This is a genomic window from Micromonospora haikouensis (assembly GCF_000876225.1).
In the GTDB taxonomy this organism is placed as follows: Bacteria; Actinomycetota; Actinomycetes; order Mycobacteriales; family Micromonosporaceae; genus Micromonospora; species Micromonospora haikouensis.
On record NZ_JXSX01000002.1, the window covers coordinates 969806 to 1082014 of the forward strand.

Annotated in this window: 105 protein-coding genes, 1 tRNA gene and 6 pseudogenes (2 of these 112 only partly in view); 61 read left to right on the forward strand and 51 right to left on the reverse strand. The window is 73.1% G+C overall.

The features are described from left to right. Window positions 1-160, reverse strand: partial view of a nucleotidyltransferase family protein gene (locus TK50_RS20970; protein ID WP_255700247.1) — the 5' portion only. The gene continues 482 nt to the left of window position 1, outside the view; 160 of the gene's 642 nt are visible here — the first part of the coding sequence; the start codon lies at window positions 158-160; its stop codon lies beyond the left edge, outside the window. A 98-nt stretch (window positions 161-258) separates the two neighbouring features. Between TK50_RS20970 and TK50_RS20975 the strand changes: the two genes are divergently transcribed. The 4 genes from TK50_RS20975 (at window position 259) to TK50_RS20990 (ending at window position 4571) form a co-directional block, all read left to right on the forward strand. Continuing rightward, window positions 259-1044, forward strand: a complete 786-nt coding sequence (locus TK50_RS20975; protein ID WP_043966622.1) for a dTMP kinase — start codon at window positions 259-261, stop codon at window positions 1042-1044. Window positions 1045-1268: 224 nt separating this feature from the next. After that, window positions 1269-2183 carry a MurR/RpiR family transcriptional regulator gene (locus TK50_RS20980; RefSeq protein WP_043966157.1) on the forward strand — a complete coding sequence of 305 codons (915 nt, stop codon included), beginning with the start codon at window positions 1269-1271 and terminating at the stop codon, window positions 2181-2183. Further along, entirely contained in the window at window positions 2180-3133 is a 954-nt protein-coding gene (gene murQ / locus TK50_RS20985; protein WP_043966159.1) for an N-acetylmuramic acid 6-phosphate etherase, read from the forward strand. Before TK50_RS20980 ends, murQ begins: the two co-directional genes overlap by 4 nt. A 448-nt stretch (window positions 3134-3581) precedes the next feature. Then, entirely contained in the window at window positions 3582-4571 is a 990-nt protein-coding gene (locus tag TK50_RS20990; protein ID WP_199486118.1) for a sigma-70 family RNA polymerase sigma factor, read from the forward strand. Between the two features lie 74 nt (window positions 4572-4645). Here TK50_RS20990 and TK50_RS20995 read toward each other — a convergent pair whose 3' ends face one another. The 3 genes from TK50_RS20995 to TK50_RS21005 all read right to left on the reverse strand — a co-directional run bounded on the left by TK50_RS20995 (window position 4646) and on the right by TK50_RS21005 (window position 6620). Then, window positions 4646-5629: a C40 family peptidase gene (locus tag TK50_RS20995; RefSeq protein WP_043966163.1), complete on the reverse strand. Its 984-nt coding sequence runs from the start codon at window positions 5627-5629 to the stop codon at window positions 4646-4648. Window positions 5630-5801: 172 nt separating this feature from the next. Beyond that, window positions 5802-6128 (reverse strand): DUF3817 domain-containing protein, encoded by a 327-nt coding sequence (locus tag TK50_RS21000; RefSeq protein WP_043966165.1) that lies wholly within the window; start codon window positions 6126-6128, stop codon window positions 5802-5804. A gap of 51 nt (window positions 6129-6179) precedes the next feature. Continuing rightward, window positions 6180-6620, reverse strand: a complete 441-nt coding sequence (locus tag TK50_RS21005) for a hypothetical protein (RefSeq protein WP_043966168.1) — start codon at window positions 6618-6620, stop codon at window positions 6180-6182. A 121-nt stretch (window positions 6621-6741) separates the two neighbouring features. Between TK50_RS21005 and TK50_RS21010 the strand changes: the two genes are divergently transcribed. From TK50_RS21010 to TK50_RS21020, 3 genes are read left to right on the forward strand one after another with little or no spacing between them, the layout of a single operon-like run. After that, a complete protein-coding gene (locus tag TK50_RS21010; protein ID WP_043966170.1) occupies window positions 6742-7056 on the forward strand; it encodes a DUF6158 family protein in 315 nt (104 codons plus the stop codon). Next, window positions 7056-7391 (forward strand): hypothetical protein, encoded by a 336-nt coding sequence (locus TK50_RS21015; RefSeq protein WP_043966172.1) that lies wholly within the window; start codon window positions 7056-7058, stop codon window positions 7389-7391. Before TK50_RS21010 ends, TK50_RS21015 begins: the two co-directional genes overlap by 1 nt. A gap of 57 nt (window positions 7392-7448) precedes the next feature. After that, window positions 7449-7988, forward strand: coding sequence for a DUF1360 domain-containing protein (locus TK50_RS21020; RefSeq protein ID WP_043966174.1), 540 nt, complete (start codon window positions 7449-7451; stop codon window positions 7986-7988). Window positions 7989-8070: 82 nt separating this feature from the next. Here the strand turns inward: TK50_RS21020 and TK50_RS21025 are convergent, their stop codons facing one another. From TK50_RS21025 to TK50_RS21040, 3 genes are all read right to left on the reverse strand, one after another. Then, entirely contained in the window at window positions 8071-8268 is a 198-nt protein-coding gene (locus tag TK50_RS21025; RefSeq protein ID WP_043966176.1) for a hypothetical protein, read from the reverse strand. Between the two features lie 32 nt (window positions 8269-8300). Beyond that, window positions 8301-8555, reverse strand: a complete 255-nt coding sequence (locus TK50_RS21030) for a hypothetical protein (protein ID WP_043966178.1) — start codon at window positions 8553-8555, stop codon at window positions 8301-8303. Window positions 8556-9285: 730 nt separating this feature from the next. Next, entirely contained in the window at window positions 9286-10395 is a 1110-nt protein-coding gene (locus TK50_RS21040; RefSeq protein ID WP_043966183.1) for a 3-deoxy-7-phosphoheptulonate synthase, read from the reverse strand. Window positions 10396-10708: 313 nt separating this feature from the next. Here TK50_RS21040 and TK50_RS21045 point away from each other — a divergent pair. The 14 genes and pseudogenes from TK50_RS21045 (at window position 10709) to TK50_RS21110 (ending at window position 23873) form a co-directional block, all read left to right on the forward strand. Further along, window positions 10709-11491, forward strand: a pseudogene (locus tag TK50_RS21045) (alkaline phosphatase PhoX). 26 nt (window positions 11492-11517) lie between these two features. Continuing rightward, complete coding sequence (locus TK50_RS21050) at window positions 11518-11733, forward strand: hypothetical protein (protein ID WP_043966184.1); 216 nt, start codon at window positions 11518-11520, stop codon at window positions 11731-11733. Window positions 11734-11858: 125 nt separating this feature from the next. Further along, a complete protein-coding gene (locus TK50_RS21055) occupies window positions 11859-13151 on the forward strand; it encodes a M16 family metallopeptidase (protein WP_043966187.1) in 1293 nt (430 codons plus the stop codon). Continuing rightward, complete coding sequence (locus TK50_RS21060; RefSeq protein WP_043966188.1) at window positions 13148-14494, forward strand: M16 family metallopeptidase; 1347 nt, start codon at window positions 13148-13150, stop codon at window positions 14492-14494. The genes TK50_RS21055 and TK50_RS21060 overlap by 4 nt, the downstream gene beginning before the upstream one ends. A gap of 220 nt (window positions 14495-14714) precedes the next feature. Beyond that, on the forward strand, window positions 14715-15740 hold the full coding sequence (locus tag TK50_RS21065; protein WP_043966190.1) for an aspartate-semialdehyde dehydrogenase: 1026 nt from the start codon (window positions 14715-14717) through the stop codon (window positions 15738-15740). A gap of 86 nt (window positions 15741-15826) precedes the next feature. Further along, complete coding sequence (locus tag TK50_RS21070; RefSeq protein WP_043966193.1) at window positions 15827-16243, forward strand: CBS domain-containing protein; 417 nt, start codon at window positions 15827-15829, stop codon at window positions 16241-16243. Between the two features lie 159 nt (window positions 16244-16402). Further along, window positions 16403-16774 carry an SCP2 sterol-binding domain-containing protein gene (locus tag TK50_RS21075; RefSeq protein WP_043966195.1) on the forward strand — a complete coding sequence of 124 codons (372 nt, stop codon included), beginning with the start codon at window positions 16403-16405 and terminating at the stop codon, window positions 16772-16774. Next, window positions 16774-18834 (forward strand): amylo-alpha-1,6-glucosidase, encoded by a 2061-nt coding sequence (locus TK50_RS21080; RefSeq protein ID WP_043966624.1) that lies wholly within the window; start codon window positions 16774-16776, stop codon window positions 18832-18834. Before TK50_RS21075 ends, TK50_RS21080 begins: the two co-directional genes overlap by 1 nt. 87 nt (window positions 18835-18921) lie before the next feature. Beyond that, on the forward strand, window positions 18922-19671 hold the full coding sequence (locus TK50_RS21085) for a lysophospholipid acyltransferase family protein (RefSeq protein WP_043966198.1): 750 nt from the start codon (window positions 18922-18924) through the stop codon (window positions 19669-19671). 57 nt (window positions 19672-19728) lie between these two features. Beyond that, window positions 19729-20871, forward strand: coding sequence for a hypothetical protein (locus TK50_RS21090; protein ID WP_043966200.1), 1143 nt, complete (start codon window positions 19729-19731; stop codon window positions 20869-20871). Window positions 20872-20916: 45 nt separating this feature from the next. Then, on the forward strand, window positions 20917-21384 hold the full coding sequence (locus TK50_RS21095; RefSeq protein WP_043966202.1) for a GNAT family N-acetyltransferase: 468 nt from the start codon (window positions 20917-20919) through the stop codon (window positions 21382-21384). A 127-nt stretch (window positions 21385-21511) separates the two neighbouring features. After that, the gene (locus TK50_RS21100; protein WP_043966204.1) at window positions 21512-22264 is read left to right on the forward strand and encodes a dihydrofolate reductase family protein; all 753 of its coding nucleotides are present in this window, start codon (window positions 21512-21514) and stop codon (window positions 22262-22264) included. Between the two features lie 81 nt (window positions 22265-22345). Further along, window positions 22346-22933 carry a ribonuclease FAU-1 family protein gene (locus TK50_RS21105; protein WP_241774062.1) on the forward strand — a complete coding sequence of 196 codons (588 nt, stop codon included), beginning with the start codon at window positions 22346-22348 and terminating at the stop codon, window positions 22931-22933. Between the two features lie 100 nt (window positions 22934-23033). Then, window positions 23034-23873, forward strand: coding sequence for a hypothetical protein (locus TK50_RS21110; RefSeq protein WP_082106462.1), 840 nt, complete (start codon window positions 23034-23036; stop codon window positions 23871-23873). On the opposite strand, the gene TK50_RS21115 is transcribed toward TK50_RS21110, so the two are convergent. Further along, a complete protein-coding gene (locus tag TK50_RS21115; RefSeq protein WP_043966207.1) occupies window positions 23839-24321 on the reverse strand; it encodes a DUF488 domain-containing protein in 483 nt (160 codons plus the stop codon). The two genes, TK50_RS21110 and TK50_RS21115, sit on opposite strands and share 35 nt — an antisense overlap. Before the next feature lie 242 nt (window positions 24322-24563). Here TK50_RS21115 and TK50_RS21120 point away from each other — a divergent pair, with 242 nt between their 5' ends. Continuing rightward, window positions 24564-25142 (forward strand): hypothetical protein, encoded by a 579-nt coding sequence (locus TK50_RS21120; RefSeq protein WP_144420342.1) that lies wholly within the window; start codon window positions 24564-24566, stop codon window positions 25140-25142. A 181-nt stretch (window positions 25143-25323) separates the two neighbouring features. Then, complete coding sequence (locus tag TK50_RS21125; protein WP_043966209.1) at window positions 25324-26748, forward strand: glycoside hydrolase family 30 protein; 1425 nt, start codon at window positions 25324-25326, stop codon at window positions 26746-26748. Between the two features lie 195 nt (window positions 26749-26943). Here TK50_RS21125 and TK50_RS21130 read toward each other — a convergent pair whose 3' ends face one another. Together TK50_RS21130 and TK50_RS21135 are read right to left on the reverse strand one after the other, a co-directional pair. Beyond that, window positions 26944-27141 carry a DUF397 domain-containing protein gene (locus TK50_RS21130; protein ID WP_043966210.1) on the reverse strand — a complete coding sequence of 66 codons (198 nt, stop codon included), beginning with the start codon at window positions 27139-27141 and terminating at the stop codon, window positions 26944-26946. Then, a complete protein-coding gene (locus TK50_RS21135; protein ID WP_043966211.1) occupies window positions 27138-28022 on the reverse strand; it encodes a helix-turn-helix domain-containing protein in 885 nt (294 codons plus the stop codon). The genes TK50_RS21130 and TK50_RS21135 overlap by 4 nt, the downstream gene beginning before the upstream one ends. A 307-nt stretch (window positions 28023-28329) precedes the next feature. Here TK50_RS21135 and TK50_RS21140 point away from each other — a divergent pair, with 307 nt between their 5' ends. The 3 genes from TK50_RS21140 to TK50_RS21150 all read left to right on the forward strand — a co-directional run bounded on the left by TK50_RS21140 (window position 28330) and on the right by TK50_RS21150 (window position 29780). After that, window positions 28330-28632 carry a hypothetical protein gene (locus TK50_RS21140; RefSeq protein WP_043966213.1) on the forward strand — a complete coding sequence of 101 codons (303 nt, stop codon included), beginning with the start codon at window positions 28330-28332 and terminating at the stop codon, window positions 28630-28632. Between the two features lie 65 nt (window positions 28633-28697). Next, window positions 28698-28982 carry a hypothetical protein gene (locus tag TK50_RS21145; RefSeq protein WP_043966628.1) on the forward strand — a complete coding sequence of 95 codons (285 nt, stop codon included), beginning with the start codon at window positions 28698-28700 and terminating at the stop codon, window positions 28980-28982. Window positions 28983-28991: 9 nt separating this feature from the next. After that, entirely contained in the window at window positions 28992-29780 is a 789-nt protein-coding gene (locus tag TK50_RS21150) for an inositol monophosphatase family protein (RefSeq protein ID WP_043966214.1), read from the forward strand. A gap of 651 nt (window positions 29781-30431) precedes the next feature. Here the strand turns inward: TK50_RS21150 and TK50_RS21155 are convergent. From TK50_RS21155 to TK50_RS21215, 13 genes are all read right to left on the reverse strand, one after another. After that, window positions 30432-30995: a dihydrofolate reductase family protein gene (locus TK50_RS21155; protein WP_043966217.1), complete on the reverse strand. Its 564-nt coding sequence runs from the start codon at window positions 30993-30995 to the stop codon at window positions 30432-30434. A 2039-nt stretch (window positions 30996-33034) separates the two neighbouring features. Next, window positions 33035-33742: an NYN domain-containing protein gene (locus TK50_RS33040; protein ID WP_082106464.1), complete on the reverse strand. Its 708-nt coding sequence runs from the start codon at window positions 33740-33742 to the stop codon at window positions 33035-33037. A gap of 821 nt (window positions 33743-34563) precedes the next feature. Next, window positions 34564-35184 (reverse strand): hypothetical protein, encoded by a 621-nt coding sequence (locus TK50_RS21165; protein ID WP_043966221.1) that lies wholly within the window; start codon window positions 35182-35184, stop codon window positions 34564-34566. A 458-nt stretch (window positions 35185-35642) separates the two neighbouring features. Continuing rightward, window positions 35643-37205, reverse strand: coding sequence for a hypothetical protein (locus TK50_RS21170; protein ID WP_043966223.1), 1563 nt, complete (start codon window positions 37203-37205; stop codon window positions 35643-35645). Further along, window positions 37202-38131: a bifunctional DNA primase/polymerase gene (locus TK50_RS21175; RefSeq protein ID WP_043966225.1), complete on the reverse strand. Its 930-nt coding sequence runs from the start codon at window positions 38129-38131 to the stop codon at window positions 37202-37204. Before TK50_RS21175 ends, TK50_RS21170 begins: the two co-directional genes overlap by 4 nt. A 30-nt stretch (window positions 38132-38161) precedes the next feature. Next, on the reverse strand, window positions 38162-38401 hold the full coding sequence (locus TK50_RS21180) for a hypothetical protein (protein ID WP_043966227.1): 240 nt from the start codon (window positions 38399-38401) through the stop codon (window positions 38162-38164). A 133-nt stretch (window positions 38402-38534) separates the two neighbouring features. Continuing rightward, complete coding sequence (locus tag TK50_RS21185; protein ID WP_241774063.1) at window positions 38535-40478, reverse strand: FtsK/SpoIIIE domain-containing protein; 1944 nt, start codon at window positions 40476-40478, stop codon at window positions 38535-38537. After that, window positions 40475-40861 carry a hypothetical protein gene (locus tag TK50_RS21190; protein ID WP_043966229.1) on the reverse strand — a complete coding sequence of 129 codons (387 nt, stop codon included), beginning with the start codon at window positions 40859-40861 and terminating at the stop codon, window positions 40475-40477. Before TK50_RS21190 ends, TK50_RS21185 begins: the two co-directional genes overlap by 4 nt. A gap of 148 nt (window positions 40862-41009) precedes the next feature. Further along, the gene (locus tag TK50_RS21195) at window positions 41010-41474 is read right to left on the reverse strand and encodes a Pycsar system effector family protein (RefSeq protein WP_043966231.1); all 465 of its coding nucleotides are present in this window, start codon (window positions 41472-41474) and stop codon (window positions 41010-41012) included. 85 nt (window positions 41475-41559) lie between these two features. Further along, window positions 41560-42414 carry a hypothetical protein gene (locus TK50_RS21200; RefSeq protein WP_043966233.1) on the reverse strand — a complete coding sequence of 285 codons (855 nt, stop codon included), beginning with the start codon at window positions 42412-42414 and terminating at the stop codon, window positions 41560-41562. 160 nt (window positions 42415-42574) lie between these two features. Then, window positions 42575-42883, reverse strand: coding sequence for a hypothetical protein (locus tag TK50_RS21205; protein WP_043966632.1), 309 nt, complete (start codon window positions 42881-42883; stop codon window positions 42575-42577). A gap of 228 nt (window positions 42884-43111) precedes the next feature. Beyond that, window positions 43112-43363 (reverse strand): DUF6284 family protein, encoded by a 252-nt coding sequence (locus tag TK50_RS21210; protein ID WP_043966235.1) that lies wholly within the window; start codon window positions 43361-43363, stop codon window positions 43112-43114. Between the two features lie 363 nt (window positions 43364-43726). Beyond that, window positions 43727-43972, reverse strand: a complete 246-nt coding sequence (locus TK50_RS21215) for a helix-turn-helix domain-containing protein (protein WP_241774064.1) — start codon at window positions 43970-43972, stop codon at window positions 43727-43729. 136 nt (window positions 43973-44108) lie between these two features. On the opposite strand from TK50_RS21215, the gene TK50_RS21220 reads away from it, so the two are divergent. Then, window positions 44109-45386, forward strand: a complete 1278-nt coding sequence (locus TK50_RS21220; protein WP_241774065.1) for a hypothetical protein — start codon at window positions 44109-44111, stop codon at window positions 45384-45386. Here the strand turns inward: TK50_RS21220 and TK50_RS21225 are convergent. The 8 genes and pseudogenes from TK50_RS21225 to TK50_RS21250 form a co-directional block, all read right to left on the reverse strand. Continuing rightward, window positions 45366-46400, reverse strand: coding sequence for an NAD-dependent epimerase/dehydratase family protein (locus tag TK50_RS21225; RefSeq protein ID WP_043966239.1), 1035 nt, complete (start codon window positions 46398-46400; stop codon window positions 45366-45368). The two genes, TK50_RS21220 and TK50_RS21225, sit on opposite strands and share 21 nt — an antisense overlap. A 1059-nt stretch (window positions 46401-47459) precedes the next feature. Further along, the gene (locus tag TK50_RS21230) at window positions 47460-47927 is read right to left on the reverse strand and encodes a hypothetical protein (RefSeq protein WP_144420343.1); all 468 of its coding nucleotides are present in this window, start codon (window positions 47925-47927) and stop codon (window positions 47460-47462) included. After that, window positions 47924-48343, reverse strand: coding sequence for a hypothetical protein (locus tag TK50_RS33785; RefSeq protein WP_144420344.1), 420 nt, complete (start codon window positions 48341-48343; stop codon window positions 47924-47926). The genes TK50_RS21230 and TK50_RS33785 overlap by 4 nt, the downstream gene beginning before the upstream one ends. Before the next feature lie 206 nt (window positions 48344-48549). Further along, window positions 48550-48961: pseudogene (locus tag TK50_RS33045) on the reverse strand (transposase family protein); the annotation flags it as partial. 207 nt (window positions 48962-49168) lie between these two features. Beyond that, window positions 49169-50656, reverse strand: coding sequence for a tyrosine-type recombinase/integrase (locus TK50_RS21235; protein WP_043966242.1), 1488 nt, complete (start codon window positions 50654-50656; stop codon window positions 49169-49171). 68 nt (window positions 50657-50724) lie between these two features. After that, a tRNA-Arg gene (locus TK50_RS21240) sits at window positions 50725-50797 on the reverse strand. A gap of 126 nt (window positions 50798-50923) precedes the next feature. Next, window positions 50924-51964 (reverse strand): alpha/beta fold hydrolase, encoded by a 1041-nt coding sequence (locus TK50_RS21245; RefSeq protein ID WP_043966243.1) that lies wholly within the window; start codon window positions 51962-51964, stop codon window positions 50924-50926. Window positions 51965-52061: 97 nt separating this feature from the next. Then, complete coding sequence (locus TK50_RS21250) at window positions 52062-52508, reverse strand: HPF/RaiA family ribosome-associated protein (RefSeq protein ID WP_043966244.1); 447 nt, start codon at window positions 52506-52508, stop codon at window positions 52062-52064. A 337-nt stretch (window positions 52509-52845) separates the two neighbouring features. Between TK50_RS21250 and ssb the strand changes: the two are divergent. The 4 genes and pseudogenes from ssb to TK50_RS21270 all read left to right on the forward strand — a co-directional run. Further along, window positions 52846-53469 (forward strand): annotated as a pseudogene (gene ssb, locus TK50_RS35010) (single-stranded DNA-binding protein); the annotation flags it as partial. A gap of 754 nt (window positions 53470-54223) precedes the next feature. Next, window positions 54224-55357, forward strand: coding sequence for a cobalamin biosynthesis protein (locus TK50_RS21260; RefSeq protein WP_082106467.1), 1134 nt, complete (start codon window positions 54224-54226; stop codon window positions 55355-55357). Then, window positions 55354-57002: pseudogene (locus TK50_RS21265) on the forward strand (cobyric acid synthase). Before TK50_RS21260 ends, TK50_RS21265 begins: the two are co-directional and overlap by 4 nt. Before the next feature lie 126 nt (window positions 57003-57128). Beyond that, window positions 57129-58190 carry a hypothetical protein gene (locus TK50_RS21270; RefSeq protein ID WP_043966246.1) on the forward strand — a complete coding sequence of 354 codons (1062 nt, stop codon included), beginning with the start codon at window positions 57129-57131 and terminating at the stop codon, window positions 58188-58190. Between the two features lie 32 nt (window positions 58191-58222). On the opposite strand, the gene TK50_RS21275 is transcribed toward TK50_RS21270, so the two are convergent. Further along, entirely contained in the window at window positions 58223-58624 is a 402-nt protein-coding gene (locus tag TK50_RS21275; RefSeq protein ID WP_043966639.1) for a rhodanese-like domain-containing protein, read from the reverse strand. Between the two features lie 125 nt (window positions 58625-58749). Here TK50_RS21275 and TK50_RS21280 point away from each other — a divergent pair. The 4 genes and pseudogenes from TK50_RS21280 to TK50_RS21295 all read left to right on the forward strand — a co-directional run. After that, a pseudogene (locus TK50_RS21280) lies at window positions 58750-59423 on the forward strand (uridine kinase family protein); the annotation flags it as partial. Beyond that, window positions 59416-60768, forward strand: coding sequence for a dipeptidase (locus TK50_RS21285; RefSeq protein WP_199486120.1), 1353 nt, complete (start codon window positions 59416-59418; stop codon window positions 60766-60768). The pseudogene TK50_RS21280 and the gene TK50_RS21285, both read left to right, overlap by 8 nt. A 113-nt stretch (window positions 60769-60881) precedes the next feature. Next, window positions 60882-61088 carry a hypothetical protein gene (locus TK50_RS21290; RefSeq protein ID WP_043966249.1) on the forward strand — a complete coding sequence of 69 codons (207 nt, stop codon included), beginning with the start codon at window positions 60882-60884 and terminating at the stop codon, window positions 61086-61088. Window positions 61089-61304: 216 nt separating this feature from the next. After that, window positions 61305-62942 carry an ATP-dependent DNA ligase gene (locus TK50_RS21295; protein WP_241774066.1) on the forward strand — a complete coding sequence of 546 codons (1638 nt, stop codon included), beginning with the start codon at window positions 61305-61307 and terminating at the stop codon, window positions 62940-62942. Between the two features lie 58 nt (window positions 62943-63000). Here the strand turns inward: TK50_RS21295 and TK50_RS21300 are convergent, their stop codons facing one another. Together TK50_RS21300 and TK50_RS21305 are read right to left on the reverse strand one after the other, a co-directional pair. After that, window positions 63001-63876, reverse strand: coding sequence for a hypothetical protein (locus TK50_RS21300; protein WP_082106468.1), 876 nt, complete (start codon window positions 63874-63876; stop codon window positions 63001-63003). Window positions 63877-63995: 119 nt separating this feature from the next. Continuing rightward, a complete protein-coding gene (locus TK50_RS21305) occupies window positions 63996-64817 on the reverse strand; it encodes an SURF1 family cytochrome oxidase biogenesis protein (protein WP_043966253.1) in 822 nt (273 codons plus the stop codon). A gap of 255 nt (window positions 64818-65072) precedes the next feature. Between TK50_RS21305 and TK50_RS21310 the strand changes: the two genes are divergently transcribed. Then, window positions 65073-66464 carry a cobyrinic acid a,c-diamide synthase CobB gene (locus TK50_RS21310; protein ID WP_043966255.1) on the forward strand — a complete coding sequence of 464 codons (1392 nt, stop codon included), beginning with the start codon at window positions 65073-65075 and terminating at the stop codon, window positions 66462-66464. Window positions 66465-66474: 10 nt separating this feature from the next. Here TK50_RS21310 and TK50_RS21315 read toward each other — a convergent pair whose 3' ends face one another. Further along, window positions 66475-68607 (reverse strand): transglycosylase domain-containing protein, encoded by a 2133-nt coding sequence (locus TK50_RS21315; protein WP_043966257.1) that lies wholly within the window; start codon window positions 68605-68607, stop codon window positions 66475-66477. Window positions 68608-68728: 121 nt separating this feature from the next. Between TK50_RS21315 and cobC the strand changes: the two genes are divergently transcribed. Genes cobC through cobA form a run of 3 tightly spaced genes read left to right on the forward strand, consistent with a single transcriptional unit; the run spans window position 68729 to window position 72239 of the window. Further along, complete coding sequence (gene cobC / locus TK50_RS21320; RefSeq protein ID WP_043966259.1) at window positions 68729-69892, forward strand: Rv2231c family histidinol phosphate aminotransferase CobC; 1164 nt, start codon at window positions 68729-68731, stop codon at window positions 69890-69892. Then, the gene (cobT, locus tag TK50_RS21325) at window positions 69892-70998 is read left to right on the forward strand and encodes a nicotinate-nucleotide--dimethylbenzimidazole phosphoribosyltransferase (protein WP_043966643.1); all 1107 of its coding nucleotides are present in this window, start codon (window positions 69892-69894) and stop codon (window positions 70996-70998) included. Before cobC ends, cobT begins: the two co-directional genes overlap by 1 nt. Next, on the forward strand, window positions 70995-72239 hold the full coding sequence (gene cobA / locus TK50_RS21330) for a uroporphyrinogen-III C-methyltransferase (RefSeq protein WP_043966261.1): 1245 nt from the start codon (window positions 70995-70997) through the stop codon (window positions 72237-72239). The genes cobT and cobA overlap by 4 nt, the downstream gene beginning before the upstream one ends. 101 nt (window positions 72240-72340) lie before the next feature. On the opposite strand, the gene otsB is transcribed toward cobA, so the two are convergent. From otsB to TK50_RS21350, 4 genes are all read right to left on the reverse strand, one after another. Then, on the reverse strand, window positions 72341-74947 hold the full coding sequence (gene otsB / locus TK50_RS21335) for a trehalose-phosphatase (protein WP_043966264.1): 2607 nt from the start codon (window positions 74945-74947) through the stop codon (window positions 72341-72343). Next, window positions 74944-76344: an alpha,alpha-trehalose-phosphate synthase (UDP-forming) gene (locus TK50_RS21340; RefSeq protein WP_043966266.1), complete on the reverse strand. Its 1401-nt coding sequence runs from the start codon at window positions 76342-76344 to the stop codon at window positions 74944-74946. Before TK50_RS21340 ends, otsB begins: the two co-directional genes overlap by 4 nt. Before the next feature lie 141 nt (window positions 76345-76485). Continuing rightward, the gene (locus TK50_RS32320; RefSeq protein ID WP_052503876.1) at window positions 76486-76872 is read right to left on the reverse strand and encodes a hypothetical protein; all 387 of its coding nucleotides are present in this window, start codon (window positions 76870-76872) and stop codon (window positions 76486-76488) included. Next, window positions 76869-77147, reverse strand: a complete 279-nt coding sequence (locus tag TK50_RS21350; RefSeq protein WP_043966268.1) for a hypothetical protein — start codon at window positions 77145-77147, stop codon at window positions 76869-76871. Before TK50_RS21350 ends, TK50_RS32320 begins: the two co-directional genes overlap by 4 nt. A 214-nt stretch (window positions 77148-77361) precedes the next feature. Between TK50_RS21350 and ettA the strand changes: the two genes are divergently transcribed. The 4 genes from ettA to TK50_RS21370 all read left to right on the forward strand — a co-directional run bounded on the left by ettA (window position 77362) and on the right by TK50_RS21370 (window position 80997). Next, window positions 77362-79038, forward strand: a complete 1677-nt coding sequence (gene ettA / locus TK50_RS21355) for an energy-dependent translational throttle protein EttA (RefSeq protein ID WP_043966269.1) — start codon at window positions 77362-77364, stop codon at window positions 79036-79038. A gap of 2 nt (window positions 79039-79040) precedes the next feature. Further along, window positions 79041-79496: an acyl-CoA thioesterase gene (locus TK50_RS21360; protein ID WP_043966271.1), complete on the forward strand. Its 456-nt coding sequence runs from the start codon at window positions 79041-79043 to the stop codon at window positions 79494-79496. A 71-nt stretch (window positions 79497-79567) separates the two neighbouring features. Then, entirely contained in the window at window positions 79568-80281 is a 714-nt protein-coding gene (locus tag TK50_RS21365) for a DUF8185 domain-containing protein (protein WP_229406700.1), read from the forward strand. A gap of 131 nt (window positions 80282-80412) precedes the next feature. Beyond that, window positions 80413-80997 carry a type III secretion system chaperone family protein gene (locus TK50_RS21370; protein WP_043966274.1) on the forward strand — a complete coding sequence of 195 codons (585 nt, stop codon included), beginning with the start codon at window positions 80413-80415 and terminating at the stop codon, window positions 80995-80997. Between the two features lie 49 nt (window positions 80998-81046). Here the strand turns inward: TK50_RS21370 and TK50_RS21375 are convergent, their stop codons facing one another. The 5 genes and pseudogenes from TK50_RS21375 to TK50_RS35015 form a co-directional block, all read right to left on the reverse strand. Beyond that, complete coding sequence (locus TK50_RS21375) at window positions 81047-81457, reverse strand: globin (protein WP_043966276.1); 411 nt, start codon at window positions 81455-81457, stop codon at window positions 81047-81049. 137 nt (window positions 81458-81594) lie between these two features. Continuing rightward, entirely contained in the window at window positions 81595-82986 is a 1392-nt protein-coding gene (locus TK50_RS21380) for an MFS transporter (RefSeq protein WP_043966278.1), read from the reverse strand. 300 nt (window positions 82987-83286) lie between these two features. After that, the gene (locus TK50_RS21385) at window positions 83287-84354 is read right to left on the reverse strand and encodes a mechanosensitive ion channel family protein (protein WP_144420346.1); all 1068 of its coding nucleotides are present in this window, start codon (window positions 84352-84354) and stop codon (window positions 83287-83289) included. Between the two features lie 164 nt (window positions 84355-84518). Beyond that, window positions 84519-85256, reverse strand: coding sequence for an aminoglycoside adenylyltransferase domain-containing protein (locus TK50_RS21390; RefSeq protein WP_158499186.1), 738 nt, complete (start codon window positions 85254-85256; stop codon window positions 84519-84521). Window positions 85257-85582: 326 nt separating this feature from the next. Continuing rightward, window positions 85583-85825 (reverse strand): annotated as a pseudogene (locus TK50_RS35015) (hypothetical protein). Between the two features lie 281 nt (window positions 85826-86106). Between TK50_RS35015 and TK50_RS21395 the strand changes: the two are divergent. Continuing rightward, the gene (locus tag TK50_RS21395) at window positions 86107-86649 is read left to right on the forward strand and encodes an HNH endonuclease (protein ID WP_043966647.1); all 543 of its coding nucleotides are present in this window, start codon (window positions 86107-86109) and stop codon (window positions 86647-86649) included. A gap of 30 nt (window positions 86650-86679) precedes the next feature. Here TK50_RS21395 and TK50_RS21400 read toward each other — a convergent pair whose 3' ends face one another. The 3 genes from TK50_RS21400 to TK50_RS21410 form a co-directional block, all read right to left on the reverse strand. Further along, window positions 86680-87567, reverse strand: coding sequence for a class F sortase (locus tag TK50_RS21400; RefSeq protein WP_043966283.1), 888 nt, complete (start codon window positions 87565-87567; stop codon window positions 86680-86682). A 12-nt stretch (window positions 87568-87579) separates the two neighbouring features. Further along, window positions 87580-88080, reverse strand: a complete 501-nt coding sequence (locus tag TK50_RS21405) for a hypothetical protein (protein ID WP_043966649.1) — start codon at window positions 88078-88080, stop codon at window positions 87580-87582. Between the two features lie 274 nt (window positions 88081-88354). After that, on the reverse strand, window positions 88355-88789 hold the full coding sequence (locus TK50_RS21410; protein ID WP_043966285.1) for an Lrp/AsnC family transcriptional regulator: 435 nt from the start codon (window positions 88787-88789) through the stop codon (window positions 88355-88357). 145 nt (window positions 88790-88934) lie between these two features. Between TK50_RS21410 and TK50_RS21415 the strand changes: the two genes are divergently transcribed. The 12 genes from TK50_RS21415 to TK50_RS21470 are packed head-to-tail and all read left to right on the forward strand — an operon-like array spanning window position 88935 to window position 99961. Beyond that, window positions 88935-89897, forward strand: a complete 963-nt coding sequence (locus TK50_RS21415; RefSeq protein WP_043966286.1) for a tryptophan 2,3-dioxygenase — start codon at window positions 88935-88937, stop codon at window positions 89895-89897. 14 nt (window positions 89898-89911) lie between these two features. Beyond that, window positions 89912-91192: a kynureninase gene (gene kynU, locus TK50_RS21420; protein WP_043966651.1), complete on the forward strand. Its 1281-nt coding sequence runs from the start codon at window positions 89912-89914 to the stop codon at window positions 91190-91192. Then, the gene (locus TK50_RS21425) at window positions 91189-92526 is read left to right on the forward strand and encodes an FAD-dependent oxidoreductase (protein WP_043966287.1); all 1338 of its coding nucleotides are present in this window, start codon (window positions 91189-91191) and stop codon (window positions 92524-92526) included. Before kynU ends, TK50_RS21425 begins: the two co-directional genes overlap by 4 nt. A gap of 23 nt (window positions 92527-92549) precedes the next feature. Further along, window positions 92550-94031 carry a 2-hydroxymuconic semialdehyde dehydrogenase gene (locus tag TK50_RS21430; protein WP_043966653.1) on the forward strand — a complete coding sequence of 494 codons (1482 nt, stop codon included), beginning with the start codon at window positions 92550-92552 and terminating at the stop codon, window positions 94029-94031. Then, complete coding sequence (locus TK50_RS21435; RefSeq protein WP_043966289.1) at window positions 94028-94822, forward strand: 2-keto-4-pentenoate hydratase; 795 nt, start codon at window positions 94028-94030, stop codon at window positions 94820-94822. The genes TK50_RS21430 and TK50_RS21435 overlap by 4 nt, the downstream gene beginning before the upstream one ends. After that, on the forward strand, window positions 94819-95592 hold the full coding sequence (locus tag TK50_RS21440) for a 2-keto-4-pentenoate hydratase (protein WP_043966291.1): 774 nt from the start codon (window positions 94819-94821) through the stop codon (window positions 95590-95592). Before TK50_RS21435 ends, TK50_RS21440 begins: the two co-directional genes overlap by 4 nt. Then, window positions 95589-96017 (forward strand): RidA family protein, encoded by a 429-nt coding sequence (locus TK50_RS21445; RefSeq protein WP_043966293.1) that lies wholly within the window; start codon window positions 95589-95591, stop codon window positions 96015-96017. Before TK50_RS21440 ends, TK50_RS21445 begins: the two co-directional genes overlap by 4 nt. A 36-nt stretch (window positions 96018-96053) precedes the next feature. After that, complete coding sequence (locus TK50_RS21450; RefSeq protein WP_043966295.1) at window positions 96054-96578, forward strand: 3-hydroxyanthranilate 3,4-dioxygenase; 525 nt, start codon at window positions 96054-96056, stop codon at window positions 96576-96578. After that, the gene (locus TK50_RS21455) at window positions 96578-97696 is read left to right on the forward strand and encodes an amidohydrolase family protein (RefSeq protein WP_229406647.1); all 1119 of its coding nucleotides are present in this window, start codon (window positions 96578-96580) and stop codon (window positions 97694-97696) included. The genes TK50_RS21450 and TK50_RS21455 overlap by 1 nt, the downstream gene beginning before the upstream one ends. Window positions 97697-97745: 49 nt before the next feature. Then, window positions 97746-99209, forward strand: a complete 1464-nt coding sequence (locus TK50_RS21460) for an amidase (RefSeq protein ID WP_043966297.1) — start codon at window positions 97746-97748, stop codon at window positions 99207-99209. A 49-nt stretch (window positions 99210-99258) separates the two neighbouring features. Further along, window positions 99259-99567, forward strand: coding sequence for an aa3-type cytochrome oxidase subunit CtaJ (gene ctaJ / locus TK50_RS21465; RefSeq protein ID WP_431896366.1), 309 nt, complete (start codon window positions 99259-99261; stop codon window positions 99565-99567). Continuing rightward, window positions 99554-99961 carry a DUF5130 family protein gene (locus TK50_RS21470; protein ID WP_043966300.1) on the forward strand — a complete coding sequence of 136 codons (408 nt, stop codon included), beginning with the start codon at window positions 99554-99556 and terminating at the stop codon, window positions 99959-99961. Before ctaJ ends, TK50_RS21470 begins: the two co-directional genes overlap by 14 nt. A 242-nt stretch (window positions 99962-100203) precedes the next feature. On the opposite strand, the gene pepN is transcribed toward TK50_RS21470, so the two are convergent. After that, on the reverse strand, window positions 100204-102759 hold the full coding sequence (gene pepN, locus TK50_RS21475; RefSeq protein WP_043966302.1) for an aminopeptidase N: 2556 nt from the start codon (window positions 102757-102759) through the stop codon (window positions 100204-100206). A 246-nt stretch (window positions 102760-103005) separates the two neighbouring features. Between pepN and TK50_RS21480 the strand changes: the two genes are divergently transcribed. The 3 genes from TK50_RS21480 (at window position 103006) to TK50_RS21490 (ending at window position 105528) form a co-directional block, all read left to right on the forward strand. Then, window positions 103006-103605 (forward strand): mycothiol-dependent nitroreductase Rv2466c family protein, encoded by a 600-nt coding sequence (locus TK50_RS21480; RefSeq protein WP_043966657.1) that lies wholly within the window; start codon window positions 103006-103008, stop codon window positions 103603-103605. A 164-nt stretch (window positions 103606-103769) separates the two neighbouring features. After that, on the forward strand, window positions 103770-104969 hold the full coding sequence (locus TK50_RS21485; RefSeq protein WP_043966305.1) for a DUF1015 family protein: 1200 nt from the start codon (window positions 103770-103772) through the stop codon (window positions 104967-104969). A gap of 91 nt (window positions 104970-105060) precedes the next feature. Beyond that, a complete protein-coding gene (locus tag TK50_RS21490) occupies window positions 105061-105528 on the forward strand; it encodes a ribose-5-phosphate isomerase (protein WP_043966306.1) in 468 nt (155 codons plus the stop codon). Between the two features lie 33 nt (window positions 105529-105561). Here TK50_RS21490 and TK50_RS21495 read toward each other — a convergent pair whose 3' ends face one another. Further along, window positions 105562-105888 carry a hypothetical protein gene (locus TK50_RS21495; protein ID WP_043966308.1) on the reverse strand — a complete coding sequence of 109 codons (327 nt, stop codon included), beginning with the start codon at window positions 105886-105888 and terminating at the stop codon, window positions 105562-105564. A gap of 105 nt (window positions 105889-105993) precedes the next feature. Then, on the reverse strand, window positions 105994-107226 hold the full coding sequence (locus TK50_RS21500) for a GNAT family N-acetyltransferase (RefSeq protein WP_043966309.1): 1233 nt from the start codon (window positions 107224-107226) through the stop codon (window positions 105994-105996). 109 nt (window positions 107227-107335) lie between these two features. On the opposite strand from TK50_RS21500, the gene TK50_RS21505 reads away from it, so the two are divergent. Continuing rightward, window positions 107336-107899 carry a hypothetical protein gene (locus tag TK50_RS21505; RefSeq protein ID WP_043966311.1) on the forward strand — a complete coding sequence of 188 codons (564 nt, stop codon included), beginning with the start codon at window positions 107336-107338 and terminating at the stop codon, window positions 107897-107899. Window positions 107900-108164: 265 nt separating this feature from the next. Next, window positions 108165-110045 carry a propionyl-CoA synthetase gene (locus tag TK50_RS21510; RefSeq protein ID WP_043966313.1) on the forward strand — a complete coding sequence of 627 codons (1881 nt, stop codon included), beginning with the start codon at window positions 108165-108167 and terminating at the stop codon, window positions 110043-110045. Between the two features lie 105 nt (window positions 110046-110150). Here the strand turns inward: TK50_RS21510 and TK50_RS21515 are convergent, their stop codons facing one another. Then, window positions 110151-112209: the 3' portion of an Hsp70 family protein gene (locus TK50_RS21515; protein WP_043966314.1), read on the reverse strand. It continues 608 nt past the right edge of the window; 2059 of the gene's 2667 nt are visible here — the last part of the coding sequence; the start codon falls outside the window, past its right edge — the gene reads right to left on this strand; it ends in the stop codon at window positions 110151-110153.

The window sequence follows — 112209 nt, forward strand, 5'->3', positions numbered from 1 at the left end:
CCGCGAAGCTGCCGCCGAGGGCGAACGGGATCTCGGACTGTTTGAGCACGGCGGCGACCTTCTTCAGCGTGTGCACCAGGGTCTCGTCCCCGCGCTCGGCCATGTGGCTCTCCCGTCGGTCGTGTCGTGGACAGGCGGATTCGATTTGCGTACCCGGCATTTCGTTCGCCCACACCTGAGCCTCGCCGCTCGGGGCGCGAACCGGCTGCAAAGGGACGAAACGCCGGAGGTGAGCGCGGGTCCGATAGTCTGGTGAAGGTGGCCAGATCACTGCGGGACCGGCGGGGCGGGGCCCGACTGCGCGCCGTCGCCCTGATCGGCATCGACGGGTCGGGCAAGACCACCCAGGCCCACCACCTCGCCGAGGCGCTGACCGCCGCCGGCCGCCCCGCCACCTACCACCGCAACGCCGGCGGCCGTCGCTGGCTCGGCCGCGTCGCCCAGCGGCTCGGCCGCCCCGACGCCGAGCGGCTGGTCGGCCGGCGCGGCCTGCTCGCCGTCGAGTCCGTGCTGCGCTGGCTGGCGATCGCGGCGGCGCTGCTGAGCTGCCTCGTCACCGGCCGGACGGCCGTCATGGACCGCTACTCCGCCTGCCAGTACGCCAGCATCCGCGCGCACGGCGGGCAGCGCTGGGAGCGGCTGGCCCGCGCCGGCTACCGCCTCTTCCCGCCGCCGCAGGTCACCTTCCTGCTCGCGGTCGACCCGGCCGAGGCGTACCAGCGGATCGAGCGGCGCGGCACCGACCACGAGACGATGGGCTGGCTGACCGCCGCCGACACGGCGTACCGCACGCTGCCCGAGTTCCCCAGCTTCGTGGTCGTCGACGCCGGCCGCCCGCCCGAGGAGGTGTCCCGGCAGATCCGGGCCCACCTGGCCGCCTGGCTGCCGGCCCAGGGTGCCGCGCCCGCCGAGGCCGCCGCCCCGGCCGCTCCGCCGCCGGCCGAGCCCGCTCCGGCCGCACCGACCGGCACGCCCGGCCCGGTGGCGCGCCCCGTCGACGACGCCGGCCGAGGGCCGGGGCTGCTCGTGGCGGGTCAGGCCTGACCGTAGGCCGGCCGGCCCACCCCGGGTGCCCCACCGAAGGGTGCCGCCGCCCGGACGGTGGGTCGCCGCCCCCGTCCAGCACGGGGCAGGGCCCCTCCGGGGGAGGTGTCGAGCGCTGCGTGGATGACAGTCTTTCCGCAACACTCGTGAACGTCCGGAGTACTTTTTTCCCGATACGTGGAGACATGGTTGACGCTCGCGCCCGGTGAAAGTAAGTTTCATCCGTGGCGAAGAGTCCGAAGATTTCTGCGAGTCACGAGCCGGGTGGGTTGATCGTCCACATCAGCGGCCTGCTCCCCTCGCTGTCGCCCGCCGAGCAGCGGGTGGCCCGGCTGGTGGTCTCCGACCCGGCGGACGCCGCCCGGCGCACCATCACCGACCTCGCCACCGCCGCCGAGACATCCGAGGCGACCGTCATCCGGTTCTGCCGCTCGGTCGGGATGGACGGCTACCCGCAGCTGCGCATCCGGCTCGCCGCCGAGGCCGCCCGCCGGGTCGAGCCGCCGGACGCCCGGGTCGTCGGCGGCGACATCCCGCCCGGCGCCGACCTGGCCCAGATCATCGCCACCATCGCGTTCAACGACGCCCGGGCCGTGGAGGAGACGGCAGAGCAGCTCGACCCGGCCGTCTGCGAGCAGGTCGTCGAGGCGATCGTCGGCGCGGGGCGGATCGAGGTCTACGGCGCGGGCGCCAGCGGCTTCGTCGCCTCGGACTTCCAGCAGAAGCTGCACCGCATCGGCCGCATGGCGTTCTACTTCCCCGACGTGCACACCGCCCTCACCTCGGCCGCGCTGCTCGCCAAGGGCGACGTGGCCGTGGGCATCTCGCACAGCGGCACCACCGCCGACGTGATCGAGGTGCTGGAGCAGGCCCGCGCCCGGGGGGCCAGCACGGTGGCGCTGACCAACTTCCCCCGCTCGCCGATCACCGACGTCGCCGACTTCGTGCTCACCACGGCGGCCCGCGAGACGACGTACCGCTCGGGTGCGATGGCCAGCCGGCTGGCCCAGCTCACCGTGGTCGACTGCCTCTTCGTCGGGGTGGCCGCCCGCAACCGCGCGCGGGCCCGGCGGGCGCTGGAGGTCACCGCCGACGCGGTGCGGACCCGGCGGGTCGGCCCCGGCCGGAGGCGGGGATGACGGCCGGGCGCGTCGAGCCCGGGGAGGTCGCGGCGGTCCCCGCCCGCCCGGTGGTCCGGGTGGGTGCGCCCACCGAGCGGCGCAACCCGCGCAGCGTCGACCTCGATTTGATGTCCACCCGGGACGTGCTCACCGTGATCAACGAGGCGGACCGGCGGGTGCCGGCCGCCGTCGCGGCGGTCCTCGACGAGATCGCCGCCACCGTCGACCTCGCGGTCGCCGCGCTGCGCGGCGGGCACCGGGTGCACTACTTCGGCGCCGGGACCTCCGGCCGCCTCGGGGTGCTGGACGCCGCCGAGCTGGCACCCACCTTCAACTCGCCCCGGCACTGGTTCTGCGCCCACCTCGCGGGCGGCCCGGACGCGATGTGGCGGGCCGTCGAGGACGCCGAGGACGACCACCGGGGCGGGTCGGCCGAGGCGGCCGACTGCGTCGGCGCGGGCGACCTCGTCGTCGGGCTGGCGGCCAGCGGACGCACCCCGTACGTTCTCGGGGCGCTCGCCGCGTCCCGGGCCCAGGGGGCCTCGACGGTGCTGCTCTGCGCCAACCCGGAGGCCGAGGCCGCCGGGTCGGTCGACGTCTTCATCGGGGTCGACACCGGCCCCGAGGTGGTGACCGGCTCGACCCGGATGAAGGCGGGCACGGCGCAGAAGCTGGTGCTCAACACGTTCTCCACGGCCGTCATGGTGCGGCTGGGGCGGGTCTACTCGAACCTCATGATCGACATGGTGGCCACCAACGCCAAGCTGCGTGGCCGGATGATCTCGATCCTGATGGAGGCCACCGGCTGCGCCGAGGAGGTCTGCCGGCGGGCCCTGCACGAGGCCGACGGTGACCTCAAGACCGCCCTGGTGTCGCTCGTCTCCGGCGCCGAGGTCCCCGCCGCCCGGGCCGCCCTGGCCCGCGCCGCCGACCAGGTCAGGGGCGCGCTCGACCTGCTCGCCTCCTGAGCGTCTGCGGCACCACCGGTGCGGGGCCGTGACGGTGGTCACCAAGCGCCGACGGTGGGACTTACCACACGCCACGGATTGTTCAACCGGGGCGAGGGTATTCCGTATCCGTGAATGAACCGACCGGTCCGCCGCCGCGTATCAGCCGGTGACCAGGATCGCAGTACGGCGGTGACGCGGGTCGCTGTGCGCCCCGGGGTGGCGATGGTGCCATGCCAGAGGCGGACGCGTTCCGTCGATCCGCCGACCCGTCGGTGGCGCCAACGGCGAGCCACTTTTCGGGGTGCTGACAGCAAACATGGACCGGGCTCTCAGCTACTACTCAGGCATTCGTGACACTTTCGACTCACGACATGGAATCCCCGACGCGTCTCAACTGTTGTGCAGGTGTCAGGTCAGCACCGGAGGGCACAGCGGAAGTTACGGGGGAGGGCTGATGGACGTGGGGATGGCAAGGAACCGGGCAACCGGCGCGAGCGAGGGGACCGTGGGCAACGTGGACAAGAACATCGGCATGCGAACCGACGAGGTGGCCGAGGAGCGCGACCTGGTCGGAGTCTACCTTCACGAGATCTCCCGGACGCCACTGCTGGACGCCGCCACCGAGGTCGACCTCTCCAAGTCGATCGAGGCCGGGCTGTACGCCGAGCACCTGCTCGAGACGGACAGCGTTCCCGCCGGTGTCGCCCGGGACGACCTGGAGCGGGTGGTCGCCGAGGGGGAGCGGGCGAAGGACCTCTTCATCCGCGCCAACCTGCGGCTGGTCGTCTCCATCGCCCGGCGCTACGTGCGCTCGGGCATGCCCATGCTCGACCTGATCCAGGAGGGCAACACCGGCCTGGTCCGGGCGGTCGAGAAGTTCGACTACGAGCGCGGGTTCAAGTTCTCCACCTACGCGACCTGGTGGATCCGCCAGGCGATCAGCCGGGCGATCGCCCAGCAGGAGCGCACCGTGCGGCTCCCGGTGCACCTGGTCGAGGACGTCAACCGGATGCGCAACGTCGCCCGGCAGCTCACCCGCGAGCTGGGCAGCGACCCGGAGCCGGAGCAGATCGCGGCGGCCCTCGGCGTCACCGTCGAGCGGGTCAACGAGCTGGTGCGCTGGTCGCAGGACACCGTGTCGCTCGACACGCCGGTCGGCGACGACGGCGACACCAACCTCGGCGACCTGGTCGCCGACAGCGACGCCCCGTCGCCGGAGGACATCGTCCTCACCGGCCTGGAGCGGCAGCGCATCGAGGGCCTGCTCAACCACCTCGACGACCGGTCGGCCGGCATCATGCGGGCCCGCTACGGCCTGGAGGACGGGCGGGAGCACTCGCTGACCGAGGTCGCGTCGCGGTTCTCGTTGTCGCGGGAGCGGATCCGGCAGCTGGAGATCCAGGCGCTGGGCCGGCTGCGCGAGCTGGCCCGGGCGGAGGGGCTGCAGGCCGCCTGAGCTGGTAGTAATGACGGCGAACGGCCGGCGTCCGATAGGGGGACGCCGGCCGTTCGCCGTCGCGCGGGAGCCGGTCAGCGGACCCGGCCGTACCCGTAGGGCGGCATCAGGTCGACGTCGCGCTTCTCCACGTGCCGGCCGAAGGTCGGCGCGTGGATCACCTGGCCGTCGCCGACGTAGAGGGCCACGTGGCCCAGGCTGTTGTAGAAGACGAGGTCGCCCGGGCGCAGCTCGCTGCGGCTGATGTGGCTGACCACGCCCCACTGCATCCGCGTGTTGTGCGGCAGGGACTTGCCGGCCGCCCGCCAGGCGGCGGAGGTGAGGCCGGAGCAGTCGTACCCGTTCGGGCCGTCGGCGGCCCAGACGTAGGGCTTGCCGAGCGCCCCGTACGCGTACCGCACGGCCGCGCCGGCCCGGCCCGAGACGGCCGGGGCCTTCTCGCCGGACTTCCCGCCCGAGCGCGCCTTCGACGGGGTCGGCTCGGTGGCCCGCCCGTACGCCTGCCGGCGCATCTCGTACAGCTCGGCGAGGTCCTTCTCGATCCGCTTGCGGCTGGCGGTGAGCTGCTTCGCCTGCGCGGCCTGCTTCGCGAGCGTCGCGTCCAGCCGCCCCTTCTGGTCGAGCAGCCGGCGCTGGTTCTCGGTGTAGCCGGCGATCCGCTGCTGGCGCTGCCGGCTGAGCTGGTCGAGGGTGTCGAGGCGGTCCAGCAGGGTGCTCGGCCCGCCCGGGCTCAGCAGCGCGTTGGCGGTGTCCAACCGGCCCGACTTGTACGCGGTGACGGCGATCGTGCCGACGTCCGCCCGGCTCTGCGCGGTCTGCGCCTCCAGCGGCCCGATCCGGGCCGCGAGCTTCGCCGCAGTGGCCTTGTTCGCCTTGATGTCCTCGTTGAGCTTGTTGTAGGACTCGACGACCCGTTCCAGCTCGGTCGAGGAATTCTCGATCCGCCGCGTCAGCTCGGCGGGGGTCGGCTCGGCCCGAGCCACCGACGCCGGGGCGATCAGCGTGGCCACGAGGCCGGCCGTCACCAGTGCGCGCAGCGAATTTCTGAGGGACGACAAGAGCGGAGGGCTCCTCTCCCACCAGCCGGCACGACGTCGCGGACGCCGCGTCGGCACCGGCCCGGGGCTGTCCTGGTGGACGGCGGTCGACCGGTCCGGCCTGATCAACCTAGCGCGGGACGGAAGTTACCCGCAGGTGAAGCAGGGACGAAAGTGGCGAAAGGGGACCTACTCAGCCGGCCACCGGCTCCACGGCCGGGGCGGGCCGCGGGGCGAGCCAGTCGCTGACCCGACGCTCGGCGTAGAAGGACACGAACGGGACGGTGCCGGCGAGCATCACCAGCAGCATCCGCTTCAACGGCCAGTCCGCCCGGCGGGACAGGTCGAACGTCGCGGCCAGGTAGACCATGTAGAGCCAGCCGTGCGCGGTGCCGACGACCGCCACCACGGCCGGCTCGTCGAACCCGTACTTCAGGGGCATGCCGACCAGGACCAGCACGACCAGCGCCACGCCTACGATCCAGGCGATCACGCGGTACCGGGTAAGGGCTCCGCCCACCTTCGTCCGTCCTTCCGAAACCGGCCTGCGCCGGATAGTCGCGAACCGGCGTCAGCCGGGATAGTCACCGGGTCGGGCGCCCGGGTTGGCGTTCAACCATGCCAGGTAGCGGTTGTAGGCGGCCAGGTCGGCGTCGTCCGCGCCGTCGACCGGCGTGGCCGGCGCGCGGGACACCCGCACCGGCCGGCGTACCACCGTGGGGGTGGCGGACGGCGTGGCCGCCGCGACCCGGTCGGCCTGGGCCGGCTCCGCCGTCGCCGGCTCCGCCGGCTCGTCGCCGGGGGCCGACCGCAGCGCGTGCCGCAGCTCACGCCACCAGACGAAGAGCACGAACGCGGCGAAGACCGGCCACTCGACCGCGTACCCCCAGCTCAGCGCATTGCCCCCGGCGGCCCGGGTGATCTGCCACCAGCCCAGCCCGAGGAAGCCGACGACCAGCACGACCATGGCCACGTGGCGGGCGATCCACGCCGGTGTCCAGAGCCGCTTCATGGCATCGAGGGTACCGGTCGACGGCGTCGTCTCCGACGCGGCGTCGTAGTGCCGGTGGTTTGCCGGGGGCGCGGGTGGGCATCCGTCTAGACGCCAGCCCAGACGAGACGAGGGGGGCGACATGACCGAATCAGCCTGGCGGACGACCACCGGCCCGGCCGAGGCCAGCCCGGAGCAGCGGATGCCCGAATGGGACGGGGACCACCTGCGCGACCCGGGCACCGACGAGGAGCCCGGCATCGACCCGGCCGAGCTCGCCGACGACGACCTGATCCGCGAGATGCACAGCCTGCACCGCACCCGCCTCGACACCCTGCGGCACGCGTCGGACTCGGCGCTCGCCAACCACCTGCGCCGCACGGCGGAGCTGGAGACCGAGTACCTGGCCCGGCACCCGGGGCGGGAGATCGACCCGGCCAGGCTGCGGGACGAGTGATGACCGCACGCGCCCAGCGCGGCATGTCCGCGCCGCCGGAGGTGGTGTTCAGCACGGCGACCGACCCGGATCGCGCCGCGGCCTGGCTGCCCGAGCCGCTGCGGTCCGACGGCGACAGCCGCCCCGAGGTCGACGCGGGGGACCTGCGGGCCTGGTGGCGCAGCGACTCCGCGCCCGGCTGGTCGGCCGAGATCCGGGTCGAGCCGGCCGACGCCGGGGGCGCGCGGGTGCGCCTCGACCTCGCCGGCGCGGCCGGTGGGGCGGAGGCCGGGCTCGCCGACGAGACCCTGGCCAACCTCGCCCGCGAGGTGGCCGACAACCTGACCGCCGGTTGACCGGCCGGCGGCGGGCCCCTCGCGGGGCCGCGACGCGCAGACGATGAGGAGACCGGGTTGAGCGAGAGCAGCCTGAAGCAGAAGGTGGCGCGACTGCGCCAGGCGTACGCGCCGCACGAGCACCGCCCGCTGGGCGGCTACCTCGCGGCGATGGGCACGTACGCGGGCGTGGCCGCCACGATCGCGGGCCTGGTGCGGGCGACCGGCCGCCCCGTGCCCGACCGGCCCGCCACCGCCGACGTGGTGCTGCTCGCCATCGCCACCCACAAGCTCAGCCGGCTGCTGTCCAAGGACGCGGTGACCAGCCCGCTGCGCGCCCCGTTCACCCGCTACGACCACCCGATCGGCAGCGGCGAGGTGATGGAGCAGGTCCGCGACTCGGGCAGCCCCACCCGGCACGCCATCGGCGAGCTGCTGAGCTGCCCGTTCTGCCTGGCCGTCTGGGTGGCCACCGGGCTCACCGGCGGGCTCGTCCTGGCCCCCCGGCTGACCCGGCTGGTGGCCACCGCCCTGACCGCGGTCGCGGCCTCCGACTTCCTCCAGATGGGCTACGCCGTGGCCCAGCAGGCGGCCGAGGGCGGCCACCACAAGGACTGATCCCCTGTCGTACGCCCGAAGGGAGGGGCCCTCGCCGGCCCCCTCCCTTCGCGTTCGCGTCTGCCGCGGCCTGCGCCTCGCCTCAGCGCTGCATGCCGGACCAGCCGTGCGGCGACTCCGGCTCGCGCTCGTCCTCGTCCTCGCCGGTGATCACGTCCGCGTCGACGGCCGTCCGGTCGTGTTCGTTGGCGAAGTCCGGCTCGGGCGTGCTGTCCAGGCCCTCCGGCGGCTGGCCGAGCGCCTCGATGTGCTCGTGGTGCTGCTCCTGGCGATCGGTCATCTGGCTGTCCTCTCGGTTGCGTGGCCGGGGCGTCAGGGTGCCGAACCGCCCAGCAGGTCGGCCGCCTCGTCCACGGCGTACTCGCCCTGGGGGAGGGCGGCGATCCGGGTGAGCAGCGACGCGGGAAGCTCGGCGGCGACGGCCCGGCGGTAGATGTCCGCCTGGCTGATCCGCTCCTGGCCGCGGTAGACGTCGTCGAGCAACTCGTCGAGCTGCCGGGTGTCCGGCTCCCCGACCGGGCCGGCGTCGCTCACGGGGGCCGCCGTCACGGGTGCTTCGTCGGTCACAGCTTCGTCGGTCACGACGATCAGCTACCCGGGGCGGAAACGACCAAACCCGGGAGGGGCGAGCGCGCACAGGGTGTCGGGTCGCGTCGGGCCGGGCCGGGCGGTCGCGCGCCGGGCGGTCGCGCCCGTGGCGTGACGCCCGTCACGTCGGCGGCCGGAACATCGACCGGGCCCCGCCGGTTGTGACGGGTGTCGGTGTGCCCAGTGTCCCCGGGCCTCACCTGAAATGCCTTCGCGGAATACCGTCCGGCTGGAGCCGCGTCGCGCCACGCGCCGAGAGGCGACCTGCACACCGACACCAGCGGCGCCCCGGTCTTTCGGCCGGGGCGCCGCTGGCTTTGCCCACCCCGGGCCGCAGGTGGCAGGAGCCGAACCGGGGCGCGCCTCGTGCCGCGCCCGCCTGAGCGCCGTCGGGCGTGACGCACCGCTACCGCCGGCGGGCGCCGGCCGGGGTCTGCCGGGCGACGTCCGCCATCCGCTCCCGCCCCCTTTGCTCTGCACCCGCCGACGCAACGGCTACGGGGCGTCACCAAGCCATCCGGGCCGACCCAGCGCGGACACCGCAAACATGCTGTTCCGCCGGGGTGCTGCGCCGGTGGGTGCAGAGCAAAGGAGATGCGGGAGCCGGCGTGGGGTTGGCCGGCCGGCACGCAGCGTGAGACCGCCCCGCATCCCTCTCGGTCGAGGGTCGCAGTCACCGACGGTGACCGCGACGTGCCCCTCGCCGGCGTCAGGCGGGGGTGGAGGTCGGGGTGGGAGAGGTGGTGGCCGGGGTGGCGCGGCGGGCGCGGACGGCGGCGGCCAGGTCGTCCAGCACCCCCTCGGTGTCGTCCCAGCCGAGGCAGGCGTCGGTGATCGAGCGGCCGTACTCCAGCTCCCGCGTCGGGTCCAGGTCCTGCCGGCCGGGGAGCAGGAAGCTCTCCAGCATGACGCCGACGATGCCGCGCTGCCCGGCGGCGAGCTGGGCCGCGACGTCGGCGGCGACCAGCGGCTGGCGGCGGTGGTCCTTGCCGCTGTTGGCGTGGCTCGCGTCGACCACGACCCGCTCCGGCAGCCCGGCCGCCCGCAACTGCGCCAGCGCCGCGGCGACGGAGGCGGCGTCGTAGTTCGGGCCGTCGTTGCCGCCCCGCAGCACCAGGTGGCCGTCGGCGTTGCCCCGGGTGTGCATGATCGCCGGGGTGCCGGAGACGTCGATGCCGGGGAAGACGTGCGGGACGCCGGCCGCGCGGATCGCGTCCACGGCCGTGCCGATGCTGCCGTCGGGGCGGTTCTTCATGCCGATCGCCATCGACAGCCCGGAGGCGAGCTGCCGGTGCACCTGGCTCTCCACGGTGCGGGCGCCGATCGCGCCCCAGGCGACGGTGTCGGCGATGTACTGCGGGGTGATCGGGTCGAGGAACTCGCAGCCCACCGGCAGGCCCAGCCGCAGCACGTCCAGCAGCAGCGCGCGGGCGGTGCGCAGGCCGGTGTTCACGTCGCCGGAGCCGTCCAGCGCCGGGTCGTTGATCAGGCCCTTCCAGCCCACCGTGGAACGCGGCTTCTCGAAGTAGACCCGCATCACGATCAGCAGGTCGTCGGCGAGCCGGTCGGCGACGGTGCGCAGCCGGGCCGCGTACTCCAGGGCGGCCGCCGGGTCGTGCACCGAGCACGGGCCGACCACGACCAGCAGCCGGTCGTCGGCGCGGTCCAGCACGCGGGCGACCGCGCGCCGGCCGTCGAGCACGGCCTCGGTGAGCGCCGCGTCCAGGGGCAGGTGGTGGTGGAGCAGGGCCGGGGTGGTCAACGGCACGACGCGGTCGATCCGCTGGTCGATGACGCGATGGCTGTCCGGGGACGTCACGGTGGGGTTCCTTCCGCCGACCGTGCCCCGGGGCCGGCGCCCGAGGTCGAGCCGGCTGCTCGTACGCAAAAGGGCAGGGAATCAGGCCCCTGCCCAGCCGGCTCGAAGAGGAAGTGACGTCAGATCACGGTGAAGTCACCGGCTCCTCCAGCCGGCTGTCTAAACCATCGATACGACCGCGTCACGCCGACCAGCCTACCCGACGCGGCGGGAAAGGCTCACCCCGTCGTCGGGAAAGCCTCGCCTCACGCTCACTTTCGTCGATGTATTCGTCGGTAGTTTCGGCGCCACACACCATCGCCTGGAGGTTCGAATGGACCGTCGTACGCTGCTGCGCGCCACCGCCGCGTCGGGGGCCGCCGCGCTGGCCGGCAGCCTCTGGTCGTCCGTCGCGTCGGCCGCCCCCGCCCAGCCCGGGACGGGTCCGTACGGGCCGCTGGGCGCCGCCGACGGCAACGGCATCCAGCTCCCCGCCGGGTTCACCAGCCGGGTGGTGGCCCGGTCCCGGCAGGCTGTCGCCGGCACCTCGTACGCCTGGCACGACGCCCCCGACGGCGGGGCCTGCTTCCCCGCCGGAACCGGGTGGATCTACGTCTCGAATTCCGAGATCAACCCGGGCGGCGGGGCGTCGGCCGTGCGGTTCGCCGCCGACGGGAGCATCGCCTCGGCGTACCGGATCCTGTCCGGGACCAACCAGAACTGCGCCGGCGGCGCGACCCCGTGGGGCACCTGGCTCTCCTGCGAGGAGGTCAGCCGGGGGTACGTCTACGAGACGTACCCGCAGGGCGGGACGGCACCGCCACCAGCGGCCCGGTCACCTGGGCCCGGGTGCCGGACCCGGACGGCTCGCCGACGTACACCCGCCAGCAGGTCTCCGGGGCCAAGCGGTTCGACGGCGGCGAGGGCTGCTGGTACGCCGACGGGACCTGCTGGTTCACCACCAAGGGCGACAACCGGGTCTGGGCGTACGACGCGGTCGCGCAGCGCATCGACCTGGCGTACGGACGGCACCCGGCTCTACTTCTCCTCCCAGCGCGGCACCTCCGGCGCGTCGTCGGGCGGGATCACCTACGAGGTGCGCGGCCCGTTCCGCTGAGCCGCCCACTGGGTAGAGACTCCGGCATGAGTCACGACCAGAGCGACGCCGACCGGATCTCCTCCCGCGCCCACCTGCTGCCCGAGGAGGCGGCGGTGGGCAGCGACGACGCCTACGCCCAGGCCGAGGCGATCCTCGCCGAGTCCGACCGGCGGGAGGCCGACCGCTCCGCCGCCCCCGACACGGTGCTAGAGCAACGCACCTCCGACGAGACGGTGACCACGATCGAGCCCCCGGACTGAGAGCCCCACCCCGTCCACCCCGGGCGGCGGCCCGCGCCGCCCGGGGCGGGCGGGACCGGCCGTGCCGCGCCGCGCCGACCCACTCGCGTCACGCCTGCGACCTCGGGATCGGATAGCGTCGGGCCATGCCCGACAGCGGTTTCCCCTGGCCGATCGAAACGACCCGACTGGACAACGGCCTGCGTGTGGTGGTGAGCGAGGACCGCACCGCGCCCGCGGTCGCGGTGAACCTCTGGTACGACGTGGGCTCCCGGCACGAGCCCGACGGGCAGACCGGGTTCGCCCACCTCTTCGAGCACCTCATGTTCGAAGGCTCGGTGAACGTGGCGAAGACCGAGCACATGAAGCTCGTCCAGGGCGCCGGCGGCTCGCTGAACGCCACCACCAACCCGGACCGGACGAACTACTTCGAGACCGTCCCGGCCGAGCACCTGGAGTTGGCGCTCTGGCTGGAGGCCGACCGGATGGGCGGCCTGGTGCCGGCGCTGACCCAGGAGACCCTGGACAACCAGCGGGACGTGGTCAAGAACGAGCGCCGCCAGCGCTACGAGAACGTCCCGTACGGCGACGCGTGGCTGCGGCTGCTGCCGCTGCTCTATCCGCCCGGCCACCCCTACCACCACGCGACGATCGGGTCGATGGCCGACCTGAACGCCGCCGACCTGGCCACCTTCCAGGCGTTCCACCGCACCTACTACGCGCCGAACAACGCCGTGCTGACCGTGGTCGGCGACGCCGCCGCAGCCGAGGTGTTCGCGCTGGCCGACAAGTACTTCGGGGCGATCCCGGCCCGGGAGTCGATCCCGGCCGCGCCGGACGGCCGGCACGTGCCCCGCGCCGGCGCGCCGGTCGCCGAGACCGTCACCGCCGCCGTGCCCGCGCCCCGCGTGTTCGTCGCGCACCGCACCCACCCGTTCGGCACCCCCGGGTACGACGTGCTGACCGTCCTGGCCACCGTCCTGGGCAGCGGCCGGGGCAGCCGCCTCTACCAGCGCCTCGCCGACGGCGAGCGGCTCGCCCAGCCCGACCTGGTCGGCGCGTACGGGGTGGACCTGCGGCACGCGCCGGCCCCGCTGATCGTCACCGCCACCGCCCGCCCCGGGGTGACCGGGGAGCGGCTGGCCGCCGGGGTGGCCGAGGTCGTCGACGAGCTGGCCACCGTGCCGGTCACCGCCGCCGAGCTGGACCGGGCCAAGGCGCTGCTCAGCACCGCGTGGTGGCGGCAGATGTCCACCGTCGACGGCCGCGCCGACATCCTCGGCCGGTACGCCACCCAGTTCGGCGACCCGGCGAAGGCCGCCGAGCGGCTGCCCGCCTGGCTGGCGGTCACCGCCGACCAGATCGCCGAACTCGCCGCCGAGGCGCTGCGCGCCGAGGACCGGGTCACCCTGACCTACCTGCCCGAGGAGACCGCATGAGCCTGATCGCCGACCGTCCCGGGCCGGGGTTGGCCCGGCCGTACCGGTTCCCGCAGGTGGTGCGCCGCGACACCGCCGGCGGCCGGGTCGTCGCCGCGCACCTGCCCGGGCAGAACCTGGCCGTGGCGCTGCTGCTGCTCGACGCCGGGGCCGGCCGCGAGCCGGTCGGCCGGGAGGGGCTCGGCGCGGTGCTGGCCAAGGCCCTGGAGGAGGGCACGGCGCAGCGGGACGCCACCGCGTACGCGCTCGCCATCGAGGCGCTCGGCACCGAGCTGGTGACCGGGCTCGACTGGGACTCGTTCCAGGTCAGCGTCCAGGTGCCGGTGGAGCGGCTCGGCGCCGCCGTCGAGCTGCTCGCCGAGGCCGTCCGCACGCCGAAGCTGGACCCGGACGACCTGCGCCGGGTCCGCGACGACGAGGCGACCGCCCTGCGGATGGACTGGGCCAACCCCGGGCCCCGGGCCGAGGCGGCGCTGCGGGCCGACCTGTTCGGCGCGCAGAACCGCTGGGGTCGACCCATGTACGGCGACCCGGACTCGGTGGCGGCCCTGGACCCGGAGGACGTCACCGTCTTCCACTCCGAGTGGTTCCTGCGCCCCGGCACCCTGGTCGTCGCCGGTGACCTGGACCGGCTCGACCTGGACGCGCTGGGCGCGGCGGCGTTCGCCGGCACCGGCGGCGGCCCGACCCCGGTGGAGGGCCCGATCGACGTGCCGCTGCGCGCCGGCCGGCGGATCATCCTGGTCGACCGCCCCGGTTCGGTGCAGTCCACGCTGCGGCTGGGCCACGCCGCCCCGCACCGGGCGCACCCCGACCACGTGCCGATGGCCCTGGCCGGCACGGTGCTCGGCGGCGCGTTCACCTCCCGGCTCAACCACCTGATCCGCGAGGTGCGCGGCTACACGTACGGCATCCGGGGCGACTTCGCCTCGTCCCGCCGGTTCGGCCGGTTCGCGGTCAGCTCCGGGGTGCAGACGGCCGTGACTGCGCCGGCCCTCGTCGAGGCGGTCGGGGAGATCACCCGTACCCGGGCCGGCGGGGTGACCGAGGACGAGCTGGCGGTGGCGCGGTCGTGGCGGGCCGGGCAGCTCTCGGTCGAGCTGCAGAGCCCCCGGGCGATCGCGTCGGCGCTGACCACCCTGGTCGTGCACGACCTGCCGGACGACTACCACGCCCGGCTGCGCGAGTCCCTGCTCGCCGCCGACGTGGCCGAGGTGTCGGCCGCCGCCGCGACCCACCTGCACCCGGAGTCGCTGACCCTGGTGGTCGAGGGCGACGCCGCCCTCATCCGCGACGAGCTGGCGGCCACCGGCCTCGGGGAGATCGTCGACGTCCGCCCCTGACCCGGGCGGTGTGATTCGCGTCGCGCCCCGGCCGGCGGGGCGGCCCGGCCGGGGCGGCGATGTTCCGGCCGGGGCCCGCCCACGCCCCGGAAATTCCGGCGCGGCGCGCGGTGGCGACGCCGACGTTGCGGCGCGGGGCCGCCCCCGGCCCGTCCGGCCGCCGCCCGGGCGGTGGGAAAGCGTTCCCGGCCCGGCCGCCGACCTGGGTAGCCTCGCGGGCATGAGGATCGGCATTGTGGGGGCCACCGGCCAGGTCGGTGGCGTGATGCGGCAGGTGCTGGCGGAGCGCGAGTTCCCGGCGGAGCAGGTGCGGTTGTTCGCCTCCGCCCGGTCGGCCGGGCGGACCGTGCCGTGGCGCGGCGGCGAGGTGACGATCGAGGACGCGGCCACGGCCGACTACGCGGGCCTGGACATCGTGCTCTTCTCCGCCGGCAAGGGCACCGCCTTGGAGCTGGCCCCCCGGGTCGCCGCGGCCGGCGCGGTGGTGATCGACAACTCGTCGGCGTTCCGGATGGACCCGGACGTGCCGCTGGTCGTCGCCGAGGTCAACCCGCACGCCGCCGCGCACCGCCCGAAGGGCATCATCGCCAACCCGAACTGCACCACCATGGCCGCGATGCCGGTGCTGCGCCCCCTGCACGCCGAGGCGGAGCTGGTGAGCCTCGTCGTCTCCACCTACCAGGCGGTCTCCGGTGCCGGCCTGGCCGGCGTGGCCGAGCTGGAGGAGCAGGTCCGCAAGGTCGCCGAGCAGGCCGCCGGGCTGGCGTTCGACGGCACGGCCGTGGAGTTTCCCGCCCCCCGCGTCTTCGCCCGGACCATCGCGTTCAACGTGCTCCCGCTCGCCGGCTCGATCGTCGACGACGGCTCGGCGGAGACCGACGAGGAGCAGAAGCTGCGCAACGAGAGCCGCAAGATCCTGGAGATCCCCGGGCTGAAGGTCTCCGGCACCTGCGTCCGGGTGCCCGTCTTCACCGGCCACTCGCTCCAGATCAACGCCCGGTTCGCCCGGCCGGTCACCCCGCAGCGGGCCCGCGAGCTGCTCGACGGCGCGCCCGGCGTGGCCCTGTCCGACGTGCCGACCCCGCTGCAGGCCGCTGGCCACGACCCGACGTACGTGGGCCGGATCCGCGCCGACGAGACGGTGGAGCACGGCCTGTCCCTGTTCTGCTCCAACGACAACCTGCGCAAGGGCGCCGCCCTCAACGCCGTCCAGCTCGCCGAACTCGTCGCCGCCGAGCTGCGCTGACCGCCGGCGCGCCCCTGCGGCACGCTGCGTTACCCCGCCGGGGCGGCGGGTAGACACGGCGGTGCCGACACCGAGAGGGGAGCACCATGACAACGGTCGGAGAGTTCATGACGACCCGGTTGGTGACGATGGACGGCCACGAGACGCTCACCGCCGCCGCGCGGGAGATGCGCGACAGCGCCATCGGCGACGTGGTGGTGACCGCAGGTGACGACGTGGTCGGCATCGTCACGGACCGGGACATCGCGGTCCGGGGCGTCGCCGAGGAGATGGACCCCAACACGACCCGGCTCAACCAGATCACCAGCCGGGACGTGATCACGGTGAGCCAGTACGACGACGCCGTGGCCGCCGCCGACCTGATGCGCACGTACGCCGTGCGCCGGCTGCCGGTGATCGACGACGGCCGGCTGGTCGGCCTGGTCTCCATGGGCGACCTCGCGGTCGAGCGGGAGCCGCAGTCGGTGCTGGCGGACATCAGCGCCGACGACCCCAACAACTGACCGTCCGCCGCGGCACGCCGGCCCCCGACCCGGGGGCCGGCGTCGCGTCGTGTGCGTGCCCGCTCCGCCTCACCCGATCCGGGTGAGGTTGACCCCGTACCGGACGGGGACCCTTTCCCGACGTCGAACGCCGCGGGTCGACGGGAGGGGAGGGGCCCGATGCCGGACGCGACCACCAGATTCTTCGAGGACCTGGACCGGCGGGGGTACGAGCCGCTGCTGGTCAAGACAACCGGAACCATCCGCTTCGACCTGCACGAGGGGCCGCAGACCACCCACTGGCTGGTCGCGATCGACCGGGGCCGGATCAGCGTCAGCCAGGAGGACCGGGAGGCGGACACGGTCGTCAACACCAGCCCCGTCCTCTTCGAGGACCTCGCCGCCGGCCGGGAGGACGGCATCGCCGCGATCCTGCGCGGGGACATGACGGTCAGCGGCGACGCCCGGCTGGTGGTGCAGGTCGAGCGGCTCTTCCCCGGCCCGCCGACCAGCAGGGGCCCGCAGCGGCTGTTCCAGAGGGAGGCGTGCTGATGACGGAGGGCAACACGATCCGGATCCTCGACGGCAGCACCTTCGTCGTCTCCGAGGACACCGGCGACATCGAGGCGACGCCGAGCGAGCCCACCGGCATGTTCTCCCTCGACACCCGGTTCCTGTCCCGCTGGGTGCTGACCGTCAACGGCGAGCGGCTCAACGCCCTGTCCTACGACGACCTCCAGTACTACGAGGCGCGGTTCTTCCTGGTGCCGGGGATGGCCACCCACTACATCGACGCGAAGCTGTCGATCATCCGCGAGCGGATGGTCGGCGGCAGCTTCCGGGAGCAGGTCACCATCCTCAACCACGACGAGAAGCCCGTCGACCTCCAGGTCCGGATGGACGCCGGCTCCGACTTCGCCGACCTGTTCCAGGTCAAGGACGAGATCGTCAACAAGAAGGGCGAGCTGTACGCCGAGGCCGAGGCCGACCGGCTGCGCCTGGGCTACCGCCGGGGCAACTTCCGGCGGGAGACGGTCATCTCCTGCTCGCGGACGGCCACGTACGACCGCAACGGCTTCTCGTTCAGCGTCCACCTCGAACCGAACGAGCAGTGGAGCACCGACATCGACGTGCAGACCTTCGCCCTCGGGCCGGGCGGGCGGGACCTGCGGATGGGCGTGCGGGCGCACGGCACCGAGCGGCTGGCCCTCCAGCACGACCTCCAGGAGTGGATCGCCGCCGCGCCGAAGGTGAACAGCGAGTGCGAGCACCTGGCCCGCACGTACCGGCGGAGCCTCGTCGACCTCGCCGCGCTGCGCTTCTCGCCCCTGTCGCTCGGCGGCACCACCCTGCCCGCCGCCGGCCTGCCCTGGTTCATGACGATGTTCGGCCGGGACAGCATCCTGACCTGCCTCCAGGTGCTGCCGTTCGCCCCGGGGCTGTCCAAGACGACGCTGCGCATCCTCGCCTCGTTGCAGGGCACCCGGTTCGACGACTTCCGCGACGAGGACCCCGGGCGCATCCTGCACGAGATGCGGTACGGCGAGACGGCCGCGTTCGAGGAGCAGCCCCACTCGCCGTACTACGGCTCGGTCGACGCGACGCCGCTGTTCGTGGTGCTGCTCGACGAGTACGAGCGGTGGAGCGGCGACGAGTCGCTGGTGCGGGAGCTGGAGCAGGAGTGCCGGGCCGCGCTGAAGTGGATCGACGACTACGCCGACCTGGTCGGCAACGGCTACATCTGGTACGAGCGGCGCAACACCGACACCGGCCTGGAGAACCAGTGCTGGAAGGACTCCTGGGACTCGATCTCGTACCGCGACGGCACCCTGCTGCCCTTCCCCCGCGCCACCTGCGAGGTGCAGGGGTACGCGTACGACGCGAAGATGCGGGCCGCCCGGATGGCGCGCGAGTTCTGGGGCGACCCCGCGTACGCCGACCGGCTGGAGCGGGAGGCCGCGCAGCTCAAGGAGCGGTTCAACCGGGACTGGTGGGTCGACGACGGCCAGTTCTACGCGCTCGCCCTCGACCCTGACGGCCGCCGGGCCGACGTGCTCAGCTCCAACATCGGCCACCTGCTGTGGAGCGGCATCGTCGACCACGACCGGGCCGAACGGATCGCCGAGCACCTGGTCGGGCCGAGGCTGTTCTCCGGCTGGGGGGTGCGGACGCTCGCCGAGGGGGAGGTCCGCTACAACCCCATCGGCTACCACAACGGCACGATCTGGCCGTTCGACAACTCGTTCATCGCGTGGGGGCTGCGCCGGTACGGCTTCGCCGAGGAGGCCGCCGTCATCGCCAACGGGATCCTCGACGCGGCCCGCTACTTCGACGGGCGGCTGCCGGAGGCGTTCGGCGGCTACCAGCGGGAGCTGACCAAGTTCCCGGTGGAGTATCCGACCGCGTGCAGCCCGCAGGCCTGGTCGACGGGCGCGCCGATGCTGCTGCTGCGCACCATGCTCGGCATCGAACCGCACGAGGGGCACCTGTCGGTGGAGCCGCGCCTGCCCATCGGCATGGGCCGGATCGAGGTGCTGGACATCCCGGGCCGGTGGGGCAAGGTCGACGCGTTCGCCCGGGGCCGGCTGGACCTGCACAACCTGGCCGACTGACGAGTCGCCCCCGGGGGTGGCGGCACGCCGTGGGAGGGTACGTCCGGCCCTGGCGTGCCCCCACCCCCAGCAGGGTAAAGTCGCCGGATGCCGGAACTCGTGTATCCGCCCGTGATCGCCGCCGCCAAGACGATGTTCCGGGTCCTCGACCTGCGCCTGACCGTGGAGGGCAGCCACCACGTGCCGCGCACCGGCGGCGCGGTGCTGGCCAGCAACCACGTGAGCTACCTGGACTTCATCTTCTGCGGCTACGGCGCGCACGCGTCCGGCCGGCTGGTGCGGTTCATGGCCAAGCACGAGGTGTTCGCGCACAAGGTCTCCGGCCCGCTGATGCGCGGCATGAAGCACATCCCGGTGAACCGGCGGGCGGGTGCCGGCTCCTACAGCACGGCCGTGGACGCGCTGCGCCGCGGCGAGGTGGTGGGCGTCTTCCCCGAGGCCACCATCAGCCGCTCGTTCACCGTGAAGGACCTCAAGAACGGGGCGGCCCGGATGGCGCAGGAGGCCGCCGTGCCGCTGCTGCCGGTCGCGCTGTGGGGCACCCAGCGGCTCTGGACGAAGGGCCGCCCGAGGACGCTGACCCGCCGGCACACCCCGATCACCATCCTGGTCGGCGAGCCGATCGACCCGGCCGACCACGCCGACGCGAACGCGCTGAGCGCCGAGCTGAAGACCCGGCTGACCGCCCTCGTCGACCGGGCCCAGCGGGCGTACCCGGACACCCCGGCCGGGCCGGACGACAGCTGGTGGCAGCCGGCCCACCTCGGCGGCACCGCGCCGACGCAGGAGGAGGCCCTCGCTCTCGACCGGGGCGGCCGGCGCACCCCCGCCGCCTGACCGGGGCCGTCCGGCGGGGCCGGTCGCGGGATGCGCGGCTGTTCTAGCCTCGCGATCATGTGGAACCTCAAGGGCGGCCGGGGCCGGTCCGTCGACCTGGTGGCGCAGGCCCGCGCGGACGCGGAACGGCGGCACGCCGCCCCGCGACCGGACGCCGCCCCGCAGGCCCAGGACGGTGCCGAGGCGCCCGCCCGGCCCGCCCGCGACGGGCTGTCGCTCGGCGCGCTGCTCGCGTTCGGCCTGGTCACCTTCGTCGTGGCGCAGGCCGCGCTCGGCTACGTGGGCCGGGAGCGGATCCAGGGGTACGCCTGCGCGGTCACCGGCTGCACCGGCCCCGGCATGGCCACGGCGGGCTGGCTGCTGATCACCGTGCCGTTCCTGTACGTGGTGGCCGCCGTCGCGCTCTGGTCCCGCCTGCCCGGCCGGGCCCGCCCGGTGCTGATCCTGCTGGCGGCGCCCCTGGTGGTGGGCGGCTTCCTCTTCGTGCCCGGCGGGCGCAACGACCTCGACGACCTCGTCGACGGACCGGCCCGGTACGCGACGGCCACCGGCGTCACCTGGGCCGGGGCGGGCGTCGCCCTGGCCGTGCTCACCCTTCTCGTCGTCGCGGTGCTCGCCGAGAACATGAAGGTGGCCCTGCCGCCGGTCTGGGCGTCGCTCGTCGCGGCCGGGGCGTGTCTGGCCATGCTGGGGGTGGCGTTGGGCCGGGTCGAGCCCGTCCCGGTCACCGCCGAGCTGGCGTTCCCCGAGCGCACGTTCACCGCCGCGGGGGACACGCTCACCCGCACGTCCGCCGACGACCGGCGGGGCTGCGCCGGGGTGCTGGCCGGCGGCGGGCGGCTGGACGGCTGCGTGCGTACCGTGCGGGGAAGCTGGACCACCGACGACAGCGACGCCGTGGTGCGCCTCGCGGCGGTGCTGTTCCCGACGGAGGCCGTGGCCCGCGCGCGCCGGGGCCCGCTGCGCTCCGGCACCGCGCAGGCCGGGCTCGACGGCGAGACGGTCGACGTGGTGTCGACGTCGGGCAGCTGGGTGCTGTTCGTCAGCGTCGGCCACGCCGACGGGCGGGCGATCGCCCGCGGCGACCGGGGCCACCTGATGTGGGCGGCCAGCCAGGTCGTCTACCGGTTCATCGGCCACCAGGTCGGGCTGCTGGTGGCGCCCACGCCGAAGGACGGCATCGGCCCCCGCACGCCCTGACCAAATCCGGTGGGCGGCGGCGGGGTGGCCGGCTAGGGTGCCCCGATGCCCACACCACGCCTGGAGACGATCACCCCGGCCAACCTCGACGCCGCCTGCGAGCTGCGGATCCGCCCCGACCAGGAACACCTGGTCGAGCCGGTCGCCCGGTCGCTGGCCGAGGCGTACGTCTGGCCGGGCATCGCCTGGCCCCGGCTCGTCTACGACGGCGACGACCTCGTCGGCTTCCTGATGGGCTTCTTCCGCATCCCGTGGAGCGAGGACACCCCGACCGACCTGCGTTCCGGGCTGTGGCGGCTGAACATCGCCGCCGACCGGCAGGGGCGCGGCTACGGGCGGTTCGCCGTGCGGGCCGTGGCCGAGGAGGCGCGGCGGCGCGGCGAGCGGAGCATCTTCACCACCTGGGAGCCGGGGCAGGACGGGCCGGAGGGGTTCTACCTGCGGCTCGGGTTCCGCCCGACGGGGGAGCGCAGCGGCGGCCAGACCGTCGGCGAGCTTTCCCTCGTGGTGTGACGGTCGTCACGCTGCCCTCCTGTCGGTGTTCCCCGGCCGGCTCCGACCGTTGCCTGAGGGGTGCCGGAACCGGTGTCCGCAGGGGTGCCGGCACCGGTGCCCGCCCGACGGAGAGGAACACCGCGAGATGACGAAGGTGACCGCGCAGCTGTCCGTGTCGCTGGACGGGTGCTACGCCGGCCCCCGGCACACCGGCGACGGCGACTGGATGGACTCGGCCGAGAGTGCCGGCTTCTTCCGGGTCACCCGCTGGGTGACCAACGCGATGGCGTGGCGCGAACGCCAGGGCTTCGCCGGCGGCGAGCAGGACGCCAACTCCGACATCGTCGCGGAGTCCTTCGGCACGGCCGGCGCGTACGTGATGGGGCGGCGGATGGCCGACGGCGGCGAGATCCCGTGGGGCGACGAGCCGCCGTTCCGTGCGCCCGTCTTCGTCGTCACCCACCGCCCCCGCGAGACCCTGGTGCGCGGTGGCGGCACGAGCTTCACGTACGTCACCGACGGCGTGGTCAGCGCCGTCGCGCAGGCCCGCGCGGCGGCCGGCGGCAGGGACGTCGCCGTGGCCGGCGGCGGCAGCCTCGTCCGGCAGGTGCTCAGGGCCGGCCTGCTCGACGAGCTGGAACTGCACATCGTGCCGGTCGTGCTCGGCGGCGGGCTGCGGCTGTTCGACGCCGGCTCCGGGGGCGGCCTCGGCGGTGGTGCCGACGGCGGCCCCGACGCCGGGCTCGGTCTCGGCCAGAAGGAGGCGATCGAGCTGACCCCGACCCGGGTCGTCGCCACGCCGGAGGCCACCCACATCCGGTACGCGGTGCGCGGTCGCGCCCCTCTCGTGCTCGACGACCGGGGCAGCGGCGGCGGCCCGACGAGGACCGCCGGCTGACGGCCGCTCGCCCGGCGGCGAGGACTCGTTACAGTCCCCGCCATGTCCTTCACTCCGGGCCAGACCATACTTCGCCGGCACGTGCGGGCCGGCACCGTCACCGTTGTCCAGCCCATGCGGGTGGTGAGCGACGACGACGCGGGGCTGCTGCTCTGGAAGCCGGCCGGCAGCGAGTACGCCAACCTGGTCGACGCCGACGGGAAGACGCAGCATGAACTGCCCATCGACCGGATGCGCCGACCCCGGCTCGTCCACCAGGCATGGCGTCGGCACGACATCCTGGTGCTGATGCTGCCCGAGGCGTCGCACTCCGTCTGGTGGTTCTTCGCGGAGAGCGGCTTCGTCGGGTGGTACGTCAACCTGGAAACGCCGTACGTCCGTCACGTCGGCGGCGTCGACACCACCGATCTGCTGCTCGACGTCGTGATCGATCCGCAGCGCAACTGGTGGTGGAAGGACGAGGACGAGCTGGCCGCGCGGGTCGGGCATCCACTGTATCCGGATGCGGACGCGGCGGATGCCGCCCGCCGCGAGGGCGAGCACCTGATCAGGTTGGCCGAGGCCGGTGCGCACCCGTTCGACGGGACCCATGTCGACTTCCGCCCGGACCCGTCCTGGCTCAACCCCGATCTGCCTGCCGAATGGAGCGAGTTTCCGTCAGTTTGGTAGGGCGCGCATCGCGAGTCCTATGCGCATCGTCGGTTACATGAGAACCTGAATGTTCTTGTGACCGTACGACTACCTACGGTCATCTTGGCTGGAGGCGCGCGTGACCCAGATGTCGCTCTTCGGTCCCGGCGAGGCCGGGCCCGATCCGAAGCCTGCCGACGACCGCATCGTTCAGCTTCAACTCCTGATCACCGTGAAGGCTGCCCCGAATCCCTCTGAGAAGTATGGAGAAACCGTCTGTGTGGCGGGGCTGCGGACGGACGTGTTGAGGCCGACCTGGGTGCGCCTCTATCCGATCAACTTCCGGCACCTCGACAGCGACGAGGCGTTCAAGAAGTACGACATCGTCACTGTCGACGCCAAGCCGGCGCGGCAGGACCAGCGGCGCGAGAGCTGGAAGCCGATCATGGACCGGATCCGGAAGGAACGCCATCTCGACGGCTGGAAGTCGCGGCAGCCGTTGCTCGACCCGGCAGTCGAGGACTCGATGTGCCGGCTCAACCGTGAGGCGCAGGAGCGTTCCGACGCCCAATCGCTGGCCTTGGTGCGCCCCAAGGAAGTTGGTGCCCTCAAGGTCGTGCCGCATCCCGGTTGGACCGCTGAGGAGCAACGCAAGATCGAGGCGTACGCGAACCAGCCGGATCTTTTCAGCGGCCGAAGCAAGTCCCCGTTGCAGGCACCCCGCTTCAAGGCCGCCTACCACTACCGTTGTCACGAACCCGGGTGCAACGGGCACAAGCAGCACGTCATCGATTGGGAGTTGGTCGCGCTACAGCGCCGACTCGACGGCTACTCCGACGCTGCGCTTCGGGAGGCGCTGGAGGCCAAGTTTCTGGGGGAGATGTGTGCGCCGAACCGCGCCGTCGCCTTCTACGTCGGCAACCAGGCCAAGCGTGTCCACGTCTTCAGCGTGCTGGGAGTGTACTGGCCGAAACGATAGGCAGCAGCCGGCCTTCGAGGGCGTGCATCAGGACCCGACGGTGACAGCGGCTCTCGTCCGCCTCGAAGCAGAGCAGGGCCACGAGTTCGCGCTGGGCCGCCTCGGCGAGGGCGTCGAGCGCTGCCCGCGACTCGGCGCGGTGCAGCCTGGAGGCGTATGCCGCACGTGCCGACTCCAACTCCTGCGAGTTGCCCCCGAAGCCTGGGCGGTTCTCCTTCGGGTTGCCCAGCTCGCGGTGGTGTTCGTAGACGATCCCCTGCGCGGCGAGTGCCTGGCTCAAGGCCGTCTTGCTGAAGCCGCGCTTTCGCGAGATCGGCGTCATGCGGACGTCTACCAGGCGGGCGACCCTCAGGCCCGAAAGTTCACGTACGAACTCGTCGATGGACCGACCTTCGTAGCCGATACCCAGGATGCCGATGCGGTTACTCGTAGCTAAGGTGGCGCTCATTGGAACACTCTTTCATGCGTTGTCTGCCTGGCCTACCGACACCCGGAACCCTTCCTGGTTCGTACGGTCCGCCCGAACGGGCGTGACTTGGCGCGCTCACCGCTGCGACGACGCACGTCGCGCCCATGCTTTGGAGATCTTGGAAGCTGGTGGCCCCTGCAGGGGCCGAATTCTTCCAAGATCTCCTGGGGTTCCGCTCATCCGTTGGGGGTGCGTGGGCGGGCGGGCTCTACGCTTGTGGCGTGTCGGGGCAGCGGGACGTGATCGATCTGGACGAGGGCGATCGCGAGTCAACGGAGGCTGGCGGCGTCACCCCCGACCGCAGCCTGGTCCGGCGGAGGAACGTGCGACTCGTCGCCGCCCTTCTGGCCGGCGTCGTGCTCGGCGGAGTCGGCGTCAACGAGTTGCGGGACGCGCGGGACGAGCGGCAGCACAGCGCGGCGGTCTCGCTTCTAGCGTTCCCCGCCTCAGGTGGTGGTGGCGGCGGTTCCGGCGTCGAGGGCGTCCTGCAGATGGATGCGCTGCTGGCAGTGGTCAACGCCGGCCCCGCGCCGGTCACGCTTCGTGTCGTGGCCGGGCAGGGGCCGGGCGTGGGGCTCCGGGACGCCGGCCAGTCGCGGCTGCTGCGGCCCGGCGGGGTCGGCTGGATCGAGGTTGAGCTCCGCCTCGAGTGCGCGAACGCCTTCGGAAGCGAGCCGCTGGTGGTGCGCTTCTCGGTCGAGACCGCCGACCGGCGGGCCAGGGAGGCCACCTACCCCGTCGCGGTGACGGGGAGCGTCTGGCACCGGGGGGCCGAAGTGCCCTGCGAACACCTCCGTTGACGCGACGCCGCCTGGCCGCCGGGCGCGTTTCGCCGGACCTTGGACACCTTCTGTTCGTGGCTTACGTCAAGTGTCCAAGATCCGGGTAAGAGCGACCTGCCTGGCTTCGAATATCTGACGATGGGCGTCAATGTCTGTAGTATGCCCGGAGTGTCTCCCGCGCGACGTCAAGGAGAACTTCGTGTTTCGATCCCGCAATGTCGCCAGCGCTGTCGCCACCGCCGTCGCGGCCGTCACCGTCCTGGCCGGTACGCCCGCCCACGCCGGCACCCGACCCGGTCCACCATTGAGCCTCGACCTCGACCGGGCCGAGATCCACCAGAGCATCGACGGCTTCGGCTACTCGATCGCGTTCCAGCGCGCCACGCTGGTCCACAACCTGTCCGAGGCGAAGCGCGCGGAGGTGCTCGACCTGCTCCTCGACCGGCGCAAGGGCGCCGCGCCGACGATCCTGCGGCTCGGCATCGGCTCGTCGACCACCGACGTGTACGACAACATGCTCTCCATCCAGCCGACCGACCCGGGTGGCCCGGCGGCCACCCCGAACTACCAGTGGGACGGCTGGGACGGCGGCCAGGTCTGGTACGCCAAGGAGGCGCGCAAGCGTGGGATCAACCGGTTCTACGCCGACGCGTGGAGCGCGCCGGGGTACATGAAAGACAACGGCACCGACGCCAACGGCGGCAGCCTCTGCGGCCTGTCGGGCGTCACCTGCGCCAGCGGCGACTGGCGGGAGGCGTACGCGCGTTATCTCGTGCAGTACGCCAAGTTCTACCGGCAGGAGGGCATCCGGATCGACGAGATCGGGTTCACCAACGAACCCGACTGGACGGCCCCGTACGCCTCGATGCGCTTCACCCCGGCGCAGGCCGCCGAGTTCGTGAAGGTCCTCGGCCCCGTCGCCGAGCGGGCCGGAGTGGGGTTGGTGTGCTGCGACTCGTTCGGTTGGCAGCAGTCGGACGCGTACGCCCAGGCGATCGAGGCGGACCCGGAGGCCCGCCGCCACCTGGACCTGTTCACCGGGCACGGCTACGCCAGCCCCTCGGACCGCCCGCTGCCGACCACGGCACCGACCTGGATGACGGAGTGGGCCCCGTCGAGCACCGCCGACGGCTGGAACGAGGCGTGGGACAGCGGCAAGGGCACCGACGGCATCGCGGTCGCCCAGCGCATCCACGACACCCTCGCGAAGGCCGACGCCAGCGCCTTCGTCTACTGGCTCGGGTCCTCCCGGGGCGCGACGGCGGCCCTCGTGCAGGTCGACAACGCCACCGACAGCTACCGGGTGTCGTCCCGGCTCTACGCCTTCGCCGCGTACAGCAGGTTCATTCGACCCGGGGCGGTGCGGATCGGCGTCGACGGCGCGCCGGCGGGCCTGGCGGTGTCGGCCTACCGCAACGCCGACGGCACCGAGGTGGTGCAGGTGATCAACACCTCGACCGAGGCCGTGCGGACCACCGTCGACCTGCGGAGGCCGACCGCCTACCTCACGGACTCGACGCACAGGCTGGAGCAGGTCGACGGGCTCGTCTCGGGGCACGGCGCGCACCCGACGGTCGAGCTGCCGCCGCGCTCGCTGACCACCCTGGTCGGCGGCCGGGGCTGAGTCGTCCGGTCCCTACCCCGCGTGGCTTCGGGGCCGCCCGCCGGCACGGGTGGGCGGCCCCGGTCGCAGTCGGGGCCTCGGCCCTGGCTCCGGTCGCGGTCCCGGCCCGGCTCCCGGTCGCGGTCCCGGCTCTTGTCGAGGTCCCGGATCTGGTCGCGGTCCCGGATCTGGTCGCGGTCCCGGACCCGGTCGCGGTCAGCGCGGCTCGCGGCCTACCTGGCTGACGAAGGTGGTCCAGGCCGTCGGGGCGAACAGGAGCGCCGGCCCGGCCGGGTCCTTGCTGTCGCGTACGCCCACGAGGCCCGGCAGGTTGGCGGCCACCTCGACGCAGTTGCCGCCGCTCCCGCCGCTGCGGGTGCTCTTGCGCCAGACGGCACCGGCAAGGTCAGTCATGCGCGCTCCTCGATGATCATGTTGATCATTTTCTCTGATTCTGCCTCATCGGAGGCGAGCGCTTCCAGGTCGGACCAGACGTGCTCGTAGGCGGCGACCTCGGCGGGCCGGTCGAGGTAGAGCGCGCCGGTGATGTTCTCCAGGTAGACGGTCGTCGGCTCGGTGGAGGCCCGGCCGAACGCCTGCGGGAAGTCCAGCATCACGAAGGTGCCCGTCTCGCTGGCCAGTGGCGGGCCGGCGGCCAGCGGAAGGATGCGCAGGCTCACGTTGGGCAGCGCGGCCATGTCGAGCAGGTGGCGCAGCTGCCCGGCCATCGCCCGTCGGTCGGGGATGGTGCGGCGCAGCACGGCCTCGCTCAGCACCGCCTTCAGCGTGGGCGCGCTGGGCAGCCGCCGGGTCAGCACGTGCTGGCGGTGCATCCGCACCTCGACGAGCTTCTCCCGCTCGGCCTCGGTCATCGTGGGATTCTTGCGGCGGAAGAGTTCGGCGGCGTATTCGCGGGTCTGGAGCAGCCCCGGGATCAGTTCGGCGTCGTAATGGCGCATGAGGGCGGCGGTCGATTCCAGCCCGACGTAGAGCGAGAACCAGGGCGGGACAATTTCGCCGTACGAGTGCCACCAGCCCTTGGCGCGGGTCTCCTTCGCCAGGCCGGTGACGATCGCCTTCATGTCCTCCGGCGCGCGGTAGATCTCGCACATGGCGCGGGCGTCCACCACCCGCACCGGCACCAGGCCCTTCTCGATGCGCCACACCTTCTGCCGCGAGCAGTCCAACCCCTCTGCGGCGGCGTCCAGCGAGACCGAGGCGTCCTCGCGGAGCTGCGTGAGCAGCCTGCCGAGCTGCCGCCGGGGGACCGTCGACCCGCTTGTTTCATCCGTCATGCAACATCACCGTGCCCCTCGTGCAACATTCCGATCCCATTCCCGCGCATTTCTTTCCTCCATTCCTCGGGGGGGTGATTCTAATTGAGGCTAGAGGGGGTGGGTTGTGTTGCGCAAGGTGGCGGGCGGGTTGCATTCTGTCGAATGTCGGCAGGGTGGTTCGGGTGCCAGAAATGGCGTCGACAATAGCCCGTCGCCCCCCTGCCGGCCCGCTGTCCCGCTCGTTGCGAGTCACGCGCGGGCGGGGCGGCGCAATTCTTCGGCGGCGCTGTTCTTCGGTGGCGCCATCCCTCGGGAAGGACGCCCGATGCGCGTGACGTACGAGGAGTACGTGGTCGCCGTCGCCCTGACGCTCGCCCGCCGGCACCGGCCGGTCTGGAGCTGGAAGCGCTGGCGCAGGGTGTGCCGCTGCGGCGCGGAACTGCCCTGCCGTGCCCGGCACCGCATCCCGATCCGCCGCGCGCACTGGCCGGGGGAGGACGACGCCCGGCCCGGGTCGGGGGAGACCGGTCGGCCTGGGCCGGGGGAGGTCGATCGGCTCGGGGCGGGGCAGGGCGGCCGGCGGCGGCCCGGGGCGGGGCGGCGGCGCGGGTTGGGGGAGGGGCCGTGACCGGCGGCCGTCCGGTGGCGGTGTCTGACGTGGCGGCGACGGGTGCGCCAGTGCGGGGTGCGCCGCTGCCGAAGGCGGGCGACCTGGTGCAGGTGACCCGGGCGGCCAGCGTGCAGTTCGTCGAGCCGATCAGGTGCCGGGTCGTCCGGGTGCTCGACTGGATCACCTACGACGGGTGGGTGTGGCTCGACGTGTACCAACTCGACGGCAGGGGCGATGCCGTCGCCCGCCGGTCGATCTTCGTACGCCCAGCCGGGCTGCGCGTACTGCGGCCCGCCCCTGCACCCCGCTCAGCCCCCGCTCGGCGTACGACTGGCAGCGGCGCGGTGAGGAGCACGGGCGGCGGCTAGGGTTGATTCATGTCGATCACCGATGTGGCGCTGGTCCTCGATGCGGTAGATGCCGGTGCTGCGGTCGTCCGGGCCCACTACGGATCGGCGTTGGGGCGCATCGACAAGGCCGGGGGCGACTTCGCCACCACCGCCGACATCGCCGCCGAGGCGGCCATCGTCGACGTCCTGCGCGCCGCGCGTCCGAACGACGTCGTGCTCGGTGAGGAGGGCGGACGCAGGGGCCGGGAGGATAACGGCCGCGTGTGGCTGGTCGACCCGCTGTGCGGAACGGTGAACTACGCCGCGAGGAACATGCTGGTCTCGGTCAACGTGGCGCTCCAGACCGGGACGCGCACCGCCGTGGCCGCCTCGGCGGACCCGTTCACCGAGGAGGTGTTCTGGACCGACGGCGACGCCGCGTACGTGCGCAGCCGGGGCGGGGACGAACGGCTCGTCCCGTCGGCCGGGTCCAGGTTGGTCGACGTCAACCTCGACCCGCCGTTCCCGAACAGGGACACCTTCCTGGCCGCCCGGATGCTGGCCGACGAGGGCTTCATCGAGCAGTTCCGCCCCCGAGTGGTATCCACGACCCTGGCCGTGGCCTGGGTCGCCGCCGGACGCCGCGCCGCGTACGTCACGGACGGCCACCTGCGCGACAGCGTCCACTTCGCCGCCGGGATCGCCCTCTGCCAGGCGGCCGGCTGCGTCGTCACCGGGATCGACGGCCAACCGCTGCACACCGGCGTCGGCGGGCTCGTCGTGGCCGCCGACGATCGGACACACGCCGCCCTGCTGGCTCTCGTCCGTGGCGCGTGAGCCTCGTCGGCTCCGGCTGCACGATCTCCGGCGTCCCAGGTCACGTCGGCCACGACAGGTAACGGACGCACCGCCCGTACCGCGCCTGGTCCTCACGTCTGCGCACGCCGTCATCAGCGCGTCGCGAACCGTGCCGCGGGAGTACCGAGATCGCGCAGCGGGGCCGACCGCAGGTGGTGTCCCGGACGTCGCCGGCCGCCGCGCGCACTGGGGTGGGGGAACCGAACCGCCTGCCCGGCTGGGGTCTCGGGAGCGGGTTCGGCCTCCATGCGTCGGGGCCTTCCGGGCGGAAGATGCAGGTACGCCGCGTCGGCCACCGGCCCGCCTTCGAAGGCGACGGATATGCCGGGGCTACACCCCCGCATCGACACGCCCGTGCTGGCCGGTCGAACTCGACCAGCCCCGTGGCCAGATCGCGACCAAGCAGACGGCGCTCTTCGGTGAACTCCGCGAGAACGTCTACTCCCTGGTCATGGCGTCACAGCGGCGCACCTCCCTGTCCGGCGACCCGCACTGACGCATCGCGGGCCCAGGCCCGCTCACGCTGCTCGGCAACCATCGCCGGGAGCGTGACCGGGCACGTCGGCGTCGCCCCTGCGTTGTGGTGCGTCCGGGCAGGGCGCTCCGTCGGACCCGAGTCTGCGGCTGTGCTCAGCGCCTGGTCTCGTACCTCGTCAAGATCACTCCGTCAGGGAACGTCCGGGTCTCCACCAGGGTCAGGTTCACCCAGTTGTCGAGGGTCGTGAAGAACGGCTTGCCGCCGCCCAGCAGGACCGGGTGGGTGACGAGCGTGTACTCGTCGATCAGCCCGGCGCGCATGGCCCCGGCGGCGAGGGTGGGGCTGGAGATGTCCAGGGAGCCGCCGTCCTCGGCCCTGAGCCGCGCGATCTCGGTGACCGCGTCGCCGGTGAACAGGCGCGCGTTCCAGTCGACCGTGCTGATCGTCGAGGAGAACACCACCTTCGGCATGTCCCGCCAGCGGCGGGCGAACTCGATCTCCGCCGGGGTGGCACCCGGCCGCTGGTCGGCGGTCGGCCAGTGGGAACTCATCATCTCCCACAGCCTGCGCCCGTACAGCCCCGTGCCCGTCGCCCCCACCCGGTCGGACCACCACTGGAACAGCTCGTCGCTCGGCACGCTCCAGCCGAGGTCGTCGCCGGGCGCGGCGATGTAGCCGTCCAAGCTCAGGTTCATGCCGAAGGTCAGTTTCCGCATCGTGTCAGCCTCTCGTGGGTCGGTCCTCGGCATACAGACGAGCACGGCGCGGAGGAATCATCGGTCAGGCCACACCGAAGGCTGGCTCACCAGAGGGACGGTGGCGTGCCCGCCGGCACGGGGTTGCCAGCCCACTGTGCGGCGCGTCATGTGAAAAAGCTCTGGTGGTGCCACCCCTGGTCAATGGCAGAGCCGGGGCTGCAGTAGTGATCGGATCGGGGCAGTGCCGCCGGTGGGGTCGTCAGGTGCTCGGGGTCGGTAGCGCCATTCTGTAGGCCCCCGTTCGGCAGAGCCGAGCATGGGGGCCTGCCCGGTCAAGGTCATTCAGACAATTAGGGTGCTCCCACTGACCGGGCAGTCTCCCCATGCTCCACGATGTGCAGACGATGGACGACGGGTTGGCCAGAGAGTGCAGTCGAAGAGGTTGGCCGACGCGAGTGGAATGGTGCAACGCCGGTGGATCCTCCAAACTAGTTCGATGAGCATCGACATCGATTCCTGGCTGCGCAGTCTCGTGCTCGGCGGAATATGTTGCGGCTTGCCGCTATTGGTTCTCATCTGGTTCACGTCTGGCGGCAAGCAGGAGGCGCGGCCCCCGGGAGCGCCTTCCTGCGGATACTGTGGCGGATCGGGCCGGTTCCATGGTGCGTCCCAAGGAGGGCTCATCTGCACCAGATGCAACGGCAAAGGCTACTAGCCAAATGACAGGCTCGCCCTGCCCGAGGGGATTGACGGCGATTCAACGCCACCGGGCGGCCCGACTGAGGGCACCACTGGGAATCCAGTGAATCAGCCGGGCTGACGACGCGCTGAGTGGCGCGCAGTTCGCCGCGTAGGTGTACTTACTTTCCAGGTGGTGCTGCACGTACACATCGCGACAGGCTCGCGTAGAACGACTCCAGCGTCTCTGGGGTGAGCCGTCCGATCTCAAGCCACCGGCCTGGAAGTTGGTCGATCGTGGCCCGGGTGCGCGGGTAGCGCCACTCGTCCACCTGGGCCGGGTGCCTGCTTTCTCCGCTTCCTGGCGGCGGTGTGGCCGGCTGGAATGATCTCGGTCATGTAGTGCCACTTGCCGCTGATCGGGTCGACGCCCGCATAGACGCGGAGCGACCCGCTGGGGAGGGTTTTGATCTTGTCGCGTTGGTGCTGGCTGCGTCCGCTCAAGGGGCCATGCGGGCGGCGTAGCACGCTCGCACCGCGAACAGCTCCACGCGAGCTGTTCAGAAGAGGGCAGTACCTGTGCGCCCGGCAGGATTCGAACCTGCGGCCTTGGGATTAGAAGTGGCATTCACGTTCCGATCCCTGGCTTCATTAGCTTCACCAACTGCGCAAACTCTTGCTCTGGTTTCCCCTGGTTGCTCTGTTGGCCTGCATTCCGCACCACGAATAGCACCACGGCCAGCCAGGAAAGGTGGGCCGGGTTGCCCCATGGCGTGGTGACCGGCTGTAATCCACCGCCCGAGGGCCGGCGATGTGGTTCAAAGTTTCTGTACGTCTTCAAGGCGGCCCTGAACGGGCCGCACGCGCCGCCGCCAGGGCGCGCGTCCGTCGCTCCGCTGACGCTCCGACTCCGGCCACGCAACACGCCCGGCGGCTGGCGCGGAGAGCGGGTAGCCGGTGGGCCGCCGCATGACGACAGGCCGCATCCCGGTGGGGTGGTGGGCCGGCAGCCGGCCGGGCCGCGCGGCGAGCACCGCGCGGCGTAGGGGAGCGCACGCCGGGTCTGTCGGCGGCTGCCGGGCCGGTGGCGGGTTGCGATTACTGCGCCTCCGGCGGGGGCGCTCCGGCTCCAGGATGGCCGGGGCTTCGTCGGCGGCTTGCGGTCCGTGGGTGGATGGGGTGGGGAGCCATCCCGCCCGCCGTCGACCCGGGCGAGCCGAGCAGACCACCGCCCGACCCGCCAGCGTCCGTACGGGCGTCAAGGCCGTCTTGACGTGGCGGGCCGGGCGGCGGCCCGCTCCACAGGAGTGCGGGTCGACGGCAGACGGGATGGCGGTTTGGTTGGCTTCTTTAATGGATACGCACCGACTTCGTTCCTCTTATTCTGGATCGTCGTCCGTATCGATAAGGTGGTCGAGGCGATCCAAAAAGCTACTGGTCATTCGCTTCATCAACTCTTCTGTCCAAACAACACGTTCGTCCGCTAAATCCCTTAGCTCGCTTGCGACGGGAGCCCCTTCAGGGTGGGCGAGAATTACAGTCGCCCCAAGTTGCTGAACCGTGCGTACAGCTTCGGCGAGGTCGCGGTCCCCAGCCATTAAGACGAATGAACTGCATGCACCCTGCTGCACTAGCCTCAGCATGTCTAGAACTAGAAGCGTGTCAACTCCTTTTTGTTGGTATATCTTTTCGGGCTTGAAGTGCCGCATAAGTGTCGGATAGTCAATTCCCATGGAATGTGCGGCATTTCGTAGCGCTGGCTTAAAGTCGAATGGGCGCGGCTCTAAATGCCCTAGGCGGAGTTGAATTCCCGGACAGGACTCAAGTTCATTGAAGTATTTCCGCTGCGGTACGTAATTGGCGGAATCTGTGATGGGGTATGCTCCGTCATACCAATATAGTCGAAGAAACTGCATGTCCAGCCGTGTCGCGGCTCGGTGCATCCAGCCCACAAGTTCCTGACCTTGGTAGAGCGCCGACGAGTTCTTTAGCAATGCTCTCCCTGAGCGCGAAATGAATCCTGCATCTACGAGCCCAACGAGTCGGCTTCTCATCACGCACTCCGAAGCATCCTGTGCAACATCCATCGCCTAGCGTATGGGAAGCCCCACAGTGGAAGGAAGGGCCCATCGATGCCAGACTCAGAGCCCGCTGCCCGCGACTATCCAGGTGCAGCATCACGCAGTGTAGTTGATCCAGCGCTTGGAGTCTTGGCGAGGCTGCTGGAACTTCAGGGCCTAACGGTAAGTATTGGCGTTGTGTTGGTGATTCCGGGAGGTGTTCTCGCTGGGCATCTCGTCAACGGCGCACGGTGGTACCGAGAGTGGCTGGATGGGGTAAGTAGAGCGGGCGAGGCGGGCGCCGGTTTCGCCAACGCCCTTCGGAACATCTTTGAGGCAGATGGTCGAGCTTCGGAAAGTACAGGATTTATCGGTCATTCTGGCGAGTACCTTCACATTCTCGACGGGGTACTCCATGCTGGTGACGGAAAGCTTCAAGCGATGCCCTGGAGAGTTCAGCTTGACTCGGTTTCGGCTTGGAGCCTTGGGGCACCGCCTTCGTGAGAATCCTGAGCGCCCGGCTCGAAACCAGGGCACTCGGTTGCCAGTGCCGTGCCCGTTGCCTGCCCGACACAGAGGTCAGCATCGGCGAACCGAGGTGCTCCGGCAGCTCTTGGATGAACTCCACGTGCTTGTGCATCAAGCGGCACGGTTACGCAGCGCACGGATCAACAAGATTCCCAAGCTGACAGTCCGCACAGCTCTCAGCACAAGGGACCCTGTCGCTGTTGACAGCAACGCAGCCAGACGCGGAGGTTGGAGAGGGTAGCGAGGTGCGCGGGACATACGCGGACACGTGCGGACGGGCTGCGTAGGGGCTGCGGCCGAGGCGGCGTCAGACGCGACGCTTAGCGGGACGGGGGATCGCCGCCTTCGCCGGATTGGGTGGACGCGCAGCCCGGATCGACCTTGATTCGCAGAACCCAGTGCCCACGATCATGGTGATCACCGATCAGTGGTTCGCCGCACGCGCACGTCCACGGTTCTCCCTCGGAACCTTGCGGTGGGGGGAAGAAGCGGATCTCCACCTCTTCGGGCAGTTTGATGCCGGGCAACTCGCCGACGTAGATGCGCCCCTCGGTGCCACCGGGGATGACATTGCTGCGCACCGGACTCGCAGGGGCCCGGCCGCCGCTGTCGAGCAGCAAGTCGGTGTGGGTTAGGTAGGTCCTCGCCGGTGTCAGGGTAAGAAAGATGTTGTCTCTGCCCGTCCGCTGGTTTTGGACCTTGACGAACCTGACCCACTCCGGCTGTGGCGCGAGGTCTCGATGGTCGCGTCCGAGCTCAATTTGAGCGACCAGGTCGGCGGCCTCGGCTGACCGCTTGGCTGCGTCTGCCGCTCGGTCAGCGGCATGCTGAGACCCTTCGGCGGCGTCGGCGGAGCGCCGATTGAACGATGCAGTGCGGATGGCGACGATCAGCGCGGCAAGGCTGATCAGAGTGGCGGCGATGGCTAATCCGGTGGTCACGGCGAGAGAGCGTAGCGGCCACTGACGGGTTGCGCGCTAACTGGGTGAAGACCCTCGTGAGAGCCGGGAGCGGACGGCTACGGATCAGCACCCGACGTCAGGGACCTGCGCGGACGCGACCGGACGGAGCGCGCAGAGCTCACAAAGCGAGGGGTCGTGCTCGTGGCGCTGCTCCCGGTTGGCGGCGGGTGGTCGGTGGTTGCTGTGGGGAGGGCTGAACCATCTCGGCATCTCGGCATCTCGGCATCTCGGCAAGGGTGTCGTTGAACTGCGAAAACGTGTGCCGAGATCGTTTAAGGATCGCTGGTTCATCTCGGCAACCGGCATTCATCTCGGCAGGCGGCTGCCGAGTTGCCGAGATCGACTCTGGTCGACTGGTCTGATCTCGGCAGGGTGTTTGCCCTGGTAGATAGCCGGTTCCGCCGAGTTGCCGAGTTGCCGAGATGGTTCAGCGGGTTTCAAGCGTCGTGCTGCTCGACCCAGAAGACGGCCCGGTTACCGCGCTCGTGTTTGCCGGCTCGAACGACGTGGTTGCCGCGCCAGCGTCCGGCCTGTCCGGTGAGCAGCCGGCCGAGTTGTAGCGGGTTCGGTAGGCGTCCGGCATGGGTGGTGATGAACTGGCCGTCCCACGGGTCGTTGACGTCGCTGCCGAGGTGCATCGGCTCGGCGTCTCGGCGTAGGTCGGCGGCGGTCATCGCTCGACTGCCGTGGCGGTCGTGCCAGGTGGTGAGGAACGCGCGCCAGCGCGTTTCGTCTTCGTCGATCTCGCGGACGTCGGCGGCGTTGGTGAGGAACCCGTCGATGCCGTGGTGTGCGAGGAACCCGCCGAGGGCTTGCGCCCAGGGCGTGAACTGACGCATTGACACGCCGGTTACCCGTGGCGCTCCCTGGCGGGTCCAGTCGAGGACGAGGACCAGGAGGTGCCACAGGACGGTGAGTTGGTTGGCCGGGTCGGTGATCCATTGGTCGAGGTGCGGGATGCCGAACCCGGACTGATCGCGCAGCTCGGGGCGGGGCATGTTCGGGTCGAGGTGGACGCGGACGGTACGGGATGCCATGTCGCCACCGACCTGGAGGTTGTTGCCGGTGGCCATCCACAGCCGGTCGTTGACGGTGGCGACGTTGCGGGACGCGCCGAGCTGCCGATCCGACCACACGCCGGTGGTGACGAGCTGGGCGAGCACGGCGGAGTCGATGACCGTCCCCTCAGCGAGGTTGTCCCAGATCACCACCCCGACCTGTTCCGCGAGTACGGCGGTGATGGACTTGCGGAGTTCTTCGTCGGAGTACGCCCACGGCATGATCCGCTGCCCGTAGAGCATGCCGGGGCCGGCGGTCAGGATCGTCTTCCCGGACGACGGCATGGTGGCGTCGATCAGCGCGAACGGCGTCAGCGAGCGGGTGAAGTGCCGCAGGATCGGCGTCGCCAGCAGGGCCACGTAGTTGGCCCGGTCGGCGGCGCTGGCCCACGGGAAGTCGCGCAGGAACCGGCCGAGCAGGAACGTCCGCGCTTGTCGTACCTGCTCGGCGGTGGGCTCATCCGGTACGGGCGGCAGGGCGACCTTCGACGCAAGGTAGAGGCCGGTGGTCGGGTCGTAGCCGGGCCGCTGCAACAGGGTGCCGTCGCGGCGCAGGACCGGGGCACCGATGATCCCGCGCAGCGGCGGCACGTTCGGCCACGTCTTTGCCGCGAGCACGGACGACAGGATCTCCCTCGGCGGGGTCACCTCCTCCTCGAACACCTCCGGATTGCCGCCGTCGCCCTTGCGAGTCTTGAGCCGGTACACGTAGGCGTGCTCGGCGAGCAGCCCGGCGAGCCCGGCCGGGGTGACCGTACTGGCGGCGACGGGTAGCGGGGAATCGTCGTCCGGGCCGGTGGTGAGGCCACCGGAGACGGCTTCCATGTGGACCAGAGACCCGGCTGACACGTACGTGTCGGGTAGGACACCGTCGACCAGCGCGGCCTTGAGGACCCGGATGGTTTCCGGCCCTGAACCAACCTGCAACCGGGGGGCGCTCATGCTGCCACCACCCGAGGCTGCCGCGCGCCGACCCGTAGGCCGGATGCGATCGTACGGGCGATCTCACCCGGCCGCAGCCCGATGGACAGGGCGGCGGGTTCGAGAACCGCGGTGACGTCGTCGTCAGTGAGCGCGCCACCGGCGGCGAGCTGCCCGAGCGCGACCGCCGAGGTGAACAGGGCGTGGTTGCGGCGGCCTTCCGGCGCGGAGGTCAGGTGTGTGACCTGCCGGTGGATCGCGGCGGCGACGTACCGGCCGCGCCGGTCGACGTCGAGGGCCACCGTGACCGCCTGCCGGGCCGGCGGCGGGGCGGGCGCGATGAGCTGGCCGAGCCAGTCGGGCAGCGGGGCGGGGTCGACGTCGAGCGCGACGGTGTAGGGGCGGCCGGCGACGGTGGATCCGGCGGCGACGACGTAGCCGCCGTGGGCGCGGGTGTCGACCAGCCATCCGAGCGCCCCGGCGGTGTTTCGCAGCGTCGGCCCGGTGGAGGGGTGGCGGGAGTAGAGGTGGGAGCCGGCTCGCCCGGTGATCACCGTGTACGTGGTTTCGATGCGGTGGCCGTGCTGGTGGCAGACGGTGGCGAAGACGTCCACGCCGTTGCCGCACAGGTCATGGTCGGCGGGCGGGATCTGACCTGGCTTGGGCACGTCCAGGTCGACCACCACGAGCCGGGACGGTCCGCAGGCGAGGCCGATTCCGTACGGTCGGGTTGACCATGCTCGGCGGATGCGGTCGGGGTCGGTGGTGGCGCGGGTTTCCCAGCCGAGGTGCCGGCCGGCGGCGCGGCAGCGGGGGTCGGTGCGGTCGCACCGGTCGGCGGCGTGGTTGGGAAACGCGGGCCGCTTGTCGTCGGGGCGCAGCGGGAAGACGTGCCATCCGCGTGCGGCGTGGGCGAGTGCGGCGGCGAGCAGGTCGAGGTGGGACATGGTGCCTCCGATCGGTGGGTGCGGGCGGGGTCAGCGGCGGTGGGTGAGTAGCGCCCAGATCACGAAGCCGGCGAACGTGATGACGGCGACGGCGGTGAGGGTGGCGGTGGTGAGGTCGCGGATGAGCCAGCCGGTGACGCGGGCGCGAGCTAGGGCGGCGTCGGCGTGCCACGCGATCCGTTCGACGCGGCGGCCGAGGGGGATACCGAGAGTGATGCCGAGGATGGTGCCGAGGGCGAGGGCGGCGAGCGCTACGGCGGCCGGGTTCATGGCTGCTCCCTGGTTTCGGGCGTGGTCGACCGGCCGTGGATTCCACGTGGATTCCACGGCGGGTTTGTCTAGGTGGGGGGCCGTGGAATCGGTGTGGATTCCACGTGGATTCCACGGCCCCGACAGGGCTGCGTCAGGCGGTGCGCAGGATGCGGTACCGGCCGTTGCGGTTGATGGCCATCAGCAGCGGTTGGTTACCGGCGGTGAGTTCGGCGAGGGCCTTGGACAGCCACTTGGCCGTGTAGCCGGTCGCGGCGAGCACGTCACCCAGGTCGGCCGGTCGCACCTCGGTGTGGCCCTGTGCGGCGAGGGTGGTGATGTGCTCGCGCAGGATCGCGCGGGCCTGCTCGGGGCTGGACTGCTGGGGCAGGGCGAGGGAGAACCGGCGCGGCGTGGGGGTGGTGTCGAGTTCCTGTGAGGGGTCGACGTCGTCGGGCGGGTCGTTGGGGTTGACGCCGGGGCGGGCGGCCATGGCGGGCACCTCCTGGTCCTCATCGTCGGCGGCCGGTTGGGGGCCGGGTGACGGCTTGGCGGTGTCGGTGGGCATGACGGGCGCGAGAGCGCGCGCGGTGACCGGGTCGAGCGGCCGGCGGACGGTGGCCCAGCCGGCGACGGCGGCGGCCAGGTCCGACCGTTGGGCGAGTTCCGAGCGGCAGGGGATCGCCCACCGGCCGGCGGGGATGCCGGGCGACTCGATGTAGAGGTATCCGGGCTTGCTGCTGCCCCACGACTCGGGGGATGCCCCGGCGTCGACGGTTTCGCCGGACAGCGCCAACGACGGGTCGTCGCGGCTGTCGATGCCGAAGCACACGTTCGTAGCGAACTGGCTGCGTAGCGACGTCGGGGCGCGGTCGTGGGTCCAGCGTTGCTGGGACAGCACGAGGGAGATGCCGGCTGACCGTGCCCGTTCGGCCACCTGTACCAGGGCGGGGTGGCCGGACCACGCGGCCGACTCCTCCACCCACACCGTCAGGTGCGACAGCGAGCACCCCGGCATCCACTCGGTCAGGTCCTCCCGGCCCAGGGCTTCGGTGCGGGCGGGGATGACCTGCTCGGCGAGCACGTCGAAGAACGCTTCCGCGTGGTCGTCCTCGGTGACCAGCAGCGTCAGCCCGTCCTTGACCGGCTTGACGGTCTGGTCGCGCTTGACGGTGTCGACGACGATGAGCGCGCCGTCGGTGCGGGTCAGGTAGTCGGTCATGACCACCAGGGCCCACTCGGTCTTGCCCGAGCCAGTCATGCCGGTCGCGCGCACGTGGGTGGCGGGGCGGACGCCGGGCCGGCCAGTTAGCCACAGCCCGACCTGCTCACCGTCCTCGGCGATACCGAACCGAAGCGGGGCGTCCCCAACCGAGCGGCCGGGCGCGGACGGGCCGGCCCATGGGATCGTGTCGCGGAGCTGGTCGACGGGCACGACCTCGATGCGGCCGGTCCGCACCGAGTCGGGGTCGCGGTGTACGCGCACGGCGGTTGGGGCGACGTCGAGGGCAGAGGCGATCGACTCGCGGGAGCCCTCGACGTCGGAGAGGGTGTCGCCGTGCGGCATCGCGATCGACGCTTTGACCTTCGCGCCGTCGATCTTCGGTCGGCCGATGCGGGCGTCGCGTAGCGCGGCGACCGCCTCGGCGAGCCCGCCGCCGGTGGTGCGGGCGGATTGCTCGTCGGGGTTGGCCTTGGCCATCAGCCGCATGACCGCGACCGCGACGGACGCGGCGACGGTGCCGCCGGCCCACACGTCCAGCCACGGACGTTCCCACGGTGCGCCGATGGTCGCCCCGAGCGCCCACACCGACCCGGACGCGGTGAGCAGGGTCGCCACCCGCTGCCGGATCACACCCCGGGCGCGGCCGGTGGCCCAGGTCAGCGCGGTGAGTCCGCCGCCGGCCGCGGTGATGCCGGCGGCGGCCCACGGGTTGGTGCCCCACCAGTGGTGCGACGCGGCGGCGGCCGGCCACGCGAGCAAGCAGCCGGTGGGGCAGGCGAGGTAGGGCAGGAGCGCCGAACGCAGGTCGACGTTGTAGGTCATCGGGGACAGCCCGCCGTTGCGCGGCATCCGGGACGGGCGGGGCCGCTTCATCGGCCACCCCCGCCGCCGTTGGTGAAGCGGAAGTCGGACTTGCGGGGCCGGTGGCCGACGGCCTCCAGCTCGGGCAGGTAGACGGCCTCGAAGCGGGTCGACGCGGTCACGATGTACTGCGACGCGACCACCAGGGCGTCGGAGGCGTGGGTGATGGGCTTGGCGACCTGGCGGGCGCGCGCCCGGCCGGTGAGCCCACCGATGACCACCCCGCCGGAGACGGCCCGAAGCCGGGCGTCCAGCTCGGAGGCGGTCACGCCCAGCTCCAGGGCGGCGGCGTGCAGGATCCGGCGGGTGTCGTTGAACCACTGGGACAGGGCGACGTTGTCGGTGAGGGCGTCGGCGCCGGTGAAGATGCCACGCTGATCGTGGGTGCCTGCCATGCTGATGGTTCTCCTTCGTGGAGGGCCGGGCGCGGAACGTTTCTCAGGCGTGCGCCGCGCCCGGCGCAAACAGGTGGGGTGGGCCGGTCGGCCCCCGCACCCACCCACACCCCTACCGAGGTGCGGGTGAGCACGGCCGGGTGACCGGTCAGCCCAGGGCCAGGACCAGGGCGGCGGTAAGGGCGGTGCCCGCCAGGCCGCACAGGAGCAGGTCGACGGCGGTACGGACGCGGCGGAACTTCGCCACCGTCGTGCGCGACAGCCACACCAGCTCGTGCGCCCGCAGCGACGCCATGCTCAGCGGCGGTAGCGCGGCGTCGGTCATCAGGTCACCCGGGGCGCTGACGGCGTAGCGGACCAGGCCGTGCCCGCCGCCGAGCGACGGACGCACCGCGCACGCCAACAGGGCCACCGCGACACCGATCACCCCGACCGTCACCGCGCCGGTGGCCAGGGCGGGGGCGGGCAGGTCGGCGCGGGCCAGCACGGCCAGGCCGACGGTGAGGGCGGTGCCGGCGATCGTGAGCAGCGTCGAGGCTTTCGCGTCCACGCGCACCAGCTCGGCGCGCACGGTGGCCAGTTCAGTGGTCAGGAAGCTGGTGTCTGGCACCATCAGAGGTCTCGCCTTCCATCAGGAGGAGTGAGGGCCGGCGGCACGGCACGGGTTTCCAGGCCAGGGGCTGTGCCGCCGGGCAGAGCTAGTCGTCGGCGTGCATCAGGTGCGCCAGGGCCGCGCCCATGCCGAGCACGGCGACGGGCAGGCAGGCCACGAGGGTGGTGATCCACCACGGGGCCGAGGTGACCCCGGCGGCGATCAGCAGGTGATAGGCGACCTGGCCGAGCGCGCCGATGGCGAGGGACCCGAGGGCGGACCACTTGGCGAACCGGGCCGCCCGTGCGGGCACGCGGCCGGAGAGCCACACGTAGAGGGCGAACGCGCCGTAGGTCTCGACGCCGATCGGGAGGGTGATGGCGGTGTCGATGACCCACCCGGACCCGATGCCGGGCAACAGGTTCACCTTCCCGAACCCGGTGAGCTTGCCGAGGCCGACCCAGCCGCCCCAGATGGCGACGAACGCGGGCAGGGCGAGCAGGATCACCGGCCACACCACCGCCCGCCGCGACCGTGCGGGCCGAATCTTGGTACCCGAGCTTTCGACCGTGCTGACCTGCTCGACCGGCGTAACGTCCACCGGCGGCGGGGCGGGGGCCGGGTCCGGTGCGGGCTGCTCGGGCCGGTCGGGCGTGTCCGGGTCCGTGTCGGCGGTGGTGGTGTCCGGGGTGGGGTCGACCGGGACCAGCACCGGCCGGTCGGCGAGGCTGCCACGCAGCACCATCGCGGCGTGCAGCGAGTCCGACCGGGCCTGCCGGGCGCGCTCCTCCCGCAACCGGGTCAGCAGCTCGTTGGCCTTCTCCGACCCGATCCGGAACCGCTTCATCAGCCGGTTGCGCGACGGCAGCGCGTCCAACTCGTGAGCCAGCTTCCGGGCCGCCGGAAGCAACTCGTCCACCGGCTGCGGGTAGCGGGTGCCGTTGATCGTGGGGGCGGTCATCGGGTGTCGTCCTTTCGGGTAGTGGTGGGGGCGGTGCAGCACTGGCCGTCCGGGGCGGGACAGCCGTGCAGGCACGCACCGCAGGACTGCTCGACGCAGTGCTCGCCGGTGTCGTCAGCGGCGCAGGCCACCGGGTCGCAGACGCAGCACTCGGGAGGCATCAGCCCACCGCCACGGCGGCGAGCGCGTCGGCGGTGGCCGTGTCCAGCGGCGACACGTCGAGGTAGTCGGTGGCGTCGGCGTAGATCTCCCAGCCGTGCCACGTCGGGTAGGCGTTCAGGGACCGGACCGGGCGACCGTCGCTGTTGACGCGCTCACGCTCGCTGATCAGCAGATCCGGGGCGTTCAGGCCGGCGGCGTCGAGCCAGGCGCGCAACTCGCCGACCGACCCGAACGTGATCGCCATGGAACTGCCGTCGCTGTGGACGCGGATGCTGGTCGGGGCGGCGAGCAACAGCAGCTCGGCCATCACCGCGCGGTGGCTCTTGCGGTCGGTCATCGCCGGGTCTCCTTCATCCTCGCGGTCGGCAGGTTCAGCGCGTGCCCGATGGCGAACGGGGCGAGCATCACGACAGGGCCGCCGAGCAGGATCAGCAGCAGAAGCAGCCAGGTCACGGGGCACCTTCAATCGACTGGGGGAAGCGGGTCGGCTCGGTGCAGGCCAGCAGGTGACGCGGTAGCCGAGGGACGACGGTCATCACGCGACTCGCCGAACCGGGGCACCGCGTGCGGCGAGCAGGTCCCGCGCCTCGCGGAGCACCCGGCGCTGTGCGCGGCGCAACCGCTGCCAGTCCATCTCGGTCGGTACGGCGTCGCTGAACAGGAGCGTGATCTGAGCGTCGAGCAACATCACCTCTGCCTCGATCAGCGGCATCTCCTGCTCGATCGCGGCGAGGTCGGTGGCGCTCGGCTCCCGGAACTCTTCGGGGTGTCTCTGCGGCTCAGCCACGTCTGCTGTCCTTTCGATCTAGAAGGGGTTCGATTCAGAGATGCGTTTCTCTGTTGCGCAACAAGGTAGCGATACGCGGCGAGGTTGCGCAAGTGGGTAGCGGTAACGTTGTTCGGGTGACTGACCCTCGGGACGAACTTTCAGCAGCTACGAAGCGCTATCGGCGTACCGAAGCGGCCCATGAAGCGGCGCGTGAGGCGGTAGTTGCGGCCGTCGTTGCCGCGCTCCGGCAGGGCGTGGGGCCGACCGAAGTTGAGCGGCTGTCGCCCTTCAGCGGTGCGTACATCCGGAAGCTCGCGCGGCAGAACGACGTACCGGCCGCGCCTCCCGGCCCCAAGCGTGCGGCTCGGTGAGGGCGGGCGGTCAGCTGGCCTTCCGTCGCGTGTAGTCCTCGGCGTCGACCAGGCCGGTGGTGAGCGCGGATTCCTCCATGTCGTCGAGGACCCGAGCGGGGATGACCAGTCGGCCACGGACCTTGATGGCCGGGAACTGCCCAGCGTGGATTGCTCGGTACAGCGTCACCTCCGACATGCCGAGGATGGCGGCGACCTCCGACACCGAGTGGAAGCGGGGGCGCGGGTGGTGGGTGATCGTGCGTACGGTGCTCAACCTGATCTCCTGAACCATCGGGTGGGGCTTGCTCTTGCCGTCTGGAACCAGTGAAATCGATGGAAGGCGCTTCGGCGACGCAAGTCGAATGCAAGGCGCGGCAAGGCAGTGCAACCCTCAGCCACGGGAGACGGCAATGACGAGGATCGAGCGGTGGACCGGCGCTCTGGCTTGTCTTCTCCAGTCGGCATCGGGCATGACGAACGAGAGCTTTGCGACGTGGCTTGGTATAGCGATCAGAACCGTCGCCTACTGGCATAGTCGGCCGGACACCGTGCCCGGAAACTCCAACCAGGAGATCCTTACTGCGGCGCTGGACCGAGTGTCCGACGCGGTGCGGGATCGCTTCTTTCGTATGGTCGCGGATTCGCCCAAGCAACCCGGAATTCCTCGCACGGGAAACGTCGTTCTCGACGTCGTGAGTGACGCCGCGAATTCTGTTGCCAATGATCCCCTGTTGACCAGTGGCCCGGTCGGAGCCGAATCGATCGAGTCGCTACAGGAGGAAATGGCGCTGCTGGCGCGTGCCGGTGGGATGGCCGCGTTCGACACGTTTACCAGCGCCCGTCGTTTGCGGGATGAGGCCAGGAAGCTGGCTGAGCGCACCCGCAGGCCGGGGGACCTCGCGGACCTGTACGTCATCGTCGGCCAGGGGACGGCGCTGATGGCGTCCACCGCGTTCGACCTTGGGCACTGGAACGACTCAGCGGCGCTCGCGCGGGCTTCCACCCAGTACGCGGACCTTGCCGGACACGCTTCGCTCAAGGCGTGGACGTACGGACTGCAAATGACGTTGGCGAACTGGCGCAACGAGCCAGATGCCGCGCTGACCTACTTTGCCCGCGCGATGCGAGCGGCTCCTGACGGTGAGCCGAAACTCAGGCTGCGGTACATCGCTTCCCGCTCTCACGCCCTGCTGGCAGATGCGGAATCGGTCGCCGAGGTGTTGGAAGCGGCCCGGCGTGATCGAGACATGGCGGCTTCCCGTCCCGATGATCTCAGCCGGTCGATCGGCGGTGAGTTTGCGTTCGGGGAAGCCAGAGCGGCGGCGTGCGCGGCGGCGGCCTGGCTGGATCTGCGTAACGGCGAGCAGGCGGCGAAGTACGCCCGTGAGGCGTTGCAGGTCTATCAAGCTCTGCCGCTGTCCCGCCGGCCGTACTCCCAGATCAACGGAACGCAGATCGACGTGGCCGCTGCCCACCTGCACATGCGTGACCGAGACGGCGCGGCCGAAGCGTTGCAGGGCGTTCTCGACCTCCCGGCGCAGAAGCGGAACGTGTCGTTGACCGGGCGGCTGGAGAAGGTCGGTCGGCTGCTGACCACGCCCGCGTGGCGCGAGGACTCGGAAGCGCAGCAGCTCGCCGAACGAATCTCCGTCTGGCTCGCAGAGACGTCAGCCCGTCCGCTCTCCTGACGCTCGCCACGCGGCGAGCACCCGCGCTTCCTTGTCACGGCTGAGCCCGATCTCGGTAGCCCGGTCGTGGGCGCTCACCTCCCCGGTCTCGACCAGCCACCGCCAGGTGTCGGTGACGGTTTCGGCTAGCGGCCGGCAGAGCAGGCCAGCTCGTTGCGCACGGACGGCGTCGACCCGCCAGACGCCCTCAAACGTGCGCCACAGCGGCAGCTCCGACCACTGCCTCACGCCCTGGTCGAGAAGCACGTCATCCGGCACCCACTCGAACCGCGGTGCGGCACCGGTCGCGTCGGCGCACGCGGCAAGCAACTCCCCGAACGTAGCCCCGTCGGTTGGTGCGCAGACGTTGAACGCACCCGAGATGCCCTCGGCGGCGGTGCGCAAGACGAACGCGGCCAGGTCCCGAACGTCGACGGGCTGAATCGACCGATCCGGCGACCCCGGCGCGAGAACCGTCCCACCGGCAGCAACCCGGCGTAGCCACCAGGGCAGCCGACCGATGTACTCGCGGGGACCGAGCACCACACCGGGCCGTAGGACCGTTGTCCGATCCGGGCCGAACGCGGCCAGTGCGGCAGCCTCGCACCCCGACTTCTGGTAGCCGTACTGCGTCGGCCCGTCCTCCGTGTCGGTGCCGTAGTCCGGCCCGGCGTCGGGCGGGCAGTACAACATCTCGGATTCCTCGCTGAGCGGCTTCACCGGCCAATCCCGGTAGACGCTCACCGTCGACATGAAGACGTACCGGCCGGCGACGGGATCCAGCGTGCGAGCCACATCGAGGGTGTTCCTCGGCACGTAGCCGGAGGTATCCACTACGGCATCCCAAGAGCCGGCGGCGGCCAGGGCGTCAACGTCGGCCGGTTGCGTTCGGTCCCCTCGGATCGCGCGTACTCCATCGACGTCCGGCCCGGAGGTGCCCCGGTTGAACGTGGCCACGTCCCACCCTGCGTCGAGGGCGGCTGTCACGATCGTGTGGCCTACGAACCAGGTTCCGCCGAGAACCAGCAAGCGCATTGGACCATCATGCCGGGAAGGAGTCGCCAGGGATGAACGGGGATGTCTCCTGGCGCTCATCGGGTCGAGCCTGACTGTGACCTGTTGCCGAGTTGGCCTGTAGTTGGATCAAGGGCCGCGCAGGCGCGGCACCCGCCCGGCGCACTCGGCCTGCTGGCGGCCTCCGGCCGGCATCGCCCGGCGCGCCGGGCGGGGGTGGATGAGTACGTTCGTGGACGGCAATGCCGTGACGATCGCGAGCGGGGTGGCCGCCGTCGAGGGTAGGGCGATCGCTGCCGCGCCGCTACGCGGCTTGCCACTGAATGCCTAGCTCACTGAGCGGAGCCAAACAGGGGAGAGAAGGCTTGAATGGGCGTCATAGGGGATGGCCTTGTCCTTTGCGAATCCCTGGCCGGCTGATATGGCTAAGCGGATCGCATCTCCTGCACGCCCTAAGGAGGCCCTGGGTGGGCTGCCCGCGCCGACGCTTGGGAGCGCGCCGGCCGCTGTCGTTCTCCGGGCGTCACGCCTGGCGCGCCCAGCGGCCGGCGCGGAAAGCGGGAATGCTCGGGGACGCGGCCGCAGGACTTCTAGCCGTGTGGAGTAGGCCGCAGCAGGCGTGTCTCGCGTCCCACCATCCCCGCGCAGCGTCGGGAGCACACGCCGGCTCCGTCGGCGAACTGCGGCGGTCGCGGGGTTACGGTTACTACGCCTCCGGGGGCAACTCCGGCTCTAGAAGGGCCGGGGCTCCGTCGGTGGGTTGTGGTCCGTGGGTGGTCGCTGTAGGCCACTCCGCCTGCCGTCGACCCGGGCAAGCCGAGCAAACCACCGTCCGAACGCCAGCGTCCGAATCTGTGTCAAGGCTCGCTTGACGTGGCGGGCTGGGTGGCGGCCCGATCCGATCCCCAGAGGGGTGGGTCGACGGCAGACAGCCGAAGTCACGGCCGGGATGCTCGACGGCGTGATTTCGTGGGCTTCAGTTGAAGTTGTGGGCACCGCTGCGACGGCATTCCCTCAGGTGAGATTCCTTCGGGAACGCGAGCCGTGAGTAGCGGGACCTGAATCGTATACCGTCTTCTGTCAGGTAGTGATTTCAGCCGTCGTTAGAGTGACTGATCCGCTCAGTGAACTGATCTGCATCCATGCCTTAAAGCGATCCGAAGAGGAGTAATCCGGGTACGTGATGGAGTAAGAGTCGCTTGCAAGCGTATAGGGCCTGGTGCCGAAAGTTAGCTCCTTTTGGCTGCGCAGAATGCTTACCCCGTTGCGATATATCTGCAGAGTGATGGTCGCCCGGACCGGTTCATTGAAGAGGCCGCTCCCGGTGGGGCACACGAAGCCACCGTAGGCCTCGACTTTGCCGGAGGTCGTGACATCGCTGATGACCACACTTGCGTCACATTTGCCGGACTGATCGAAGCCGTCCTTGGATGCAACCTGTGAAGCTGCGAAGCTGGGTTGAATAAGAGACAAAGAGCCTATGATGGCTGCAGCGCTGACCGCAGTCGAATTGCGAATCCACTTGAAGGTAGTCCGTCGTTGCATCATGAAGGAATAACCCCCGTAGCAATAAGGGTCTGACTAAACCCGGGGCGAAATAGGGTCAGTGTCGCTTGCCAGTCCTGGGTTCCGGCGTCGTCTGCGACGGCGGCGTTGACGGAGTCTGACGATTCCTTGCCGTTCGCGGCCTTGTCCGTCTTCTTTACTGCGACGCCGTTGCGCTTTATCGTGATCGTCATTGTTCCAGCCCAAGTTGAGCCGGTGGGGCAGACGTAACCCCCCCATGCTTCGATTTTTCCTGGAGATCCGACTAGCGCATCATCAATGGTGACATTCGCATCACATTGATTGAAGAATGAATCCTTGAATCCGGTTGAGCTCAGCGCCATTGCTGGAGTGCTGGAAAACAAAACCAGCGCCGCTGCTGTTCCGGTGGCGGCTAGGAATCTCTTGGGGTCAATCATGCGCATAAACTCCGCCTTTTGTTGAGGATCATCGAACGCGATTAGGAATCTATCACGCTTTGGAGTTCATCGCTCTCCCTTCGTGCTTGTGCGGAAGGTTCTTGAGGGAATCTTGAGGGTTGGGCGCATCATCTAGTGGAAGGGAAGCTCCCAGGATCCTGTAGCAAACGGTCGCTGGTCCGGGCTAACAAATCAGGTATCCTTGTTCATCCTCCGTAGTGGTTGGCCTTGAGATGGTGCAGGGCGAGGATGGCCTGCGCGATCGCGGTGGCACGGCGTGGGCAGCAGCGGAGATCGTCCAAGACCTCAGGTCGTGAGGGTGGCGATCGCGAGTTCGCTGCAGGCCCGGATACTTCGCGTGGGCCCGTTTGACGGGCCTCTGCGGACGTGACAGCTTCCGCCGAAAGCGGTGTCTCTTGAAGGGGCTCGCACTCTGCTGCGAGCATCTCGGTAGTCCTTGTGGGCGAAGGTCATAACATCTTTGCTGGCGAGAGCGCTGGTACCGTGGGTGCGGGCAGCGGTCAGGTCGTGGGTCGAGCCGGGCAGCGCGGCCGTGGCCTGGACAAGGCGGCCAGCCGCGTCGGCGATGATCTGGACATTCACGCCGTGGCGGCGGTGGTTCGAGACGGCAGGGCCCATCAGAAGGGCCTCGTGTCGGGCTCTGTGGCCCGTGCAGAGGGTGTGCAATGGTCTTGGCTGGTGGCTCCCATGAGCGGCTGGCATGCCCAGGTCTTGGGTCCAGTAGCGAGCCTGTCTGAGTCGCTTTCCTAAGCCGTTGTCAGCAGAGTGGATGCATCGTGTTTGGGGCAGCATGACTCGTCGCGGCTACCCCTCGGGCTGTTCTGCGACGGTCGCCCGGCGACCTCGGGCAACGTTGATTAGGCCGTCTGCGGTCAGAGAAGCCACTGCACGGTGAGCGGTACCGACCGAGACGCCATGCGTCGTAGCCAAATCAAGGACCGTAGGGAGCGGGTCGCCGGGCTTGAGGCGTCCTGCGCGGATCTGCTCACGCAGTTCCTCGGCAATGACGCGGTACGGGCTGCTTGGCGAGGTAGGCGACGTCGGGCGGGTCGGCATCCGGGCGGCGAGCGTGCCGGCGGCCCTCTGGTCCGACTCGGAAAGCCAAGCGGCGTAGACCCGGAGTGTGGTGGTACCACCACCGCCATGACCGAGCCGTCCGGCGACGGTACGGACGTCGACACCAGCGTTGATCAGCTCGGTTGCCGAGTAGTGGCGTAGGGCGTGAATGTGGCTGTCGATGCCGAGTCGCTTGGCGAGTCGTCCGTATCGCTGGGTGATGGTGTCGGGGCGGTAGCCGCGGCTGTTGTCCGGCTCGGGGGAGAAGACGTAGTCGGCCGGGTCGGTCGTCGCGTCGAGCTGCGCCAGGCGGTCGACGTACCGCGCGTGCAGTTCGGCAAGTACGGCGACCGTCTCGGGGTCGAGGGCGACCCGCCGTTGCTGGTGGGTCTTAGTGTCCTTCTCCTGTAGCGCGCCGTCCGCGTCGAGGTAGGCGCTGCGCCGGAGGGTCAGCACGCCGGCGGCCAGGTCGAGGTGATGCCAGCGCAGCGCGGCCAACTCGCCCCGCCGTGCACCGGTGGTCATGGCGAGCCAGACCAGCGCGCCCCAGTCCGGGTCCCGCCACGACTCGGTGATGATGCGGGCGGCGTCGGTCGGGTTCGGCGGTTGTGGGTCGGGGTGCGGTGGGGCGGGTGGTTCAGCCTGTGCGGCAGGGTTGACCGCGATCCAGCGCCACCGCACCGCCCGACTCAGCGCACCGCTCAGGATCCAGTGGATCTGTCGTACAGACGATGGGCTGAGCGGCTTGCAGACGTGGGGACGGCATCTCGCGGTGCAGGTGTGCTCGCCCTTCACCCGATGCGTCACGAACGCCTTGCCACCGCACCAGTCCCGGCAGCGGCGCAGACTCGCATAGAACGACTCCAACGTCTCGGCGTCAAGCCGACCGACCGGTAGCTTGCCGAGCGTCGGCCGTACGTGCTTGTTCAGCTTGTTCTCGTACCCCATGCGGGTGGTGGCCTCGATGTCGGCCACCTCAAGCCACCGGTCTAGGAGCTGGTCGAGCGTCGCGCGCGTGCGCGGGTTGCGCCGCTCGTCGACTTGGGCCAGCAACCGGGTGCGTGCCTTCTCGGCTTCCTTGGCTGCGGTGCGGCCGGCGGGGATGACCTCGGTCAGGTAGTGCCGCTTCCCACTGATCGGGTCTACCCCCGCGTAGACCTTCACGCGGAGTGACCCACTGGGCAGGGTCTCGACCTCGCCGCGCTGCCGCTTCGTGCGTCCGTTCGAACTCGCCACGCGGCAAACCTAGCTCGTTCGCACCACGGATAGCCCCACGCGGCTCGATCGGCTGAGAGAAAGTGCTGTGCGCCCGGCAGGATTCGAACCTGCGGCCTTGGGATTAGAAGTCCCCTGCTCTATCCGCTGAGCTACGGGCGCGCGCTGGTGGGTCTCGCGCCAAGAGGGTACCGCCGCGCCGAGGGTGCCCGGCGCGACGGGGCGGCCCGTCGACGCGCGTTCAGCGTCGCACGGCCCGGTGCCGGCGGGCACCCCTGTTTCGCCCGGTCAGCTCGTTGCGGCGGCCTCCGCGCTCGGCGTGGTCGCCTCCGCAGGTGCCCGACTGGCCGGCACCTCGGGCGTCGGCTCCTCGGGCGTCGGGCCGGCGGCGAGGAACGCCTCCGCCCACCGGCCCACCTCGACGAAGACCTTCTCCCGCACGGCGGGACCGGAGAGGGTCAGGTCGTGCATGCCGCCGTCGAAGCGGGCCAGGGTCACGTGCCGGCCGAGGCGGGGCGCCCAGCGGACCATGTGCTCCACGTCCAGGACCGCGTCGGCGAGCGCCGCCGAATCGTGCCACTTCGTGCCCCGAAAGGTGCGGGTCGAGCAGGCCAGCAGCACCGGCACCGGGATGTCGAGGCCGGCGCGGAGCTGCCGCTGGCCGGCGCGGACCGCGTTCAGCCAGCCGGCCCGGACCGGGAACCCGGCGAGCGGCTTCCACGCCAGGTCGTACGTCCACTCGCCGCGATGCTCGGCGTGCAGGCTCTCGCCGTACACGGTGCCGAGGCCGAAGGGGAGGCGGCGGCGCGGCGCGCTGCGGCCCAGGCGCGAGACGGCGGCCGCGAGGGGTCTGCGGACCACCCAGGGGGCGTTGATGTCGAAGAAGGGGCTGTTGAGCACGAGCCCGTCGACGATGCCGGCGTCGCGTCGGGCGTGCGCCCAGAGGGAGATGACGAGGCCGCCGGTCGAGTGGCCCATGACCAGCAGCGTGTCGTGGCCGTCGTCGGTGCGGACGATCTTCGCGGCGGCGTCCAGCTCGGGGAAGTAGTCGCCGAGGTCGCGGCAGAAGTTCGGGGTCTGGTGCGCGAGCAGGCTGCGGCCGTACTTTCGCAGGTCGAGGGCGTAGAAGTCCCAGCCCCGCTCGGCGAAGAAGTCGGCCACGTGGGTCTGGAAGAAGTAGTCGACGTAGCCGTGCACGTAGAGCACCGCGCGGCGGGTCGGCCGGTCGGCCCGGCGGCGGACCAGGGTCGCGACGACCGGGCCCTCGTCGTCGGTGCCCAGGTCGATCGTCTGCCGCTCGTAGGGCGGCCCCAGCACATCCGGTTCCACGACCGCGACGGTACGCCCGCAAGCTACCCGACGGTAGCCCCGCCGGGGAGATGGCGGCCCGCCGTGGCGGACACCACCTCCCCACGCGGGGGTCGGATCAGGCGGTTTCGGCGTCGGCCCGGGGTGCGCCGCTGCCGCTGCCGGTGTCGGTGTCGTCCAGCTCGGTTTCGGGCAGGCCCGCGTCGGGCTGGCCGGTGTCGCGCAGCCGCTTGTTGTTGCGCGGCTCCTGCCGGGTCTTGGCGTCGTTGAGCCGGCGGCGCAGGTCGTCGCGGACGTCGTTGAGCGCGGCGTGCAGGTCCTCCTCGGCCGAGGTGGTGACGATCTTCTGCCGACCGGCGATCCAGCACTCCAGGGTGACCTTCTGCCCCCGGGCCTCCCGGTCCTTCACCGACACCTCCAGCTCGGTGGCGTCGGCGTGGAAGCCGGCCAGCCGGGCGTCGAGGGTGGCGAACTGCTCGGCGATCCAGTTCCGGTCGCCCTGGGAGAACCCGGCCCCGACGCGCAGGCACTCGGCCACGGTCGCGGGGTTCGCCACGGCGCTCATCGCTGCGCCTCGCCGTCCGTGCGGACGGAACCGGTCGTACGGGGTCGGCAGGAAGTCATGTCCCGTGGCCTTTCTGATCGGACGGCGTGCCGTCGGTGGTGCTCGCTTGATCAAAGCTGTACCCAGTCACGGGCCGTCCGGAAACGCCTCCGGCGGGGTCACCCGTGGCGCTTCCCGGCCGGGGCCTAGCACATCCGAGCTTGATCAGGTCTTTGTCCACAGGCCGTCGGCTTGTCCACAGGCGGCGGCCTCGCGGTGGCGGCAGGCGGGCCGGGGCGGCCAGTGTCGGCGGCGGGTCGACTCACGATGGCAACCCCGATCTCTTCCTGGAGGGACGATGTTCGATACCTACGTAACGGTCGTCGGCAATGTTTTGACGGCGCCGGAGTGGCGGCGTACCACCCAGAGCGGCACGCTCGTGGCCAACTTCAAGGTGGCCTCCACCGCCCGCCGGCTCGACCGGGGCAGCGGCCGGTGGGTCGACGGCAACAGCCTCCGCGTCCGCGTCAACTGCTGGCGGAAGCTGGCCGAGGGGGTGGCCGCCTCCGTGATGGTCGGCGACCCGGTGGTGGTCGCCGGGCGGCTCTACACCCGCGACTGGACCGACGACGCGGGCAACCACCGCACGGTGTACGAGCTGGAGGCGGTCGCCGTCGGCCACGACCTGTCCCGAGGGCGCGGGCGGTTCCTGCGCAACCGACCGAACGTGGCCACGAGCACGGTCGAGGACGCCGAGGCGGAGAGCCGGGTGCACGGCGAGCCGACCGAGCGGGTCCCGCGCGGGCAGGCCCCCAGCGGGCCGGAGGACCGCCCCTACGACGAGGACTTCGAGCCGGACGACTTCGCCCCGGCCCGCGCCTCCTTCGGCCCGCGGCGCCTGGACGAACTCGACGAACGGAACGATCTGGACGACGACTCCGGCGACGACGACGGGCTCGGTGAGGACGACGGGTTCGACGGCAGCGGCGGACTCGACGGCAATGGCGGGTTCGACGGCAACGACGGGATCGGCAGCAACCGCGGGTTCGATGGCAGCGGCGGGATCGGCGGCAGCGGCGGGCTCGGTGAGGACGGCGGGCTCGGCGCTGGCACCGGCGCGGATGGCGCGTTCGGCGTGGGTGGCACGGGTCGCGCGTTCGGCGAGGGTGGCGCGTTCGGTGACGACGAGGAGTTGACCGGGGCGGGCGTGGCCGGTGCTGGCCCGTCCCCGTCCGGTAGCCCGCTGGGCCTCTCCGAGCACGACGAGCTGTCCGCCGGGGCCGGATCCGACGGCTCCGCGCCGTCCGGCGAGGAGGTCGGCGAGGGGGCTGGCGGCGGGACCGACGGGGTGACCCCGACCCGGCGCGGTCGGCGGGGCCGGGGCCGGGTCGGCGCGCCGGCCTGACGGCCCGGCGGCGGCATGCCGGCTGGGGCGCGGCGCCGACCGATGCCGGCACTCCGGCCGGGGCGCGGCACGGGGCGCGTGCCGGCCGGGGCCCGGCACGGGGCGGGTTCGGGCCGAAGGAGTGATCATGTCGGGGATATGGCGGTGTCCTGGCGCTGGGATACCGCCATGTCGCCGACATGACGTCGCCCAAGCGGGTCGCCCCGGCGGCGCGCCCGGCCCCGCCCCGGCCCCGGCCCCGCCCCCGCCCCGGCCCCGGCCCCGATCCGGGCGGTATGACGCCGCCCCGCTGGGGAGCGGCGGCTAGGCTGCCGGCCGGAGGTGGTGCCAGGTGCGGCAGTCGATCGCCGTGGCAAACGCGGCAGGGCTGGTGGCGGGGTACGCGCTGGACTCCCTCCTCGGCGACCCGCGACGCTGGCATCCCGTGGCCGGGTTCGGCCGGGCGGCCGGGGCGCTGGAGCGGCGCGTCTACCGGCCGGACCGGGCCGCCGGTGCGGCGTTCACGGCGCTCGCCGTGGGCGTGCCGGTGCTGGTCGGGGCGGCGGCGACGGTGGGCACCCGGCACCGACCCGTCGCTCGGGCAGTGCTGGTGGCCGCCACCACCTGGACGGTGCTCGGCGGGCGTACCCTGCGCCACGAGGCGAAGATGATGGGTCGCGCGCTGCGCGGCGGGGACGTGCCGGCGGCCCGCCGCCGGTTGGGGCACCTGTGCGGGCGGGACCCGTCGATGCTGGACGAGCCCGAGTTGGCACGCGCCACCGTCGAGTCCGTTGCCGAGAACACCTCCGACGCGGTGGTCGCCCCGTTGCTGTGGGGGGCGGTCGCCGGGCTGCCCGGCCTGCTCGGCTACCGGGCGGCGAACACGCTCGACGCGATGGTCGGTCACCGGTCGCCCCGGTACGCCCGCTTCGGCACCGCGTCGGCCCGCCTCGACGACCTGCTCAACCTCGTGCCGTCCCGGCTGACCGGCCTGCTCACCGTCGCCGTGGCCCCGACGGCGCACGGCGACCGGGGGCGGGCCTGGCGGGTGTGGCTGCGCGACCGTGACGACCATCCCAGCCCGAACGCAGGGCAGTGCGAGGCGGCGATGGCGGGCGCGCTCGGCGTGCGGCTGGGCGGGCGCAACGTCTACTTCGGGCGGTCGGAGGTGCGGCCGTACCTCGGGGACGGGCCCCGCCCGGAGGCGCGGCACCTGAAGCGCGCGGCGCGGATCTCCGGGGCGGTGGGGCTGGCCGCGCTCGGGCTGGCCGCCGCCTACCCGGTGACGGTCGGCCGGCTGGTCGGCGCGGCGGCGAGGACCGCGCTGAGGAGGACCACCGCGGCGGGCGCTGCTGTGGCGGGGACCGCGCTGAGGAGGACCGCGGCGGCGGGGGCCGCCCTGACGAGGAGCGCGCTCGCCAGGAACGCCGAGGCTGGGAATGCGGCGGCGAGGGCGGGCCGGTGGGGCGGGGGAGAAGGCAGGTGAGCGGGGGGCTGCTGGTCGCCGGCACCACCTCCGACGCGGGCAAGAGCGTCCTCACCGCCGGGATCTGCCGCTGGCTGCACCGGCGCGGGGTGAAGGTCGCCCCGTTCAAGGCGCAGAACATGTCGAACAACTCGGCCGTGGTGGTCGGCCCGGACGGCCGGGGCGGGGAGATCGGCCGGGCCCAGGCGATGCAGGCGGCCGCCTGCGGAATCGCCCCCGACCTGCGGTTCAACCCGGTGCTGCTCAAGCCGGGCAGCGACCGGTCGAGCCAGGTGGTGCTGCTCGGCGAGGCCGTCGACACGGTCACCGCCGGCAACTACCACGCCCTGCGGCCCCGCCTCGCCGAGGCGGCGTTCGCCGCGCTGGCCGAGCTGCGGGAGGCGTACGAGGTGGTGGTCTGCGAGGGGGCCGGCAGCCCGGCGGAGATCAACCTGCGGGCCGGCGACTACGTGAACATGGGGCTGGCCCGGCACGCCGGGCTGCCCACGATCGTGGTGGGCGACATCGACCGGGGCGGGGTGTTCGCCTCGATGTTCGGCACGGTCGCCCTGCTCGACCCGGCCGACCAGGCGCTGGTCGCCGGCTTCGTGATCAACAAGTTCCGGGGCGACCTCGGGCTGCTCCGGCCGGGGCTGGACATGCTGGCCCAGGTCACCGGCCGCCCCACGTACGGGGTGCTGCCCTGGCACCTGGACCTGTGGCTGGACGCGGAGGATTCGCTCGCGTACGGCCGGGTGCTCGGTCGGCCGGCGGCCCCGCACGGCACGGACTGGCTGGACGTGGCGGTCGTCCGGCTGCCCCGGATCAGCAACGCCACCGACGTGGAGGCGCTGGCCACCGAGCCGGGCGTCCGGGTCCGGCTGACCGTGGAGCCGGCCGAGCTGGCCGCCGCCGACCTGGTCGTGCTGCCCGGCTCGAAGTCCACCGTGGCCGACCTGACCTGGCTGCGCGAGACCGGGCTGGCCGACGCCGTGGCGGCGCACGCGGCGGCCGGGAAGCCGCTGCTGGGCATCTGCGGCGGCTTCCAGATGCTCGGCCGGGCCGTGCACGACGAGGTGGAGAGCCGGGCGGGCAGCGTCGCGGGGCTGGGCCTGCTGCCGGTCGAGGTCACCTTCGCCGCGCGCAAGACCGTCCGGCAGGCCGCCGGCACCGCCGCCGCCGACCCGGGCGTCCCGGTCCGGGGGTACGAGATCCACCACGGGCACGTCTCGTCGGCCGACCCGGGGCTGCCGCCCCTGCTCGCGTACGCCGACGGCACCGGCGAGGGAGCCGTGCGTGGCGCGGTGTGCGGCACCCACTGGCACGGGGCCTTCGAGTCCGACGCGTTCCGCCGCCGGTTCCTCACCGAGGCGGCCCGCCTCGCCGGCCGTACCGGGTTCCGGGTGGCCCCGGACACCAGCTTCGCCGCCGCCCGCGAGCGCTCCCTGGACCTGCTCGGTGACATGGTCGAGGAGCACCTGGACACGGCGGCCCTGTGGCGGCTGATCGAGTCCGGTCCGCCCGCTGGCCTGCCGTTCGTTCCACCCGGAGCGCCGCGCTGACCCAGGACCCCATGCCCGGAGCGCCGCGCCGACCAGGTACCCCGGCCACCCGGCGCGCCGCGTCGAACCCACCCGGCGCGCCGCGCCGGAGCGGTTCTCCGTGACGCGCCGGCAGTGACGTGTCGCACATGTCCGGACACGCGCAGGTCGGCGACCGCGAGCCGGATAGCGGGTCGCCGCCGCCCCCGTCGGCGGCCGTCGGGGCCCGGCGCGCTCGCTAGGCTGCGCCGATGATCTTCAATCGCAGGGGGAAGCTGGCGGACCGGGTCGCCGACGTCGAGGCGGCCGTGCGCGGGCGTGACGGTGACGCCATGACCAGGGCCGTGGCGCGGGTCTGGCAGGCGGCGCAGCAGGCGTCCGTGGCGGAGCTGGATGCGGTGCTGCCCCGGTGCGTGGCGCTGCTGCCGCAGCTCGGCACGGGCGCGGGCGGCCAGTTCTCCGTCCTCTGCGGCGCGCTGGTCGAGCTGGGGGCCCGCCCCGACGAGCTGGTCACCCCGGCCGCCGACGGGCTCGCCGCCGCGCTGGCCGGCGCGCACCGCTTCCGCTCCGGCTGGCAGCGGGTACGCGGCGACGACGCCCTGCCCGACCCCGACGATCCCGCCACGATGGACGACGCGCTCGCCGCCCTGACCCAGGCGTACGACGACGAGGCCGCCGCCATCGACGCGGTCCAGGGCTGGTACGCGGCCGGCACCTGGGCGATGCCCGTGATCACCCTGTTGCAGCAGTCCGCGTCGGTGCGCGCCTCGTTCCCGCACCGGGAGCGGCTGCTGGAGGTCGGGGCCGGGCTGGCCGGCGAGCGGCCCGACCTGGAGTGCGTCCTGGGGCTGCTGCGGGTGCTCGACGGCGAGCGGCTGCTGGTGCTGCACCGGGCCACGGGCCGGGGCTGGCGGGTCACCATCGACGGGGTGGCCGACAACTTCCAGTTGCACACCCTGCTGGCCGGGGCGCTCGCCGGCCCGGCGGAGCGGGGGCTGATCGAGGGGCTGACCGTCGACCCGGCCTGGGTGGAGGTGGCCACCGACGCGCCCGAGGACCGGTTCGGCGGCACCGTCGTGGGCAGCTTCAACCTGGTCGACGGGTACGGCAAGTGGATCTGGAACGAGGGCGCCCCGGCGGACATCCCGCTCTTCGAGGACGCCCGCGTCGTGGTCCTGGACCCGCCGCCGTACCAGCGGAGCTGGAACAACATCCGGCGGTTCCCGCTGATGTCGGCGGCCCTGACGGTCGACGGGGCGCTCACCGAGGCCGAGGCGGCGCACTGGCTGGGTCGGGTGGCCGAGCCGGCCTGACCGCCGCCCGGCCCAGCACCGCCAGCGGGCGGTCAGTAGCGGATGTCGGCGGGGCGGTCGGACATCGGCAGCCCCGCCTCCCGCCACGCCTCGACGCCGCCGACCAGGTCGGTGGCGCGGTGCAGGCCGAGCGTCCGCAGGCTCGCCACGGCCAGGCTGGAGCTGTAGCCCTGCCGGCACACCACCACGATCTCCCGGTCGTACCCGGTGGCCTCGGGGATGCGCCACTCGCTGGCCGGATCGAGCCGCCACTCCAGCACCGTCCGGTCGATGACGACCGCGCCGGGCAGGTCGCCCTGATCCCGGCGCTGCGCGTCGGTGCGGGTGTCGACGAGCAGCGCGCCGAGGCGTACCGCCTCGACCGTCTCGTGCGGGGTCAGCCGGCGGACCCCCGAACGGGCCTGTTCCAGCAGGGCGTCGATGCCCGGGCTCATCACGTTGTGGCGCACGGCACGATCATGCCTGCGGCCCGGGGACTCCGCGCACCGAAACGGCCTCGGTTCGACCGGACGACGTACGGCCGACGTGCCCGCCGGGGCGGACCGCTAGCGTCGGGGCCGTGGGGGTGCCGGTCGTCGAGACGTACGCCGGGCTGGGCCGGCGGGTGCTGGCCGGGCCGGCGCGGTTGGGGCGTACCCGACTGGTGGCGGTCGACGGGCCGAGCGGCGCGGGCAAGAGCCTCTTCGCGGCGCGCCTCGCGGACGCCCTGGCGGCGCTGCCCGGCGGCGGGCGACCACCGGTGGTGCACACCGACGACCTGCTCGACGGCTGGGCCGACCAGCTCACGTTCTGGTCCCGGCTGGAGCGGTGGGTGCTCGCCCCGCTGCGGGCCGGGCAGCCGGGGTCCTACCGGCGGTACAGCTGGGTGCGGCACCGCTTCCTGCCCGGCGAGCTGCCCGTCCCGCCCGCCCCCGTCGTGATCGTCGAGGGGGTGTCGGCGGCGCGGGCGGCCGTGCGGCCCGAGCTGACCCTGTCGGTGCTGGTGACCGCGCCCGCCGAGCTGCGGCTGACCCGGGCCGTCGCCCGGGACGGGCCGGGGATCCTGCCCGAGCTGCGTCGCTGGCACGTCGGCGAGCGCGCGCACTTCGCCGCCGACGGCACGGCCGACGCGGTGGACCTGGTCGTCGACGGTGCGCCGGACGTGCCGCACGACCCCGGCACCGAGTACGTCCGCCGCCGGCGTCGGTAAGGCCGGCATACGATGCCGGTCATGACCTCACCGATCATGTCCGACGCCGAGGTGCGGGCCGCCGTCGCGCGGGAACTGCCCGGCGTCCGCGCCGACCTGGAACGACTCGTCCGCATTCCCGGCATCGCCTTCGACGGCTTCGACCACTCGCACGTCGAGCGGTCCGCCGAGGCGGTGGCGGAGTTGCTGCGCGGCTGCGACCTCGACGTGCGGATCGTGCGGTCCGGTGGGCAGCCGGCGGTGATCGGGACGCGGGCCGCCCCGCCCGGCGCGCCGACCGTGCTGCTCTACGCCCACCACGACGTGCAGCCCGTGGGCGACCTGTCGCTGTGGGAGTCCGACCCGTTCGAGCCCGTCGAGCGGGACGGCCGCCTCTACGGACGGGGCGCGGCCGACGACAAGGCCGGGATCATGGCGCACGTCGCGGCGCTGCGCGCGTTCGGCGACCGGCTCCCCGTCGGCGTGGTGATCTTCGTCGAGGGCGAGGAGGAGTACGGCTCGGACTCGCTGGAGCGGCTGCTCGCCGAGCACCGCGACGCGCTCGCCTCGGACGTGATCGTGATCGCCGACTCGGCCAACTGGGACGTCGGCGTGCCGGCGCTGACCACCTCGCTGCGCGGCATCGTCAACTGCTTCGTGGAGGTCCGCACCCTGGACCACGCCGTGCACAGCGGCATGTTCGGCGGCGCGGTGCCCGACGCGCTGACGACGCTGGTCCGGCTGCTGGCGACGCTGCACGACGACGCCGGGGACGTGGCGGTCGCCGGGCTGTCCGCCCGGGAGGGCGCGACCGTGGACTACCCGCAGGACCGGTTCCGGGCCGAGGCCGGGCTGGTCGACGGCGTGTCCCTCATCGGCACCGGCCGGATCACCGACCGGATCTGGACCAAGCCGGCGCTGGCCGTGCTCGGCATCGACGCCCCGGCCACCGGCGAGGCCCCGAACGCCCTGGTTCCGGCGGCGAAGGCCAAGCTGAGCGTGCGGCTCGCGCCGGGCGACGACCCGCAGCGGGCGTACGCGGCGGTGCGCGAGCACCTGACGAAGCACGCCCCGTGGGGCGCCCGGGTGGCGGTGACGCTGGAGCACGACGGTGCCCCGTGCGTCATCGACGCGTCCGGCCCGATGTTCGACGCGGCCCGCGACGCCTTCCGTACGGCCTGGGACGGTACCGAGCCGGTGGACATCGGCATCGGCGGGTCGATCCCGTTCATCGCCACGTTCCAGGAGATGTTCCCGCAGGCGGCGATCCTGGTGACCGGGGTGGAGGACCCGCACGCCCGGGCGCACGGCCCGAACGAGAGCCTGCACCTCGGCGAGTTCGCCCGGGTCTGCGCGGCCGAGGCGCTGCTGCTGGCGAAGGTGGCCGCGGCGGCGGGGCGGGGTCGCTGAGGCGCGGGTGACGCCGCCGGCACGAACCGGAGTTAGGTGACGGAACCGTAACGTCCCAGTTCATCGGGGTGTTTTCGGCGTGTCGCGGGACAGCCTGGTATAGCCTTTCGAACATGAGTACGAACGAGGTGATGGCGCGGCTCGGGGCCGCCGTCAGCGCTCTGGGGGACGTGGACGTCTCCGCGTGGTCCGAGGACACGCTCAAGGAACAGCTCGGTGACCTTTCCACCGCCCTGGTGACGCTCGACGCGCTGCTCTCCCGCGTCGCCGACGAGGTGCGCGCCCGCGGCCTGCGCATCGAGGAGCCCGTCGCGGCCTGACCGTGCGGCCTGCGGTCGTGGCTCGACCGGCAGTGCGCGGTCGGCGCGGACCGGGCTCCACCGAGACACCGGTCCCCGCACGCTGGGGGGCGGCGGGGACCGGGCGGTCCGGGCATCCGGCACGGGTGCCGGGCCGGGGTGACGCGGCGGCTCCGGAAGCGGCAACTTCCGGTGGCGTTCCGCGTATCCCCAGCGGTGTCGGGGGTGGCTGGCAGGATGAGGTGCGTGCGGTTCCTCGACCTGGCGGCCACCTCCGCCGCCGTGGGCGCGACCACCGGCCGGCGGGCCAAGGTGGACCTGCTCGCGGCGGCGCTGCGGGCGCTCGACCCCGCCGAGGTCCCGGCGGGCGCCGGCTGGCTCGCCGGTGAGCTGCGGCAGCGGCAGACCGGCGTCGGCTGGGCCGGGCTGCGCGACCTGCCGCCGCCGGCCGCCGAGCCGACCCTGACCGTCCGCGCGGTCGACGCCGCGATCGACGACATCGCGTCGGTGGCCGGCCCCGGCTCCCAGGCCCGCCGCCGGCAGCTCCTGCACGGGCTCTTCGCCGCCGCCACCGCCGACGAGCAGCGGATGCTACGCGGCCTGTTCAGCGGCGAGCTGCGCCAGGGCGCCCAGGCCGGGCTGCTCGCCGACGCGGTCGCCCGCGCCGCCGACGTGCCGCTGGCCGCCGTACGCCGGGCGCTGCTGCTCGCCGGTGACCTGCGGGCCGTGGCGGTGGCCGCCCTGGGCGGCGGCGCGGCGGCGCTGGCCGAGTTCCGGCTCCGGGTCGGCCGGCCGCTCGCCCCCATGCTGGCGTCCAGCGCCCCCACGGTCGACGACGCGCTGGCCGCGACCGGCGTCCCCGCCGTGGTCGACGTGAAGCTCGACGGCATCCGGATCCAGGTGCACCGCTCCGGCCCCGACATCGCGGTCTTCACCCGCAGCCTGGACGAGATCACCGACCGGGTGCCCGAGGTGGTCGCCGCCGTGCGGGCGCTCCCCGCCCGGGAGTTGGTGCTCGACGGCGAGGCCATCGGGCTGGACGACACCGGCCGACCGCTGCCGTTCCAGCAGACCTCCAGCCGGGCCGCCCGCCGCTCCGCACCGGCCGCCGGGGCCGGCTCGCCCGACGACACGCCCGCGTCGGCACCCGCCGCCGACGGCATCGCCCCGGTCGCCCCGGCCGTGCGCGCCGCCGCCGAGAACACGGGCGAGGCGGTGCTGACACCGTACTTCTTCGACCTGCTGCACCTCGACGGCGACGACCTGATCGACCGGCCCGGCCGCGAGCGGTGGGCGGCGCTGGCCGGCGCGGTCGACCCGACGCTGCTGGTCGGCCGGATGACGGTCGACGACACCGAGGCGGCCGGTGCGGCCTTCGCCGCGGCGCTCGACGCCGGGCAGGAGGGCGTGGTGGTCAAGAACCCCGACGCGCCCTACGACGCCGGGCGGCGCGGCGCTGCCTGGGTCAAGGTGAAGCCGCGGCACACCCTCGACCTGGTGGTGATCGCGGTGGAGTGGGGCAGCGGCCGGCGCAGCGGCTGGCTGTCCAACCTGCACCTCGGCGCGCGGGACCCGGCCACCGGTGAGTTCGTCATGCTCGGCAAGACGTTCAAGGGTCTCACCGACGAGGTGCTGCGCTGGCAGACCGAGCGGTTCCTCGCCCTCGCCGTCGAGCGCGGCGACTGGGTGGTGCGGGTCCGCCCCGAGCAGGTGGTCGAGATCGCGTTCGACGGGGTGCAGACCAGCTCCCGCTACCCGGGCGGCATGGCGCTGCGCTTCGCCCGCGTGGTCCGTTACCGCAGCGACAAGACCGCCGCCGAGGCGGACACCATCGACGCGGTCCGGGCCATCCACGCCGGCCACATGTCGTCGTGATGTCGGGCGGGTGGCGGCATCCCGAGCAGCGGATACCGCCACCCGCCCGGCAGGCCGGTCAGGCTGACAGCGACCGGGCGTAGTTGACCTGGTTGTTGATGTGCATGACCTGCCCCTGGTCGGTGACGGGGATGCGGGCCACGTACTGGTGGGGGCCGTTGCTGACCGTCACCTGCACGGTGCCGTAGTGCCGGGTCTCCTTGATCAGCAGGAAGAGCAGGCTGAAGATGGTGAGGCAGAAGAACCCGAGCACGGCGCAGACGATCGCCCAGGTGGCGACCTTCTGCTCCGTCTGCCAGTAGTCGGCGACGTGCCACTGCGTCCCGGCCAGGGGCAGCACGCCGGCCGGGGTGCGGATCTCCGGCGGGGTGACCATGATCTCGCCGATCTGCACCGCCACCACGGAGGGCGTCCCGTACTGCGGGGCCCCGAGCGGGCTCGCCAGCGCCGGCGGGTAGGGCCCGGCCGGCGGCGCGGAGTACGGTCCGGTGCCCGGCGGCACCGGGAACGCTCCGGTGGCGGGCGGCGCGGAGTACGGTCCGGTGCCCGGCGGCGCGGAGAACGGTCCGGTGGCGGGCGGGGCCGAGTACGGGCCGGTCGCGGGCGGGGCGGAGAACGCGCCCGTGCCCGGCGGGGCGGAGTACGGGCCGGGCGGCGCCGAGTACGGCGCGGCGGCCGGCGGCACCGGGAACGGGGCCGTGGCCGGCGGCGGGGCGAACGGGTCGGCGGTGGCCGGGAAGCCCGCCGGCGGGGTCGAGTACGTCGTCGAGCGCGGCGTGACCGCCCACGGGTCGGTCGACGGATGCGTCGCGGTCACCGGCTCGGGGGAGGGCAGGCCCGGGGAAGCCGGCCCCGGCGAGGGCAGCTCCGGGGAGGGCGGGCCCGAGGCGGGCGGCTCCGGCGGGTGTGGTGGCGGCGTGGGATCAGGGGTCACCGCGACTCCCCACGGTAGTCGATCACCCGGCGGACACTACAACTTCCCGTCGCGCCCCGGCGACCCGCCGAGTGTCCGGTTTCCGCAGCGAGCCCGGCCGGGGAAATGCCCGGCGGCGGTCAGGCGGGGGCGCTCGGGGAGGGCTCGGCGGCCCGGTCGAGTGGCTTCGCCGGCCCGTCCAGCCCGGCCGCCCGGCGGGCCTCCCGCCGTGCCACCCAGCCGTAGCCGAAGAGCGTCATCACGGCGAAGATCCACCACTGCACCACGTAACCGAAGTTCTGCCAGTTGTTGGTGTGCCCGATCGGCACCGCCTGGAAGACCGGGTCGGCGGCCGGCGTCTGCTCGTCGAGCAGGACGTACGCGCCGTAGACCGGGTAGGGCAGCTCCCGGGCCAGCCGGGGGACGGTGATCCGCCGGGTCTCCAGCCGGCCGTCGCGTCGGTCGACGGCCCCCGCGCCGCTCTCGGTCGGGTGCACCCGGCCCACCACGGTCACCTCGCCCGGCGGCACCGGCGGCAGCTGCGGCTGCGCCAGGGCCCCGCCCGGGGCGGGCGGCACCCAGCCCTGGTCCACGAGCACGGCCGTGCCGTCGGCGAGGACCAGCGGGGTGACGATCTCGAAGCCGACCCGGTTGTCGACCGTCCGGCCCCGGACCAGGACGATGTTCGCCGTGTCGTACCGGCCGGTCACGGTGACCCGCGACCAGGTGGCCTCGTCGGCGGGGGCTGGGCCGGCGGTGCCGTCGCCCCCGGTGGGGGCCGGCACGGCGTCGCGCAGCGGCACCGGCGTCATCCGGCTGCCGGCGTCGATCCGCTCGTTGATCGCGGTGCGGCCCCGGTAGCGGTCCAGCTGCCAGTTGCCGAGCAGCACCATCACGGCCGCGGCGACCAGGGTCAGCGCGAGGATGCCCAGCCAGCGTGGCGTCAGGAGGAACCGGTACACGCGTCGAGGCTACCCGCAGGAGTGCCGTCACCAGGCGACCGGCCCCGGCACGGCGGGCGGGCGGGGGCGTGCGGCGGAGCGGCGGCGCGCGACCCGGCCGGCGCGACGACGCAGCCCCTCCGCCGGGACGCGCCCCCTCCGCCGCGACGCGAACCGTTCGGTGGCCGCCGGGCGTCCGTCCGGGCGGGTATCGTCACGCGGGCGGATCGGGGGGCCGACCTCCGCCGCGTACCACCCCCGCCGGAGGAGTCGCTGATGACCGTCGTGCCGCGCCTCGTGCTCAGCGCGCCGTCCTCGGGTCACGGCACGAGCGCGGTGGCGCTCGGGCTGCTCGCCGCCTTCGCCGAGCGGGGCCTCGACGTCGCCGGGTTCAAGGTCGGGCCGGACCAGGTCGACGCCGGCTACCTGGGGCTCGCCGCCGGCCGTCCGGGGCGCACCCTCGACGCCCGGCTGGTCGGGCCCGAGCGCGTCCCGGCGCTGTTCGGCCACGGTGCCGCCGGTGCCGGGCTCGCCGTGGTGCAGGGCACCATGGGACTGTACGACTCGGTCGCCGGCCAGCCGGAGACGGAGTCCACCGCCGCCGTGGCGATCGCGCTGCGCAGCCCGGTGGTGCTGGTGGTCGACGTGGCGTCGATGGGGCAGTCGGTGGCCGCCCTGGTGCACGGCTTCCGGGCGTACGACGAGCAGCTCTGGCTGGGCGGGGTGATCCTCAACCGGGTGGCCTCGCCCCGGCACGAGGCGATGCTGCGCGAGGCGCTCGACGACGTCGGCGTGCCGGTCTACGGCGCGGTGCGCCGCCACGAGCTGCCCCCGGTGCTGCCGGCCCGGCGGCACGGCCTGGCCCCGGTGGTCGGCCGCGACGCCGACGCGCTGCGGGCGGTCCGCCGGCTCGGCGAGGCGGTGGCCGCCACGCTCGACCTGGACCGGCTGCTGACGCTGGCCAGGTCGGCCCCGCCGGTGCCGGGCGAGCCCTGGTCGCCGGAGCCGGCCGAGCCGGCTGACCCGTCGGGGCCCGTGCCGGCCGGCGCGTCCCCGGTGATCGCGGTGGCCGGCGGGCCGGGCGGCGACTACGGCCCCGTCGAGACGGCCGAGCTGCTGCGGGCGGCCGGTGCCGAGGTGGTCCGCTTCGACCCGCTGCGCGACGAGGCGCTGCCCGCCGGGGCGGCCGCGCTGGTCGTCGGCGGCGGCCTCCCCGAGTCGTACGCGGAGCAGCTCTCCGCCAACCGTCGGCTCTGCATCGCGGTGGCGGAGCTGGCCCGCACCGGGCGGCCGGTGCTCGCCGAGGGCACCGGCCTGCTCTGGCTGGCCCGGGAGCTGGACGGGCTGCCGATGTGCGGCGTGCTCGACGCGGTGGGCGCCAGCCGCGACGGCGTGGTGGTCGGCTACCGGTCGGCGACCGCCCGCACCGACAGCGTGCTGGCCCCGGCCGGTGCGACGGTCGTCGGCTACAAGGAGCACCGGGCGGTGCTCACCCCCCGGGCCGGGCAGGCCCCGGCGTGGAGCTGGGACGGCGGCGCGCCCGAGGGGTTCGTCTGGCGGGGCGTGCACGCCTCCCAGCTGATGGTGCACTGGGCCGGGCAGCCCGGGGTCGGTGCGCGGGTCGTCGCGGCGGCCCGGGCCGCCGCGACGCTCGTGGCTCCCGCCTGACCGTCGCCGGTCAGCCGACGATGGCGTCGGAGGGCGGGGTGAACTGGCGGGTGGGCTGACCCTTCAGCCCGTCGCGCAGGGTGTTCGCCACCGCCGCGATCGGGATCTGGGACTGCCCGTCGCCGACCGCGTTGAACGGGTTGTCCGGGTCCGCGATGAAGCTCGCCGCCGCCAGCTCCGGTGTGTAGCCGACGAACCAGGCCGACCGGGTGCTGTCGGTCGTACCCGTCTTGCCGGCCACCGGCCGCCCCACCGTGCCGCGCACGCTGTCGGCGGTCGACCAGCCGCCGCAGCTGCCCTTCGCCGGGGTGTCGCCGGTCGGGCAGCGGGCCGCGTCGGTGGCGGCGCGGGCCGCGTCGGCGCTGACCACCTGCCGGCAGCGCGGCTTGGCGACCTCCCGCTCGATCCCGCCGGCCGTCGTGTACGTGGCCGGGGTGCCGTCCCGCTGGCTGATGGACTGGACGGGCATCGCCTCGCAGTACCGCCCGTCGGCGGCGATCGCGGCGTAGGCGTTCGCCATCTCCAGCGGGGTGGCGTCGGAGACGCCCAGGGTGAACGCGCCCCACTTCTTGGCCTTGGTCGGCGACGCCTGCTCGCGGTCGACGTCGGTGCGCCAGCGCAGCCCGAGCTGCTCGGCGAGCCGCACGGCGGCGTCCGCACCGACCTTCTCCTCCAGTTGGACGAAGTAGGTGTTCACCGACTTGCCGAACCCGGACCACATGGTCTGCCGGCCGGTCATCGCGCCGCTGGCGTTGGACGGGGCCCACCCGTCGTACACCTCGGAGCGGTACCGGTACGGCGAGTCGTACGCGGTGGACAGCGGCATCCCGGCGTTGAGCGCGGCCAGCATCGGGAACATCTTGAACGTCGATCCGGCCTGGTAGCCGGGGAGGTCGCCGCCGCCGAGCAGGGGCGCCACCGTGTTCGGATAGTTCGCCTTCACCTTCGGCGACGCCTCCGGGTTGGAGCTGGGCCCGTTCTCGCTGACGTCCAGCGAGTAGTTGCGGTTCACCGCCATCGCCTTGATCCGCCCGGTGCCCGGTTCGGCGACGACGATGCCGTTGGCGAACGGGCTGCCGGTGTTCTCCTTGGCCCCGACGTTCTTCTCGGCCGCCGCCTGGATCTTCGGGTCGATGCTGAGCACGATCCGGTAGCCGCCGCGGCGCAGCTTGTCCATCCGTTCCAGCCGGTTCTCCCCGAACGCGGGCTGGGCGCTCCACCAGTTCTTCAGGTAGTCGCAGGCGAAGCCCCAGGTCTGGTACGTCGCCGGCAGCGACGCGCAGTCGTTCGGCGGGTCGGTGAGCTTGAGCCGGATCGGTTCGGCCTTCGCCGCGTTGGCGGCGTCCGGGCTGAGGTAGCCGAGCTGCGCCATCCGGTCCAGCACGTAGTTGCGCCGGCCGGTGGCGTCCTTCTGGTCGGAGCTGGCCGGGTCGTACTCGGAGGGCGACTTGACGAGGCCGGCGAGGGTGGCCGCCTCGACCGGGGTGAGGGTGGCCGGCGTCTTGGAGAAGAAGATCTGCGCGGCGGCGTAGATGCCGTACGCCCGGTGGCCGAAGTACGCCGAGTTGAGGTAGCGCTCCAGGATCTGCTCCTTGGTCAGCTCCTTCTCGACGTCCATCGCCATCCGCATCTCCTTGACCTTGCGCAGGCTGGTCTGCTGGGTGGCCTCCTGGACCTCCTTCGGGGTCTTGGCGCTGTCCCGCAGGGTCATCCGGACGAACTGCATGGTGAGGGTCGACGCGCCCTGGGACACCCCGCCGGAGCGGGAGTTGGCGACGAAGGCGCGGGCGGCGCCCTTCGGGTCGACGCCCCGGTGCTGGTAGAAGCGGCTGTCCTCGGCGGCCACGATGGCCTGCTGGATGTTCGGGGACATGTCGGACAGTTTCGTGTAGCGGCGGTACTCCTCGTAGAACATCGTCAGCACGGTGCGGCCGTCGGGCGCGTACACGTACGAGGTCTCGGCGGGCAGCGCGGTGCGCAGGATGTCGGCCTTCTGCTCGCCGGCGTGCGCGGTGGCCTTGGCGCCGAGGCCGGTGACGGCGGCCAGCGGGTAGAGCGCGCCGGCGATGACGATGCCGGCGATCAGCCCGGCGCGCAGGAGAGGGACGAGACGACCAGCGGAGGCAAGGGGTCGGTTGCTCACGGGGTCAAGTTATGACATTTCCGATTCGTCCGTGAGAACAATTCATAAACCGGCGGCGGGTGACGCGGCCCACGCCGGGATGCGCTGTCCCGCGCGGCGGCTTCCCGGCAGGATCGCGGACATGCGTGCTCACCTGGTGCCGCCACCACCCACCCGGGACGAGCCGGACGCCACCGTCGAGGCGGGCCCCCGTCCCGGCCCCGGCCCCGACGGACCGGGCCCCGACCGGGCCGCCCCCGGCGGTCCCGACCTCGGCCACCACGGGGACGCCGAGGTCGGCGACGGCCTGGTCGACCTCGCCGTCAACGTCCGCCGCGCCCCGATGCCGGACTGGCTGGCCGACCCGATCACCGCAGCCCTGGGCGAGCTGGCCGCGTACCCGGACCCCCGGCCCGCCCGCGCCGCCGTCGCGGCCCGGCACGGCCGCCCCCCGGAGGAGGTGCTGCTCACCGCCGGGGCCGCCGAGGGCTTCGTGCTGCTCGCCCGCGCCCTGACCGGCGCACGCCGGCCGGTCGTCGTGCACCCCCAGTTCACCGAGCCGGAGGCCGCGCTGCGGGCCGCCGGACACCCCGTCGAGCGGGTGCTGCTCGACCCCGCCGACGGCTTCCGCCTCGACCCGGCGCGGGTGCCCGCCGACGCCGACCTCGTCATGGTCGGCAACCCCACCAACCCCACCTCCGTGCTGCACCCGGCCGCCGACCTCGCCGCGTTGGCCCGCCCCGGCCGCGTCCTCGTCGTCGACGAGGCGTTCGCCGACACCACCGCCGCGCCCGGCGTCGACGGCGAGCCCGAGTCCCTCGCCGCCCGGCGGGACCTGCCCGGCCTCGTCGTCGTGCGCAGCCTCACCAAGACCTGGGGACTTGCCGGGCTGCGGATCGGCTACCTGCTCGGCGAGGCCCCGCTGCTGGCCCGCCTCGCCGCCGCCCAGCCGCTGTGGGCGGTCTCCACCCCGGCGCTCGCCGCCGCCACCGCCTGCGCGTCCCCGGCCGCCGTCGCGGCCGAGCGCGCCATCGCCGCCGAGCTGGCCGCCGACCGCGACCATCTGGTGACCCGCCTGTCGGCCCTGCCCGGCGTACGCGTCGCGGGCCGCCCGGCCAGCGCGTTCGTGCTGGTCCACCTGCCCGGCGCGGCCGGGGTGCGGCAACGCCTGCGCGAGCGCGGCTGGGCGGTACGCCGGGGCGACACGTTCCCCGGCCTCGGCGCAGACTGGCTGCGGGTGGCCGTGCGCGACCGGGCCACCACCGACACCTTCGCCCAGGTGCTGGCGGAGATCCTGGAGGCATGATGCTGCACACCACCATCGCGGCGATCCGGCCGCTCGACGAGCCGGCGATGGTCGCCGCCGGTGAGCTGCACGGCCGGCTCACCAAGCCGGCCGGCTCGCTCGGCGTCCTGGAGGAGCTCTCGGTGCGGCTCGCCGGCCTGGCCCGCTCCTGCCCGCCGCCGCTGCCCGAGCCGGCCGCCGTGGCGATCTTCGCGGGCGACCACGGCGTGCACGCCCAGGGGGTGACCCCCTGGCCGCAGGAGGTCACCGCGCAGATGATCGGCAACTTCCTGGCCGGCGGCGCGGTGGTCAACGCGTTCGCCCGGCAGGCCGGCGCCTCGGTCACCGTCGTCGACGTCGGCGTCGCCACCCCGCTGCCGCCGGCCGTCCCCGCCCAGGCGGACGGTCCGCCCGGCGACCCCGCGGGGCGCTCCACGAGGACGCCCCGCCTCGTGGCGGCGAACGTACGCCCCGGCACCCGCGACCTCGCCGTCACCGCCGCCCTCACCCGCGACGAGGCGCTCGCCGCCGTGGAGACCGGCATCCGCATCGCCCGCGAGCTGATCGACGCCGGGGCGGGCATCCTGCTCACCGGCGACATGGGCATCGGCAACACCACCCCGGCCGCCGCCCTGGTCGCCGCGTTCACCGGCGTCGACCCCGCCGAGGCGACCGGCCGGGGCACCGGCGTGGACGACCCCACGTACGCCCGCAAGATCGGGGTGGTGCGGGCGGCGCTGGCCCGGCACGCCCCCGACCCGGCGGACCCGCTGGGCGTCCTCGCCGCCGTCGGCGGCCTGGAGCACGCCGCCCTGGCCGGGCTGATCCTCGGCGCCGCCGCCCGCCGGGTGCCGGTGCTGCTCGACGGGGTGATCGCGGTCAGCGCCGCGCTCGCCGCCGTCGCGTTCGCCCCGGACGCGGTCGGCGCGCTGGTCGCCGGGCACCGCTCCGCCGAGCCGGGGGCCACGGCGGGGCTGCGCCACCTCGGGCTCGACCCGCTCATCGACCTCGGGCTGCGCCTCGGCGAGGGCACTGGCGCGCTGCTGGCCCTGCCCGTGGTCACCGGCGCGGTCCGGGTGCTGCACGAGGTGGCCACGTTCGACTCGGCGGGGGTGGCCGAGAAGTGAGCGACCCGAACCCGTACCCCCTGGGTCTGCGCCTGGCGGGCCGGCGGGTGGTCGTGGTGGGCGGGGGAGCGGTGGCCACCCGGCGGGTGCCGGCGCTGCTCGACGCCGGCGCGGACGTCCTGCTGGTCTCGCCGGAGCTGACCCCCGCGCTGCGCGCCCACGTCGACGCCGGCCGGCTGCACTGGGAGCCGCGCCGCTTCGCCCCCGACGACCTGGACGGGGCCTGGCTGGTGCAGGCGGCCGTCGACGACCCGGTGGCCGCCGCGGCGGTCAGCGCCGCCGCCGCCGAGCGGCGGATCTTCTGCGTCCGGGCCGACGACCGGGCCGCCGCCACCGCGTGGACGCCGGCCGTCACCCGGCACGGCCCGGTGACGGTCGCCGTCCTCGGCGGCGGCGACCCCCGCCGCGCCATGACGGTCCGCGACGCCGTCCGCGACCTCCTCGGCGCAAGGAAAGGCCCCCTGTCAACGGATTCGGCAGAGGAAGGGCCCCCTGTTGACAACGCTGCCGCCGGGCGCGGGCGGGTGGCGCTCGTCGGGGCCGGGCCGGGCGACCCGGAGCTGATCACCGTGAAGGGGTGGCGGCTGCTCACCGAGGCCGACGTGGTGGTCGCCGACCGCCTCGTGCCGGGGCTGCTGCTCGACGAGCTGCGCACGGGCGTCGAGCTGGTGGACGCCTCCAAGATCCCGTACGGGCCGTCGCGGGCCCAGGAGGAGATCAACCGGATCCTCGTCGACCGGGCCCTGGCCGGGGCGTTCGTGGTGCGGCTCAAGGGCGGCGACCCGTACGTCTTCGGTCGGGGCGGCGAGGAGCTGCTGGCCTGCGCGGCGGCCGGGGTGCCGGTGACCGTGGTCCCCGGGGTGACCAGCTCGATCGCCGCCCCGGCGGCGGCGGGCGTCCCCGTCACCCACCGCGCGGTGGCGCACGAGTTCACCGTGGTCTCCGGGCACGTCGCGCCCGACTCGCCGGCCTCGCTGGTGCGCTGGGACGCCCTCGCGGGGCTGCGCGGCACGCTGGTGATCCTGATGGGGCTGAAGAACCTCGCCGCGATCACCGGGACGCTGATCGGGCACGGGCGGCCCGCGGACACGCCGGTCGCGGTGGTGCAGGAGGGCACGACCGGCGACCAGCGCAGCCTGCGCTCGACGCTCGGGGCGGTGGCCGCCGACGTGGTCGCGGCGGGCCTGCGCCCCCCGGCGGTCGTGGTGGTCGGCGACGTGGTCGGCGCGCTCGACGGCTGACTCCGCCCGGTGCCTGACCGGGCCGCCACACAGGCCGGGCGTTAAGAAGGGCCCCCTGCTATGCGGAACGCGTTGACAGGGGGCCCTTCCTTACACCTCGGTCACTGCTTGAGCATGTTGTCCAGCAGCAGGGCGCAGCGGATCAGGCCGAGGTGGCTGTACGCCTGCGGGTGGTTGCCCAGCCCGCGCTCGGCCAGCGGGTCGTACTGCTCGGGGAGCAGCCCCGTCGGGCCCGCCGTGTCGACCATCTGGGCGAACAGCTCCTCCGCGTCGGTGCGGCGGCCGGTGCGCAGGTACGCCTCGATCAGCCACGCCGTGCAGATGTGGAAGCCGCCCTCGCGCCCGGGCAGGCCGTCGTCCCAGTGGTAGCGGTAGACGACCGGGCCGCTGCGCAGGTCGGCCTCGATGCGCAGCACGGTGGACAGGAAGCGCGGGTCGTCGCCGGGGAGCAGGCCCGACAGGCCGATCCACAGCGAGGAGGCGTCCATGTCCTCGTCGCCGTACGCGACGCTGTAGGCCTCCACGTCGGCGTGCCAGCCGTACTCCAGCACGTTCGCGCCGATCCGGTCGCGCAGCTCCACCCACTCGGGCCGGTCCTCGCCGCCGTGCTGCCGCACCACGTGCAGCGCCCGGTCGACGGTCATCCAGCACATCACCTTCGAGAAGATGTGGTGCCGCGGGGGGAGACGGGCCTCCCAGATGCCGTGGTCGGGCTCGTGCCAGCGGCGGCGGACCGCCTCGACCATGTTCTCCAGCACCCGCCACTCGTCCTCGCGGACGGAGCCCCGGGCGTCGGCGACGGCGGCGATGAGGTCGGCGATCGGGCCGAACACGTCGAGCTGGAGCTGGTGGTTGGCGAGGTTGCCGACCCGCACCGGCCGGGAGCCGGCGTAGCCGGGCAGGGTGTCGATGACCGCCTCGGCGCCCAGCTCGTACCCGTCGACGGTGTAGAGCGGGTGCAGCCGCTCGGGGTGCCCGCCGGTGCGTTCGATGCAGCCGTCCACCCAGCGCAGCAGCCCCTCGGCCTCCTCGGTGGAGCCGAGGTCGACCAGCGCCCGCGCGGTCATCGCCGCGTCGCGCAGCCAGCAGTAGCGGTAGTCCCAGTTGCGCACGCCGCCCAGCTCCTCGGGCAGCGAGGTGGTCGCCGCCGCGAGGATCGAGCCGGTGGCCTCGTGGCAGAGGCCGCGCAGGGTCAGCGCGCTGCGGGCGACCAGGTCCCGGGCGGTGGTGGGCAGCCGCAGCGAGGCCACCCAGTCCTTCCACGGCTGCTCGGCGGCGGCCTGCCGCTCGTGGACCGTCAGCCGGTGGTGCTCCAGGCTGTGCGTGCCGAAGCGCAGCTCCAGCACCACCTGCCCGCCGGCGGCGGACAGGTCGACGACGGCCTTCGCCGTCTCGTACCCGCCGTCGTTGTCGACCTGCCACTCGACCCCGGGGGAGTAGAGCGCGATCGGCTCGTTGGAGCCGAGCACCAGCAGCCCGTCGCCGACCGGCTGGAGCTGCGTGGCGACCTGGCCGAACTCGGGCCGGGGGGCGAACTCCACCCGGACCTTGCCGGAGCCGGTGAGCACCCGCACCAGGGCGGAGTCGCCGGTGACGACCGCCGGGCCGTCGGGGGTGGTCTCCCGGGCCGGCTTGTCCAGCCAGTCGGTGACGGTGAGGCCCGACCAGCGGGTCTCCACCGTCATCGTGCCGGAGCGGTAGCGCTGGCCCAGCGGGATGCCGCCGCGCTCGGGGGCGACGCTGAAGTGCCCCGCCGGGCTGCCGCCGACCAGGTCGGCGAAGATCGCCGCCGAGTCGGGCTTGGGGTGGCAGAGCCAGGTGACCTTGGCCTCGGGGGTGAGCAACGCGACCGTACGCCCGTTGGCGAGCATCGAGTGCCGCTCGATCGGGACGGCGCGCTCCCCGAACAGCCAGTGCCGTCGGGTCTCCAGCAGCAGGCCCAGCGCGCGGGCGGCCTCGATGGGCTCGCCGACCCGGTAGTCGGCCTTCGTCTCGCCGAGGCCGATCTTGATGCCCATGTCGGGGCCGTGCAGGTTGCCGAACGCGTTCTCGTCGGTGACGTCGTCGCCGATGAACAGCACGGCGCTGGCCGAGAGCTGGGTGCGGAGCTGGTCGACGGCGGTGCCCTTGTGGGTCGCCACCACGGACAGCTCGATGACCTCCTTGCCCTGGGTGACGGTGACGCCGTCCCAGGTGGCGGGGCCGGAGCGGACCGCGTCGACGGCGGCGGCGGCGACCTGCGGGTCCACCCCACGGGTGTGCACGGCGACGCTGGCGGGCTTGCGCTCCAGCCGGACGCCCGGGTGGGCGTTGGCGATCTCGCGCAGCGCGTCGCGCAGCCGGGTGCGCACGGCGATCAGCTCGGGGGAGAGCCGCTCGACGAAGCCGATGTCGAACTCGGAGCCGTGGCTGCCGACGAGGTGGACCTCGCTGGGCAGCCGGGAGAGCGCGGCCAGGTCGCGCAGCGCCCGGCCGGAGACCACGGCGACGGTGGTCTGCGGCAGCGCGGCGAGCGCCCGGACGGCGGCGACCGACTCGGGCAGTGGCACGGCCTTGCTCGGGTCCTCCACGATCGGCGCGAGGGTGCCGTCGTAGTCACAGGCGACCAGGAGCTGCGGGACCCGGGCTATCCGCCCGATGGCCGCCCGCAGCTCCGGATCCAGCACTCCCGCGGCCGGGGCCGCCCCGTCGTGGACGGACGTGTTCACGCAACCTCCGAATCAGGCACACCGAGCTCGGTGAGGAACGACTTCGCCCAGTGCCCCACGTCGTGGGTACGCAGGTGGCGCTGCATCACCCGCATACGGCGGCGGGCCTCGGGCTTCTCCACGTGCACGGCCTTGAGCAACGCGTCCTTGACCGCGTCCGGGTCGTGCGGGTTACACAGAAACGCCTGGCGCAGCTCTGTCGCGGCGCCGGCGAACTCACTGAGCACGAGCGCGCCGCCCTGGTCGGCGCGCGATGCCACGTACTCCTTGGCCACCAGATTCATTCCGTCTCGCAGCGGGGTCACCATCATCACATCGGCGGCCACGTACATCGCCGCCAACTCACTGCGACTGTACGACTGATGCAGGTAATGCACCGCCGGCACGCCGACCCTGCCGAATTCGCCATTAATCCGGCCAACCTCGCGCTCGACCTTGACCCGTAGGGCCTGGTAGTGCTCCACCCGTTCGCGGCTCGGCGTCGCCACCTGCACCATAACCGCGTCCGGAACTGTCAACTTTCCGTCAGCAAGGAGTTCGCGGAAAGCCTTGAGCCGGAGCTCGATGCCCTTGGTGTAGTCGAGCCGGTCGACGCCCAGGATGATCGTCCGGGGGTTGCCCAGCTCCTCGCGGATCTGCTTGGCCCGGGACTGGATCGCCGGGTCCTCGGCCAGCCGTTCCATCTCCCGGGTGTCGATGGAGATGGGGAACGCGCCCGCCTTCACCTGGCGGCCGTCGACCTGGATCATCTGCCCCTCGTAGCGCAGCCCGAGCAGGTGCCGGGCCAGCCGGACGAAGTTCTGCGCCGCCAGCCGCTGCTGGAAGCCGATCAGGTCCGCGCCGAGCAGCCCGCGCAGGATCTCGGTGCGGAACGGCATCTGCATGAACAGCTCGATCGGCGGGAACGGGATGTGCAGGAAGAACCCGATCCGCAGGTCGGGGCGCAGCTCGCGGAGCATCGCCGGGACGAGCTGGAGCTGGTAATCCTGCACCCAGACCGTCGCGCCGTCGGCCGCGACCTCCGCCGCGGCCTCCGCGAACCGCGCGTTGACCAGCCGGTACGCCTCGCGCCAGCGCCGCTTGTACGCCGGTGTCTCCACCGCGTCGTGATAGAGCGGCCAGATTGTCGCGTTCGACTGGCCCTCGTAGTAGCGCTCCAGCTCGTCGGCGCTCAGCGGCACCGGGTGCAGCCGGATGCCCTCCAGGTCGAACGGCTCGGGGGCGGGGCCGGTGCCGCCGGCCCAGCCGACCCACGTCCCCTGGTGCTCGGCGAGGACGGGGTGCAGGGCGGTCACGAGGCCACCGGGGCTGCGTCGCCACTGCCGCCCCTCGGGGGTGTTCACCTCGTCGACCGGTAGTCGGTTCGCCACTACGACAAAGGAACTACGGACGGTCACGTTCGGCCACCTCCGGGTGCTGACGGGTCCACCGCGATTGAGCGTACTGAGCGTAGCTGCGGCGTCTGGGGCCCCGTGCCGGAGTTACCTACCCGTCCCACGCTGGCCGAACCGTGAAGGTGATCACGTCGGCCGCCCGGCTCACAGATCGATGATCGGCCACTCCTTCGGCAGCACCTCGCCCAGCACCTCGCGCCGGTCCGTCATGATCGGCGTCGTCGCCCGGGCGGCCTCCATCGCCGCCTGCGCCAGGTCCATGCTCCCCAGGGTTCGCGACCAGCCGCCGAGGATCGCGCACATGTCGTGCTCGACGGGAGTGACGACCACCTGTTCGAGGTCGCCGAGGATGTCCAGGAGCGGCCAGCCGTCGCTGGTCACCTGCCGGTACGCGGCGGCCAGGCAGAGGGCGGGGACGACCACGACCTGGAGCTTGTCCGCGACCTTGGCGATCTGCTCGCCGACCGCCTCGGTCCCTTCGGAATAGGCGAGCAGGCAGGAGGTGTCGAGCACCAGGCCGGCCTCGCTCACGAGGCCAGCCGTCCGCGCGACGCCTCGCCCAGCAGCGCCGCCGCCTTGGCCCGCAGTTCGGGCGTGATCTTCGCCTGCGCCTCGTCGAGCCGCTGCCCGGCTTCGGTGAGACCCGCCTCGGTCAACCGGAAGCCGACCTGCCGCAGGGCCCGACGGGTGCGTTCCCCGGCCATCCGCTGCCGGACGCTCTCGGTGATGAACGCCGAGACGTTCGGCTCCTCGGCCAGCCGCTCCGCCACGTCGTCGGGAACGCTGATGGCGATCTTCTTGGTCATACCGCGAAAGCTATCCGGTTATACCGGGCGGGGCAAGGAGGCGCGCCGGGGTGGTCGCCGGGCGGGGTGATGTGGGCGCAGCCCGGCGTACCTGTCAGGATTGACGATGGCGTGCGTCGTGGCCGGCCCCCGGCCGGCGGCGGCGAGGGGCCCCCGAGCCCGCGCCCGCATCCCGACGCGTCGAGACCAGCAATCAACGGAGGTAGCCCGCACCGTGGCCCAGTTCATCTACGTCCTGGAAAAGGCGCGCAAGGCGCACGGCGACAAGGTCGTGCTGGACAACGTGACGCTGAACTTCCTGCCGGGGGCCAAGATCGGTGTGGTCGGCCCGAACGGTGCCGGTAAGTCCAGCCTCCTCAAGATCATGGCAGGGCTCGACCGGCCGAGCAACGGCGAGGCCCGGCTCATGCCCGGCTACACCGTCGGCCTGCTCGCCCAGGAGCCGCCGCTCAACGACGCGAAGACCGTCCTCGGTAACGTCGAGGAGGCGGTCGCCGAGATCAAGTCGAAGCTGGAGCGGTTCAACAAGATCGCCGAGCAGATGGCGACGGACTACTCCGACGAGCTGATGGAGGAGATGGGCAAGCTCCAGGAGGAGCTGGACGCCGCCGACGCCTGGGACATCGACTCCAAGCTCGAACTGGCCATGGACGCGCTGCGCTGCCCGCCGCCGGACGCCGACGTGACCCAGCTCTCCGGCGGCGAGCGCCGCCGCGTGGCGCTGTGCAAGCTGCTGCTGGAGGCGCCCGACCTGCTGCTGCTCGACGAGCCCACCAACCACCTGGACGCCGAGAGCGTGCAGTGGCTGGAGCAGCACCTCGCGAAGTACGCCGGCACCGTCCTGGCCATCACCCACGACCGCTACTTCCTCGACAACGTGGCCGGCTGGATCCTGGAGCTGGACCGGGGCCGGGCCATCGGCTACGAGGGCAACTACTCCACCTACCTGGAGAAGAAGGCCGCCCGGCTCTCCGTCGAGGGCCGCCGCGACGCCAAGATGAAGAAGCGCCTCTCCGAGGAACTGGAGTGGGTCCGCTCCAACGCCAAGGCGCGGCAGACCAAGTCCAAGGCCCGCCTCGACCGCTACGACGAGATGGCCGCCGAGGCGGAGAAGACCCGGAAGCTGGACTTCGAGGAGATCCAGATCCCGCCGGGCCCGCGGCTGGGCAGCACCGTCATCGAGGCGCACAACCTGACCAAGGGCTTCGGCGACCGGATCCTCATCGACAACCTGTCGTTCTCGCTGCCGCGCAACGGCATCGTCGGCATCATCGGCCCCAACGGTGTCGGCAAGACCACCCTGTTCAAGACCATCGTCGGGCTGGAGCAGCCCACCGGCGGCGAGGTCAAGGTCGGCCCCACGGTCTCGCTGTCCTACGTCGACCAGAACCGGCAGGGCCTGGCCGGCGACAAGACGGTCTGGGAGGTCGTCTCCGACGGGCTCGACCACCTCATGGTGGGCAAGGTCGAGATGCCGTCGCGGGCGTACATCGCGGCGTTCGGGTTCAAGGGCCCCGACCAGCAGAAGCCGACCAAGGTGCTCTCCGGCGGCGAGCGCAACCGGCTCAACCTGGCGCTCACCCTGAAGATCGGCGGCAACGTCATCCTGCTCGACGAGCCGACCAACGACCTCGACGTCGAGACCCTCTCCAGCCTGGAGAACGCGCTGCTGGAGTTCCCTGGCTGCGCCGTGGTCATCTCCCACGACCGGATGTTCCTCGACCGGGTCGCCACGCACATCCTGGCCTGGGAGGGCGACGACGAGAACCCGGCGAAGTGGTTCTGGTTCGAGGGCAACTTCGAGGCGTACGAGAAGAACAAGGTCGACCGGCTCGGCGCCGAGGCGGCCCGCCCGCACCGGGTGACCTACCGCAAGCTCACCCGCGACTGAGCATGGCGGACCGCTTCGTCTACCACTGCACGCTGCGCTGGTCCGACCTGGACGCGTACGGCCACATCAACAACTCGCGCTTCCTCACCCTCTACGAGGAGGCGCGGGTGGCGTTGATGTTCGCCGGCGGCAAGGCGTGGGGCGTCGGCTCGTTCGCCGACGGGGTCGTCATCCGCCGGCACGAGGTCGACTACCTGCGCCCGGTCGACTACGCGCTCGGCCGGGCCACGGCGGAGGCCGCCCCCACCGTCCGGATCGAGCTGTGGGTGGAGGAGATCCGGGCGTCCCGGTTCACCGTCGCCTACGAGCTGTACGACGGAGACACCCTCGCCAGCACCGCCCGCTCGGTGCTGGTCCCGTTCGACCTGGCCGCCCAGCGGCCCCGGCGGATCACCGACGAGGAGCGGGCCTTCCTGCTGTCGTACGCCCCCGGCGGCGCGGCCGGGAGGCCGGCGTGAGCGACGCCCCGGCGCGCCCGCAGCGCCCCGGCCCGGCCGGCACGGACCCCGCTCCGGCCGGCGGGCACGGGCTGACCGGGGTGGCCGACGCGGGCGCGTTCCTGGCCCGGCTGGTCCGGCTCGACCCGGCCGCGCCGGTCCGGCTGCGTTCGGCCACGCCGGTGGGCGGGCCGGGCGCGGCGGGCGGCCGGACGGCCCTCTGGGCCCGGCTGCCGTGGGGCGTGCTGGCCGTCCGGACCGTGGCCGGGCCGGGGTGCGGTGACGTCACGGTGGCCGCCCGGGAGCTGCTGGCCGCGCTGTCGTCCGGCGCGGGCGACCTGCCCGCGCGGCGGGACGCGCAGTGGCGTTGGCCGCTGCCGCCGCCGGCGAGCCGGTCGGTGGAGCTGCTGCCCGCCGGGGAACTGTGGCGGATCGCGGAGGCGGCGGCCGGCACGCTGCGGGACGCCGCCGCGCACGGGGTGGCCGGCCGGGCGGTGGGGCAGCGGGCGCTGCGCGACGCCCTGCTCGACCACGTCGCGGTGGTGGTCACCCCGGACGACCCGCCCGGCCCCCCGGTCGAGGTCGCCCAGCGGCTGGTCCAGGGGCTGGTGCGGATGGGCTTCCTGGGCCGCCCCGGCAACGCCGCCGGGGCCGCCGCGAGCCCCGGTGCGGGGGCCGGCGGCGGTGACGTTCAGGTAAGGATGGCCGGCCGATGGGTCGGCCTGGTGGGACCATACGGAGCCGTGTGGTCGCAGAAGGTCGCGGATCTTGTCGTTACGCCGCTCGGGGCTCATCCGAAAGTATGACCGGCGGTCATTCTTCTGGCCTGGGGCTGTCGTTGGGGGGATGCCACAACCCGGCTGTCCGGGTACCGTCCATCCTCGGATCCAACGCACCGTAGGCGGCTGGATCCGCTGGGGAGTGAGGTGCGCGAGCGATGCCGTGGTGGTCATGGCGCCCCGGTCCCGCCGTTGGCGGCGAACCGGAAACTCGAAGCGGGATCACAGTGGACAGCACCGTCCGGGTCGGACCACCGGCCCCACGTCAACCGGGCGACGACTGCCCGTCCGTCGATCGGCCGATGATCGCCGACATGTCGGCCACCATCGCGCCGGTCACCCTTCGCCGGGTCTGCGACGCGCTCGACCTGCTGGACGTGCGCTACCTGGCCGACGGCGACGGCAACCTGCTGGCCATGTGGGAGCGGCACGCGGTGCTGGTCACCCTGGAGGGTCCCGAGGACGAAATCCTGGTGATGCGGGCCCGCCCGCACGCCACGGTCCCACCCGACTGGGCCGACCGGGCCTACCGGGTGGTCAACGAGTGGAACCACACCCGACGGTTCTGCAAGGCCTACATCGGCGACCCCACCGAGCGGGGGCAGTTGCCGATCTACGCGGAGCTCCAGGTGCCGCTCGGCGCCGGGGCGCACGACGCGCTGCTGGTGGAGATGCTCGACTGCGGGGCCGCGGTGGCCACCACCTTCGTGGACTGGCTGCACGACGAGGGCGCCCTGCTCTGACCCGTACGATCCCGCCCGGGCCGCCGCCGGCGACCCGGGCGGGACCGCGTCAGGCCGGGTCCTCCATGACGTTGACCATGAAGTAGGCGGCCCGCTCCAGGTAGTCCCAGAGCGCGGTGGCGATCTCCGGCGGCAGATCCAGCCGGTCCACGGCCCGTCGCATGTGGTGCAGCCAGGCGTCGCGCTCGGCGGCACCGATGCGGAACGGGGCGTGCCGCATCCGCAGCCGGGGGTGCCCCCGCTGGGCGGAGTAGGTGTTGGGGCCGCCCCAGTACTGCATGAGGAACAGCGTCAGCCGGTCCGCGGCCGGGCCTAGATCCGCCTCCGGATACATCGGCCGCAGCAGCGGATCGGTGGCGACGCCGGCATAGAACTCGTCCACCAGCTTGCGGAAGGTGGGTTCGCCGCCGACCGCTTCGAAGAGGGTCACGGCACGCTCGGACTCACCGGTGGGATTCACCGCTCCATCCTGCCAGGTGTGGCTGGAGCCGGCGGGGGCCAACCGGCCCGTGCGCTGCCGACCTCGTCACAGCGGGGCGGTGGCGGTCCGGCCGGCGAGGGGAGTCGGGCGGCCCGCGACGGCGGCCCCCGGGTGGGTCAGCTCACCGCCTGGCTGGCCCGGCCGCGCTCGCCCGGCGTGCCACCCTCGTGTCCGCCGCCCGCGGCGGCCGGCCGGGGTCGAGGCTCGCCGCCCCCGGCCGGGGCCGGCGAGCCCGCGTTGCCGGCGGCCTCGACCGCCGTGTCGATCGCCGCCCGCGTCGGCCACGCCGCGGCGGTGAGCAGCATCAGCACCACGCCGGCCGCGCTCCACCCCCCGACCACCACCGGGATCGGGAAGCGCTCGGCGAGCAGGCCGGTGGCCAGCACCGCGAGGCCCTGGATCACCTGGACCCCGGTGGCCATCACGCCGAACGCCCGGGCCCGGTAGCCGTTGGGCAGCGCGCGGACGAAGAGGCCGTTGGCGACCGGGAGCAGCCCGGCGACCGCGAAGCCGCACAGGCCGGCGAGCAGCGCCACCACCAGCGGCGGCGGGTCGAGCAGCGACGGCACCAGGACGAGCGGGGCGAGCACCGCCAGCGGCCGGATCAGCACGAGCCGGCGGGCCGGGGCGACCGCCCGGCTGACCAGCAGCCCGCCCAGGATGAAACCGACCGGGTTGGCGGCCATGATCACGGCCTGGGCGACGCCGCTGTCCATGCCGTCGTCGACGCCCTCGCGGGCCCAGGCGGCGGCCAGCCCCTCCGGCACGATGGAGAAGAGCATGGCGCTGAAGACCAGCAGGGCGATCGCCCGCAGCACCGGGGTGCCGAAGACGATCCGGAAGCCGTCGCCCGTCTCCCGCAGCAGGTGGCTGCGGTGGGCACTGGTCATCGCCGGCGGCCGGTCCTGGACGCCGAAGCGGACCAGGGCCGCCGAGAGGGCGAACGTGGCCGCGTTGACCAGCAGGGCGAGGGTCGGGTCGAACGCGGCGAGGGCCGCGCCGATGAGGTAGCCGAGCACCTGGGCGGCCTGGCCGGTGCTGCTGTTGAGCGAGAGCCCGACCACCAGCCGGTCGCCGGTCAGGATGAGCGGCATCAGCGCGGACCGGGCGGCCTGGCTGGGCGGGTTGGCCAGGGTGGTCGCGAAGAGCAGGCAGAGGATCAGCCACGGCTCGTTGCCCGGGAGGGCGACCAGCACCATCAGGGCCATGCGGATCAGGTCGCACGCCACCATCACCGAGCGGTAGCGGTAGCGCTCGGCCAGCGTGGCCAGCAGCGGGCCGCCGATCAGCCAGGGCAGGAAGCTGACCGCGAACGCGGCGGCGGAATAGCCCACGGACTGCGTCTCGCGGTAGACCAGCACCGTGACCGCGGCCTTGGCGATGAAGTCGCCGATCCAGGAGAGCGCGCTGGCGGTGAAGACCGCCCTGTACTCCCGTTGGGCGAACACCTCGCGGAAGGTGGCCGGCCCTTCCTGGGAGGGTCGCTCGTCGGACACCGTGGCCTCCATCGTTCCCACGGTGGGCCACTCGTGATGGCCTGACCGGGAACCGTCGTCAGATCTACGGATCAGCGAGACGTGATCACGCTCCGGCAGGTGGCGTGCGTACCGGATTCTGCCCGATCGTCTGACAACTAGCTAGGGCGAACGGATTGATCGTCGCATCTCCGACTGAACGAACGGACGATACCCGAGGGGCCGCGCGGTCCGCGACCCCTGTATTCTCGGTCAACAAAACCGCAGGTCATCGATGGTTCTCGGTGCCTGGAGGGGGGTGGGGCCGGCTGCGGCGGTGGCGGCGGAGCCGGGTCAGGTGGCCCCGCCCTGGCCGGTCGCCGTGTCGTCCGCGGCCCGCAGGGGGACGCCCGGATAGAGGCGGGCGGCGGCGATCTTGGCGGTGATGCCCGAGTTCTCCAGCGCCTCGGCGAGCCGCCGGCGCAGTTCCCGGCCCACCGCGAACTGCCCGTCCGCGGTGGTCTTCACGACCGTACGGATCACCGCGCCGTCCACCGTCATCTGCTCGACGCCCAGCACGTCGGGCTGCTCCACGATCTCCGGGGCCAGGTCCGGGTCAAGGGCCACCGACGCGGCGGCCGTACGCAGCACCGCCGTCGCCTCCTCGGTGCCGGCGAAGCCGATCGGCAGGTCGACCACGACCAGCGCCCACCCCTGGCTCTTGTTGCCCACCCGGACGATCTCGCCGTTGCGGATGTACCAGAGCACGCCCCGGCCGTCGCGGACCGTGGTGACCCGCAGGCCGACCGACTCCACCACGCCCGTCGCCTCGCCCAGGTCGACCGTGTCGCCCACGCCGTACTGGTCCTCGACCAGCATGAACAGCCCGGCGATCAGGTCCTTGACCAGGCTCTGCGCGCCGAAGCCGAGCGCCACGCCGGCGATGCCCGCGCTGGCCAGCAGCGGCGCCAGGTCGAAGCTGAACTCCCGCAGGATCATCAGCAGCGCGATGCCGAAGACGAACGCCGTGACCATGCTGCGCAGCACCGAGCCGATGGCCTCGGCCCGCTGCCGCCGCCGCTCGGGGATGAACTCGCCGGGCTCGTGGGCGGCGGTCGGCACCCGCTCGCGCAGCGGGCGCAGCAGCGTGGGCACCCCGTCGGCGGTGGTCCGGACCAGCCGCTTGATCATCCGGTGCAGCGCCCACCGGGCGAGGAAGGCCAGCGCGAGGATCAGCAGCACCCGCAGCGGCTTGAGCAGGATCCAGTAGCTGCCCTCCGCGAACCAGGCCGAGCCGCTCGTCTCGTACAACCACTCGCAGGAGGTGCTGCCCTGGCAGTCCGCGCTCGGCGACGGGCCCGGGGACGCTCCGGGGGCCACGACGGCGGGGAGTGCGGCGAGGAACAGGCTGGGGGCGCTCACCCTGCTTTCGTACCCCACCGCCTGCGACGCTCCGGCAGCGGGGCGCGCAGCCCGGGGCAGCCGCGCCTGAGCTGACGCCGCTCTGGCTGAAACGCATGTCGGATCTCGGGACCTGCCAGATTAGTCTCAGGACGTGGGTGACATTCTGGCTAGACCCTGAGCTCTCAGTTGTTCGGGAGGTTGGTCGTCTCGCGCAGAGCGATATCCAGGACCTGGGCAATGGCGTCCTCGTCAAGCGGCGCTGCGGGCTCGGCCCCGTACTGTCGTAGCGCTTGCCGAACTGCGGTCAGTGACGGGTTTCGGTCGAGTGCCCACTCTGCGGCCTGCGTCTTGGCGCAGTGCACACCTTCGACGCCGAAGCGCCAGATCCGGCAAGCGGTGAGCACCATGAACGCGGCTTCCTCCGCGTCGTCGATGCGTGACTGCCAGGTCGTGAGCCAATGCCTGCCGCGCTCGCGGATCCATTGGGGCGGAACTGGCTCGATGACGTTGCTTGGCTCCATGCCGATCAGCGCGTACCCGTCCGCACGCGCCATGGCCAACTCGGTTGGCAGGTCAGGGGATTGGGTGCGCCGCTCGATCTCGACTCCGATCGACGACCGTTCGTACCGCCCGACGTGCAACTCCATGATCGGGGCTTGCGTGGGTGTGCGGGCCACGTCGGCGGTTACGACGTGCAGATCGATACCGCTCGCCTCGGCGAGGTCGATCTGACGAACCAGCGCCTCCAGCGCGTCGACCTCGGTATCCGCCAGTGTGCCGTCGGTGATGAGGAGCAGATCGATGTCGCTGTGGCCGGAGACGAACTGGCCAGTAGCTAGGGAACCGTACAGAATCGCCGACCGAAGCCGAGGACCGATAATGTCGGAGGACGACCGAGCAAGTTGCTTCGCTGCGGCCAAGACCGCGACCTCATCACCGTGTGCCACTTGGCATTCCTATCAGGAGATCACGTCACGCAGGTCCCGGTGACGATCTGTCACGTAGGCCCCAAGACTGGACGAATGGCTGAAGCGTAGTGTGTTCAGACTTCTTACCTGATCAAGGGCGGGCCTGCGGCCCACCACCGTGCCAGCCGGGGCCCGACCGGCCGCAGGCCGCACGCGTGCCCCGGCTGGCACGGCGTAGCAGGAGAAGTGCGGCGACCAGGCGCACTGCAGTGCCCGAAGCGCTCACGGCTTTCCAGCGCCGACCACAGTCGCCGGCCAGGTGATCGACCGGGCAACCCTCAGGTCGCTGGAGCTTGGCACCCGAGATTGACGCGCAGGGAAGCGCCGGCAAGCCCCAAGCGTGGGGGCGGTGTCCGTCGCACGAGCCTTAGCCCCGCCAGCCGTAGGTGGATCTCCCGCTTGGCGACGGCGTGGCCCTGGCCGTCGAGCACGTAGGCCGTGAGCCACAGTCAACCCGGGTGGGTGGGCTTTAGTGATCTTGGATCGACTTGATCAAATCCAGCAATCGGCTTCAATGCCAGTGCATGATCATTGGGCACGGACCGGGCCCAACTGAGCGCGAAAAGGGGCGTGGAACGTCGAGAGCCGTTGAGGGCTCCCGCCCTGCTCAGGGCCGGATCTGTCCGTTTCCGGGTGATGCCCGGTTGGTGTCCGACATTAGTACGTGCAATCCGGGGCCTTATCAGGGACGATTGGCGCAACGGACGTCGGTGATCCCGCCGACGCCGGCGTCGTTCCGCCCTGCGCGGGGCACGCCCGGCGTGCCAGCGGTGGGAGCAGCTGGACCGGGAGGGTGAGCTCGATGCCTGACATACGACCCACGGTGGGCTCCGGCGCGCTGGTTCTCAACGCCACCTACGAGCCGCTGTGTGTCGTGTCGGTGCGTCGCGCCGCCATCCTCGTGCTCTCCGCCAAGGCCGTCTGCGTCGCCGACGGCGAGGGGATCCTGCACAGCGCCCGCAACGCGCTCCCGGTGCCCTCCGTGGTCCGGCTCACCCGGTTCGTGCGGGTGCCCTACCGCGCCCACGTCGGGCTCTCCCGGCGGGCGATCTTCGCCCGGGACGGCTGGCGGTGCGCCTACTGCCGGGGCCCCGCCGAGACCATCGACCACGTCTTCCCGCGCAGCCGGGGCGGCCGGCACGCCTGGGAGAACGTGGTGGCCGCCTGCGCCCGGTGCAACCACACCAAGGGCGACAAGACCCCCGCCGAGCTGGGCTGGCGGCTGCACGCCCCGCCCGCCGTGCCCAAGGGGACGGCCTGGCGGGTGCTCGGGCACCGGGCCCCCGATCCGCGCTGGGCGGACTGGCTCGACCTGCGCGAGGCCGAGACCGAGGCGGCGGCCTGAGCCGCATGTCCTCCGCCGGCGCGGTGTGCGTCAGGTGGTGCGCGCCTTCACCAGGGACGCGTACACCACCACGTTGTCGGCGTACCCCGTCTCGCCGCCGACCCACGCGCCGCCGCAGGTGATCAGGCGCAGACCAGGCCGGCTGAAGTCGCCGTAGACCTCATCCACCGGCAGCCGGGCCTTGGCGTAGCGCCGCACCTCGTCGACCTCGAAGATCGCCACGGAGTGGTCGGCCCGGCGCACCTCGACCCGGTCGCCGGAGCGCAGCTCCTTCAGCTCGTGGAAGACCGCCGGCCCGGTGCGGGTGTCGACGTGGCCGACGATCACGGCCGGGCCGTACTGGCCGGGGGTCGGGCCCTGGTCGTACCAGCCGGCCTCCTGGGCGCGGTCGGCGTCGGGCACCCCAATGCTGCCGTCCGCGGCGATGCCCACGTCGTGCACCGGGGCGTCGAGGCCGATCGGCGCGCTCGCGATGCCCACCGGCCGGCTGGCCGGCAGCACCGGGAACTTCTTCGGCGGCGGCCGCAGCCCGGCGATGAAGCGGTCCGGCAGGAGGCTGTGCCCCGTCACCTGTTCGACGCCGAGCATCGCCACGATCAGCACCATCAGGGTGGCGACGAACAGCACCGGGAACCCCGGACCCTGGCGGACCACCCGTTGCCACCGGCGGGCGGCCGTACCGGATCGGCCCGCCGCGCCGACGTGCGCGGCGCGGCCGGGTGTCACGGCGCGGCCGGGCGGCCCCACGGTGGTGACGCTGGCGGAGATCGCCTGCCGGGCCACCCGGGCGAACCGGCCGCAGCCCCGGGCCACCAGCCGGGCCGCCGCCCGGACCGGCCTGCGCCGCGTCCGCCGGGCGCGGTCCCGCCGGGCGCGCTCGAGTCGGGTCGTGGCGTCGGCGCGGGTACGTCGGGCCATGACGGCTCCCGGTCAGGACCGCGTCCCGGTCTGCCGGCGGGAGCCGAACGCACCGAACCCGGCCGCGACGGCCGCCGCCACCAGGCCGCCGACCAGCAGCAGCGAGCCCGTGCCCCGGCCCTCGCCGGCCGTGCCGCCGGCACCGGTGTTCGGGCCCTTGCTCGGCTGCGTCATGTTCAGCACGGTGAGGGTGGTCGTCGCGGTGCCGCCGTTGGCGCAGCGCAGCTCGACGGAGTAGTCGCCGGCCTGCTTGTTGCCGGGGATGGTGACCGCCCCGGTCAGGAAGCCGTTGTTCGGCCGGAGCACGACCCGCCCGAACGCGTCGGACTGCACGTCGGCCTGGCGGTTGTTGTCGTTGTCGCAGCTCGCCCGGATGTCGACCCGGGTGCCGGCCTGGGCGCTGTTCGGGGTGACCTCGATGAAGGTGTTCTCCCCGGCCCGGGCCGGCGCGCCGGCGAACAGGACGAACGCCCCGAGCACGCCGAGGACGGTCAGCACGGCCCGTACGGTCAGCCCGGCGTGTGCGGGCCGCGTGGCCGGACGGGTCCTGGCGGCCGGTGCGGCGCACATGGCCGGACGGGCACGGTGTGACGCGGTGAGCCCCCGCATTGTTCCCCCCTCCCGGTGCCGAGGCACCGGAATCCTCCCCGGGACAAGTCCGCGCTGCATTCCCCCTGACGTCGGGGCAAACCCGCCGGCACCGGTCCGCGCGCCGGCTCGGCAGGTGTTCGGCAGGTGTGAGGAGGGGGCCCTTCCTATGCGGAAGGCGTCAACAAGGCGCCCTTCCTTACAGGCGGGTGACGGGGTGCCAGGCCAGGGGGGTGGAGAGGACCATCGTGCTGGACGGCTGGCCGTACGGGGCGAGCCGGTCGATCACCCGCTCGAAGTCCCCGATCGAGCCGGCCGCGACCCGCAGCACGCTGCACGCGTCGCCGGTGATCCGGTGGATCTCCATGATCTCCGGCCAACCCGGCACGTCCGGGTCGTTGAGGATGCACCGCGACCCGTAGCAGGACATCCGGATCAGGGCGACCACCGTGCGGCCGGCGCGGGCCAGGTCTACGTGGGCGTGGTAGCCGGTGATCACCCCCGACTCCTCCAGCCGGCGGACCCGCTCGGCCACGGCCGGCGGCGACAGGTGCACCCGGCGGGACAGCTCGCTGTACGAGAGCCGGGCGTCGGCCTGGAGTTCCCGCAGCAGCGCCCAGTCCATGTCGTCCACGCCTGACCTTCCTCTCCGAAAGGTGGATGGGGGTTTCGCCTTTGCCATCGCAGGTCGAAGGGCGGCAGCGCCGTCGAATCGGCATTCCGTTCGGCCCGTCGACCGGGGCACCATGACGCTACCCGGCTCATGGAGGAGACGACAGGTGGAGCAGACGGACCTGCGGGTGCCCGCACCGGCCACGGTGGTCCGTCCGGCGACCCCGCGGCAGCGGGCGGCCCGGGCGGCCCGCAACGGCGGCGAACCGACCCTGGACTTCGCCGACCGGGTGCCCTACGACGCGTACGTGCACGCCAGCACCCTGCACCGGTTGCAGCAGCCGCTGAGCGACGACCCGGGCGAGATGTCCTTCCTGATGGTCAGCCAGATCATGGAGCTGTACTTCGGGCTGACCCGCCACGAGCTGCGCGAGGCCCAGCGCTGCCTGCGCGCCGACCGGGTGCGCGCCGCCCTGGCCCCGCTGCGCCGCGCGGCGCTGCACCTGGAGGGGCTCAACGCGGCCTGGAAGGGGCTGCGCTGGATGACCCCGGCCGACTTCAACCGGTTCCGCAACCTGCTCGGCGAGGGCTCCGGCTTCCAGTCGGCGATGTACCGGCACCTGGAGTTCACGCTCGGCCTGCGCGACGCGGCCCTGATCCGGCCGTTCCGCCGGCAGGCCGAGGTGCACGCCGAGCTGCGCGCCACGCTTGCCGCCCCGAGCCTGTGGGACGACGTGGTGGCCCTGCTGGCCCGGCGCGGCTTCGCCGTGCCGGCCGAGGTGCTGGGGCGCGACGTCGCCGAGGAGCACCGGCCGCACCCGGCGGTGGAGGCCGCCTGGGTGGCGATCTACGACGACGAGGAAGCCGCCGACGAGGAGGCCGGCGACGGGGAAACAACCGGCGAGGAAGCCGGCGCGGGCGGGCCGGGCGACGAGCTGCGGCTGCTCGGCGAGGCGCTGGCCGAGGTGGCCGAGCAGTTCGGCGACTGGCGGTGGAACCACGTCAAGGCGGTGCAGCGCACCATGGGCGCGAAGGTCGGCAGCGGCGGCTCCGCCGGCCTGGCCTGGTTGCAGCGCAGCATGGCCCGGGTGGTCTTCCCCGAGCTGTGGTCGGCCCGGACGGCGATGTGAGCGGGGAGGACACGATGACCGTCGCGGAGAGCGAGGCGCACCGCCTCGACAAGGCCGACCCCGGGCACCGGCACCTGTTCCACGTGCCGCCGGCCGACGGCGGGCGCTACCCCGAGGCCGCGTACCTGGCCGGCAACTCGCTCGGCCTGCAACCCCGGGCCACCCGCGCCGAGCTGCTGGCCGACCTGGATGCGTGGGGCCGCCTCGGCGTCGAGGGGCACCTGGAGGGGCAGCGGCCCTGGCTGCCGTACCACGAGCTGTTGACCGGGCCCGTCGCGCGACTGGTCGGCGCGCGGCCCACCGAGGCCGTGGTCATGAACTCCCTCACCGTCGACCTGCACCTGCTGATGGTCAGCTTCTACCGGCCGGCGGGGCGGCGCACCCGCATCCTCATCGAGGACTCCGCCTTCCCGTCGGACAGCTACGCGGTGCGCAGCCAGGCCCGCTTCCACGGCCTCGACCCCGACGCCACCGTGCTGCGGCTGCGCCCGCGCCCCGGCGAGGACGCCCTGCGCACCGCCGACGTGACCGACCTGCTCGCCGCCGAGGGCGACACGATCGCGCTGGTGCTGCTTGGCGGGGTCAACTACCTCACGGGCGAACTGCTGGACATCCCGGCGATCACCGCGGCCGGCCGGGCCGCCGGTGCGGTCGTCGGCTGGGACCTGGCGCACGCCGCCGGCAACGTCCCGCTCGCGCTGCACGACTGGGGCGTCGACTTCGCCGCCTGGTGCTCCTACAAGTACCTCAACTCCGGTCCGGGCGCGCTGGCCGGCGTCTTCGTCCACGAGCGGCACCTCGGCCGGGCCGACCTGCCCCGCTTCGAGGGCTGGTGGAGCACCGACGCGGCCACCCGGTTCGAGATGACCCCCACCTCCCGCCCCCCGGCCACCGTGGAGGCGTGGCAGGTGTCCAACCCGCCGATCCTCGCCATGGGCCCGGTGCGCACCTCGCTGGAGCTGTTCGACTCGATCGGCATGCCGGCGCTGCGGGAGCGCAGCCTGCGGCTCACCGGCTACCTGGAGCGGCTGCTCGACGAGGTCACCGCCGACCGGCCGCTGACCGTGGTCACGCCCCGCGACCCGGCCCGCCGGGGCTGCCAGCTCTCCGTGCGCATCGGCGCGGGCAGCGCCGGTGAGCTGACCAAGCGGCTGCGCCACGAGCACGGGGTGGTCGCCGACGCCCGGGAGCCGGACGTCGTCCGGTTCGCCCCGGTGCCGCTCTACTCGACGTACCACGACTGCTGGCGGGTCGCCGACGCGCTGGCCGCGACGGTCGCGGAGGTGACCCCATGAACCCCGAACACGAGGAGATCGCCGTCGTCGGGGCCGGGCTGGCCGGCTGCCTGCTGGCCTGCTTCCTGGCCCGGCGCGGCTACAGGGTGGCCCTCTACGAGCGGCGGCCGGACCCGCGCACCGGTCGCGTCGAGCGGGGCCGCTCGATCAACCTGGCGCTGTCCGAGCGCGGGCTCGACGCGCTGCGCCGCATCGGGCTGGCCGAGCAGGTGCTGGCCGACGCGCTGCCGATGCGCGGGCGCATGATCCACCCCGTGGTCGGTGAGCCGGCGTTCCAGTCCTACAGCGCCACCGGGGACCGGGCGATCAACTCGATCAGCCGGGGCGCGCTCAACAACGCCCTGCTCACCGCCGCCACCGCGCTGCCCGGGGTGCGGGTCGCGTTCGACCACCGGCTCGTCGGCCTCGACCCGGCCACCGGCGAGATGACCTTCGAGACCCCGCAGGGCAAGACCACGGCCGCCGCGCCGGTCGTCCTCGGCGCCGACGGGGCCGGCTCCGCCGTGCGCGGGCAACTCCTCGCGTACGGGGTGCTCCAGGAGAGCCTCGACTTCCTCGACTACGGCTACAAGGAGCTGACCGTCCCGCCGGTCGGCGGGGAGTTCGCCCTCGACCCGGCTGCCCTGCACATCTGGCCGCGCGGCACGTCGATGATGATCGCCCTGCCCAACCCCGACCGCTCGTTCACCTGCACGCTGTTCTGGCCCACCCACGGCACGGCGAGCTTCGCCTCGCTGACCAGCCCGGCGGCGATCGAACGGCACTTCGCCACCCACTACCCGGACCTGCTGCCGCTGGCCCCCAACCTGGTCGACGACTACCAGCACAACCCGGTCGGGGTGCTCGGCACCGTCCGCTGCACCCCGTGGCAGGCGGGCGGGCGGGTCGGGCTGCTCGGCGACGCCGCGCACGCCATCGTCCCGTTCTACGGCCAGGGCGCGAACTGCGCGTTCGAGGACGTGGTGGCGCTGGACCACTGCCTCGACGAGTGCGCCGACGACTGGGCGGCCGCGCTGCCGCTGTTCCAGGCGCGGCGGCAGGGCGACGCCGAGGCGATCGCCCGGATGGCGCTGGCCAACTTCGTGGAGATGCGCGACAAGGTGGCCTCCCCGGTCTTCCAGGCCCGCCGCCGCCTCGACCACGCGCTGGAGCGGGCCCTGCCCGGGCGGTACGTCTCCCAGTACGAGCTGGTGTCCTTCTCCACCACCCCGTACGCGCGGGTGCGGCGGCGGGTGCGCCGCCAGCAGGCGGTGCTCGGGGCGGTGGCCGCCGGCACGGCGGCGCTGCTCGCCGGCGCGGTCGGCGTGGCCTGGACGCGGGGGCGGCGGCGGTGAGCGTGACCTGGGATCCGGGCCTGATGGACGGGCGGGCGGCCGGCGGGCCGCCGCTGCTGCGGCACTTCGTCGGCGGGGAGTTCGTCGACGCGGGCCGCCGGTTCACCAAGCGCAGCCCCGTCACCGGCGAGCCGGTCTTCGAGGTGGTCGAGGCCGACCGGTCCACCGTCGACGACGCGGTGGCCGCCGCCCGGGCGGCGCTGCACGGGCCGTGGGGCCGGATGGGGGAGCGGGACCGCGCCGAGGTGCTGCGCCGGGTCGCCGACGAGCTGGAACGCCGCTTCGCCGACCTGGTCACCGCCGAGGTCGCCGACACCGGCAAGTCCATCAGCCAGGCCCGCACGCTGGACGTGCCCCGGGCCGCGGCCAACTTCCGGGCGTTCGCGGAGATCGTGGCGACCGCCCCGACGGAGTCGTTCACCACCGTCACCCCGACCGGCGGGAGGGCGTTGAACTACGCCGTGCGCAAGCCCGTCGGCGTCGTCGCCGTGATCGTCCCGTGGAACCTGCCGCTGCTGCTGCTCACCTGGAAGGTCGCCCCCGCCCTGGCCTGCGGAAACGCCGTGGTGGTCAAGCCCAGCGAGGAGACCCCCGCCTCGGCGACCCTGCTCGCCGAGGTGCTGGCCGCCGCCGGGGTGCCCGACGGGGTGTTCAACCTGGTGCACGGCTTCGGCCCCGACTCGGCCGGCGAGTTCCTCACCCGCCACGCGGACGTCGACGCGATCACGTTCACCGGCGAGTCCGCCACCGGCGGGGCGATCATGCGGGCCGCCGCCGACGGGGTGAAGGCCGTCTCGTTCGAGCTGGGCGGCAAGAACGCCGGCCTGGTCTTCGCCGACGCCGACCTCGACGCCGCCGTCGCCGGGTCGGTGCGGTCCAGCTTCACCAACGGCGGCCAGGTGTGCCTGTGCACCGAGCGGATCTACGTGCAGCGGCCCGTGTTCGACGAGTTCGTCGGGCGGCTGGCGAAGGCGGCCGACGCGCTCGCGTACGGGTGGCCCGCCGACGAGGCCACCGTCAACATGCCGCTGATCTCCCACCAGCACCGGGACAAGGTGCTCGGCTACCACGACCTGGCCCGCGCCGAGGGGGCCGAGTTCCGGGCCGGCGGCGGCACGCCCGCCTTCGGCGACGCCCGCGACGGCGGCGCGTACGTGCGGCCCACCGTGCTCACCGGCCTCGGCCCCGACGCCCGCACCAACCGCGAGGAGATCTTCGGCCCGGTGGTGCACGTCGCCCCGTTCGACACCGAGGAGGAGGCGTACGCGCTGGCCAACGGCACCGAGTACGGCCTCGCCGCGACCGTGTGGACCCGGGACGTGGGCCGGGCGCACCGGGCCGGGGCCCGCCTCGACGCCGGCATCGTCTGGGTCAACACCTGGTTCCTGCGGGACCTGCGCACCCCGTTCGGCGGGGTGAAGGCGTCCGGCATCGGCCGCGAGGGCGGCGTGCACTCCCTCGACTTCTACTCCGAACTCACCAACGTCTGCGTGGACCTCACATGACCGTCGACATCGAAGCCGCCGCCCGGGAGCTGACCGAGGCCCGGGCGAGCGGCAAGCCCTGCCCGCCCCTGCGCGGCCGGCTGCTGGCCGAGGGGGACGTCGCGTCGGCGTACCTCGTGCAGCAGCGCCAGGCGCGGGCCTGGCACGGCCGGGGCGAGCGCCGGGTCGGCGCGAAGATCGGCCTGACCTCCCGGGCCGTGCAGGACAGCTTCGGCGTGTACGAGCCCGACTTCGGCGTGCTGACCGACGCGATGGCCGTCGCCGACGGCGACGAGGTGCCGATCGGGCGGCTGCTCCAGCCCCGCGTGGAGGCGGAGATCGCCTTCGTGCTCGGCGCGGACCTCACCGTCGGGCGGCCCACCACCGTCGACCTGCTGCGGGCCGTCGACCACGTGCTGCCGGCCATCGAGATCGTCGACTCGCGGGTCGCCGGCTGGGACATCTCCATCGTCGACACCGTCGCCGACAACGCCTCCAGCGGGCTGTTCGTGCTCGGCACCGCGCCGCGCCGGCTCCCCGACGTGGACCTGCGGCTGTGCGGGATGGTCCTGGAGCACGCGGGGGAGCCCGTCTCGGTCGGTGCGGGCGCGGCGTGCCTCGGCAACCCGCTGCACGCCCTCGGCTGGCTCGCCGGCACCCTCGCCCGCGCCGGCGACCCGCTGCGCGCCGGCGACGTGGTGCTCTCCGGGGCGCTCGGGCCGATGGTGCCGGTGACGCCCGGCGCGGCGTACGAGGCGCGGATCTCCGGGCTCGGCTCGGTGCGGACCTGCTTCAGCGAGGAGAAGTCATGATCGGGGTGGACACCGCCGGCATCGCCGCGAGGCTGGGCGAGGCGGCCGACACGGCCACCGCCATCGGCCAGCTCGCCGCCGAGACCGGCCTCGACGTCGACGGCGCGTACGCGGTGCAGACCGCCCTCGTGCAGCGCCGGCTCGACCGGGGCGAGCGCCTCGTCGGGCTGAAGATGGGGCTGACCAGCCGCGCGAAGATGGCCCAGGTCGGCGTCGACGAGGTGATCTGGGGGCGGCTCACCGACGTGATGCGGGTGCCCGACGGCGGCACGGTCGACGTGGCCGACTTCATCCACCCCCGGGTCGAGCCGGAGGTGGCGTTCCTGCTGGACCGGGTGCCCGAGCCGGGCGAGCCTGTCGGGTCGTTCGCCGACGCGGTGCGCGCCGTGGCCCCGGCGATCGAGTTGATCGACTCCCGGTACGCGAACTTCACCTTCTCCCTGCCGGACGTGATCGCCGACAACACCTCGGCCGGCGCGTTTGCGATCGGGCCGTGGTCGCCGGTGCCCGACGGGCTGGACAACCTCGGCGTGCTGCTGGAGGTCGACGGGCGCATCGCGCAGGTCGGCTCGACCGCGGCGATCCTCGGCGACCCACGTCGGGCCCTGGACGAGGGGCTGCGCCTCGCCGGCCGGCACGGGGTGCGGCTGCGCTCCGGCTGGGTGTTCCTGGCCGGGGCCGCCACCGCCGCCGTGCCGCTGCGGCCGGGCGCGCACGTGCGGGCCGTCGTGGAGAAGCTCGGCGTCGCGTCGCTGCGGGCGGCGTCGTGAGTGGGCGGGCGCGGGTGGTTGCCGGGAAGGCCGTGCCGCGCGGGGCGTTTCCGCACGTGAAGGTCGCGGGCGGCTTCGTCTTCGTCTCCGGTACGTCGTCGCGGCGGCCCGACAACACGTTCGCCGGTGTCGCCGTGGACGAGTTCGGCACCACCGACCTGGACATCCGGGAGCAGACCCGGGCCGTGATCGGCAACGTCCGGGACCTGCTGCGCTCGGTCGGCGCGGACCTGGCCGACCTGGTGCAGGTCACCTCGTACCTGGTCAACATGAACGACTTCGGTGGCTACAACGAGGTGTGGGCGGAGTTCTTCGACGCGGACGGGCCGACCCGGACCACGGTGGCCGTGCACCAGCTTCCGCACCCGCACCTGCTGATCGAGATGCAGGCCGTGGCACTTCTTCCGGCGGAAGGTCAGTCGTGACGTCGGAAGGTCAGTCGTGAGTTCGGGAGGTCAGTCGTGAGTGAGATCGCCGAGCCGTTCAGCTTCCCCGGCTGGATCGCCGAGAACCAGCACCTGCTGAAGCCGCCCGTGGGCAACAAGGAGATGTTCCCCGGCGGCGACGACTTCATCGTGATGGTCGTGGGCGGGCCCAACCAGCGCACCGACTTTCACGTCGACCCGTACGAGGAGTTCTTCTACCAGGTCAAGGGCAACATGCACGTCAACCTGATGACGCCCGAGGGGCCGCGTACGGTGCACGTGCGTGAGGGGCAGATGTGGATGCTGCCGCGCGACACCCCGCACTCGCCGCAGCGCCCCGAGCCCGGCTCGATCGGCGTGGTCGTCGAGCGGGTCCGCGAGGAGGGCACGCTGGAGAAGTTCCAGTGGTACTGCCCGCAGTGCGGGGCGAAGGTGCACGAGGTGGAGTTGCAGGTCCGCGACATCGCCGCCGACCTGCCCCCGGTGTTCGGCGCGTTCTACGCCGACGAGGCCGCCCGCACCTGCGGCGAGTGCGGTGCCCTGCACCCGGGCAAGGGCTGATGACCGGGCCCGCCGCACCCGGCCCCGCCGTCGCGGGGCGGCCCGTCGTGGACGTGCACACCCACGTCGTACCGAAGGGGTGGCCGGACCTCGGCGCGGCGTGCGGCGGGTCCGGCTGGCCGTGGCTGCGGGTCGACTCCGAGCGGGCCGCCATGATCATGGTGGGGGAGACGGAGTTCCGGCCGGTCGGCGCGGAGTGCTGGGACGCGCCGACCCGGCTGGCCGACATGGCCGCCGACGGGGTCGACGTGCAGGTGGTGTCCCCGACGCCGGTCTTCTTCGGCTACGACCGGCCCGCCGGCCAGGCGGCGAAGGTCGCCCGGATCTTCAACGACCTGACCCTGGAGGTCACGGCCGGCGGCGGCGACCGGCTCGTGCCGTTCTGCCAGGTGCCGTTGCAGGACCCGGACGCGGCCTGCGCCGAGCTGGACCGCTGCCTCGCGGCCGGGCACGTCGGGGTGGAGATCGGCAACCACGTCGGCGACCGCGACCTCGACGACGCGGGCGTGGTCACCTTCCTCCAGCACTGCGCGCACGTCGGCGCGCCGGTCTTCGTGCACCCGTGGGACATGCCGGACGGCCCCCGGCTCGACCGGTGGATGGCCCGCTGGCTGACCGGGATGCCCGCCGAGACGCACCTGTCGGTGCTGGCGATGATCCTCGGCGGGGTGTTCGACCGGGTGCCGGAGACGCTGCGGATCTGCTTCGCCCACGGCGGCGGCAGCTTCCCGTTCTGGCTGGGCCGCGCCGACAACGCCTGGCACCGCCGGGGCGACCTGGTCCGGGGCGCGTCGGCCGCCCCGCCCAGCGCGTACGTCGACCGGTTCTGCGTCGACTCGGTGGTGTTCGCCCCGGCGGCGCTGCGGCTGCTGGTCGACACGATGGGCGAGGACCGGGTGCTGGTCGGCAGCGACTACCCGTACCCGCTGGGGGAGCGGCCGGCGGGGCGGGTGGTCCGCGAGGCCGACTTCCTCACCGCCGGGCAGCGCGCCAAGCTCCTCTCCACCAACGCCCTGCGCTTCCTCGGCCTCGACCGGCGGTTCGCCATCCGGGAGCTGCTGTCGATAGACCGCGACTGGACGGGCCTGCTGGAGGACGACAAGACGCCGCGGTTCTGACCGGTCGTGTCGGGCGGCGGGGCGAGGCGGGGTCGGGCAGGATGGCGGGGTGGCCGAGCTGCACGACCTGACCGCCCTGGAGCAGGGCGCCGCGATCGCGCGCGGCGAGTGCTCCAGCGTGGACCTGGTCGAGCACCACCTGTCCCGGGTCGACGCGCTCGGCGACACCGTCGGCGCGTTCGTCACCGTCACCGGCGAGGCGGCCCGCCAGGCGGCGCGGGCGGCCGATGCCACCCCTGCGCAGGGGCGCGGCCCGCTGCACGGCGTGCCCACCGCGATCAAGGACCTGACGCTCACCGCCGGGGTGCGCACCACGTTCGGCTCGGCGGCCTTCGCCGACCTGGTGCCCCCGCTCGACGCCGACGTGGTGCGGCTGATCCGCGCCGCCGGGCTGGTCAGCCTCGGCAAGACCACCACCAGCGAGCTGGGCTGCTCGCTCTACTCCGAGGGCCTGGTCGCGCCGCCGGCCCGCAACCCGTGGGACCTGGCGTACACGGCCGGCGGCTCCTCCGGCGGGGCCGGGGCGGCGGTCGCGGCCGGGCTGGTCCCCGTCGCCCAGGGCTCCGACGGCGGCGGCTCGCTGCGCATCCCCGCCTCGCTGTGCGGCCTCGTCGGCCACAAGCCGAGCCGGGGCGCGGTCCCCGGCGGGCCGCTCGGCTTCGGCGCGTTCGGCCTGCCGATCAACGGGCCGCTGGGGCGCACCGTCGCCGACGTCGCCGCGCTGCTCGACGTCATGGCGGTGCCGGTGCCCGGCGAGCCCTACCTGCCGCCGCCCGCGCCCGACGGCGGCTACCTCGGTGCGGCCCGCGGCGCCGCGCCCGGCCGGCTGCGGGTCGGCCGGTTCACCGCCCCGATGCTCGCCGACGAGCCCGTCCACCCCGACTGCGTGGCCGCCGTCGACGCCGCCGCCGCGCTGCTCGCCGAGGCCGGGCACGAGGTGGTCGACGTCCCCGCGCCGTTCGGCCCGGAGGTGTGGCCGCTGTTCGAGATCGTGTGGTACGTCCTGGCGCTCACCCCCGTCCCGCCCGAGCGGGAGAGCCGCCTGCTGCCGCTGACCCGCCTCCTGCGGTCGCGGGGCGCGGAGATCTCCGCCGGCACCCTGACCAGCACCCTCGGCGAGCTGCAGGCGCAGGTGCGCCGGGCCGCCCGCCGCACCGCCGGCTGCGACCTGTTGCTCTGCCCGACGCTGTCCGCGCCGCAGGCGCCGGTGGGCTGGTTCACCGCCGCCGGCGACCCCGAGCGCGACTTCGACCTGCAACGGCGGTTCTCGCCGTACTGCGCCGTGTTCAACGTCACGGGGGAACCGTCCGTGTCGCTACCGCTGGGGCGCACCGCCGAGGGGCTGCCCGTCGGGGTTCTGCTCACCGGCCGGTACGGTGCCGACGCGACCCTGATCGGCGTCGCCGCGCAGCTTGAGCACGCCAGTGGCGGGTGGGATCGCCACCCCGCAGTCTGGCGGGCCGTGGGCTCCGCTAACGTGAATACGAGCGGAGTCGGCGAGCCGATGTCATGATCGTCCAACCGACCCGGAAGTTCCTGGTCTCTCTTTCCGCCTGGGGGCGTTGGGATTGTCTGTTACCGAGACGTTGCTGATCTTCGTCGGCATCCCGGCGGCCGTGGTGCTGGTGATCACCGCGCTGGCGTTCGCCGGTGGCCGGTCCTCCGGTGGCGGCGCCAAGCGCTACCGGCCGGGTCGACCCTTCGACTTCACTCCGGTCTGGTTCCTGGGCCGTCCGGAGCAGCTGGCCGACTCGGCCGGCACCGCGCTGGCGGCGGGCGCGCAGGCGCCGGCGCTGACCAGCCACAAGCTTGACCGGGCCGGCGTCGAGGCGCCGGCCGGTGGAACCGGAGGCGCAAGTGACCGTTGGTGAGAAGCAGGCCGAGGCGGGCACCCCGCCCGAGGTGCTGGACGGGCCGTTCTCGACCCGCCAGCTGCTGCGCATCGACGAGGCGCTCCGCCTGGCCGACCAGGGGACCGGGCTGGTCTTCTCGGTCTACGTCGGCGGGCTCGACGAGCCGATCCGGGCGCACGCCCAGCGGCTGCACCGCCAGCTCGCCGACCCCGACCGGTCGGTCCTGATCGCGGTGTCGCCCAACCAGCGCCAGCTGGAGATCGTCACCGGGCGGCAGGCCCGCAAGCGCATCCCCGACACCTACGCGAAGCTCGCCGCGCTCTCCATGGTGGCGGCCTTCGGTGGCGGCGACCTGGCCGGCGGCATCATCAGCGGCCTCGACCAGCTCGCCAGCCACGCCGGCCGGGCGTAAGGAAGGGCCCCTTCCTGACGCCTACGGTCGAGAAGGGCACCCTTCTCACCACCCGCACGGCGAGCACCACTGCACAAGACGGCGACGCCCGGTCCGCGACAGCGGGCCGGGCGTCCGTGCGTTCGGCGGCGCGTGCCGGTCCGGCCGTGCATCGCGTCCACCTCCTCACGCCACACTAAACGCCCCGGGGCCGGCGGTGGACTCGCGTCCACTGCCGGCCCCGGGCCGCGTACCACGTGGGGTCAGGCGCTGCGGGCGTCGCGCTCGCGGGCCTTCAACGCGCGCACGACGGCGTCGCGGCCCTCGGCGACCAGCCGCCGCAGCGACGCCGGCTTGTCGCCGGCGGCGGCCAGCCACGCGTCCGTGGCGGCCACCGTGTCCTCGGAGACCTGCTGCGTCGGGTACGCCAGCTGCACGAACTCCTGCGCCGGCTCGCTGTCGCGCTGCGCCCAGACCTGGTCCACCACCTCGAAGTACCGCTCCCGGTAGGGCGCGACCAGCTCCGCCTGCACGGCCGGGGCGAAGCCCTGCAACAGCGCCCGGTTGCGCCAGTTCGGCAGCGCGTCGGGGCCGGTGAGCTGCGCCCAGACCGCCGCCTTGTTCTCCGGCGTCGGCACCAGCGCGTGCGCGTACGCGGCCTCCCGCTCGCCGCTGGCGGTGCGGTCGCCGGCCAGCTCCGCCTCGATCTCGGCCGGCCCGCCGACGCCCTTGCTCACCAGCGACTGCAGGATCACCCAGCGCAGCTCGGTGTCGATGGCCAGCCCGGCGGGCACGTCCACCCCGTTCAGCCAGCCCCGGACGGCGGCCAGGTCCTCCGCCGAGCGGGACGCCTGCACGTACGCGCGCGCCCAGGCGAGCTGGAGCCCGCTGCCCGGCTCGGCGGTGGCCAGCGTCGCCTTCGCGGCGCGGGCCAGCTCCGCCCAGCCGGACGGGGCCCACGCCGGGTCGGCGTACAGGTTGAGGGTGGTCACCACGGACTGCCGCAGGGTGGCGGTGACCAGGTTGATGTCGGTCTCGGCGGGCAGCCCGGCCAGCACCAGCGCCAGGTAGTCGCGGGCCGACAGCTCGGCGTCGCGGACCATGTCCCACGCCGCCATCCAGCACAGGGCCCGCGACAGCGACGACTCGAACCCGGCGATGTGCTGCACCACCGTGGCCATCGACCGCTCGTCCAGGCGCAGCTTCGCGTACGTCAGGTCGTCGTCGTTGAGCAGAAGCACGTCGGCGGCCCGCACCCCGGCCAGGTCGGTCAGCTCGGTCGACTCGCCGGTCACGTCGACCTCGATGCGGTCGCGGCGCACCAGCCGGCCGTCGGTCAGGTCGTACAGGCCCACACCGATGCGGTGCGTGCGCAGCGTCGGGTGCCCCGACGGGGCCTCCTGCCGCACCACGACCCGCTCGTACGTGCCGTCCGCGCCGATCGTCACCTCGGGGCGCAGCGTGTTGACCTGCGCGGTCTCCAGCCACTGGGCGGCGAACTTGCGCAGCTCCCGGCCGGAGGCCGCCTCCAGCTCCGACAGCAGGTCGTCGAAGGTGGCGTTGCCCCAGGCGTGCTTGCCGAAGTAGGCGCGCAGCCCGGCCAGGAACGGCTCCTCGCCGACGTACGCGACGAGCTGCTTGAGCACGCTCGCGCCCTTGGCGTACGTGATGCCGTCGAAGTTGACCTCGACGGCCTCCAGGTCCGGCATCTCGCAGTAGACCGGGTGGGTGGAGGAGAGCTGGTCCTGCCGGTAGCCCCAGTTCTTGCGGATCGACAGGAACGTCGTCCAGGCGTCGGAGAACCGGGTGGCGTTGGCGTTGCACCAGTGGCTGGCCCACTCGGCGAACGACTCGTTGAGCCACAGGTCGTTCCACCAGCGCATGGTGACCAGGTCACCGAACCACATGTGCGCCAGCTCGTGCAGGATCGTGTTGGCCCGCTGCTCGTACTCGAAGTCGGTGACCTGCGAGCGGAAGATGTAGTGCGACTCGGCGTGCGTGACGCAGCCGAAGTTCTCCATCGCCCCGGCGTTGAAGTCGGGCACCCAGAGCTGGTCGTACTTGGGCAGCGGGTAGCGCACCCCGAACTGCTCGTGGAAGAAGTCGAAGCCCTGCTTGGTGATCAGGAACAGGTCGTCGGCGTCGAGGTGCTGCGCCATCGACGCCCGGCAGTAGACCCCCAGGTCGATGCCGTCGTGGCTGTCGCGCACCTCGTGGTACGGGCCGGCGCAGAGCGCGGTGATGTAGGTGCTCATCCGCGCCGACTGGGCGAAGTGGACCGCCTTGAGCCCCTCGCCGGCCGGCTCCTCGCGGGCCACCGGCATGTTGGACACCACCCGCCAGTGCTCCGGGACGGTGGCGTGCCAGGTGTAGACGCTCTTGAGGTCGGGCTGGTCGAAGCAGGCGAACACCTTCTGCGCGTCGGCCGTCTCGAACTGGCTGTAGAGGTAGGTCTCCCCGTCGACCGGGTCGACCGTGCGGTGCAGCCCCTGCCCGCTGTTGGAGTACGCGAAGTCGGCGTCCACCACGAGGGTGTTCTCGGCGGCCAGGCCGGGCAGCGGCAGCCCCTTCTCCGCCGACCAGCCCGACAGGTCGAGCGGCGTGCCGTTGAGGGTGGCCGACCGGACCGACTCGGCGGCGGCCTCGATGAAGGTGGCCGCACCCGGCTCGGCGCAGCGGAACCGGACCTCGGTCACCGACCGGAAGGTGCGTCCGTCGGCCGCCTGCACGGCGGTCGACAGGTCCAGACTGATGTCGTACCCGGTCACCTCAAGCAGGCGGGCCCGCTCGGTGGCCTCCACCTGGGTCAGGTTGCGCACTCCCGGCACTGTTCGTCTCCATCCCACTCTCGCCGTGCGCCGCCGCGGCGCCAGCCCACCGCTCGCTCGTGGCGACCGGTTCCGATCCGAGTCTTCCATGCGAGGGCACCTCGCGGTGGTCGAGCTCACGCTCTCATTCCGCTACCGGTCGATGCGCCGTGGGGTGAGGATCGAGGGACGAGGCGCCGGCTTTCGGCCCTCCCGTCGCGAAGGGAACCTCACGTGACCGACCGTGTCGCCGTCGACATGTGGTTCGACCCCATCTGCCCCTGGGCGTGGGTGACCTCCCGCTGGCTGCTGGAGGTGGAACAGGTCCGCGACGTGGACGTCCGCTTCCACGTGATGAGCCTGTCGGTGCTCAACGAGGGCCGGGACGTGCCCGAGCAGTACCAGCAGCTCCTGCAGGCCGGCTGGGGCCCGGTGCGGGTGTGCGTCGCCGTGCAGCGGCAGCACGGCCCCGACGCCGTCCGCGCGCTCTACACCGCCCTGGGCACCCGCATCCACCTCGGCAAGGAGGAGCTGGGCCGGGACCTGTACGTGGCCGCGCTCGCCGACGCCGGGCTGGGCCCGGAGCTGGCCGACGCCGCCGACTCCACCGACTACGACGAGGCGCTGCGGGCCAGCCACGAGGCGGGCATGCGGCCGGTCGGCCAGGACGTGGGCACCCCGGTGATCCACGCGCCGGGCCCGGACGGCTCGCCGGTGGCGTTCTTCGGCCCGGTGGTCACCCCGCGCCCGAAGGGGGAGGCCGCCGGCCGGCTCTGGGACGGCGTCCTGCTGGTCGCCGGCACGCCCGGCTTCTACGAGCTGAAGCGCTCCCGCGAGGTCGGCCCGAGCTTCGAGTAAGGAAGGGCCCCTTCTTAACGCCTGCGGTAGAGAAGGGTCCCCCTCTCACCCCCGCCCGGGGCGCGCGCCGGCCGGCGCGCGCCCCGGGCGGGGCCCCGCTCAGTTGGTGGACTCGGGTGGGGTGCGGCCGGCGGCGTAACCCCGCGGCGGTAGCGTCAGCGGTCATGACGGTCGTGCATCCGATCGCCCGGGCCTGGATCACCACTGGCGGCACCGGCGCGCAGAACTACGACGAGTTCGCCGACGACGCGGAGATCACCGCGATCATCGAGGCGAACCCGCACAGTGCCCTCGGCATCGAGATGCCCCACCGGGCGCCGGAGAGCCTGGGGAAGTCGTTCCTCGACGCGCTGCCCGACGCGGTGACCCGGCTCGCCGAGGCGAAGGCCGACGGCAGCTACACCCCGGCCGAGCAGGTCGTGGTCCTCTACCGGATCAGCGCGCCGGGGGAGGAGACCGCGTACGGGATGTTCGCCATGGTCGACACCGACCAGATCTCCACCAGCGCCGACGAGCCGGGCCTGGTCATCCGCAACGAGGACGTCTTCATCGCCAAGGTCCGGGAGCGGGTCGCGCTCGCCGAGGCGCTCGGGCACCTGCTCTCGCCCGTACTCCTGCTCCAGACCGGCCGGGGCGACGAGCTGCACGCCGCGCTCGCGGCGGCGACCGAGACGGCCGGCGCGCCCGCCGCGACCGACACCGATCAGGCCGGGCGCACGCACGCCGTGTGGCTGCTCGGCCCCGGCCCGGAGCAGGACGCGCTGACCGCGCTGGCCGGCGGCGGCGAGCTGGTGGTCGCCGACGGCAACCACCGCAGCCTCGCCGCCCAGACCGGCGGCCTGCCCCGCTTCCTGGCCGTGGTGACCACCCCCGCGTCGGTCGCCATCCAGCCCTACAACCGGCTGGTCAGCGAGCTGACCGTCACCCCGGCAGAGCTGCTCGACCGGCTCCGCGCCGCCGGGGCCGAGGTCGAGCCGATCGACGGCCCGGTCGAGGTCCCGACGGCCGGCGGCACCGTCGCGCTTCGGCTCCCCGACCAGGGGTACGCGGTGCGCCTGCCGCACGTCGACGGCGGCCGGCTGGAGAACCTCGACCACGCCCTGGTCGAGCGGGTGCTGCTGCGCGACGCGCTCGGCCTCGACCCCGGCGACAAGCGGATCACGTACGTCGGCGGCGACTACCCGGCGAGCTGGCTGACCGGCGAGGTCGAGGCGGGCCGGGCCGAGCTGGCCGTGCTGATCGCCCCGGTGACCGTCGACGACTTCGTCGCGGTGAACCTGGCCCGGGAGAAGATGCCGCGCAAGAGCACCTGGTTCACCCCGAAGGCCCGCGGCGGCCTCGTGGTGGCCGAGCTGCCCCGCTGAGTAACACCCTGAACTGCGCTTCTGTGTCGAAACCGGCTCCGCGCCGCCGCCCGCGTGTCGGCGCGTGAGCCGGCCTGACAGACTGCGCGGTATGCGCGTCTATCTGGGATCCGACCACGCCGGTTTCGAGCTGAAGGTGCACCTGGCCAGCCACCTCGCCAAGCAGGGGTACGAGGTGGTCGACGTCGGGCCGCACGTCTTCGACCCGGACGACGACTACCCGGCGTTCTGCCTGCACACGGGCACCCGGGTGGTCGCCGACCCGGGCAGCCTCGGCGTCGTCATCGGTGGTTCGGGCAACGGCGAGCAGATCGCCGCGAACAAGGTCGCGGGCGTCCGGGCGGCGCTGGCCTGGAACATCGACACGGCCCAGCTCGGCCGGGAGCACAACGACGCGAACATCGTGGCCGTCGGCGCCCGCCAGCACACCCTGGACGAGGCGACCGCCATCGTCGAGGCGTTCCTCACCACGTCGTTCTCCGGCAACCCCCGGCACGCCCGGCGGATCGAGCAGGTCGCCGCGTACGAGCAGACCCGCGAGCTGCCCGAGCTGCCCTGACCCGGCGCGAGGACCTGCCCCGCCCCGCGCCGCTCAGCGGCCGGAGCGGGGCAGGTCCTCGCGGGGCACCCAGTTGCGCCGGACGACGACCACCCGCTGCTCCGCCTCGGCCAGGTCCGCCTCGGTCGGCCGGGCGGCGTCCCGGGCCCGCATCGCCGCCCGGGGCCCCACCTGCGAGGAGCCGGGGCCGACCAGGCCGCGCAGGCCCCGTTCGCCGCCGTCCCGGTCGTCGCCGCCGGGGGCGGGCCGGCGGCGGGGCGGCTCGGCCGCCACGTCCTGCGTGCCGGCCGTGGCGGCGGCCGGGGTTTCGCCGTCGGTGTGGTGCCTCGACCGGCGTCGCCGTCGTTCCGCGTCACCCATCCGTCGACCGTACCGCCCGGGACCGCCCCCGCGCCCCGCCCGGGCCGGTCGACCGGTGCGCCGCCCCGGCCGGGCCAACCGGACCGGCCCGAGGCAACCAGGGTGTCAGAAGACGCCCATCCCCGCCGGGGCCCGGTGCCAGGAGAAGGCCGGGTCGGCGGCGGCGAGCGCACCGGGGCGCAGCTCGGCGACCCGCCCGGCGTCGGCGAGCGTGGTGATCCCCACCCCGCCCAGGTACAGCTCGCCGAGCGCCCGCACGTCGCAGGCCAGGTCGGCCGGGGCGTCGGTGGGCACGCAGCGGGCGCCGTCCGGGCCGCCGGTCAGCCGCCAGCGCCCCGTGTTCTCCGGCAGCAGCTCGTCGGTCACCTCGACCACCACGTCGACGGCGGCGGCGTACCGGCGGGCGGCGAGGGCGGCGGGCACGTCCACCACCCGCACCCACAGCGCGTCGGACACCCGGGGCTCCAGCCGCCGCGGCTCGTTGACCAGGCGCAGCAGCGGATCGTCCACCGGCCCCCGGTAGGACAGCCGGCGGGTCAGGTCGAGCGAGAGCAGCAGCCGCCACAGCGCCAGGCGGGCCGTCGCGTTCTCGGCCACCACCTCGTCGACGATGGTCACCCCGCACGCGCCGGCGGCGTCCTGGCTGAGCCGGGAGCGCCACAGCGCGTACCCGTCGACCTCGCCGTCCGGGGCCTCGTGCAGCAGCACCCGCCGCTCCGTCGCGCCGTCGCGCTGGTCGGCCGGGTCGCCGAGCACGTACCGCCACCACCGGTCGTCCCGGTCGGACCAGCCGGGGCGGTCGGCGCGCTGCCGGTCGTACACCCGGGCCAGCTCGGCCTGCCGCGCGGCCGGGCGGTCCAGGCGCAGCCTGCCCTCGGCGGCGGTCGGGGCGGGCAGCCGCAGCTCGGTGGTGGTGCACTCGACGGCGAGCTGCTGGGCGGCGAGGCCGTAGCCGAAGCGGGGGTAGATCCGGCCCTCGCTGGCCCACAGCACGGCCACCGGCTCCCGGCCGGCGTCGCGGACCTCGCGCAGCTGCCGGCGCATGAGCCGGGTGAGCAGGCCGCGGCGGCGGTGGGTGGGCAGCACCGCGACCATGGTCACGTGGGCGGCGGGGACGACCGCCCCCGGCACGGTCAGTTCCCGGGTGTACGCCCCGGCGGACGCGACGAGGTCCGCGCCGTCGAAGACCAGCAGGCTGCGCTGCGGCTCCCAGATGCTTCGCTCGGCCTCGCGCGTCTCGGCGGGGAGGGTGGTGTGGAACGCGATCTCGAACAGGCGGGCCAACTCGTCGAAGCCGCCGGCCCGGCCGACGGTGATCGGCAGCGCAGTATCGGTCATCGCCCGTGTCTATCCCACGGCGCACGCGCGGGCGAGCGGATTTGCCGGCTGGTTACCCTCGGAGATGGCGGGCCGGCGACGCCGGCATCGGTCAGGGGGAGGACACGAGATGGCAGACCAGACACAGCCGTGGGCGGAGCGCACGGTCGAGGTGCCGCCGCAGCCGGGTGTCGGGGTGCCGCCGCAGCCCGACGCCTTCCGCCGGGGCGTGGCGTCCGTCGGCCAGCGGCGCCCGCCGCGCACCGAGCAGTTCCCCACCGTCGAGCACGGCGGCCACGCCGGGCACGCCGGGCACGACGGGCAGTGGTCCAACGTCTCGGCGCCCCGCCGGCCGCTGAGCTGGCACCTCAACCAGCTCCGGGTCGGCGGCGAGTGGAGCGCCGCCGGTGCCCTCTTCGCCTTCGTCTGCTGGGGCATCTGGGCCATCTCCGGGCGGGGCAACCTGGGGGCTCCGGTGCTCACCTTCCTGCTGAGCCTGCTGGTCGCCGCCGGCCTGTTCGGGCTGTCCCGGCTGCTCGGCCGGGTCGTCCTGGAGCGGCAGCTCGGGCGGGTCCGGCGCAGCGCGCGCGGCGCCCACCTGGTGACTGCCGTCTTCCTGGTCGGCCTGGGGGTCGCCTACCTCCAGCAGACCGAGTGGGTGGTCTCCGCCTGGAACTGGGTCACCGGCAACTGAGTCCCCGGTGCGCCCGGGCGGTCGGCCGTGGGCCGGGCCGCCCGGGCGTCGCCGTCGCGGCCCGCGCGACGCGGGCCGTTCCTCACCAGGCCGACGCCGCATACCCACCCGGCGGGCCTTCATCCGCCCCGGCGGGACCGGCCGACCGTCCGGCCCGGGTTCGGCGAGCGGCCGCAGCGCCGTTCGGCGACCCGGGGGGTACGTCCGGCGCACCGGAGCCGACCGGCCGTCGTCCCCACCCGCCGCCCCCGGCGATCATGGCCGGATGGGCGCGTATCGAGCAGCGTACGAGCGGAGCATCGCCGACCCGACGGGATTCTGGCGGGACGCGGCGGCGGAGATCGACTGGCACCGGCCCCCGCAGCGGATCCTCGACGACACCCGGGCCCCGCTGTACCGCTGGTTCCCCGACGGGGAGCTGAACACCTGCCACAACGCCCTGGACCGGCACGTGGCGGCGGGACGCGGCGACCAGCCGGCGCTGATCCACGACAGCCCGGTCACCGGCGTCACCCGCACCTACACGTACGCCGAGCTGCGCGACGCGACCACGCGGTTCGCCGGGGCCCTGCGCCGGCTCGGGGTCGGCCGGGGCGACCGGGTGCTGCTCTACCTGGCGATGGTCCCGGAGGCGGTGGTCGCGATGCTGGCCTGCGCCCGGATCGGCGCGGTGCACTCCGTGGTGTTCGGCGGCTTCGCCGCGCACGAGCTGGCCGTCCGCATCGACGACGCCCGGCCGAAGGTGGTCGTGGCCACCTCGTGCGGCATCGAGGTGGACCGGATCGTGCCCTACCACCCGATCCTCGACGCGGCCCTCGCCGAGGCCGAGCACGCCCCGCAGCGGTGCGTGATCGTGCAGCGCCCCCAGCATCCCGCGCCGCTGACCCCCGGCCGCGACGTCAGCTGGGAAGACGCCCTCGACGGGGCCGAGCCCGCCGACTGCGTCCCGGTCGCCGCCACCGACCCGCTCTACGTGCTGTACACCTCCGGCACCACCGGCCGACCCAAGGGCGTCGTGCGCGACAACGGCGGGCACGCGGTAGCGCTGCGCTGGTCGATGGCGAACGTCTTCGACATCGGGCCGGGCGACGTCTTCTGGGCCGCCTCCGACGTCGGCTGGGTGGTCGGCCACTCCTACATCGTGTACGGCCCGCTGCTCACCGGCGCGACCACGGTGCTCTACGAGGGCAAGCCCGTCGGCACGCCGGACGCGGGGGCGTTCTGGCGGGTCGTCTCGCAGCACCGGGTGGCCGCCCTGTTCACCGCTCCCACCGCGATCCGGGCGATCCGCCGCCAGGACCCGGACGGCACCCGCATCCGCCGGTACGACCTGACCAGCCTGCGGACGCTGTTCCTGGCCGGGGAGCGGCTCGACCCGGACACCTTCGCCTGGGCCGGGGCGCGGCTGGGCGTGCCGGTGGTGGACAACTGGTGGCAGACCGAGACGGGCTGGCCGGTGGCGGCGAACCCGCGCGGCCTCGAACCGCTGCCGATCAAGGCCGGCTCGCCCTCGGTGCCGGTCCCCGGCTATGACGTGCGGGTGGTCGACTCGCGGGGTGAACAGGTGCCGGCGGGCGTCGATGGCTCGATCGTGATCAGGCTGCCGCTGCCGCCGGGCTGCCTGCCGACCCTCTGGGGCGACGACGAGCGGTACGTGCGGTCGTACCTGAGCACCTTCGACGGCTACTACCTGACCGGCGACGGCGGCCGGTTCGACGCCGACGGCTACCTGTACGTGATGGGCCGCACCGACGACGTGATCAACGTGGCCGGGCACCGGCTCTCCACCGGGGCGATGGAGGAGGTGCTGGCCGGGCACCCGGCGGTGGCCGAGTGCGCGGTGATCGGCGTCGCCGACGCGCTGAAGGGCCAGGTGCCCAGCGGGTACGTGGTGCTCAAGGCCGGCGTCGAGGTGGAACCGGACGCCCTCGCCGCCGAGCTGGTGGCCCTGGTGCGGGAGCGGATCGGCCCGGTCGCCGCGTTCCGCCGGGTGACCGTCGTGCCGGCGCTGCCGAAGACCCGCTCCGGCAAGATCCTGCGCCGCACCATGCGTGGGCTGGTGGAGGGGCGCGACGAGCCGGTGCCGGCCACCATCGACGACCCGGCCACGCTCACCGTCTTCCGGGACCTGGCCAAGACCGACTGACGGCCGACCCGCCCGACGGCCGCCCGACGGCCGACCGACGGCCGCCCGGCTCCGCCCGCTCCGCACCGGCGGGCGGGGCCGGGCGGCGATCCACCGTTGCCGTCGTCAGGGCGTCGGAGCGAAGCGATACAGCACGAAGTCCGTCGCCGCGCCGCACAGCAGCACGCTCGTGTTCCACGAGCAGGACTCGCTGCGCACGTCCTCGGCCAGGCCCAGCTCGACCGGGCCGGCGCCGCCGACGGCCAGCCCGGCGACGCTGCGGTTGCCCTCGCTGCCGCTCAGCGGATCGGCGAAGACCAGCACGTTGCCCGCGTCCAGCCGCACGGCCACCCCGCTCCGGTCGCGCAGCACCGCGCGGCCCGCCGGGTCGAACAGCGTGGACGTCGCCTCCGGGAACTGCCGCCGCACGATCAGGTGCGCGCCCACCGGCACCAGTTCCCGGGCCCCCGGCGTCGCCCAGCGCCTCGCCTTCTCGCCCTCCGCGACGGCCACCACCTCGGCGCGGTCCGCGTCGCCGGCCGGGGCCTCCAACAGGCACGCCCGGTGCTTGCCGCAGGCCACCAGCGCCGCGACCCGACGCCCGTCGTCGGCGGCGCTGTGCAGCACCGTCGGCTCGGCCACCCGGGTGAGGTCGTACCCGAGCAGCCGGTACCCGCCGACCCCGGCGTCGTCGACCACGTACAGCCGGTCGTCCCGCGCGACCATCGGGTCGTCGAGGTCGGCGACGGCGGGCCAGCTGCGCAGCACCGTGCCCTCGACCAGGTCGATCAGCCGGGCCGAGCGGTCCGCGCCGATCTGCACGAGCCGGTCGGCCTTGCCCCGCCACGGGTCGCGGGGTGTCCCGTCGGCGTACGCCGGCCCGCCGGCCGCCTCGGCGGTCTCGACCGGCAGCACGGCGCTGTGGGCATTGCCCGACGAGTCGCGCGGGTTGTCCTGGGCCCAGACCTGGTTCCCGTCGCGCATCCGCAGTCCGACGAGTCGGTTCCCGGTGGTGTCGACCAGCACCGCCACGTCCCGCCCGAAGATCACCCGGTCGTCGTCGCCCATGCTCCGGCTCCACCGCTGCTCGCCGGAGGCGGCGTCGCGCACCACCAGCTCGCGGGGCGCGTCGACGCCGATCGGGTCGGAGAAGGCCGCCACCGCCCCGGGCACGGCGACGAGCGCGTCCCACTGCTGCGCCGTCTGCGTGGTCTGCTTCCGCCACCGGGTGCGGCCGGTCCCCGCGTCGACCGCCACGATCTCCAGCCGGTCGTCCGGCAGCGGGTACGCCGCGTAGCCGACGTCGTCGAGCAGGGCGGTGAGGGTCTCGACCGGCCGGTCCTCGCCGGCCCGGACGCGCTTGACCTCGGCCAGGTTCTGGAACTCCAGCCCCGGGTAGCGGTCCCGGGTGAACCACAGCGCGGCCCCGACGCCCACCCCGGCGAGGGCGAGCACCGCCGCCACCGTGATCCACAGCGCGCGCCGGCGGCGGACGGCCGGCGGCGACCCGGGCGTGGCGGGTGGTCCAGGCATGGGGGGTGACACGGGCGTGGGCCCGCCCCACGCGGTGGCCGGCGTCCCGGCGGGGGCGGGCACGGTCGACGGCAGCCCCGGACCACCGCCGGGCGGGGCGGGCGGCGACGTGGGGGCCGGGCGGGGGGTCGGCAGGTCCGTCAGCGCCCCCTCGGCCACCGGCAGCTCCGGCTGCTCCAGCACGGTCGGCGCGACGCCCAGCTCGGCGTGCAGCATGCGGGCCACCAGCGGCATCCGGGTCGGGCCGCCCACCAGGAACAGGCCGGCGAGCCGGTCGGGGGTGAGGCCGGCGGCGGCGATCACCCGCCGTGTCTCGGCGACGGCCCGGGCCAGCAGCGGGGCGGCCACGCCTTCGACGTCCTCGCGGGTCAGCTCGACGACCGCCGGCAGGCCCGGCACGACCACCGGCGCGACCGTCGCCCGGGACAGCATCTCCCGCGCCTCGCGGACGCCCTCCCACAGCTGGTGCCGGTCGCGCCACCGCGGCGCGTCGGCCGGCCGGGTGAGCCGCTGCCACACCTGCGGGTCGGTGGCGGACACCCGCTCGCCCAGCCGGGCCACCAGGGCCGCGTCCAGGTCCAGCCCGCCCAGGTCGGGCACGCCCCCGGTGGCGGTCACGGTGAAGCCCGAGTCGCCCCACGGGTCGGCCCCC

What these genes read in the sequence shown, in the direction of transcription:
- TK50_RS33785 (WP_144420344.1), bottom strand. Translation starts at nt 48,343, where the DNA reads ATGATTGACCCCAAGAGATTCCTAGCCGCCACCGGAACAGCAGCGGCG.
- TK50_RS20990 (WP_199486118.1), top strand. Translation starts at nt 3,582, where the DNA reads ATGGCAAGGAACCGGGCAACCGGCGCGAGCGAGGGGACCGTGGGCAAC.
- TK50_RS21025 (WP_043966176.1), bottom strand. Translation starts at nt 8,268, where the DNA reads ATGACCGATCGCCAGGAGCAGCACCACGAGCACATCGAGGCGCTCGGC.
- TK50_RS21270 (WP_043966246.1), top strand. Translation starts at nt 57,129, where the DNA reads ATGATCTTCAATCGCAGGGGGAAGCTGGCGGACCGGGTCGCCGACGTC.
- TK50_RS21015 (WP_043966172.1), top strand. Translation starts at nt 7,056, where the DNA reads ATGACCGCACGCGCCCAGCGCGGCATGTCCGCGCCGCCGGAGGTGGTG.
- TK50_RS21070 (WP_043966193.1), top strand. Translation starts at nt 15,827, where the DNA reads ATGACAACGGTCGGAGAGTTCATGACGACCCGGTTGGTGACGATGGAC.
- TK50_RS21250 (WP_043966244.1), bottom strand. Translation starts at nt 52,508, where the DNA reads ATGAGCGCCGTGGCGAACCCCGCGACCGTGGCCGAGTGCCTGCGCGTC.
- TK50_RS21080 (WP_043966624.1), top strand. Translation starts at nt 16,774, where the DNA reads ATGACGGAGGGCAACACGATCCGGATCCTCGACGGCAGCACCTTCGTC.
- TK50_RS21115 (WP_043966207.1), bottom strand. Translation starts at nt 24,321, where the DNA reads ATGAGCGCCACCTTAGCTACGAGTAACCGCATCGGCATCCTGGGTATC.
- TK50_RS21510 (WP_043966313.1), top strand. Translation starts at nt 108,165, where the DNA reads ATGGGCGCGTATCGAGCAGCGTACGAGCGGAGCATCGCCGACCCGACG.
- TK50_RS21285 (WP_199486120.1), top strand. Translation starts at nt 59,416, where the DNA reads ATGTCCGACGCCGAGGTGCGGGCCGCCGTCGCGCGGGAACTGCCCGGC.
- kynU (WP_043966651.1), top strand. Translation starts at nt 89,912, where the DNA reads ATGACCGTCGCGGAGAGCGAGGCGCACCGCCTCGACAAGGCCGACCCC.
- TK50_RS21230 (WP_144420343.1), bottom strand. Translation starts at nt 47,927, where the DNA reads ATGATGCAACGACGGACTACCTTCAAGTGGATTCGCAATTCGACTGCG.
- TK50_RS21500 (WP_043966309.1), bottom strand. Translation starts at nt 107,226, where the DNA reads ATGACCGATACTGCGCTGCCGATCACCGTCGGCCGGGCCGGCGGCTTC.
- TK50_RS21225 (WP_043966239.1), bottom strand. Translation starts at nt 46,400, where the DNA reads ATGCGCTTGCTGGTTCTCGGCGGAACCTGGTTCGTAGGCCACACGATC.
- TK50_RS21060 (WP_043966188.1), top strand. Translation starts at nt 13,148, where the DNA reads ATGAGCCTGATCGCCGACCGTCCCGGGCCGGGGTTGGCCCGGCCGTAC.
- murQ (WP_043966159.1), top strand. Translation starts at nt 2,180, where the DNA reads ATGACGGCCGGGCGCGTCGAGCCCGGGGAGGTCGCGGCGGTCCCCGCC.
- TK50_RS21440 (WP_043966291.1), top strand. Translation starts at nt 94,819, where the DNA reads ATGATCGGGGTGGACACCGCCGGCATCGCCGCGAGGCTGGGCGAGGCG.
- TK50_RS21130 (WP_043966210.1), bottom strand. Translation starts at nt 27,141, where the DNA reads ATGACTGACCTTGCCGGTGCCGTCTGGCGCAAGAGCACCCGCAGCGGC.
- TK50_RS21290 (WP_043966249.1), top strand. Translation starts at nt 60,882, where the DNA reads ATGAGTACGAACGAGGTGATGGCGCGGCTCGGGGCCGCCGTCAGCGCT.
- TK50_RS21485 (WP_043966305.1), top strand. Translation starts at nt 103,770, where the DNA reads ATGACGGTCGTGCATCCGATCGCCCGGGCCTGGATCACCACTGGCGGC.
- TK50_RS21170 (WP_043966223.1), bottom strand. Translation starts at nt 37,205, where the DNA reads ATGAGCGCCCCCCGGTTGCAGGTTGGTTCAGGGCCGGAAACCATCCGG.
- TK50_RS21435 (WP_043966289.1), top strand. Translation starts at nt 94,028, where the DNA reads ATGACCGTCGACATCGAAGCCGCCGCCCGGGAGCTGACCGAGGCCCGG.
- TK50_RS21425 (WP_043966287.1), top strand. Translation starts at nt 91,189, where the DNA reads ATGAACCCCGAACACGAGGAGATCGCCGTCGTCGGGGCCGGGCTGGCC.
- TK50_RS21370 (WP_043966274.1), top strand. Translation starts at nt 80,413, where the DNA reads ATGCCGTGGTGGTCATGGCGCCCCGGTCCCGCCGTTGGCGGCGAACCG.
- TK50_RS21505 (WP_043966311.1), top strand. Translation starts at nt 107,336, where the DNA reads ATGGCAGACCAGACACAGCCGTGGGCGGAGCGCACGGTCGAGGTGCCG.
- TK50_RS21085 (WP_043966198.1), top strand. Translation starts at nt 18,922, where the DNA reads ATGCCGGAACTCGTGTATCCGCCCGTGATCGCCGCCGCCAAGACGATG.
- TK50_RS21275 (WP_043966639.1), bottom strand. Translation starts at nt 58,624, where the DNA reads ATGAGCCCGGGCATCGACGCCCTGCTGGAACAGGCCCGTTCGGGGGTC.
- TK50_RS21055 (WP_043966187.1), top strand. Translation starts at nt 11,859, where the DNA reads ATGCCCGACAGCGGTTTCCCCTGGCCGATCGAAACGACCCGACTGGAC.
- TK50_RS21430 (WP_043966653.1), top strand. Translation starts at nt 92,550, where the DNA reads ATGGACGGGCGGGCGGCCGGCGGGCCGCCGCTGCTGCGGCACTTCGTC.
- TK50_RS21395 (WP_043966647.1), top strand. Translation starts at nt 86,107, where the DNA reads ATGCCTGACATACGACCCACGGTGGGCTCCGGCGCGCTGGTTCTCAAC.
- TK50_RS21005 (WP_043966168.1), bottom strand. Translation starts at nt 6,620, where the DNA reads ATGAAGCGGCTCTGGACACCGGCGTGGATCGCCCGCCACGTGGCCATG.
- TK50_RS21495 (WP_043966308.1), bottom strand. Translation starts at nt 105,888, where the DNA reads ATGGGTGACGCGGAACGACGGCGACGCCGGTCGAGGCACCACACCGAC.
- TK50_RS21195 (WP_043966231.1), bottom strand. Translation starts at nt 41,474, where the DNA reads ATGGTGCCAGACACCAGCTTCCTGACCACTGAACTGGCCACCGTGCGC.
- TK50_RS21295 (WP_241774066.1), top strand. Translation starts at nt 61,305, where the DNA reads ATGAGGTGCGTGCGGTTCCTCGACCTGGCGGCCACCTCCGCCGCCGTG.
- TK50_RS21075 (WP_043966195.1), top strand. Translation starts at nt 16,403, where the DNA reads ATGCCGGACGCGACCACCAGATTCTTCGAGGACCTGGACCGGCGGGGG.
- TK50_RS21220 (WP_241774065.1), top strand. Translation starts at nt 44,109, where the DNA reads ATGACGAGGATCGAGCGGTGGACCGGCGCTCTGGCTTGTCTTCTCCAG.
- TK50_RS21065 (WP_043966190.1), top strand. Translation starts at nt 14,715, where the DNA reads ATGAGGATCGGCATTGTGGGGGCCACCGGCCAGGTCGGTGGCGTGATG.
- TK50_RS21190 (WP_043966229.1), bottom strand. Translation starts at nt 40,861, where the DNA reads ATGGCAGGCACCCACGATCAGCGTGGCATCTTCACCGGCGCCGACGCC.
- TK50_RS21380 (WP_043966278.1), bottom strand. Translation starts at nt 82,986, where the DNA reads ATGGAGGCCACGGTGTCCGACGAGCGACCCTCCCAGGAAGGGCCGGCC.
- TK50_RS21140 (WP_043966213.1), top strand. Translation starts at nt 28,330, where the DNA reads ATGCGCGTGACGTACGAGGAGTACGTGGTCGCCGTCGCCCTGACGCTC.
- cobC (WP_043966259.1), top strand. Translation starts at nt 68,729, where the DNA reads ATGCGTGCTCACCTGGTGCCGCCACCACCCACCCGGGACGAGCCGGAC.
- TK50_RS21090 (WP_043966200.1), top strand. Translation starts at nt 19,729, where the DNA reads ATGTGGAACCTCAAGGGCGGCCGGGGCCGGTCCGTCGACCTGGTGGCG.
- TK50_RS21200 (WP_043966233.1), bottom strand. Translation starts at nt 42,414, where the DNA reads ATGACCGCCCCCACGATCAACGGCACCCGCTACCCGCAGCCGGTGGAC.
- TK50_RS21400 (WP_043966283.1), bottom strand. Translation starts at nt 87,567, where the DNA reads ATGGCCCGACGTACCCGCGCCGACGCCACGACCCGACTCGAGCGCGCC.
- TK50_RS21150 (WP_043966214.1), top strand. Translation starts at nt 28,992, where the DNA reads ATGTCGATCACCGATGTGGCGCTGGTCCTCGATGCGGTAGATGCCGGT.
- TK50_RS21010 (WP_043966170.1), top strand. Translation starts at nt 6,742, where the DNA reads ATGACCGAATCAGCCTGGCGGACGACCACCGGCCCGGCCGAGGCCAGC.
- cobT (WP_043966643.1), top strand. Translation starts at nt 69,892, where the DNA reads ATGCTGCACACCACCATCGCGGCGATCCGGCCGCTCGACGAGCCGGCG.
- TK50_RS21455 (WP_229406647.1), top strand. Translation starts at nt 96,578, where the DNA reads ATGACCGGGCCCGCCGCACCCGGCCCCGCCGTCGCGGGGCGGCCCGTC.
- TK50_RS21360 (WP_043966271.1), top strand. Translation starts at nt 79,041, where the DNA reads ATGGCGGACCGCTTCGTCTACCACTGCACGCTGCGCTGGTCCGACCTG.
- TK50_RS21155 (WP_043966217.1), bottom strand. Translation starts at nt 30,995, where the DNA reads ATGCGGAAACTGACCTTCGGCATGAACCTGAGCTTGGACGGCTACATC.
- TK50_RS21480 (WP_043966657.1), top strand. Translation starts at nt 103,006, where the DNA reads ATGTGGTTCGACCCCATCTGCCCCTGGGCGTGGGTGACCTCCCGCTGG.
- TK50_RS21050 (WP_043966184.1), top strand. Translation starts at nt 11,518, where the DNA reads ATGAGTCACGACCAGAGCGACGCCGACCGGATCTCCTCCCGCGCCCAC.
- TK50_RS21100 (WP_043966204.1), top strand. Translation starts at nt 21,512, where the DNA reads ATGACGAAGGTGACCGCGCAGCTGTCCGTGTCGCTGGACGGGTGCTAC.
- TK50_RS21350 (WP_043966268.1), bottom strand. Translation starts at nt 77,147, where the DNA reads ATGACCAAGAAGATCGCCATCAGCGTTCCCGACGACGTGGCGGAGCGG.
- TK50_RS21185 (WP_241774063.1), bottom strand. Translation starts at nt 40,478, where the DNA reads ATGAAGCGGCCCCGCCCGTCCCGGATGCCGCGCAACGGCGGGCTGTCC.
- TK50_RS21490 (WP_043966306.1), top strand. Translation starts at nt 105,061, where the DNA reads ATGCGCGTCTATCTGGGATCCGACCACGCCGGTTTCGAGCTGAAGGTG.
- TK50_RS21135 (WP_043966211.1), bottom strand. Translation starts at nt 28,022, where the DNA reads ATGACGGATGAAACAAGCGGGTCGACGGTCCCCCGGCGGCAGCTCGGC.
- TK50_RS33040 (WP_082106464.1), bottom strand. Translation starts at nt 33,742, where the DNA reads ATGGATGTTGCACAGGATGCTTCGGAGTGCGTGATGAGAAGCCGACTC.
- TK50_RS21175 (WP_043966225.1), bottom strand. Translation starts at nt 38,131, where the DNA reads ATGTCCCACCTCGACCTGCTCGCCGCCGCACTCGCCCACGCCGCACGC.
- TK50_RS21095 (WP_043966202.1), top strand. Translation starts at nt 20,917, where the DNA reads ATGCCCACACCACGCCTGGAGACGATCACCCCGGCCAACCTCGACGCC.
- TK50_RS21205 (WP_043966632.1), bottom strand. Translation starts at nt 42,883, where the DNA reads ATGGCCGAGCTGCTGTTGCTCGCCGCCCCGACCAGCATCCGCGTCCAC.
- TK50_RS21310 (WP_043966255.1), top strand. Translation starts at nt 65,073, where the DNA reads ATGACCGTCGTGCCGCGCCTCGTGCTCAGCGCGCCGTCCTCGGGTCAC.
- TK50_RS21180 (WP_043966227.1), bottom strand. Translation starts at nt 38,401, where the DNA reads ATGAACCCGGCCGCCGTAGCGCTCGCCGCCCTCGCCCTCGGCACCATC.